Below are 114,293 nucleotides of genomic sequence, written 5' to 3'. Positions count from 1 at the left end.
AGCTCACCACCCGCGAGAAGGAGGTCCTGCGCCACATCGCCCGCGGTTACACCTACAAGGAGGTCGCGAGCCGGCTCTACATCTCCGTCAAGACCGTCGAGACCCACGTCTCCGCCGTGCTGCGCAAGCTCCAGCTGTCCAACCGCCACGAGCTCACCGCCTGGGCCGCCGGTCGCGACCTGCTCTGAGACGGCTCGGCCGCGGGTTCCCGGCGGTTGCTCACGACGGGTGCGAACGCGTGATGCCTCGGCGTCGGCGGTTCCTCGCGCCATCCCGTGGAGCCGTGGAAGAGCTCACTCGCTCCACGACTCCACGGATGCGGATCCGGGCCGCGCGAAGACGCCATGCGTGGAGCCGTGGATCATCCCATTCGTTCCACGACTCCACGGATGCGGATCCGGGCCGCGCGAAGACGTCACGCGTGGACGAGCCGGGGCGGGCGGCGGGGGCAGCCGACGGTGCCGAGGCTGGCGGCGGGGGGTCAGCCGACGGTGCCAGGGCTGGCGGCGGGGGGTCGGCCGACGGTGCCAGGGCGGGCGGCGGGGGTCAGTCGACGGTGCCGGGGCGGGCGACGACGAGGCCGAGCAGCAGCTGCGGGAGCTGCAGGCCGATCAGCACCAGCAACGGTGGCGTCCACGATCCGGTCGCGTCGTGCAGCAGGCCGATCGCGAACGGACCGCCGGCCGCGATGAGGTAGCCCACACCCTGGCTGAGTGCCGACAGTCGCGCCGTGCCCTCCGCCGAGCGCGCCCGCAGCCCGATCAGCACCAGTGCCAGGGGGAAGGCGCCCATGCCGATGCCGAGCAGGGTCGCCCACAGCGCCGGCAGCACCGTCGGCACCAGCAGCAGACCGACCAGGGCGGCAAGGGCCAACAGGCTCAGACCGACGACGAAGACGCGCTGGTCCTCGCGGCGGGCGGCGAGTTCGGGCATCACCACGCTCACCGGTGCGCCGAGGACCATCACCCACGCGAGCAGCAGCCCTGCCGTGGTCGGGTCGACGCCGGCGTCCTGGTAGATCGACGGCAGCCAGCCCATCACCACGTAGGCCGCGAGGCTCTGCAGGCCGAAGTAGCCGGCCAGCGCCCAGGCCCGCGGATGCCGGTGGACCCGGGCGGCGGCCGGCGACCACCGTGCCCCGGCACCCTCGTCGCGCACCGGATCGTCCGGGGCATCGACCGCGGCGGCGCCGGCGGACCCCGCGCGCGAGGGGACCCGACCACCCGGCGCGTCGTCCGCACTGCGACGCCGGGCCAGCAGCCACACCGGTACGGCGAACAGCGGCGGCAGCGCCCACACGCCCAGCCCCACCCGCCAACTCCCGAACGCCTCCGCCACCGGGACCGACGCGGCGGCCGCCGCCGCCGTGCCCAGCGCCAGCGCCATCGAGTACAGCCCGGTGGCCCGACCGACGTGGCGCGGGAACCACCGCTTCACCGCCACCGGCAGCAGCACGTTGCCCACGCCCATGCCGCCCAGCGCCGGGACGGTCCACCACAGCACCAGCAGCGGGTCGTCCACCAGCACCCGGGCGAGCAGGCTGACCGAGGTCACCAGCATCGCCGCGACCAGCACCAGGGCCGTGTCACGCCGCCTCGCCCACCGGCCGACCAGCAGCCCGAACACCCCGAAGCAGACCGGTGGCAGGCTCGTCACGACGCCGGCCAACGCCGAGGGCATGCCGATGTCCTGGCGCAGGGCCGGCAGCAACGCGCCGAAGCTGCTGGCGGCGGGCCGCAGGTTCAGGGCCGTGACGAAGACGGCCGTGCCAGCCAACCAGCCGAGCTGGCGCGCCCGGGTCCGGCGACGGTCGTCGTCCACCTAGCGGTGCACGTCCGGGTCGTGCTGCACGACCCGGGTCCGCACGGTGGCGATCGCCGCCCCGGACAGGATCCCGCTGCGACCGAACAGGCGGCCGCGCTCCCAGTTGGACAGGCCGAGCTCCGGGGTCCCCAGCGCGTACTGCCCGTCCACCCAGCGGGTGAAGCCCGTGCCGAGGTAGGGCGCCTCGGCGAGCTGCCAGGCCCGCTCGAGGTCGGCCGGATCCTCGGAGAGCACCGAGAGCACGAACCGGGGACTGTGGGCGTTGAACAGCCGCAGCGCGTCGTCGAGGTCGTCCACGACGGCGAGGGTCACCTCGGGACTGTCCTCCCACTCCCACTCGTCGCCGAGCCGGTCCTCGTCGAGCAGCTCGGCCTGCGGCTCGTCGACCTCCCCGCCGGCGCGGGCGATCGGCACGACGGTGGAGAACCGCTCGGCCGGCACGTGCGCGCGGGCGGTGGGCAGCACGTGCAGCTTGGCCGCGGTCCCGCGCGCCTCGGCGGCGGCGTCGAGCGCGGCGAGGAACGCCGGCACCAGTTCGTCGGCGCGCTCGCGCACGACGCAGCAGACGTTGAGGGTGTTGCAGACCTTGCGGTCCAGCGAGGCCCGTACCGCCGCGGTGAAGCGGTCGGCATCGGCGGCTGCGGTGGCGACCATCCAGGCCCCACCGGTGCCGTGGGCCGAGACGTCGTTGCCGGCCTGCTGGGCCACGGCCGACAGCTGCCGCACGGCCTCGCCCGATCCGCGCGCCACGGCGAGCGCGAGCCGTGGGTCACCGAACAGCGCCCACCCGGCCGCGTGCGAGGGCGCATCGACCAGCGCGGCGGCTCCCGGCGGCAGGCCCGCGGCCGTCAACGCCGGGTCCAGCGCGTGCTCGACGATGGCGCGGGCGGTGCGCAGCGCGTCCGACCCGATGCGGAACACCACCGTGTTGCCGCCCCGCAGCACGCCGCAGGCGTCGGCGAAGACGTTGGGACGGCCCTCGAACACGAACGCGACCACGCCGAGCCGGTCGCTGACCTGCTCGAGGGTCCACCCGTCGTGCTCGGAGGTCTCGAGGACGCGACCCCGCGTGCCCGGCACGTCGGTCCAGGCGCGCAGACCGGCGATCATGTCGGCCCGCATCCGGTCGGTCAGCACCAGCCGGGTCGTGGAGCGCCCCCGCTCGCGGGCGGCGGCCACGTCGGCGGCGTTGGCGGCCGCGATCGGCGCGTAGCGCTCGTCGTCGGCCAGGTGATCGGCGAACGACCGGTAGAAGGCGTCGACCGCGCTGTCGTCGACGTCGCCCATGGCGCCGAAGGCCGCCGCGGCCGCGTCGACCGCGGCGGCGGCCGCCGCGCGGTCCCCGGCCGGTACGTGCAGCACCTCGCCGGTGTCCTGCAGCACCACCAGGGCGTCACCGGGCACGAACGCCTCGGCGAGCGCTTCGGGGACGACGGTGACACGGTCGCCGCCGAAGACCAGCGGTTGACCGGGCGTGAGCGTGGAGAGTGGTTGGACGTCCATGGCGGGCACCGTAGCCTGACCCCGCTCTTCCGCCCGTCCACCTCGCCGGTCGGGGACGAACCTCGACCGAACCGGTTGTCGACTCGCAGGACCTGTTGTCTCGTGCCCGACGTTCGTGCCGTGCTGCGCATCGGTGAGGTGTCCCGCCGCACCGGCGTCGCCGTGCCCACGCTGCGCGCGTGGGAGCGTCGGTACGGACTGCTGGCCCCCGAGCGCACGGAGGGCGGCCACCGGCTCTACCGCGACACCGACGTCGACCGTGTGCGTGCCATGCAGCGGCTGCTCGTCGAGGGTTGGTCGGCGGCCGCCGCGGCCCGTGAGGTCCTGCGCGAGCCCGCCACCGTCACCCCGCTGCGACCGGTCCCCGGCTTCGGGTCGGCGGCGCTGTCGCTGGTGGAGCGCCTCGAGGCCGCCATCGACCGCTTCGACGCCCTGGCCGCCGACGCGGTGGTCGACGACGTCTTCGCGCGCTTCGAGGTGCCGCGCGCCCTCGACGAGGTGTTCCTGCCGGTGCTGCGCCGCGTGGGCGAGGGGTGGCAGGACGACCCGCGGGTCATCGCGCGGGAGCACTTCGCGACCAACACGTTGCGCCCCCGGCTGCAGCGACTGCTGCGGTCGTCGGCCCGGGGCGCCGGCCGCAGTCTGCTGGCGGCGGCCCCGGAGGCCGAGGAGCACGACCTCGGGTTGCTGGCCGCCGCGGCGGCCGCCGCCGACGCCGGCTGGCAGGTGCACTACCTCGGCGCGCGCACGCCCACGGCCGCGATGGAGCGGGGGGCGGAGCAACTCGTCCCCGACGTCGTGCTGGTCGGGGCGGTGTTCCGGGAGCGGGCGGAGGCGTTCCTGGCCGACCGCCCGTCCTTCCCGGGTGCGGGAATCGTGCTCGGGGGCACCGGCTTCGTGGCCGCCGACGTGACGGGGCTGCCCAACGCCGTGGTGCACCGGGGTTCGATCGTCGACCTGCCCGCCAGCCTCGAGACGGCGCTGCGGGCGCGCGACGACGTGGTCTGAGCCGACCGGTCACAGCCGCTCGCCGGTCGCGGATCGACGGCCGCTGCCGGCGCGACCGGTGTCAGCGGCTGATGCGGAACTTGATGCGGACGTGGGTGTGGTACTCGCTGATCGCGCCGTCCTCGACCACGGCGGACGTGTCGAGCACGTTGAAGCCCTCCACGTTGCGCAGGGTCTTGGTGGCCTCGTCGAGCGCCTTGTGCGCCGCGTCGCGCCAGGACTCGGTGGACACGCCGACCAGATCGATCGTCTTGATGACCGCCATCTCGGAAACGCTCCTCGCTCCGTCGTGCCCGACTGCAGGGTCACGTCGCCTCACGGGTCGCGGACGCGACCCGTCGTCGGTTCGGGTGCTACGCCCCGGCGCGTCCCCGGGCCACCGTGACCGCCCGCCGCAGCCGTTCGGCGATCGCCGTGGCGGCGGCGTCGTCGTCCAGGCCCGCCGAGCGGCGCTGCGCGACGACATCCGACCAGATCGAGGGCCCCAACACGAAACCGCGGTAGCCGTCGACCGCACCGGCGACCCGCAGCGACGGCATCGGGTCGCCCTCGGGGGTGGATTCGTCGCGGACGAGCACGCCGACCCGGTCGCGTCCGGCGTCCCGCACGAGCTCGGCGACGGCCTGCGCCTCGTCGGCGGTGCGCGGGCCGGGCAGCGCCCACAGGTCCACCTCGATGCCGACCTCGCGGACCTCGCGGACCGCCTTGAGGATGGCGTCGGTGCGTCCGGCGGCGTCGAGCCCGTCGAGTCCCGGGACGTCGAGGTCGAGCAGCAGGGACCGGCCGGTCTCGTGCAGCCAGGTCGCCAGGCGGGTCAGCTCGAGCGCCTGTGCCTTCTTGGCGGCCGGGTCGACGTCGGGGCCCCAGCGGACCTCGACCTGCACGACGCTCGGTCCGAAGCGCTCCACGTAGGCGCCGAAGTCGTCGCCGGGCCCGAGCCGGAAGTCCTCGGCGTCGCTGCTCAGCGGCAGCACCAGTTCGACCGCCTCACCGGCGACCCGCTCGGCCAGGCCGCCCAACGCGTCCGCGTCGACGAGGACGGCGAGCTCGCCCGGCTCCGCGTCGCTGCCGACGGCGGCGAGCTGGCCGACCGCCCGCCAGACGACGGCAGCCGCGTCCGCGTCGAGTGCCTCGGCGCCCCGGTGCTCGAGTCGCACCGCGAACAACGCCCGGTCGTAGCCGAACTCCATGGGGACCCGCTTCCTGGTCGCGACGGCGGCCGAGCGTAGTGAGCCCGCCGCGCCCGACCGTGACGGTGGCCGCACCCCCGGACGGGGGCCGCCGACGTCGGCGACGCCTCAACGCAGCAGCCACGTCACCGACATGCCGACGACCATGGCGAGGGCGGCCACGACCGCGGCGGGCATGCCCAGTCGGCTGCCCTTGACATGGGCGATCAGCCCGAGTGCCATGCCCAGCGGCCCGAGGAACACCTCGGCGTAGCTGACGACGCTCAACACCGCGCACACCAGGGCGAGCAGCGCCAGGGGCGTCGCGAACCGCGGTGAGGCCTGCACCGGCGCGAACGGGTCGCGGTCGGTGGACGGAGGCGCGGAGTCGACCACGGCGCGTGCCCTCGGGTGCTCGAGATGTTCCGGTCCGCGAGGGTACCGGCGGCCGGGCGGGCCGCGGCCGGTCACGTCGCCGGGCACGGTGCCGGCGCGAGCAGGTGCCCGGCGGCTCGGACGTGGAAGGATGCAGGTTCCACCGACGAAGGAATCGGCCGTGGGACGGGGATCGATGGACTCGGGGGAGCGCGACGCCTTCCTCACCGAGGAACGGGTGCTGCGGCTGGCGACGGTCGACGCGCAGGGGTGGCCGGCGGTCGTGCCGGTGTGGTTCGTGTGGCACGACGGCGCGTTCTGGGTGTGGAACCTGGAGCGGGCCAGGCGCACGGCGCGGCTGCGCGCCGGGACCCGCTGCGCCTTCGTGGTCGACGGCGGTCGCGACTACGGCGAACTCCGAGGCGTCGCGGGACGACTCGACCACGCGTTCGTCCCCGACGACGAGGTCCCCGAGGCGGTGCGTCGTGGCTTCGCCAGGCGCTACTTCGGCGTCGAGGAGCCGGTGCCGCCGGCCGACCACCACGCCTGGCTACGGCTCGACCCGGTCACGCTCGACAGCTGGGACTTCCGCAAGACCTGACGCGGGTGCCGCGGCGTCCGCCAGGCCCAGACGCCGGAACAACAGCGGCGCGAGGCCGCCGACCCAGGCGCCGACCAGCAGGTAGCGCACGTAGCGCAGCACCAGCGCGAGGGCGTCGTCACCGCCAGGCAGCACCGCCCCGAGCCCCTGCCAGAGCACCACCACACCGACCAGGCCGACCACGACCCGCAACACCCGCTGGCGCAGCGAGCCGCCGCTGTCGAACCCGCCCCGCGGCACGACCAGCGCCAGCCCGACGACCAGGCCGGCCAGCGTCGCCGCCGCCGTGACCACGTCCGCGGCGCTGGTCGCCACCGACGCGTCCAGCAGTCCCGGCCAGCCGGGATCGAACCCGCGCAGCCGGGCGGAGAGCAGCACGCCGAGCAGGATCAGCGCCCACGAGGCGACCAGGCCGGCCAGCACCCATTCGACCGGCCCGCGCGCGGCCGCCCAGCGCCGCACCCGCGGCTCGAGCAGCACGAACAGCCCGACCAGCACGGCGCCGGTCGCCCAACCCGACAGGACGTCCTCGAGGAAGTGCGCCCCGAGGTGGATGCGCGACCAGCCGATCGCGGCGATCAGCCCGACGAGCGCGACCCGGGCGATCGGGTGGCGCAGCAGCACGGCGAGCAGCCCCCACACGGCGGCAGCGTTCTGCGCGTGGCCCGAGGGCACCCCGAAGGTCGACTCCGGCACCCGCTCGAGCGCGGGGTCGAGGAACGCCGGGCGGGGGGTGGTGGGGACCAGCTTGCCGATCGAGTTCAGGCTCGCGGTGACCAGCAGCATCACGCCGAGGCGGACCCCGAGCCGCCGGCTGACCGCCCAGTACAGCAGCGGGAACGCGAGCAGGTAGAACTCCTCGTCGCCGAGGAACGTCACGGCGTGCAGCAGCGTGTTGCGCCACTCGGGGCCCGCCTGCAGGGACACCGCCCGCTGCAGCTGGGTGCCGTACCCGCCCGGGTCGCGGGCCTCGGCGGCCGCGCGTTCGCGCAGCACCTCCACGAGCACGTCGGGCACGTCGGTCATGATCCCGTGCACGCCGGCGTCGAGCAGCCGGTGCATCTGCTCGGGCTCGTTGACCGTCCAGACCTGCACGTCGACGCCCAGCCGCTCGGCGGCACGGACGAACCGGGACGTGACCACGCGACGGCCGTCGTGGTACTCCGGGACCTGGAACACCTCGCCGGGCGGGGACCACCACGGGTGCAGCCCGACGAGCTGCCGGACGTAGAAGCCGGTCGTCTCGCCCTCGGGCATGTTGGTGGGGACGTCGGGCAGCCGTTCGCGCACGGGCGTGAGGAACTCGGTCGAGAAGCTGGCCACCGTGACGCTGCCGTCGTCGCGGCCGTACGCGCGCAGCAGGTCGAGGACCGGGTCGACGATCGCGAGTCCGCCGTCGGTCTTGAGCTCGACGATCAGCGGGTGGTCGGGATAGCGCTCCAGCACCTCGCGCAGCGTCGGGATACGGATGCCCTGCCCGCGGAAGGGCTGCCCACCGTCGGTGTCGGTGAAGTACCAGCCGGCGTCGAGCGCCTGCACCTCGCTCAGGGTCAGCTCGGCGACCGCGCCGGTGCCGTCGGTGGTGCGGTCGACGGTGCCGTCGTGGATCACCACCACCTCGCCGTCGGCGGTGACCTGCAGGTCCATCTCGAGCACGTCGGCACCCTGCTCGAGGGCGAGGTCGAACGCGGCGATCGTGTTGGTCGGCGCGTGCCCCTGGGCGCCGGAGTGCGCGATCACGTTGACGTCGGCGGCGGCGAAGGCCGCGACCCGCTCCTGCGGCGGGACCTGGAAGGCGACCGCCACCATCCCGAGCAGCAGCAGCACGCCGACGACGCCCAACCGTCGCCGGGTGCGCGCGATGCCCCGCTCCCCGATGTCCACGCCGGGAGCCTACGGCGCGGCGGCCAGGAGCTGCGCAGCCGTGCCGCCGCCGCCCACCACCCGGACACGGCGACGGCCACCCGGGACGGTGTCGACGGGCGGCCGGTCGGGGGAACCGGCCGCCCGTCGTCCCCGATCCGGGCCGGCCCCACCAGGGAACGCCGGCCCGGTCGCGCTCAGGCGTCGGGAGCGTCGAGCGCGTCGAGGTGGTCGACCAGGCGCGCGAGCACCGTGGCCAGCTGGTGACGGTTGAGCGTCGTGCCCGCACGGGCCGTGCCGTCGGGATAGCCCGCCAGCAGCTCCGCGGCGTGCAGGGCCGCCAACGCGTCGTCGTGCGACCCGCCCGACAGGTCCCGGAACGCGTCCGGGTCGCCGGCCTCCAGCGGCAGGTCGGCGAAGGCCAGGGCGCGCGACACCAGGCTCGCGAGCTGTCCGCGGGTGATGCTGCGGGCGAGCGCGAGGTCCCCGTCCGTGGTGCCCTGCAGGATCCCGACGTCGTGCAGGCGGGCCGCCGGGGACGGACCCGCCGGCAGCGGCGCCTCGAGCCGGTCGAGCACCCGGGTCAGCACGGCGGCGACCTGCTGACGCGACACCGGCAGCGCCGGACGGTAGGTGCCGTCGGGGTAGCCGGCGACGAGTCCCAGCTCGACCAGGCAGGTGAGCTCGACCCGCGGGTCGTCCGCGAACGCCACGTCGCCCGCACCGGTGCACGCCCACGGCCGCTGCGCCGCCGGCGGTGCCGGCTCGACCAGGCCGTTGGCGCGCACGTGGGCCGAGTGCATCCCGAACGAGTCGGCGATGCGCGGCAGCCAGCAGTCGTCGTTGTGCCGCCCCTCGGCGTACACGACCGCGGTGTGCTCGATGCCGCGCTCGGTCATCCGGCTGCTCAGGGTGCGAACGCCGTTGTCGAAGTTGTAGTCGTCGTCCTCGCAGGCATCGAAGAAGTAGGTGGAGGAGTCGAGCAGGTCCGCGTCGAGGTCCTGCACCAGGTTCACCGGCGTCGGGTTGCCGCTGCCACCGGCGAAGGTCAGCGAGCCCATGTGGGAGGCGATCGAGGAGAACAGCTCCGGGAAGCTCCACCCCAGCGAGAAGGCGCCGAACCCGCCCATGGACACGCCGCTGAGCCCGCGGAACTCGCGCTGGTCGAGCGTGCGGTACTCGGCGTCGACCTGTGGGACGAGCTCCTCGACGAACATCGTGCGCCAGCGGGTGTGGTCCCAGTCCGAGTACCACAGCGACTCGCCGTCGGGCATGACCACGATCGACTCGGCCAGGCCGTCGTCGGTGTACAGCGCGTCGAGCCGGGCCCCGAAGTCACGCGGCTCCCACTCGCGGCTGCCGCCGTTGATGCCGTGCAGCAGGTACACGACGGGGAAGTCGTGCTCGTCGGCGGTGTAGTAGGACGGCGGGAGGTAGACCACGTACTCGCGGTCGCGGACCTCACCGGGCACCTCGAGCTCGGACTCGACCGTGTCGCGGAAGAACCGGGAACGGTTGCCGAGCTCGGTCATCGTGTCCGGGTCGAGCACCAGGAACTCCTGCTGGCGTTCGCGGAAGTCGTGCGGCGCGCCGTCACGGGTGCCGGTGACGGCCCGGTTGGTGTCCACCAGCAGACGGCCGTCGACGTCGACGAGCACCTCGACCTCGGTGTCGCGCAGCTCGAGACGCCCGCCCGAGTCGTCGACCCAGCGCTGCAGGCGACGGGCCTGGCGGTCGCGGTCATGGCCGTCGTGGACGTAGTCCTCGTGGAGCGTGTCGAGGTAGAGCTCCACGTCGCCCGCGGCGAGCGCGGCCCGCTGGCGGCGCAGCAGCCGGTCCACGGCCGTGGTGGTCGCGGCGTCGGCCGGCTCGGCGTCGATGCCGTACACGCGTTCGCGCAGGACGTCCTTGGAGTAGATGCCGAGCGGCCCCTGGTACCAGCCGCCGGCGCCGGACAGGTCGTACACCCGCAGCGCGAGCACGTTGCGTCCCCCGTAGACCGGCGCGTCGGCCGGCACCGGGTACAGCCGCTGCTCGAACCACTGGCTGTTCGCGTTCGGCGGGAACGAGCCGGAGCGGCCGATCAGCACACCGTTGAGGTAGGCCTCGTCGGCGTCGTCGACGAAGCCGAGGGCCGCCACCAGGTTCGCGCCGTCGGCCTCGGCCGGCAGGTCGAAGCTCACGCGGTACCAGCCGAACCCGTCGTGGTCGTCGAAGGCCGGATGGTTGTTGTAGGGCACCTCGACGGCGTCCCAGTCGCCGTCGTCGAGATCGGGGTCGGCCCAGGCGGGGTCGTCACCGAGCTGGAACCGGGCCGGCCCCTCGAGGTCGACCTCGACACGGGCGGCGTCGGGCGTCTGGGCCAGGGCGTTCGCCGGGGTGAGCAGCGGGGCGAGCAGCGCCAGGACGAGGGCGAGGGCGAACGGTGGTCGATGCGCGACGGCACGCGCCGCCGATCGCAACGGGGTCGAGGTCATGGCGCTCCCAACGGCACGGGCGGCGCCGTCGGTCTCCCGACGGCGTTGGTCCGCTGACCGTGCGCCGGCCACCCCCGACGGACGACGCTTTCGATCAACGCTGCGGTTGTTTACGACAAGTTTCGATCACTTGTCAACTCGACCGTCGACCCGCGACGACGCGAGAGACGTCGCGACGGGTGTGACGGACACGTCCTCCGATGGACCTAGACTCCCGCCCGCGCCCGCGCGGGGCCGGCAGCGCGCCGGAGCCGGGCGATCCCCGCCTCGATGTGTCCCGGGAGGACCGCTCGTGCCCGAACAGACCCGGAACCGGACCCGCGAGACCGCTTCCGGGGGCTCGCCCCTCGAGCGGTTCTTCCGGCTGCGCGAGCACGGCACGGACGTGCGCACCGAGCTGGTCGCCGGTCTGACGACGTTCCTGGCGATGGCCTACATCGTGTTCGTCAACCCCGACGTGCTGGGCGCGGCCGGCCTGGACACCGGCGCCGTGTTCGTCGCCACCTGTCTGGCGGCTGCGCTCGGCACGCTGATCATGGGCCTGTACGCGAACTTCCCCATCGCGCAGGCGCCCGGCATGGGCCTCAACGCCTTCTTCGCCTACACGGTCGTGATCGGCCTCGGGGTGCCGTGGGAGACCGCGCTGGCCGGCACGTTCGTGTCCGGCGTGCTGTTCCTCGTGCTGGCGCTCACGGGCGTGCGCGAGGCCGTCATCAACGCCATCCCCCTGCAGCTCAAGCTGGCCGTCGGTGCCGGCATCGGACTGTTCATCGCCTTCATCGGCCTGAAGAACGCCGGCATCGTGGTCGAGGCGGCCCCCGGCACCACCGTCGTCGAGCTCGGTGACCTCGGCACCCCGACGACCCTGCTCGCCATCTTCGGCATCCTGGTCACCTGCCTGTTCCTGATGCGCGGCCTGCGCGGCGCGATCTTCTACGGCATCGTCGCCACGGCACTGGCCGGGGTGGTGTTCGGGATCAACGACCTGGCCGGCGTGGTGGCACCGGTCCCGAGCCTGTCGCCCACCCTCGGGGCCGCGTTCGGTGCCCTGCCCGAACTGCTGACCGTGCAGATGCTCGTCGTGGTGTTCACGATGCTGTTCGTCGACTTCTTCGACACGGCCGGGACCCTGATCGCCGTCAGCAACCAGGCCGGGCTGCTCGACGAGCAGGGCCGTCTGCCGCGCGCCAACCGTGCGCTGGTGTCCGACTCGGTCGCCACCATGGGCGGGGCGATGCTCGGCACCTCGACCACCACGTCCTACATCGAGTCGTCCGCGGGGGTCGGCACCGGCGGGCGGACCGGGTTGACCTCGGTGTCCACCGCGGCGCTGTTCCTGCTCGCGCTGTTCTTCTCGCCGCTGCTGTCGATCGTCAGCGGCGAGGTGACCGCCGCGGCGCTGATCCTCGTGGGCGTGATGATGGCCCGGGGACTCGGACAGATCGAATGGGACCGCCTCGAGTACGCCATCCCGGCGTTCGTGACCGTGGTGGCGATGCCGCTGACCTACTCGATCGCGACCGGCATCGCGCTGGGCCTGCTGCTGTTCCCACTGATGATGCTGTTCAAGGGGCGCGTCCGCGAGGTCCATCCCGTGATGTGGGTCCTGCTGGTCGCCTTCGCCGCGTACTTCCTCTGGCTCGCCGAGTAGCGCGACGGCCCGTCCTCGGCCCGGCGCCCCGGACCGCCGTTCGGCGACTCGCCCTTGACGTGGCGGCGCCGGCGCGGAAGATGGCTGCGGGGAGCGCCCGTGGGGACGGGCGCGAGGACGTCAGGGGACGCGCATGTCGCTGTACTCGGTGTTGGTGTTCGTCCACGTGGTGGCGGCGATCGCCGTCGTGGGCGGCTCGCTGTTCGGACCGTTGATGGGCGTCGCCCTGCGACGCACGGAGACGGTCGGGCAACTGCGGGCGGTCACCGGCTACGTCGAGGGCGCCGGGACCGTCGCCGGCGCAGGGGCGCTGGCGGTGCTCGCCAGCGGGCTCTACCTCGGCTTCGCCGGCAACTGGTGGGGCTCGGGGTGGATCGAGGTGTCGCTGGCGATGTTCGCGCTCGCGGGGTTCCTGGCGCTGGGCGTCGCCGACCCGTCGATCAAGCGGCTCCGCACCGCGCTCGTGGACGCTCCCGACGGGCCGGTCACCGCGGCGTTCGACCGCCTGCGGCGTGAGCCGCGCCGCACGGTCGCCGAGGGGCTGCTGCTCGGCATCGACGTCACGATCGTGTTCCTGATGACCAACAAGCCCGGGTTCGTCGGCGCGCTGACGGCCGCAGCGGTCGGGATCACGGCCGGCGCGGTGTTCGCGGTCCGCGAACACCACCACGACACCAGCGCACTCGCCCTGCCCGCCACCGAGCCGGAGACCCCGGCCACCGCCACCGGCTGAGTCAGTCCTCGCGCGGTTCCCGGCCGAGCCGGACCGGGCCGCGGGCGGTGCGTACGTCGACCGTCGCCCCGCCCTGCAGGACCCGGATCTCGCCCGCGTCGGCGAGCCGGGCCGCGGCGTCGCGGGCAGCCGGCATCCGTGCCCGCCAGTCGCCGTCGTCACCGGCCACGGCCCGCGCCGCCTCGGACGGGCAGATCGTGGCCTGCGGGGCGCGGCGGGCGAGCAGCGCGAGGATCGCCGCCTCGAGCTGCCCGCCCGGATCGCTCACGCCACGGCCACCGGATCGCGGCCGCCCACCTGCAGCTCGCCATCGTCGGCGACGTCGACCACCACGTGCTGGCCGTCGACGATGCTGCCGTCGAGCAGCGCCTTGGCGAGCCGGTCCTCGACCGCGCGACGCAGCAGCCGCTTGACCGGTCGCGCCCCGTAGAGCGGGTCGTAGCCGCGCTCGGCGAGCCAGTCCATCGCCGCGTCGGTGACCTCGAGCTCGAGGTCGCGCTCCGCCAGCCGGCGACGCAGCCGCCCGAGCTGGATGTCGACGATGGCCCGCAGCTGCTCGGGAGCAAGTCGCGAGAAGATCACCGTCTCGTCGATGCGGTTGAGGAACTCCGGCCGGAAGTGGGCCTGCACGTCGGCCGTCACCCGGTCGCGCAGCTGCTCCTGCGACGCGGTGAGGTCGAGGATGTGCTGCGAGCCGAGGTTGGACGTCATGATCACCACGACGTTGCGGAAGTCGACCGTGCGGCCCTGTCCGTCGGTGAGCCGGCCGTCGTCGAGCACCTGCAGCAGCACGTTGAACACGTCCGGGTGGGCCTTCTCGACCTCGTCGAGCAGCACGACCCGGTACGGCCGCCGTCGCACCGCCTCGGTGAGCTGGCCGCCCTCGTCGTAGCCGACGTACCCGGGGGGCGCGCCGATCAGCCGGGCGACGGTGTGCTTCTCCTGGTACTCACCCATGTCGATGCGGACCATGGCGCGCTCGTCGTCGAACAGGAACTCCGCCAGTGCCCGGGCGAGCTCGGTCTTGCCGACGCCGGTCGGGCCGAGGAACAGGAAGCTGCCCAGCGGCCGGTCCGGATCCGCGATCCCGCTGCGGCTGCGACGCACGGCGTTGGCGACCGCCTCGACGGCCTCGTCCTGACCGACGACGCGTCGGTGCAGCTGCTCCTCGAGGTGCACGAGCTTCGCGGCCTCGGACTCGATCAGCTTGGTGACCGGGATCCCGGTCCAGCGGCCGACGACCTCGGCGATCTCGGTCTCGGTGACCTCCTCCTCGAGCAGGCTCTCCCCGGCGGCGCGCTGCGCCTCGATGCGCTGCTGCGCGTCGGTGATGCGGCGCTCGAGATCCGGGATGCGGGCGTAGCGCAGCTCGGAGACCTTCTCGTAGTCGCCGTCGCGCTCGGCGGCGGCCGCCTGCTCGCGCACCTGCTCGAGCTCCTCCTTGGCGGCCTGGAGCTGTTCGATGGCGCCCTTCTCCTGCTGCCAGCGCGCCCGCATGGCGGTGTCGCGCTCGCGCAGGTCGGCCAGTTCCGCGTCGAGGTCGGCCAGCCGTGCCCGGGCCGAGTCGGTCTCCTCCTTGGCGAGGCTGACCCGCTCGATCTCGAGCTGGCGCATCCGGCGGTCGACCTCGTCGATCTCCGGCGGCAGCGAGTCGATCGCGATCCGCAGCCGGGCCGCGGCCTCGTCGAGCAGGTCGATGGCTTTGTCCGGCAGGAACCGGTCGGTGAGGTAGCGGTCCGACAGGCCGGCGGCGGCCACGATCGCGTCGTCGGTGATGCGCACGCCGTGGTGGACCTCGTAGCGCTCCTTGAGGCCGCGCAGGATCCCGACCGTGTCGGGCACCGAGGGCTCGGCGACGTGGACCGGCTGGAAGCGCCGCTCGAGCGCCGCGTCCTTCTCGATCTCGCGGTACTCGGCCAGCGTCGTCGCGCCGATCATGCGCAGCTGCCCGCGGGCGAGCAACGGCTTGAGCATGTTGGCGGCATCCATCGCGCCCTGGGCCGCGCCGGCGCCGACCATCATGTGCAGCTCGTCGATGAAGGTGATGACGCGCCCCTCGGACGCCTCGATCTCCTTGAGCACCGCCTTGAGCCGCTCCTCGAACTCGCCGCGGTACTTCGCACCGGCGACCATCGCCGACAGGTCGAGCTCGAGCAGCCGCTTGTCCTCGAGCAGCGTCGGGACGTCGCCCTCGACGATGCGTCGCGCGAGGCCCTCGACGATGGCGGTCTTGCCGACGCCGGGCTCACCGATCAGGACCGGGTTGTTCTTCGTGCGCCGCACCAGGACCTGGATCGTGCGGCGGATCTCCTCGTCGCGGCCGATCACCGGGTCGAGCTTGCCGTCGCGCGCCAGCGCGGTGAGGTCGCGCGCGTACTTCTCCAGCGCCTCGTAGGTCGCCTCGGGGTCCTTGGAGGTCACCTTCTGCGCCCCGCGGACGTCCTTGAGCACCCCGAGGATCGCGTCCCGGGTGATGCCCGACTCGCGCAGCAGCGCCGCGGTGCGGTCGCCACCGTCGGTGAGGGCGAGCAGGAGGTGCTCGGTGGAGACGTAGTCGTCACCGAGCTGGGCGGCCTCCTCGGTGGCACGCTCGAGGCTGCCGACGAGCCCGGTGTTGAAGCGGACGTCGCCCGAGGACCCGTACGCCGCGGGTGTCGCCGAGAGCACCTCGGCCAGTCGGTTGCGCAGCGTCGTCGGTGTCACCCCGAGGCGCTGCACGAGCGGCAGCACGACGCCGTCGGCCTGGGAGACCAGGGCGAGCAGCAGGTGCGCCGAACCGACCTCGGGGTGGTTGCGCTCACGCGCGAACCCACCGGCCTGCTGCAGGGCCTCCTGCGACTTGCGGGTCAAGCGGTCGAGATCCACGCCACGCCTCCTCGTCGTCGACACCGTGGTGCGCACCTCGAACGGTACGACTCGGGCGGGCGCCGGGAGCGGTCCGCTCGTCGGGGTGGGGCAACGAACCTGCGCCGACCTGGCGCAAGGACGCACCACGGGCGACCGTCGGGTTCGACGGTCGCCCGTGATGGCGCGTGCGGCGGTGCTCAGCCGCTCGGCGCCGCGCGGTCAGCCGCACCGTGATGCGGTCGACCGCGTGGCGGCATCAGTAGTTGCGGTCCGGGCCGGAGGCCGGCAGGAACGCGCCCCGTGCCGGGATCGAGCTCCAGCGGTCGGCGTCGACCGTGTCGAGCGTCCCGTCGGCGATGGCGTCGGTGATCGCCCACAGCCCGTCGACGTTCTGCTTGATCAGGTAGCCGCGGCTCTTCTGCCCGATGCCACCCCGCGACTCGAAGAACATCGCCCCGCGCGGGGTCCAGTCGGCGTACTCACCCTCGGGACCCGGCCCGTTGAGCATCGCGGCCGACACCACACCCTCGGGGATGTTGATGTACGGGTAGCGGGTCGTGGTGACCGCGCCGTGCCGGTCGGCCGCGTCGGCGGCCAGCACGCCCATGCGGCGCACGGTGTTCCACTGGTCACCCGACAGCATCAGCTCGTCGAGCGAGATGCCGACCGAGAACGTCGTCTGCTCGTTCGAGCCATCGACCAGGTAGCTGCCCTGGTGGTGGATGTCGATCATGTAGTGCGGCCGGAACTCGGCGAACGCGTACCAGAAGGCCTGCGACTCGACCGCACGCAGCTGCGTGTAGTTGTCGAAGGTCCGCTGCGACAGCGGGTTCTGGCCCCGCTGGACCCGCACCTCGTTCAGCCGGTCGAAGATGTCCTGGTCGACGCCCCAGTCCCGGTTGAGGTCGATCCGGTTGACCGTGTCCTGGCGGATGTAGGCCTCGGAGCCGTCCGGGTTGTACATCGGGATCACGGCGAAGGTGACTTCGGACAGGACGTCGCGCGCGTGCTTGCCGCCGGCGACCAGCGTCTTGAGGAAGTCGAGCGCCGCGTCGGGGCCGTAGGGCTCGTTGCCGTGGATGCGACCCTGGATCCAGACCCGCTCCGGGCCGGTGCCGATGGTGGCGAGGTACAGGGGCCGCCCCTCGCCGCTGTGGCCGACGACGTCGAGCGACAGCGCGCCCTTGCTGCGCCGCTCGAGGCTCAGCAGCTCGCGTTCGACGTCGGCGAACGACAGGATGGCGGAACGGTTGGGCTCGCCCTGCGCCGGTGGCACGAAGGGGCCACCCGGCTGCACGGCCGGTTGGGCGGACGCGGACAACGGGACCGCCAGCAGCAGACAGGCGGCGCCGACCAGCGCCGTGAGGCGCCGACGGACCAGGGAACGGGACATGCCATCTCCTCGGGGGACTGCGACCGGTCTCCCTACCGGCCCGCACCCGCAGGTCTAGCTCTCCACGACCGGTCCGCACACAGCCTGTGCGGCGCGGGCACGTCCGGGCCCGAGCGGTCCGGCCCCGTGCACCGCCATCGCGTGGCGCGGTCGGTCGTGCTGCCCGCCGGCCGGTGCCCTCAACGCTCGTCGCGGGTGACGACCGGCCAGTGCGTCGCCAGGACGTGCTCGTAGACGATCGCGGTCTCGAGCCGCGCCACCTCGGGGCGGGTCGTGAACGCATCCAACGCCAGGTCACGCAGGTGGTCGCTGTCACGCACACCGACGCGGACGAGGAAGTCCATCGCGCCGGTGACGTGGGCGACCGCGAGCGTCTCGGGCAGCGACAGGGCGTGCTCGCGGAACGAGGCCAACGTCTCACGGGAGTGGCGGGTCAGCTGGACCTGGATCAGTGCCTGCAGCCCGATGCCGACCGCCGACGGGTCGAGCGCGGCGTGGACGCCGGTGACCACACCGGCCCGCTGGAGCCGGCGGACCCGTTCGTGCGCCGCCGACGGTGACAGCCCGGCCGCGGCACCCAGTTCCTTGACCGTGGCGCGCCCGTCCGCCTGCAGGGCGTGCAGCAACACGCGATCCGTCCGGTCCAACGGGAACATCGGCACCTCGATCCGGAAAACATCCGATGGACGCGCACGGTACGGCAAGCGACGATGGCAGCCGGCAAGTTCGGGAGGAGAGATTCCGGTGGAGACCCGTGTGCACACTGCTGCTGTCCATGCCGGGCGTCGCGACCTCCGGGACCTCGGTGTCCACGCACCACCGCTGGACCGCTCGACGACCAATCCGCTGACGAGTCTGCAGGTCGGCACCGACAGCCTCGACGCGATGGCGGCCGGTGGGCACCCGCAGGGCTCGTCGGTGTACGCCCGCCTGCACAATCCCACCGTCGCACGCTGGGAGCAGGCGATCGCCCGGCTCGAATCCGCCGACGAGGCGGTCGCCTACGGCTCGGGCATGGCCGCCATGACCGCGGTGCTGCTGGCGGCCGGGGCCGTCGGCCGTCACGTCGTCGCCGTCCGCCCGCTGTACGGCTGCACCGACCACCTGCTGCAGAGCGGGCTGCTCGGCTGCGAGGTGAGCTGGGCCACCCCCGACGGGCTCGCCGCGGCGGTGCGGCCGGACACCGCCCTCGTGGTGGCGGAGACGCCGGCGAACCCGACGCTGCGTCTGCTGGACCTGCGCGCGATGGTCGCGGCGGCCGGCGGGGTGCCGGTCCTGGTCGACAACACCTTCGCGACCCCGATCCTCCAACAGCCGTTGCAGCTGGGGGTCACCTGGTCGCTGCACAGCGCCACCAAGGCCCTGTCCGGTCACGGCGACGTCATGGCCGGGGTCGTGGCCACGTCCGTCGACCGGGCCGCCGCGCTGCGCCAGGTCCGCATCCTCACCGGTGGGCTGCTCGACCCGCAGGCGGCCTGGCTGCTGCACCGCAGCCTGCCGACCCTGCCGTTGCGGGTCGAGGCGGCGCAGGCCACGGCGGGCGTGCTCGCACCGCGGCTCGCCGACCATCCGGCGGTCGCCACGGTGCACTACCCGGGCCTGCCCGGTGCCGACCCGCTCGGCCTCGTCGGCACGCAGATGGCCGGCCCCGGCGGCGTGCTCGCCTTCGACCTGCACGGCGGGTACGAGGCGGCGGCCGGCGTCCTCAAGGCCGTGGAGCTGCTCACCCCGGCGGTCAGCCTCGGCTCGACCGACACCCTGCTGCAGCACCCGGCCGGGCTCACCCACCGCATCGTCGGTGACGACGCCCGTGACGCCGGCGGCATCACGCCCGGGATGCTGCGCCTGTCCGCCGGTCTCGAGGACGTCGAGGACCTGTGGACCGACCTGGCCGCAGCCCTGGCTCTCGTGTCCGACGCGTAGCGCCGGGACGCGAGCTCAGCCCTCGCCGGCCATCCGGCGCTCGGGCGGTGGGATCGGCGTGGCGCGCTGCACCGGCGGACGCGCCGCCGGCCGCTGCCCGGTACGCCGCCGCAGCTGGTGGACCTCGAGGTCCCGCGTGGGCGCCTTGACGATCTCGAAGCGCTCGGCGGGAGGGCGCTGCTCGACGCGGGCGGCCAGCACCCGCACCATCTCCTCGAGCTCGCCGATGCGGCGGCGGGCTCCCTCGAGCTTCTCGCCGAGCTCGAGCACGACCCGGACCCCGGCGAGGTTGAGCCCCTCGTCCTGGGTCAGGGTGCGGATCAGCCGCAGGCGCTCGACGTCCCGGCGTGAGTAGCGGCGCGTGCCACCCTCGGTCCGCGCCGGGTGCAGCAGCCCTTCGCGTTCGTAGGCACGCAGGGTCTGCGGATGCAGGTCGGCGAGCTCGGCAGCCACCGAGATCACGTAGACCGGCGTGTCGTCGTCGTCCTGCGGTCGGAAGCGGTCGGTGACCTCGGGCTCGTCGTCGTCGCGGCGCGACCACGACCAACCGCTCGACGCGTGCGGCTCCAGGAAGTGCTGCGGCGACGTGGCGCCGGTGCGCTCGGGCGCCTCGTCCGAGGTGGGAGGTGCAGCCACGGTCGTCTCCTCAGCCGCCGACGTCGGACCCGAACAGCAACCGCTCCCGCTCGTCGGGGGTCGGGTCCTGGGTCGCGAACTCCTGCAACAGTCGCTTCTGCTCGCGGCTGAGCTTCGCGGGCACCTGGACCTTGACGGTCACGAGCAGGTCGCCGTGCCCGCCACCACGGCGGGGCGCGCCCTCCCCACGGATCCGGAAGGTGCGACCGCTGGCCGTGCCCGCCGGCACCTTGATGGTGCGCTGATGGGCGTTGGGCGTCGGCACCGTCAGCTTGGTGCCCAGGGCCGCCTCGCCGAAGCCGATCGGGACCTCGAGCGTCACGTCGTCGCCGCGGCGCCCGAACCGGGGGTGGGGGGCGACGTGGACGGTGACCAGCACGTCACCGGACGGGCCCCCGCCCGTGCCGGGCCCGCCCCGACCGGCCACGCGGATCACCGCGCCGTCCTTGACACCGGCGGGCACGCGGACGTTGAGCTCCCGCGGCTTGACCACCCGGCCGCTGCCACCACAGGTGCCGCACGGGTGCGGGATCTGCTGTCCGCGACCGCCGCAGGCCTGACACGGCTGCGCGAACGAGAACGGCCCCTGGTCGATCGCGACCTGCCCGCGACCCCCACAGTTGCTGCAGACCGTCGGCGAGGTCCCGGGCGCGGCGCCCGAGCCCTGGCAGGTGTCGCAGGCACCGTCGCCGGTGATGCGCAGGGTCGTGCGCACGCCGGCCAGGGCGTCCTCGAAGGTCAGGTGGACGTCGGCGCGCAGGTCGGTGCCCTTGCGCGACGGCGTCCGTCGACGGTTGAACGGGGCGCCGGCCCCGAACGGGCCGCCGCCTCGCGCCGCGCCGCCGGCCGCCGCGCCGCCGAACATCTGGGAGAGCAGGTCCCCGAGGTCGCCGCCGTCGAAGCCGCCGCCGAACCCGCCGGCGCCGCCGCCGAATCCGGCCGCACCGAGGCGGCGGATCTCGTCGTACTCCCGGCGTCGCGACTCGTCGCCGAGCACCGCGTAGGCCTCGCCGACGTCCTTGAACCGTCGCTCGGCCTGCGGGTCGTCGGGGTTGGCGTCCGGGTGGTTCTGCCGCGCCAGGCGGCGGTAGGCCTTCTTGATGTCGTCGGCGGAGGCATGCCGGGCCACCCCGAGCACCTCGTAGTAGTCCTTCTCCAACCACTCACGCTGTGGTGCCACGCGACGTCACCTCCTGCAGGGCTCGTTCGCTGTCGGACGGGGAGCGGTCACTGCTCGACGACCACCATGGCGGGTCGCAGCACGCGCTCACCGAGGCGGTAGCCGGGACGGAACACCTGCGCGACGATCGGCTGGTCGACCGGCTCCGCGGCCGGCTGCTGGCTGACGGCCTCGTGCTGGTTGGGGTCGAACGCGACGCCGGTGGCCTCGAGGCGTTCGAGGCCCAGGCCCCGCAGCGCGTGCACCAGCTTGTCGGCGACCAGTTGCACGCCCTTGGCCAGGCTGTCGTCGGACGACTGCTCGGCGGCCTGCAGGGTGCGGTCGAGATCGTCGAGCACCTCCAGCAGCGCCGAGGCGACATCGCCCTTGCCGAGCTCCCGCTGGGCCGCCGACTCCCGGGTGGTCCGCTTGCGGAAGTTCTCGAACTCCGCCCGTGCACGGCGCAGGTCGTCGAGGTAGTCGTCGCGCGCGGTCTCGGCGGCCGTGAGTTCGGCGAGCAGCTCCTCGCGCGAGCGCGGGTCCTCGGCCGGTTCCGGGAGCGGCTGCTGCGCGTCGGCCCCGCCGCCGTCGTCCGGCGCGGCGTCGGTGGCCCCGTCGGCCGAGGCGTCACCGGGGGCGTCGGACGGGGCAGCGTCCGTGGTCTGGGCGCGTGCCGCCTCGGTCGCCGGGTCGGCCATCGACTCGGCGGCCGTGGGTGGCCCCTGCTCGGACTCGTCCATGGGGATCGGCGCGTCGGCGTCGGTCACGGAAGCACGCTCCTCGATGTGGTGCGGTGGCGGGATCGGTACGGGCGCGAACGGGGCGGCGCATCGCGCCGCCCCGTCGCGGTCGGGCGTGTCAGCTGGCCTGGACGGTGATCCGTCGCGGCTTGGCCTCCTCGGCCTTCGGCACGGCGATCGTGAGCAGGCCGTCCTTGAAGGTGGCGGTCACGTGCTGGCCGTCGACCCGGTCGGGCAGCCGCACGGCGCGGTGGAAGCGGCCGAAGTGCCGCTCGATGCGCCGGAAGCCGTCCGCGCCCTTGTCGGTGTAGAACCGGCGCTCGCCGGCGATGGTCAGCACGTTCTCCTCGAGCGACACCTCGACGTCGTCCGCGGCGACTCCGGGCAGCTCCACGTGGAGCGTGAAGCCGTCCTCGGTCTCCTCGACGTCGAGCGCCGGGCTGAACGCCCCGGCGGTCGCGGCGCCCTGCCCGAAGGCCTGACGGAACACGCGCTCGACCTCGTCGTGGAGCGACGCGACGTCGCGGAAGGGCTCGTAGCGGGACAGGGTGGTCATCACGTCCTCCTCTCGGTTGGTGGTTCGTTCGGTTCGCCGGGACCGGCCGCCGGCCGGCGGCCGGTCCCGGAGGCTCAGCGGTCGTCCTCGCCCTCGTCGATCACCTCGGCGTCGATCACGTCGTCGTCCGACGTGCTCGCCTCGCCGCCGGCGCCGGCGCCGGCGTCGGCGTCGCCCGTCGGCGCGCCCTCGTCGGCGTTGGCCTGGTAGATCGCCTGGGCGAGCTGCTGGGACTTCGACGCCAACGCCTCCATCTTGGTCTTGATGGTGTCGGCGTCGTCGCCCTTGAGTGCCTCGCGGAGCTCGGTCAGCGCCTGCTCGATGTCGGCCTTGGTCGGCGCGTCGAGCTTGTCGCCGTGCTCCTTGAGCGTCTTGTCGGTCTGGTAGGCCAGCGTGTCGGCCTGGTTGCGCAGTTCGGCCGCCTCCTTGCGCTTGCGGTCCTCGTCCGCGTGCGCCTCGGCGTCCTTGATCATCTGCTCGATGTCGTTCTTCGGTAGCGCCGAGCCGCCGGTGATCGTCATCGACTGCTCCTTGCCCGTGCCCAGGTCCTTGGCGGACACGTTCACGATGCCGTTGGCGTCGATGTCGAAGGTCACCTCGATCTGCGGCATGCCCCGGGGCGCCGGCGGGATGTCCGTCAGCATGAACTTCCCGAGCGACTTGTTGTCGTTCACCATGTCGCGCTCGCCCTGGAGCACGTGGATCTCGACCGAGGGCTGGTTGTCGTCGGCGGTGGTGAACACCTCGGAGCGCTTGGTCGGGATGGTGGTGTTGCGCTCGATCAGCTTGTGGGTGATCCCACCCTTGGTCTCGATGCCCAGCGACAGCGGGGTCACGTCGAGCAGCAGGACGTCCTTGACGTCACCCTTGAGCACGCCCGCCTGCAGCGCGGCGCCGATGGCGACGACCTCGTCGGGGTTGACGCCCTTGTGGGGCTCCTTGCCGCCGGTGAGCTCCTTGACCAGGTCCTGCACGGCCGGAATCCGGGTCGAGCCGCCGACCAGGATCACGTGCTCGATCTGACCGACGCCACCGGCGTCCTTGACGGCACGCTCGAACGGGCCACGCAGCTTGGTGAGCAGGTCGCTGGTGAGCTCGTTGAACTTCGCCCGCGTCAGGGTCTGCTCGAAGTGCAGCGGGCCGGCGTCGGTCGCGGTGAGGAAGGGCAGGTTGACCGAGGTCTCCTGCGAGGACGACAGCTCGATCTTGGCCTTCTCCGCGGCCTCCTTGAGGCGCTGCAGGGCCATGCGGTCGTTGGACAGGTCGACACCGTGGTCGTTCTTGAAGGTCGTGACCATCCAGTCGATGAGGACCTGGTCGAAGTCGTCACCACCGAGCTGCGAGTCACCGGCGGTCGACTTCACGTCGAACACGCCTTCGGCGATCTCCAGCACGGAGACGTCGAAGGTGCCACCACCGAGGTCGAACACCAGCACGGTCTGCTCGTCGGACTTCTCCAGCCCGTAGGCCAGCGCGGCGGCGGTGGGCTCGGCCACCAGGCGCAGGACCTCGAGACCGGCGATCTCCCCGGCCTCCTTGGTGGCCTGGCGCTGCGCGTCGTCGAAGTAGGCCGGCACGGTGATCACGGCCTGCGTGACGTCGTCGCCGAGGTAGGCCTCCGCATCGCGCTTGAGCTTCATGAGGATGCGGGCGGAGATCTCCTGCGGCGTGTAGTTCTTGCCGTCGATGTCCGTCTTCCAGTCCGTACCGACGTGACGCTTGACGGAGCGGATGGTCCGGTCGGCGTTGGTGACGGCCTGACGCTTGGCCACCTCGCCGACGAGCACCTCACCGGACTTGGACCACGCCACGACGGACGGCGTGGTGCGCGCGCCCTCGGCGTTGGCGATGACGGTGGGCTCGCCACCCTCCATGACCGAGACGACCGAGTTGGTCGTCCCGAGGTCGATCCCGACGGCCTTGGCCATCTGCTGCCTCCTCGCGGCTGGACTGCGTGTTTTTGTCATCGATGTCTGGTTCCGCGTGGAGCCGGTTGTCCCCGGGCCACACGCTGCACGGTGCGTACGGTACGCCCGCAGCGTGGCGGAGCAAGCGGACCGATGGCCAGCGGCTCCAGAAATCTGCGCCGGGTTGACTCACCCCTGTGCTCTGGACCCAGGAGTCCCGTCCGAGGCCCGTCCTGCCCCCGCAGACACCGCGAATGCGCGCGGGCGAGAGGGACCGTTCGCGCGAAAACTGGCAGCACCAGGTGCCGGGGCGCTGGCCTCAGTGGTGCTCGTCGTGGCCGTCGACGCGCGGGTGGTACTGGCGCCGCCACGGGCGCGGCAACGGCCGACCGCGATAGTCGAGCCGTTCGCGGGCCGGCCAGAAGTCGGCCATCAGCACCAACGGCAGCAGCGCGAGGAAGACGAACCCGACGACCTGCCATGCCTCCATCGCGCCATCTCCTTCGTCGCCGATTCGTGCCGCTCCGCAGCCTACGTCCGCCGCACCCCGGCGAACCAACCCGGCTCAGCGCAGTTCGACGCCGGTCGCGCGTTCCACCATCCGGACCAGTTCGGTGTGGTCGACGTCGGAACCGAGCGCGTCGGCGGCGTCGGTCGTCAGCCGGTCCACGAGGTGCAGCACCGGCCCCTCGACCCCGGCGCCGTCCAGGGTCGCGCGCGCCAGCCCGACGTCCTTGGCGAGCAGGCCGAGGGCGAAGGTGTTGGGGAACTCGCGGGTGACGACGCGCTCGGGGAACAGCTGCTCGGTGGCGTTCGAGCGCCCGGACGAGGCGTTGACGACCTCGAGCGCCACCGAGGTGGGCACCCCGGCCTGCTCGAGTGCGGCGAAGCCCTCGGCCGACGCCCACAGCGCTGCGGCGAGCAGGGCGTTGTTGACCGCCTTGACCGCCATGCCGGCCCCGGACGGGCCGACGTGGACGACCCGGTCGGCGACGGCGTCGAGGACGTCGGTCACCTGCTCGAGCGCCTCGGCGTCCCCGCCGACCATCACGGTCAACGACCCGGCGGCGGCACCGGCGGTGCCACCGGAGACGGGCGCGTCGAGGTAGTCGATGCCCTGCCCGGCGAGTTCGGCGGCCAGGTCGCGCGCCTGCTGGGGGTCCCCGCTGGTGTGGTCGAGCCACACGGTGCCCGCGTCCAGCCGGGGCACGAGCTGCCGCGCCACCGCCGCGACCTCGACGGTCGTGGGCAGGCAGCTGCACACCACCTCGACGTCGTCGAGGTCGTCGAGCGCGTCGACGGCGGTCGACCCGTGGGCGGCCGCGTGCTCGGTGGCCACCGTGCCGGTCCGGTTCCACACCTGGATGTCGAAGCGCCCGGCGAGGTTGGCGGCCATCGGCCGTCCCATGGCGCCGAGTCCGACGAACGCGATCCGCATCGAGCATCCTTTCCCGTCCGGCCGTTGCGCGCCGGTCAGTCGCCGAGCCGCTCCCAGCGCAGTCGGTCCCCGACCTCGACCCCCACGTCGGCGAACCAGCCCTGCGGCACCTCGAGCGCCGCGACGTAGTCGTCGTCGGGGGCGTACACCGGGCAGGGGTCCGCCTCGCACGGCTCCATGGCGAGGATGGTGTGAACGACCCCGTCGGCGCCGACATAGGCGATGTCGAGCGGCACGAGCGTGTTCTTCATCCAGAACCCGCCGTCGCGCTCGGACTCGAAGGTGAACAGCATGCCCGTCCCGGCCGGCAGCGCTTCGACCTCCATCAGCCCGTGCTGGCGCCGATCGGGATCATCGGCGAGCTTGACGTCGATCGCGACCGGCTCGCCGTCCGCGGGCAACAGCTCGACGCGCGCCTCCGGGTAGGCGTCCACCGAGGGGTGCAGCGCCGGCACGGCCCCCGACCCCGCCTCGGGGCTGCCGTCGTCGAGCGATGCGGTCCCGCCGTCGTCCTCGCCGGGGGCCGTGGTGCCGGCGGTCGCGTCCGCGCCTGCGGGGTCGTCGGTCGTCGCGTCGCCGCCGCACGCGGCCGCGAACGCGACCGCGGCGACCAGCGCGGCGGCGCGCGGTGCCCGGGTTCGTGTCATGGATCGACCGTAGCGCGGATCGTCTACGCTCGGCCGTTGCCGTGCGCCTCCAGGAGGACCAACCGTGGCCGACCTCGCCGTGACCGCCGTCGGCGCCGACCGACCCGGCATCGTCGCCACCGTCGCCGAGGTGCTGCAGGAGCGGGGCGGCAACGTCGAGGACTCGGCCATGACCATCCTCGGCGGACGGTTCGCGATCGTGCTGATCGTCTCGACCGACGACGATCCCGACCAGCTGCGGGCGGCGCTGGAGTCGGCCACCGGGGAGCTGGGCCTGGTCGTCTCGGTCAGTCGGACCGGAACCACCCGACGACCCGACGAGCCGACCCACCTGCTGTCGGTGTACGGCGCCGACCGGCCCGGCATCGTCGCCGGCGTCACCCGCACGCTGGCCGAGCTCGGGGCCAACATCACCGACCTCGAGACCCAGGTCGTCGGCCGGGACGAACCGGTGTACGCCATGGTCATCGAGGTCGTCGCCGTCGACGGCGGCCTCGACGACCGGCTCTCCGCGGTGTGCGAGCAGCTCGGCGTCGACCACACGCTGCGCACCATCGAGGCCCAGACCTACTGAGCCGCTGGGCGTCCCACCGCTCGCGGCCCGGCGCTCAACCGACCGGAACGGCGACCAACGGTGGTTCCGGCGCGCGGTGGCGCCGCATCCAGGTCACGAAGTCGGCTCCCGGTACGGCCTTGGACCACAGCCATCCCTGGCCGTGCTCGCAGCCCCAACCGGCCAGCAGCTCACGGGTCTCGGGACGCTCGACCCCTTCGGCGACCGTCGACAGGCACAGGCTGGAGGCGAGACGCACGATCGCCTGGGCCAGCGCCGCCTGCTCGGGGCCGTCGGTCACGTCGGTCACGAAGCTGCGGTCGATCTTGACGATGTCGACCGGGAACCGTCGCAGGTAGGTGAACGAGGCGTAGCCGGTCCCGAAGTCGTCGATGGCGATGCCGATCCCGAGCCGGTGCAGTGCCCGCAGGGTCTGTTCGGCGATCTCCGGGTTGCTCGCCAGGGCCGTCTCGGTGATCTCGATCACCAGCTGGGCCGGGTCCAGTCCCGCGTCCGTCAGGGCCCGTTCGACCTCACCGACCAGGTCGGGGCCGGCCAGTTCGTGCGCCGAGAGGTTGACGTGGACCTGGAATCGGCGGTCGACGGTGCCCTCGGCGATCCAGCCGGCCACCTCCCGGCAGGCGGCGCGCAGGACCCACCGTCCGAGTTCGCCGACCAGCCCGCTGCGCTCGGCGATGGGCACGAAGGCGTCCGGGTACAGCAGTCCCCGGTGGGGGTGTTCCCAGCGCACCAGCGCCTCGGCACCGATGGGGTGTCCGTCGGCCACGGCGACGACCGGTTGATAGTGCAGCCGCAGTTCGTCGCGCCCGATGCCGACCTCGAGGTCGCCGCGCAGCAGCAGGTGTTCCTCGGCGGCGACGCGCAGCTCCCGGTCGAACACCACCACGGTGCCCTTGCCGGCCTCCTTGGCGGCGTACATCGCCAGGTCCGCGTCGCCCAGCGCGGCCGCCGCGTCGTGCTCCCCGCGCGAGAGCACCAGACCGCACGACGCGGCGACGCTGACGGCGTGACCGTCGAGCTGCACCGGCTCGCGCAGGCCCGCGAGCAGGTCGTTGAGCAGGTCCTCGACGTCGGGCTCGGCGTCGACGCCGTCGAGCAGCAGGGCGAACTCGTCCCCGCCGAGCCGCGCGACGGTGTCGGCCTCGCGGACCCGGGCCTGCAGCTGGCCGGCCACGTGTGCCAGCACCCGGTCACCGGCGAGGTGGCCCTGTCCGTCGTTGATGGCCTTGAAGTCATCGAGGTCGAGCAGGGCCACCGCCACGGTCGTGCCGTGACGGGCGGCCTGGGCGAGTGCCCGGTCGAGCCGGTCGAGGAACAGGGCCCGGTTGGGGATGCCCGTCAGGGTGTCGTGGAAGGCACGGAAGCTGATCTCCTCCTGGAGACGTCGCTGGTCGGACACGTCCCGCAGGTTGAGGACGGTGCCCTCGCCCGGCAGGTCGCGGCGGGAGACCTCGACCTCGCGCAGGGTGCCGTCGGGCCGCCGCACGGCCAGGTCGCCGGCGTGCTCGTCGAGGTCCGCGAGCCGCTCGACGCGCCGGCCACCGGGACCGTGCACGAGCAGGGTCCCGATCGGGTCCCCGTGGGCGATCGGGCGGCCCGCCAGCTCCGCGACCGCCGGGCTGGCGAACGCGAGCCGGTCGGCGTCGTCGACCAGGGCGATGCCGCTCGGCGAGCCGTCGACGACCGCGGAGAGCAGAGCGGTGTGACGGGCGGCGCGATCGGCGAGCACGAACTCGTCCGCGAACCGCCGCAGGGCCCCGACCTCGTCGTCGGACACCGGGCGCCGGCTACGGACGAACACCTTCGCCAGCGACTCGTCGTCGTCGCCCAGCGGCAGGGACAGGCCGTGCTCGCGGGAGGCAGGCGACCCGAGCGCGGCCTCGGTCCGACGCAGCTGTTCGGGCGACAACCGCAGCACCGCGCCCGGGTCGTAGGACGGACCGAGGGTGGCGGCCACGTCGGCGTAGCACAGCCGTTGCACCGCGGAGGGCTCACCCCAGTTGGCCACCAGGACCAGGTCGCCTCCGCGCCGGCGCCACATGCCGACCTGCACCGGCTCGGCCCCGCTCACGGTCACCACCTCGGCGATGCCGTGTGCGGCGACCTCCAGCACCCGGTCGGCGTCCGGCGCGAGCCGCAGGGCGCGTCCCACCGTGGCGAGCACCTCGTCGCGGCGGCGGGCCTGGTCCCCGGTGCGCAGGATGCGCGCCATCTCGGCCATCATCAGTGCGACGACCAGCAACCCGATCGACATGCTGGCCAGCTGCGCGGAGAGCAGCTCGACCCGTCCGGCGGTCACCGCCACGGCCAGTTCGTACGCGGCGAGGTAGGCGAGGGCCGAGCGCACGACCGAGCGCCGGTCGCCGTAGAGGCTGTCCAGGAAGACCACGGTGAAGACCGGCCCGAACGCCCAGGTGTGGTGGCCGGCGGCCAGCGCGATGCCGCCGACCAGGACCGGTCCGGCCAGCCGCAGTGCGGCGGAGCGGCCGGCGGTGCGGTACAGGGCGAGGTTCCAGGCCCCGAAGACGACCATCGCGGCGAGGTAGCGCCACGGGTGGCCGCCGGGCTGGTCGAGCAGGTACGGCAGGCTGAACGGCGACACCGCCACGGTGACCAGGTTGAGCAGCACGAAGCGCCAGCGCATGCGCTGCAGCAGCGGCCAGTCGTCGGCCGCGCTGGGAGGTCCGTGTCGGATCAGGTCGAAGGCGCGTTGCACCACACGCTCCGGGCAGGTCGGGTCGTCCTCGACAACATCGGCCGATGCCCCCGGATCTGGAGCGGTGCTGTCGCGAGCCGATCGCCGCGCCGCGGCCTCGCGCCGTGCCCGTCGTGCGACCGGAGCGCCGGGCGGCCGGCCCGGCGGTGTCGACGTGCGCGTCACCTTGGGGCGGGTTTCGGCCGCTACCTACACTCACCGTGCCGCGCCCGGTGGGGGCGCCACAGACGGGAGACGGCGTGAACGAGGACCTGCTGCTGACGCTGATCCGCATCGGCGGGGCCGTGACGCTGGTCGCGGTGGTCGGCACGCTGGCCGCCCGTCGGGTGCAGTTCCTCTACGGGCTGGTGAAGGTGGCCCGGCCGATGCCCGAGCGGGTGACCCGCGACGCCGTGATGGGCAACGTCAAGTACCTGTTCACCAAGATCCTCGGCCAGCAGAAGCTGCTGCGCTGGTCGCTGCCGGGCATCGCCCACTTCTTCGTGTTCTGGGCCTTCCTCGTCATCCAGACCACCCTCATCGAGGCCGCCGGCGAGCTGTTCGACCCGACCTTCCAGATCCCGCTGCTCAACCGCATCGGGCTGTTCGGCGTCACCGCCTACGACGTGCTCGGGTTCCTCCAGGACAGCATGATCCTGCTGACCACGCTGGGCATCGCGATCTTCGCCGGTATCCGCCTCGCGCTCGACCCTCGGCGGGTCGGACGTCGCAGCCGGTTCGCCGGCTCCAACCTCAACCAGGGTTGGTGGGTGCTGATGGGCGAGTTCCTCGTCGTCTGGACGCTGCTGGTCGCCCACGGCATCCGCGCCGCGCTCGACCACGCCCCGACCGAGGCCGCGTTCCTGTCGGTCGGCATCGCGCCGATCTTCGACGGCATGAGCCCGTTCGCGCTCGAGCTGACCAGCACGATCATGCTGATCGGTCACCTCGGCATCGTCGGCTGGTTCCTGCTGTTCACCCTGAACTCCAAGCACCTCCACGTCGCGACGATCCCGTTCCAGGAGCTGTTCGCCCGCCAGCCCAAGGCGCTCGGCCCGCTGCGGACCGAGCTCATCGACATGGAGAGCATGGACGAGGACACCGTGCTCGGCGTGGGCAAGATCGAGGACTTCGGGTTCAAGCACGTGTTCGACATGTACACCTGCACCGAGTGCGGGCGCTGCCAGTCGCAGTGCCCGGCGTGGAACACCGGCAAGCCGCTGTCGCCCAAGATGCTGGTGATGGACCTGCGCGACCACCTCTACGCCAAGGGGCCGTTCCTGCTCGGCGACCAGACCGAGGAGCAGGCCGCGGACGTGCTGGACATGCAGCTCGTCGGCGACACCCCGGGGCAACAGAACGCGGTCATCGACTACGACGTGCTGTGGTCGTGCACGACGTGTGGCGCCTGCGTCGAGGAGTGCCCGGTCGACATCGAGCACGTCGACATGATCATGGACATGCGCCGCTACAAGACCATGATGGAGTCGAGCTTCCCGCAGGAGGCCGGCGTCATGCTCCGCAACGTGGAGAACGCCGGCGACCCGTGGGGCGTCGGGCAGTCCAAGCGCGAGGAGTGGACCACCAAGCTCGAGTTCGACATCCCGGTGCTCACGCCGGGCACCGAGGCACCGGCCGACGTCGAGTACCTGTTCTGGACCGGGTGCGCCGGCGCGGTCGACGACCGCTCGAAGAAGATCACCCAGGCCACGGCGCAGCTGCTGCACGACGCCGGGGTGAACTTCGCCATCCTCGGCAAGAACGAGACCTGCAACGGTGACCCCGCCCGCCGGCTGGGCATGGAGTACCTGTTCCAGATGCTGGCGATGCAGAACGTCGAGACGCTCAAGTCCGTCGGCGCCGACACCACCAACCCGCGCGCCGACGGCAACCACCTCAAGATCATCGCGTGGTGCCCGCACTGCTTCAACACGCTGAAGAACGAGTACCCCGACTTCGACGGTCACTTCGAGGTGCTGCACCACTCCGAGGTCCTCGCCCACCTCATCGACGAGGGCCGGCTGGTCGCGACCCGCGAGCTCGACGCGAAGGTCACCTACCACGACCCGTGCTACCTGGGCCGCCACAACGAGGTGTACTCGACGCCGCGCAAGGTCGTCGACGCCGTGCCGGGACTGCAGCCGACCGAGATGGGACGCTGCCGCTCCAACGGCTTCTGCTGCGGCGCCGGCGGGGCGCGCATGTGGGTCGAGGAGAACATCGGCAAGCGCGTCAACATGGAGCGCGTCGACGAGGCGCTCGAGCTCGATCCCGACCTGATCTCGACCGCGTGTCCGTTCTGCACCACGATGCTGTCCGACGGCATCGCGCAGAAGGTGCAGGAGGGCTCGCTGACCGAGGGCCAGGTCGAGGTGCTCGACATCTCCGAGGTCCTGCAGCGCGGCCGGCTGCTGCCGATGGCGGCGCAGGGGGTCGCCGGCGCGGGCGGCGGCGACGGCGCCACGCCGACGCAGGAGCCCGCCGGCCAGGCCTAGGAGGACTCCGGACGCAACGAGTGGGCCCCCGGTGTGGAGATCACCGGGGGCCCTGGTCGTCGATCCGGTACAGGGATGTCCGCGGGCGCCGGAGGGGACGTCCAACGCAGCCGGGGCGACAGCGAGGTCGCTGCCGGTTCGACGTGAAACGACGAGGTCGGATCCGGGACAGAGACCCGCTCCCCGTGTGTCACAGCGTAGCGGGCCGATAGCACCTTGTCACTAGTCAGGCAGGGCCCCGGCGTTCCGCGCTCGACGGCTGCCGCTCAGGCAGGGTCGCGCGGGTCGCGGATCCGGTTGAGGTGGTAACGCGATGCGGTGGGGCCCTGCTGGCCCTGGTACTTCGAGCCGGGGGCGCGGCTGCCGTAGGGATGCTCAGCCGGGGTGTCGAGCTGGAAGAAGGCGAACTGGGCGATCCGCATGCCGGGATAGAGCAGGATCGGCAGGGTCGCGACGTTGGACAGCTCCAGGGTCACGTCCCCCGCGAACCCGGCGTCGACGAACCCGGCGGTGCTGTGGATGACCAGGCCGAGACGGGCCAGCGAGCTCTTGCCCTCGATACGGGCGACGAGGTCGTCGGGCAGCGCGATGCGCTCGAGGGTGGAGCCGAGCACGAACTCCCCCGGGTGCAGTACGAACGGCTCGCCGAGCGGGACCTCGACGAGGTCGGTGAGGTCGGGCTGCTCCTGGCGGACGTCGATCATCGCGTAGCGGTGGTTGGCGAACACCCGGAAGTGCGGGGCGAGCCGGACGTCGACGCTGGAGGGCTGCACCGCGCCGTCGTCGAGCGGCTCGACCACCAGCCGGCCGGTCTGCAGGGCGCTGCGGATGGAGCGGTCGGACAGGATCACGCGGACTCCAGGACGAGAGCGAGGACGGTGCCAGCACGTCGGCGCGCCCCGCGTTGCCACCGGCACGGTCGGGGCAGTACCTTCCGCAGCCGCGCGACGAGTCGGTTCCTGCGATCCAGGACCCTCGAGCGCGACCCGCGGGTGTAGCTCAATGGTAGAGCCCCAGCTTCCCAAGCTGGTGACGGGGGTTCGATTCCCCTCACCCGCTCCATTCCATGGGGTCTTCGCGATAAACCCTCCAACGGTTCGCGAAATGATCGTGTGGCGGAGGACCCGGCCCTGGCGGCCGGGTCCTCGCTCGTGTAGCAGTCCGATCTCGGCTCTCGAGCTGCTGGGCGACCTACACTCGGTGTCGCACGAGGGAGGCCGAACGTGACGGCGGCCATAAGCAGGCTGGACCTTGGGGCGTACGAGGCCCCGAGGGCTGCCGCCTTGGCCGGGGTCCCGTTGAGCACGGTCTACGACTGGGCGCGCAAGGACGTCGTCGTGCCGTCCATCTCGCCATCCCGAGAGAAGCTGTGGTCCTACGGCGACCTGCTAACCCTCCGACTGGTTAGGTGGCTGCGCTCCGACAAGCCTGACGCCCGCAGGACAGCGATGGCGGAGGTCCGGGCGATGCTCGACCGGTTCGTCGATGACCTCTGGCGTGAGGCCGCATCCGGCCACGCTCGCCCCACCATCGCCGTCGACGCCTCTGGTCACGTCTTCCACGTCGAGCGCTCGGAAAACGTCAGCGGGCAGCGCGCCTTCGACGATGCCCTGGATCTCTTCGCGCCGTTCGAGGATGGTCCGGACCTCCGCGAGCCTGACGCACATCTGCGCATCGTGCCCGGCCGATGCGCTGGCGAGCCGCACCTGCTCGGCACGCGCTTGACCACGCGGACGATCGCCGCGCTGGCAGAGCGCGGGTACGACCTGGACACGATCGCGGCCCTCTACCCGGACGAGGATGTCGACGCCCTGGCCGAAGCGCTGAGCTTCGAGCAGCGGCTGGCGCGCGCTGCGAGCTGATGGCGGCCGCCACGCCCGTCGCTCTCGACCACAACTTCCCTGAGCCGTTGCTGCGCGGCGTTGAGAGGTGGATTCCAGAGTTCGCCTTCCACTGGATCAAAAGCCTGCCGCCTCATGACCTCAACCGGTTGGAAGACCACGATCTCGTCTACGAGCTGCACCGTCGCGCGTTCCCAGTGATGGCCACGAACAACCACAAGATGCTCGACGACAAGCGGGTCCTCGTCGCCGTCGAGCAGACGCGCCTCACCGTCGTCGCCATCGAAGGCGCGGGCGACGATCCGGTCTTCGCGACCGGGGTGCTCCTCCGCGACCTCCGCGACGTACTCAAGGGCAACACGCCGCAGGGGATGTACGTGCGGATCAAGCCTTCCCGCGTGAGGCTCAGGCGCGCGAAAACGCGACTGACCGACGAACTCGGAGTCGACTGGGCAGAAGCCAAGGCGGACTTCGGTCGGCCCTTCGGTGATCGGCAGGAGTACCCGCCCGGCCACGACTACCGGGTGCGGTGACAGGCGCACCAGTGGCCTGATCTCAGGACTCGGCACCATCGGTCGGTCGGGCCGAGACGTTCAAGCGTCTGGGACGACCGATCGAGTTCGTCCTCGGTGAACTGGTCCGGGGCCGCGGGGGGCAAGGCCGACGTAGGGGTCCTCGTAGACCCGACCGGGTTCGACCACGTCCCGCTCGGTCAGCTCGTCGCTGATCAGGCTGATGAACTCGATCTGGGCCCGGACAACCCGCCGTGATCGACCTGGTGCTGATCCACACCCGGGCGACTACGGTCCCCGGCACGTCCATCGAGGGGGAACCATGGCCGTCGAGTTCGGGCAACTCCGGCGTCTACCGATCCGGACAGTGTGGACCTCGGAATCGAGTGACTTCACCCCGTGGCTCGCGGCGAACCTCAACTACCTCTCCGCACAGATCGGCCTCGACCTGGAGCTGGTCGCCACCGAGGTCGCGGTCGGACCGTTCCGCGTCGACGTCGTTGCACAGATCGCCGGCACGGACGACCTGGTCGTGATCGAGAACCAGTTCGGCCCGACTGACCACGACCACCTCGGCAAGCTGCTCACCTACGCCGCCGGCCAGGAAGCCGCCTACGCCGTATGGATCGCGGAACGATTCCGGCCCGAGCACCGCTCAGCGATCGAGTGGGTCAACCACAACAGCGTCGAAGGCGTCGGGTTCTTCGGGCTGCGGATCGAAGCGCTCCAGATCGACACCTCACCGGTCGCCGTCCAGCTCACCACCGTGGTCGAGCCCGACCAGTGGGCCAAACAGGTCACGCAAGCCACCAGCACCGTCAGCGCCCGCGGCCAGCTCTACGCCGCGTTCTGGGAACCGCTGATCGAACGGCTCCAGACGACCTACCCCGGGTGGAGCAACAAGTCTGTCCCACCCAAGGACAGCTGGATGCCCATGCCATCCGGCAAGACCTACCCCTTCTACTCCATCGCGTTCACCGGCGATCGGAAGCTGCGTATCGAGCTATACGTCGACGGACCGAACGAGCAAGCACAGCAACACCTCTGGGAGCAGCTCGCCAGCGTCCGGGAGCAGATCAACGCGACACTGCCCGGCCTCGACTGGGACGCCATCCCCAACAAGCGCGCGTCACGCATCTCGCTGTACGCACCGTTCGACGACGCCAGCGTCGACAACGAAGACCAGTGGGACACTCACCGCGACTGGATCGTCACCAACCTCGGGGCCTTCCGCGACGCGTTCCAACCCCACATCGATCAGCTCACGCCCTACGTCCCACCCGTTCCCGCCGGCGACCCTGCCGGGTGAGCCCGACGCCAGTCATCTGGCCCAGGACGTCGGAAACCGGTAGCGAAAAGAACGTGAGGTAACTCGACCGGAACCGTAGGGCGACCCTCCGACAGGCTCCTCAAAACCCCACAGAAGCCCCGCTACCTACCCCACCGGCCTTTTCGCCAACACCCCTCCATCCATCCATCTCCATTCTCCCATCCATCTCCGTTGGCACTCCTCGGGCGTGGAACCGGAGCGCCCCTGTCGGCCTGGTGTCGGGTGCCTGCTCACTCAGGTGGGGCGCGTTCTCGTCGGGATGCGCAGACAGCCACCGAGGTGGTCATCGCTCCGGCGTCCTCGCGGCCCAGTGCCGGCCGCCCCGGCGCGCCGTCGCTGATCCACGCGTGGACCGCCGTCGCTTCATGGAGGGGCGGTGACCGCGTCGCGTCCCCTCGCCGTCGGCTTTGATGGGTGGCCGCGCAGCACCCGACGACGAACGGGGAACCGGTGGTCGGGAAGAAGAGCGGCGAGGCAGCACGTTCCCTCGCGGCGTCCGGTGCTGAGGCCACCGCCGACGACGCGACCGGCGAGGCGGCCCACGCCGCTGGCGGCACGCTGCGCAACGTCGTCCGTTGGGTGCTCGGCGGGTTCCTGACCTTCGCGGGGACCAGCCACCTCACCATCGGTCGCGAGGAGTTCCAGGCCCAGGTCCCCGAGTGGGTGCCGGTCGACCAGGACCTGGTGGTGCTCGGCTCCGGCTTCGCCGAGATCGCGCTCGGGCTGGCCCTGCTCTCCGGACGCAAGCGTCCCCAGGTCGGGTGGGTCACCGCCGCGTTCTTCGTGGCGATCTTCCCGGGCAACATCGCGCAGTACCTCGAAGGCACCGACGGCTTCGGGCTGGACACCGACCAGGCCCGCTTCGTGCGTCTGTTCTTCCAGCCGGTGCTGGTCGCCTGGGCGCTCTGGTCGACCGGGGCGTGGCGGACCTGGCGCGCACGGCGACGCTGACCGCCCCTGCCGCGCGGTCAGCAGCGGGCGGCGAGGCGAGTCTCCGCCCGGCCCGTCAGGCGTACCTCCGCACCGGGGTCACGCCGGTTCGCGACGCGGAGACGGAAGACCGATCCGGCGCAGCGCCATGCGCTTGACCGGCCGCCCCGGCCGGTGTATCGAGGAGCAGAGCAGGTGGGCTCACGGGGGCGCGGACGTGCGTCGGCACGCGCCGGACCCGCGGGTCCGTGGACGTTGACCGAGGAGGTCTTCGAGATGCACCGACGGCGTGCCGTGATCGCCCTGACCGCGGGCGTGCTCGCCCTGATCCCGATGGCCGCGCACGCGGCCCCGCCGGCGCATGCGCCCGGACCCGGCTGCGCCGCGTTCGGCGGCAACGTGGCTGGGCTCGCGACCCAGCTCGGCGCCGTCTTCGGGCAGACGGCGTCGGGCGTCGCCACCTCGGGGCCGGGCGCCTTCCCGGGACTGGTGGTCGGCCCGGAGATGGACGCGCTCTGCTGAACCGCCCCGACGTGCCGTGCCGCTGGCGCATCGAGGTGGGCGGTCCGGGGGCAGCGCACTAGCGTGCCCGCCCGGGTTGGCCGCGGCACGCCACCGACCGTGCGGGTTCACGGACGCACCGGTCGGGGTCCCGAGGGATTGTCGTTCCCCCGGGGAAACCGTCGCGTCATCCGTCCGTGGGAGCCTCGTGCTCGCTCGGGCCGCCCGTCCGCCGTGCGTCGCTCCGCGTCGCGAGGGCGGGCGCGAGCACTGCCTCGAACCGTCCCCCTCCGGCCTGCCGGGCCGGAGCCACGAAGGAATCCTCGGTGACCACTTCCTCCCGACGTCGGGTCCCCGGTGTCACGGCGTTCGCCGTGCTGCTGGCGCTCCTGCTCGGCGCTCCCGCGCTGGCGCAGCCGACCAATCCACGGGCCGTGCAGAACCACACGGCCGAGATCACGCTGATGGCCACGGCCGACGTGCACGGCCGCGTGCTGAACGTCGACTACCTCAACGACCGCCCCTTCACGCCGGCCCGCGGCTTCAGCCGCCTCTCGTCACTGGTGAACGAGGTCCGGGCCGAGAAGGGCGCCGAGCAGACGCTGCTGCTCGACATCGGTGACTCGATCCAGGGCACCGTGCTCGGCGCCTACTACGCCCGACGTGAGCCGACTGCCGATGGCGTGCCGAACCCGGTCGCCACGGCGATGAACGCGATCGGCTACGACGCGATGGTGGTGGGCAACCACGAGTTCAACTTCGGCCTGCCCCACCTGTACGCCTTCCGCGACCAGCTCGACGCGCCGCTGCTCGGCGCCAACGTGCTCGAGGCCGGGACGGACCGTCCGGCGTTCGAGCCCTACGTGATCGAGACCGTCAACCTGCGGGGGCACAAGCCGATCAAGGTCGGCGTGCTCGGCCTCACCACCCCGGGCAGCGCCCTGTGGGACCGCACCCACGTCGAGGGCCAGCTCGACTTCGTCGACGGCCTCGAGACCGCCAAGGCCTACGTGCCCCGTCTGCGTGCCGCCGGCGCCGACGTCGTCGTCGCCGCCATCCACGCCGGCATGGGCTCGGGCTCGTCCTACGGCGACCTGCTGCCGCACCCGGAGAACTTCGGCCGCGCGGTCGCCGAGCAGGTGCCGGGCATCGACGTCGTCCTGCCGGCGCACTCGCACACCCGCATCGACGAGCAGTTCGTCACCAACCAGCAGACCGGCGAGCGGGTCCTGGTCACCCAGCCGGGCTCCCACGGGCAGCACCTGAGCGTCGCCGACCTCCAGCTGCGCATGGTCCGCGGGCAGTGGACGGTCGTCTCCAAGCGGGCCGAGACCCGCGCGGCCGACACCGTCGCCGACGATCCCGCGATCGTCGACCTGGTCGCCGAGCAGCACCAGCGGGTCGTCGACTACGTCAACGCGCCGATCGGGACGTCCCTCGAGCGGCTGTCGATGGAGGCCGCCGACTACCTCGACGTGCCGATCATGGACCTGATCAACACCGTGCAGGCCGAGGCCGTCGAGGCCGGCATCGCGGGCACCGCGTGGGCGGACCTGCCGGTGCTGTCGATCACCGCCCCGCTGGCCCGCAGCGCCGCCATCCCGCAGGGGAACGTGTCGGTCCGTGACGTCGCGGCCGTCTACGTCTACGAGAACACCCTGCGTGGCGTCGTGCTCGACGGCCAGCAGGTCGCCGACTACCTCGAGTCGTCCGCCGCGTACTTCCGGCAGGTCGACTCGTCCGGCCCCCACCGACGTGCCCAGGTGGCCGGCACCGTCCCGACCTACTGCTACGACGTCATCGACGGGGTGTCCTACGACATCGACCTGTCGCGTCCCGTCGGGCAACGGATCACGAACCTGACCTTCGACGGCGAGCCCATCGACCCGCAGGCCGAGTTCGTCCTGGCGATCAACAACTACCGCCACGGCGGTGGCTGCGGCCACCCGCACGTGACCGACGCGCCGATCGCCTTCTTCGGCAACCCGGACGTCCAGGACCTCCTGATCGAGTGGATCCAGTCCCGTGACGTCGTCGACCCGGCCGACTTCGCCAGCATCGACTGGCGCCTGGTCCACCAGGGCACCCCGGTCACGGTCGTCCCGTGACCTGAAACCAGCACCAGCGCGAGCGAGGGGGCGGCCCGTGCCGCCCCCTCGTCGTGTCCGGGGCATCCGTCGCCGGCGCCCCGCCGGCCACGCACCGCCGCCCACGACCCGCCCGGTGGGACCTGGCAGGGTCAGCGGTCGGGCGGCGGACGGTCGGCGGGTGCACGGCGTCGGCGGGAGCGGGTCAGCGACGGCCGCAGCACGGCGCCGAGCAGTGCGCCGGCGACCACGCCGGCGGTGTTGAGCACCAGGTCGTCGACGTTGGTCACCCGATCGGGATGCGCCAGTTGCAGCACCTCGACGGTGAACGACACGGCCGTGCCGCACGCGATCGCCGCGCCGATCCGCGCCCTGGCCCCCCGTAGGACCAGCAGCAGCCCGACCGGGGCCAGCAGCAGGACGTTGACGAGCGCGTAGATGCCCGGCGCGCCGGCCAGCCGCTCGAGCGGTGTGAGCACCACCTCCGGTGTCCCGGCCAGCATCCCGAAACGCGACAACGGCGTGAGGGTGGCCACCGCGACCATGCCGAGCCACCCCACGAGCAGCCCGTCGAACCACGCGTCGGCCGGGACCGGTTCCGCGCCCGGCGCGTCGGCCGCGGCGCGCCGTCGGGACAGCAGCGCGCCGACGAGGGCACCCAGCAGCAGCGCCGCCAGCACGGCGCCCACGAGGCTCAAGGGACGGGGCACGGGCGTCGGATCTCCACCCGGCGCGGGACGGGCGGGGCGCCGGCGGCGCGCACGCTACCGACGCGCCGTGGCGGACAACGGCCGTCCCGTACCGGCGATGGACGCCTGACCAACCACGGCCCTGGCTACAGTACTCGGCGGGCCCGTCGAGACCACTGCGGGTCCGGTCCGGAGCCGGGTTGACCGTGCAACGCACCAGGCGAAGCGTCCACGAACGCCGCGAGGAACTCGTCGACGCGACCTTGGCGATCCTCGCGACCGAGGGACTCTCGGCCGCCACGACCCGTCGGATCACCGACGAGGCCGACATGGCGCTGGGCGCCTTCCACTACGCCTTCCGCTCCAAGGACGAGCTGCTGCGGGCCGTCATCGAGCGCATGGCCAACCAGATCGACGCCGCCCTGCGGGCGGCCGTCGCCGCCGACGGCGCGAACCTGACAAGCGCGCTCGAGGCGATCGTGCAGGCCTACTGGGACTACGTCGAGGGCACGCCGCACGTCCAGCTGGCCCAGTTCGAACTCACGATCCACGCCCTGCGTGACCCGGAGCTCAAGCCTCTGGCCGCCTGGCACTACGAACGCCTCGCGGCGACCGTCTCGTCGGTGATCGAGTCCGTCCCCGGCGCCCCCGACGACGCCGAACGCGAGGCACTGGCCCGCTACCTGCTGGCCACGATGGACGGCCTCATCCTGCACCACTGCGTCCAGGACGACCTGGACTCGGCCCGCCGACGGCTGCAGCGTCACCTCGCGACGCTGCATGCCGCGCCGTGGGCGGCGTCACCGCGACCCGTCTGAGGGTCGCCGGGTCGGACCGGTCCGGACCGACCGGGCGGAGCAACCGGTGCGCAGCACGCAGCCGCCGCCCGGCCCGACGCTCACAGGCCCATGCTGCGGCCGATGATCTCCTGCATGATCTCGTTGGTGCCGCCGTAGATCCGCTGCACCCGCGCGTCGACGTAGGCCCGGGCGACCGGGTACTCGCGCATGTAGCCGTACCCGCCGTGCAGCTGCACGCACCGGTCGACGACGCGACCGAGCAGCTCGGTGGTCCAGAACTTGGCCATGGCCGCCTCGTCCACCGTCAGGCGGCCCTCGGTGTGCAGCTCGAGACAGCGGTCGACGAACTGCTGGCCGACCGTGACCTCGGTGTGCAGCTCGGCGAGCACGAACCGGGAGTGCTGGAAGGAGCCGATCGGCCGCCCGAACGCCTCGCGTTGGCGGCAGTACTCGACCGTCTGCGCCAGCGTGGCCGCCGCGGAGGCGATCGCCCCGATCGCGATGGACAGCCGCTCCTGCGGCAGCGCCTGCATCAGATAGGCGAAGCCGTGACCCTCCTCCCCCAGCAGGTTGTCGGCCGGGACCCGGACGTCGTCGAAGAACAGCTCGGCGGTGTCCTGGGCGTGCAGACCGATCTTCTCCAGCTTGCGTCCACGGGTGAAGCCGGGCATGCCCTCCTCGACCACCAGCAGGCTCATCCCGCCGTGCCCGGCCGCCGGGTCGGTCTTGGCGACCACGAGCACGAGGTCGGCCAGGATCCCGTTGGTGATGAACGTCTTGGCACCGTCGAGGCGGTAGCTGCCGTCGGGCTGGCGCATCGCGGTCGTGGCGACACCGGCGAGGTCCGAGCCCGTCCCCGGCTCGGTCATCGCGATGGCGCTGATCGTCTCGCCGGCCGCCATGGCGGGGAGCCAGCGCTGCCGCTGCTCGTCGCTGGCGTGGGCGAGCAGGTAGGGCACCACGACGTCGTTGTGCAGCGGGAAGCCGACCCCGCTCGCGCCCACCCGCGACAGCTCCTCGGTGACGACCGCGTTGTAGCGGAAGTCGGCGACACCACCCCCGCCGTACGCCTCGGGCACGTCGGTGCACAGCAGACCCAGCGCACCGGCCCGCTTCCACAGTTCACGCGGCACCAGGCCGTCGCGTTCCCACTCGGCGTGGTGGGGCGCCACCTCCTGGTCGACGAAGCGGGCCACCGTGGCGCGGAACGCCTCGTGCTCGTCGGTGAAGACCCGTCGCTCCATGCGCTCGCTCCCGCCCGCCGACCGTTCCTGACGGAACGAATCGGCCGCTGTCGTTCTCCCGGCGCGGCACCGTAGCGTCCGGCCGTCCCGGCGGCGCTGTCGGGGCGCACGGTTTGCGACGTCCCATTGGCGTGGCGGCCCGTCGGGACTAGGAACGCCGGGTACGGGAGAGCTTCCGTCGTCGTCCGAGAGGGATCGATCCGTGTCCATACGCCGTCTGGTGGCCGCAGGTGCCGCCACGATGCTTCCGTTGTCCGTGCTCGCCGCCGCACCCGTGGCCGCACAGGAGCCCACCGCCCTCGACGCCCAGGTCGCGCCGCGTGCCGCCGAGCAGCGCGGTCCGGCGCTGGGTCGTCCCGGCGCCTGGCGCCCCGAACCGGCCACGCCACGTGCGCCGCTGACGGGGCAGCCGCGCAACGACGTGATCGAGGACGTCCCGGTCGTGCCGGGTGACGCCTCGATCCCGCTCAACCTGATCCCGTACCACGAGATCCCGGCCAAGTTGCGCGAGCTGCAGGCCAGCGAGCGGGTCTCGGTCGAGATCATCGGCCAGTCCACCCAGGGACGTGACCTGCACCTCGCGGTCGCGACCTCCCCGATGACCGACGCCGAGTGGCAGACCTGGCAGGAACTGTCGGACCTGCGCACCGAGGACCCCGACGCAGCCATCGCGCTGCTCGAGGCCGGCGGCTACGACGACTGGAAGTCGCCGCTGCTGGTCAACAACAACATCCACGGCAACGAGTGGGAGGGCACCGACGCTTCGCTGCAGGTGCTCGAGGAGCTCGCCTTCTCCGACGACCCCGAGGTGGGTGCACTCCTCGACGAGCACGTGCTCGCGTTCGTGATCACCAACAACCCCGACGGCCGCGTCAACGCCACGCGGGCGAACGCCGCCGGCTTCGACATGAACCGTGACCACATCACGCAGTCGCAGCCCGAGACGCGCGTGATCCGTGACCAGATCATCCGCTACGACCCGCTGACGTTCCTCGACCAGCACGGTTACGTCGGCTGCACCCTGATCGAGCCGACGACCGGCCCGCACGGCGACAACTACGAGTACGACCTCTACATCCGTCAGGCGCTGCGCAACGCCCTGGCGATGGAGCAGGCCGTGGTCGCGCTCGGCGAGACCCGCGCCGGCGTCACCTGCAACGACGGCCAGGGAGGCCAGCGCACCCGCATCCCGTACCGCGACAACACCACCGGTTGGGACGACTGGCCGCCGATCTTCACCCCGATGTACGCCATGTACCACGGCGTGGTCGGTCACACGATCGAGTTCCCGCTCAACCCGCGCGGCGTGTCCAACGTCGCCGACCGGCACGATCGCACCCGCATCAACACCGCGGTCGCGCGCGCCACGATCGAGGGCAACTTCGCCTACGTCAACGCCAACCGCCTCGAGGTCCTCGCCGACCAGCTCGAGCTGTACCGGCGCGGCGTCCACGGTGAGCCGCTGCGGCCGATCGACGACCCGCGCGCGCTCGAACTGGCCGCCGGCGCCAACGCCGAGACGGTCGAGATCGAGCTCCCCCGGGCCTACGTGATCCCCGTCGGGGACGACCAGCGCAGCGACCCGGCCGCGGCCCGGCTCGTGCAGTTCCTGCTCGACAACGACGTCGAGGTGCACCGCGTCGCGCGTCCGGCGGCCATCGGCGGCACCCGCTACCCGGCCGGCACCTACGTCGTCGACCTGCACCAGGCCAAGCGGGGGCTGGCCAACACGATCCTCGACGTCGGCCGTGACGTCACCGAGGACTACCCGACGATGTACGACATCTCGGCGTGGAGCCTCGGGGAGCTGTGGGGTGCCAGCGTCGAGCGGGTCGACTCGGGCTCGCTTCCCGACGCCGCACTGCAGCCGGTGCAGGTCCCGACCGTGACCGGCTCGGTGTTCCCCGGCAACCGGTCGCACTGGGGTCTGCGCGTCGACGGCGCCCAGGGCGTGCAGGCGGTCAACTACCTGCTCGAGCAGGGGGTCTCGCTGTCGCGGACGCCCGACGGGACCTTCGTCGTGCCCGGCTCGGCGCGAGCCCACGCGCAGACGGCCGCCAACCGCTTCGGCGTCGCCTTCGACCTGATCAGCCCCCGGGCCATCCGTGAGGCCCAGCCGTTCGACACCTTCCGCGTCGGTGCGAGCGGACTGTTCGACGAGGTGTACTCGCTGCGTCGCATGGGCTTCGACGTCACCCCGATCTCGCACGCCGGGTTCAACAACGGCACCTACGCCTTCGACGACTTCGACGCGCTGTTCGTCAGCACGTCGACGTTCAACCCGACCAACCTCGACGCGACCCGGCAGGCCGCGTTCGAGGCCTGGTTGGGTGCCGGCGGCAGCGTCGTCGGACGCGGCAGCAACGGCGTGCTGTTCAACAACCGCGCGTCCCTGCTCGACGTCACGGTGGCCAACGGCCCCAACGGCGCCAACGGCATCGTCGAGGTGGTCAACGACCCCGCCTCGCAGGTGACCGCCGACGCGGGGCCGCGCTCGTTCGTGAGCGCGCCGCGCTGGTTCACCGCGGTGGGCGACGGCGTCCAGGTCGACCAGCGACTGGCCGACGGCGACTTCTTCCTCGCCGGCCACTGGATCGGGCAGGAGGCAGCCTCCGGACAGCCGGTCGTCGTCAGCGGCACCGCACGTGGCGCCGAGGTGACCCTGTTCCTGACCGAGCCGCTGTACCGCACGCACCCGGAGGGCCTGTTCACCCAGGTCGCCGAGGCGCTGTGGTCCGCGGCCGACTGAGCCACCCGGTACGGAACAGGGCCCGGCGCACGTCGCCTGGCCCTGTCCCGTTCGCACCGGACACGCGACGCCAGCGATCACCGCGCCTCGGCGCGCATCCGTGGAGTCGTGGAACGTCCTGGTCCTTCCACGACTCCACAGCTCGCGCCGGCGGGGCCGGGGAAGACACGACGCGACGACCCCGGCAGCCGTCGCGGTGCTCCGCCCGTGCAGGGTCAGATCAGGCCGTTGCGCTGCAGGACGACCACGCCGATGGCCGCGAGCACCGACCCGACACCGACGCGACTCCACAGGGCGATCAGGCGACCTCGAGGCACGGTCTCGCCCGCCTCGGCGCCCGGGAACTCCCCGGTCCGTCGGTACCGGAGCAGGGCCGCCAGCGTTCCCAGTGCCATCGCCGCGCCGACGGCAGCGAAGCTGCCGACGAGCAGGAAGGACCAGGACGGGTCACTCATGGACGCACTTCCGGGTGGCGACCGGGACGCACGAGTCTACGGTGAGCGGCCAGATCCCACGACCCCGGAGAGACGCATGCGCGGACGACCGATGCTCGCCCTGGTCGCGGCGGTGACGCTGGCCGCGGCCGCCTGTGGCGGTCCCGAACCCGCCGACCAGCCCCCGACCGGCTTCGACGAGAGCGCGCCCGAGGCCACTGATCCCGCTCCCGGTGAGGATCAGGACGAGCAGGGCGCGGAGGAGGACTTCCGCCCGCTCGACGGTGACCCAGAGGAGGTCGCGATCCGCGACGCCGCCGATCGCGCGGGGGTGGACCTCGGCGAGGTCGAGGTCGTCACCAACGAGCCCGTGACCTGGTCCGACGGCTCGCTCGGCTGCCCCGAGGACGGGCAGATGTACACGCAGGCGCTCGTGGAGGGTTACCGGATCGTCGTGGAGGCGGGCGGCGAGACGCTGCACTACCACGGACAGGCCGGCGAGGCACCCACCCACTGCGCCGAGCCGACCGATCCCGCCGAGACCGGTGACGCCACCGTCGAGGAGTGAGCCCCGAGGGCGCCGCTGCGGCCCTAGTTGAGCGACGGGTCGTCCGGGTAGGTCGAGAACAGCGCCAGCTCGCCCGGCTGCCGGCGCAGGACGTCCTGCCACAGCCGTTGCGGGTCGGCCGTGAACACGTCACGGGGGTCGGCGTCGAGGGTGAACCAGGCGCCGGCGTCGACCTCCAGCTCGAGCTGTCCGGGCCCCCAGCCGGCATAGCCGGCGAACACCCGCACCCGCTCGAGCTCGACGGCCGCGAGCACGGGATCGGTGTCGAGGTCGACCAGCCGGATGCGGTCCAGCCGGGGAGAGAGCCCCTCGTCGGCCGGGACCGCGGCGGTCGCGCGGCCGAGCGCGACGATCGCATTGGGTTCGACCGGTCCCCCGCCGAACACCACGGGTGGGCTGGCCACCAGATCACGCCAGCCGGGCAGCATCGCGTCGTCGACCGTGAGGTCGGACGCGCGGTTGAGGACCACGCCGAGCGCGCCGTCGGGGTCGTGGTCGAGCACGAGCACGACCGCCCGCTCGAAGTTCGGGTCGTCGAGCGCGGGCGTGGCGACCACCAGTCGGCCGGTCTGCCAGTCGTGCATGGGGCGATCCTCCTGCCCCCGCACCGTACCGTCGGCGTCGACCGTGGCGCGCCTGCGGACCGGGGTCGACCGGCGGCGTCGACCCCGGCCGACCGGTGCAGCCGACACCGCGCCCCCGACGGACCGGTGCAGCCGACACCGCGCCCGGCCGTCCGGATCAGCGGATGGCGTCGCCGAGCACCTCGACGAGGCGGTCGACCTCGGCCTCGGTGACCACCAGCGGCGGGGCGAGCCGCACGGTGGTCTCGTGGGTGTCCTTGGCGAGCACGCCGGCCGCGAGCATGCGCTCGCACACGGTGCGTGCCGGCAGCCCGGGCACGAGCTCGATGCCCGCCCACAGGCCGATGGTGCGCACCTCGGCGATGCGGTCGCCCGGCAGGGAGCGCAGGCCGGCGTCGAGGCGGGCACCGAGCTCGCGGCCGCGGGCCTGGAACTCCCCGGTCTCGAGCAGCGCGATGACGGCACGGGCGACCGCACACGCCAGCGGGTTGCCACCGAACGTGCTGCCGTGCGAGCCGGGGGTGAACACGTCCATCAGCTCGCGCCGCGCCGCGATCGCGCTGACGGGCACGACGCCGCCGCCCAGCGCCTTGCCGAGCAGGTACACGTCGGGGCGAACGTCCTCGAGTTCGCACGCGAACGTGGTGCCGGTGCGGCCGAGACCGGACTGGATCTCGTCGGCGAGCAGGAGCACGTCGTGCTCGGCGGTCAGGCGGCGGACCTCGCGCAGGTACCCGCTGGGTGGGATCCGGATGCCGGCCTCGCCCTGGATCGGTTCGAGCAGCACGGCGACGGTCGTGTCGTCGATCGCGGCCTCGAGCGCGGCGGCGTCCCCGAACGGCACGGTCCGGAACCCCGCGGGGAACGGCCCGAAGTCCTCGCGGGCGTCGGGGTCGGTCGAGAAGCCGACGACGGTGGTGGTGCGACCGTGGAAGTTGTCCTCGGCGACCACGATCGTGGCCTGGTCGCGCGGCACGCCCTTGACGCGGTAGCCCCAGCGGCGGGCGAGCTTGATGGCGGTCTCGACCGCCTCCGCGCCGGTGTTCATCGGCAGCACCGCGTCCATGCCGGTGAGACGGGCCAGGTCGGCGGTGAACGGCGCGAACTGGTCGTGGTGGAAGGCCCGACTGGTCAGCGTGACCCGACGCAGCTGCTCCTCGGCGGCCGCGATCAGCGCCGGGTGCCGGTGCCCGAAGTTGAGCGCCGAGTAGCCGGCCAGCGCGTCGAGGTAGCGACGCCCGTCGACGTCGGTCACCCAGGCACCGTCGGCCTCGGCGACCACCACCGGCAGCGGGTGGTAGTTGTGGGCCGAGTGGGCCTCGAGCGCGTGCAGGTCGGTGGTCGCGGTGGTCATGCGGACTCCTCGGTCACCCCGGGCGCGGGGCGCAACTCCGTCGCCCCGGGCGCGGGGCGCAACTCCGTCGCCCCGGGCGCGGGGCGCAACTCCATCGTGCAGCACTTCACGCCGCCGCCGGACTTGCGGAACTCGGACAGGTCGACGGGGATGGGGACGAAGCCCCGGGCGGCCAGCTGCCCGATCAGGGAGGTCGCCTCGTGGGCGACCACGACGTGGCGGCCGTCGCTGACCGCGTTGCAGCCGAGCACCAGCGCGTCGTGCTCGTCGGCCAGGACGGCGTCGGGCCAGCGCCGCTCGAGCTCGGCCCGTCCCGCCGCGTCGAAGGCACCGGGGTAGTAGGCGACGTTGTCGTCGTCGAGCGCGAACACGGCCACGTCGAGGTGGTAGAAGCGCGGGTCGTCGAGTTGGAGCGAGACGACCTCCCGGCCGGTGAGGCGGGCGAGCTCGTCGTGGGCCCGACGGTCGGTGCGGAAGCCGGTCCCCGCCAGGATGGTGTCGCCGACGACGACGTAGTCACCCTCGCCCTCGTTGACGTGGGTCGGCTCGTGCACCACCTCGACACCGGCGGCGAACAGCGCCTCGCGGTAGAGGACGGCCTCGGGGCCGCGTTCGGCGGTGGCGAACCTCGCGCCGACGGCGATCCCGCCGACGACGACACCACCGTTGGCCGCGAACACCATGTCGGGCAGGCCGGGGCCGGGCGTGGCACGGACGACGTCGTGGCCGAGGCTCTCGTAGACCGCGACGAGGTCCTCCCACTGACGCATCGCGAGCGCGGTGTCGACGGGCCGGGACGGATCCATCCACGCGTTGATGGCGTAGACGACGTCGAACTCGGTCGGTGGCGTCATCAGGAACCGACGGCGGGTCGCCCGCCGGTCGGTGGACTCGGGCGCCGGCTGCGTGGTAGTGGTCGGCGCGCCGGTGATCGCGCGAGCGGTGTCGGGTACGGCGGGCGTGGTCACGGGCACACCTCCTCGACGGCGGGTGGGCGGGAACGGCGCACCGTAGGCTGTCCGGGTCGGCGGCAACAGACCCCGACCTTGCGGAACAGGAGCGGATCGTTGCGTCTGGACGCACTCGACCGGCGGATCGTTGCGTGGCTGTCGAGTGACGGCCGGGCCAGCTACCGCGAGATCGGCGACGACATCGGCCTGTCGGCCCCGGCGGTCAAGCGCCGGGTGGACCGCCTGCTCGACGCGGGCGTCATCGAGCGGTTCGCAGCGGTCATCGACCCCCGGGCCCTGGGTTGGGCCACCGAGGCCTTCATCGAGCTGTTCTGCGAGGGACGCACACCCCCGTCGCTGATCGGCACGGCCCTGTCGCGCTACCCCGAGGTCGTCGGCGCCTACACGATCACCGGGGATCCCGACGCCCTGGTGCACGTGCGCGCCAGCGACACGGCGCACCTCGAGGCCACGCTGGAACAGATCCGCAGCGAGCCGTTCGTCGCCCGCACCCGCTCCGTGCTGGTGCTCTCCCGGCTGCTCGAACGTCAACCACGCCCGACCGGACCCGGTAGCTGACCGCACGCGGGCGGTGGCGCCCGGCGGTCGAGACGTACCGGGACGTCACGGCGTGTCCCGGCGACGACGCGGGAGGGCGAAGCGTTCTGGGACGGGCCGGCCTCGCTCGCGGCGGGCGCACGCACGGGCGCGTCGCTCCGCGATCTCGAAATCCGCCAGATCAGCGAGCATGCGGGGGTGCATCATGGCTCCTTCGGTACCGTGAACACAAAGATCTCTTTGCGGTCCTCGCACCATACACTTCAAAGATTTCTTTGCAAACACATTTTTGCAAATAAATCTCCGCGTTTCCGAAGGGCGCCACCATGACTTTCCCGGCCAGCAGCTCCGACCGGAACCCGCCGCGCGCCGCCCCGCCCTCGTCCACGCGCGACCACGAGACCGCGATGCCCGAGGACCGGGTGCTCGACGGCGCGGCCCTGAAGGCACTGGCGCATCCCATCCGCTTCCAGATCGTCGAGCGGTTGATGGAGCAGGGTCCCGCCACGGCCAGCTCCCTCGCTCGGGAGCTGGGAGAGAACAGCGGCTCGACGAGCTACCACCTCCGCCAGCTCGCGGCGCAGGACCTGATCGAGGAGGCGACCGAGCTCGGGTCGCGACGCGACCGCTACTGGCGGGTGATGCCGGGAGGGTGGACGCTGGAGGGCTTCGAGCTCCTGCTGCGCGAAGACACGCGCGAGGACGCCTGGACCTACCTCGACGAGATCACCCGTACCCGGCTCGACGCCGTCCGACGCTGGCACCGCGAGGCACCGCGGTGGGGTGATGAGTGGGTGGGCCGCAGCCTCGAGATGACCGGCCGGTTCCGCCTCACCCCCGACGAGCTCGGCGCGCTCCGCGACGAGCTCGTCGCGGTGGTCGACCGCTACCGCGACCTGCAGACCGACCGCCGCGACGTCCCCGTCAGCGGGGACGAACCGTACGTGCCGGTCCGGATCCAGCTCGACGCCTGGCCGATCGGTGACCCACCGGCGACCGCGTCGGCGGCCGACGTCGAGGACCCGGACGAGGAGTGACGGTCAGCGTCGTCCCGCGGGCCGGCCGGCGACGTCGCGTCGGACCGCGTAGAGGTGCCGGTCCGCGGCCCGCAGCGCCTCGTCGGCCGTGGCGGCGTCGCTGAGCCGTGACCAGCCCACCGTGGCGGTGACGTGCACCAGGCTGCCGTCGTCCGTCCGCATCGGCCGCGCGACCGCCGCCGCAAGTTCGCCGGCGACCCGCTCGGCGACGCCCTCCTCCTCGGCCGAGGGACCCTGCAGCAGCACCACGAACTCGTCGCCGCCGAGCCGGTACGCCGTGGCGCCCTCGTCGAGCACGGACCAGACACCCGAGCCGACCCGCCGCAGCAGGTCGTCGCCGGCGCCGTGCCCGTGGCGGTCGTTGACCTGCTTGAACCCGACCAGGTCGAGGAAGAACAACAGACCGACCACCTCGGACGCGGCCATGGCCGCCTGCAGGTCCTCGACCAGGCTGGCGCGGTTGCGCAGGCCGGTCAGCTGGTCGTGCCGGGCGAGGTAGCGCAGCTGCGAGGTGGCCTCGACCTCGGAGGAGACGTCGTGTTGCACGCCCACGACATGGGTCAGCTGCCCCCGGTCGTCGAACACCGGTGCGAGGTGCACCTCGTTCCACCACGGCGTGCCGTCCCGGCGGTAGTTCACCACGCGCACCGTCACCGGCCGTCGCTGGGCGATCCCGGCCCGCATCCGGTCGATCGCCTCCGGTGCGGTGCCCACGCCCTGCAGGAAGCGACAGTTGCGGCCGAGCGCCTCTTGGACGCCGTACCCGGTGAGCCGCTCGAACGCCTCGTTGACGTACACCAGCGGCTGGTCGGGCCGTCGCGCGTCGGCGACCGTCACCCCGGCGGCGGTCGCGCCCAGCGCCCGCGCCAGCAGCGGGTAGTGCTCCGGCCCGAAGGTGTCGGGGACGACGAGCGGTGTCGCCTCGTCGTCGAGAACCACCGCGCCGGTCGCGGCGGAGATCACCGACTCGCTGCGCTCCACCTGGCGCAGGTCGGGCCAGATCCGTACCAGCAGGGAACGTGCCAGGTCCTGGACGATGTCGCGGTCGTAGGTGACGAGGTAGTCGAAGCGCCGCTGCTCCTCGGCGCACTGGTCACCGAGGTCGACGGCGACCAGCGCGCCGGCGAAGTGGGCCCCGATGACGACCACGTCCCACTCGCCCTCGAGCCGGTCACCGGCCTCGAGCAGACCACCACGCACACCGGCGGCGGGCTCGAAGGGCATCTCGACCCCGAAGGCGCCGACGAAGGCGCACACGTCGGCGAGGTCCCGGTAGCGCCGCGCGGAGTCCCCACCGAAGAACCGTGCGTGCTGGAAGGTGCCCAGGAGGATCGCCGTGTCCCCGGCCTCCTTGGCCTGCCGCTCGAGGTGCTTGCTGATCTGGATCAGCAACGGCTTGGTCGCCCGTCGCAGCTCGTGGTGCGGGTGCACCAGCTCGGCGGGCGTCTGCTGCGGGGCTGGGCGGGTGTCACCGCGCAACAGCTCGGTCAGATCGACGCGGGTCCGGCCGGCGAGGTCGGGTTCGGCCTCGGGTCGGCCGTGCAGCCACCCCTGCGAGAAGGTGGCGCCGAGGGAGCGGGCGAACTGCAGCTGTGCCTCGGTCTCGACGCCCTCGGCCAGGATGCGCATGCCCGAGCGTTCCGCCTCGGCCTGCACGGCCGTCGCGATCGCGGCGGTGTGCCGGTCCGGCTGGTCCTGCACCAGGCGCAGATCGAGCTTCACCAGGTCGGGCTGGACGATCGGGAGCAGCGCGAGACTGCGTGGGTCGGCGCCGACGTCGTCGAGCGCCACGGCCCAACCGCGCCGGCGCGCCAGCGCCACGGTGTGCAGCAGGTCCGCCGGTCGGGCGAGCAGGGCCCGCTCCGTCAGCTCGACGACCACCAGGGCGTCGGGCACCGGTTCCTCGGCCAGGCTGCGGGCACTGTCGAGGGTGCGGGGCTCGACGTTGACGAACAGTCCCATCCCGGCGCCGAAACCGACGCGGGCGGCGTTGGCGAACGCGGTCCGCAGACAGGCGGTGTCGAGCTCGGCGAGCAGACGCTCCTCGCCGGCGGCGGCGAACAGCCGGTCGGGCCGCTCGAGCGGTGAGCCCGCGGGGCCGCGGGTCAGGGCCTCGTAGGCGACGACCGCACCCGTGCGCAGATCGACGATCGGCTGGAACGCGGTCCGCAGCCCGCCCTGGGCGAGGATCTGTTGCAGTTCGGTGGCCATGCCTTGCATCCTCACGGCAGCACGGGTCGCGCGTCACCGGTCGGCCGTCCAACGGCGCAGTCAAGCGGCGATGGTGGACTAGCGGCGGCGAACCTCGTCGAACAGGACGCTGACGCTCTCCCGCCGGGCGATGCGCCGGATCGCCTCGCCGAACAGTTCCGCCACGCCGACCACGGTGATGCGGGCCCGGGCGTCGTCGTCGGGATCACGCTCGATGGTGTCGGTGACGTAGAGCCGGTCGATGGCGCTCTCGGCCAGGCGGTCCAGCGCGGCGCCACGCAGCAGGCTGTGGCTGACGGCCGCGGCGACCGAGGCCGCGCCGCGCTCGCGCAGGACCCGGGCGGCGTCGAACAGCGTGCCGCCGGAGATGGTGAAGTCGTCGACGATCAACGCGCGCCGGCCGCGGACGTCACCGATGAGGTCGAGCACCTCGGCCAGCTCGCGGTGGTCCACCCGCTGCTTGTCGGCGATCGCCAGCGGGGCGCCCAGCCGGCTGGCGTACTGGCGGGCCTTCTTGGCGAAGCCGGCGTCGGGCGAGACCACCACCAGCTCGTCGGTGCCCTCGGCGGCGATCGCGTCGCACAGCACCGGCATGGCGTACAGGTCGTCGACCGGGATGCGGAAGAAGCCCTGGACCTGGGGTGCGTGCAGATCCATCACCACGACCCGGTCGGCACCGGCGGCCTCGATCGCGTCGGCGCAGACCCGCGCCCGGATCGAGACGCGCGGTTCGTCCTTCTTGTCGCCCTTGGCGTAGCTGAAGTAGGGCATGACCACCGTCACCGAGGCGGCGCTGGCGCGCTTGAGCGCGTCGATCCAGAACAGCAGCTCCATGAAGTGGTCGTTGGCCGGCGGCCCGGTGCCCTGGACGAGGAACACGTCGCGTCCACGCACGCTCTCGGGCACCCGGACGAAGGTGTTGCCCTCCGAGAAGTGCAGTGCCTCGCCGTACAGCAGCGGGTGATCGAGGTAGGCGGCGATGGCGCCGGCCAGCTGCCGGTTCGCCGATCCGGAGAGCAGGACGATGTCGAGCGGCTCGGTCATGGGGCGACCCTACCCGTCCACGAGCTCGTGCCGGCTCACATCGGGGTCGGCATGCCGCCGGCCCCGCCACCGCCGGGTGCGCCGCCGGAGCCGCGGGCGAGGTTGGCGAACTTGGTCAGGTGGTTGAGGAACGCGAGCTTGACCACGCCGGTGGCACCGTTGCGGTGCTTGGCGACGATCAGCTCCGCGATGCCCTTGTCCGGGCTGTCCTCGTCGTACACCTCGTCGCGGTAGATGAAGCTCACGATGTCGGCGTCCTGCTCGATGCTTCCGCTCTCGCGGAGGTCGGCGAGCTGGGGGCGCTTGTCGGTGCGCGACTCGGGCTGGCGGGACAGCTGCGAGAGCGCCATCACGGGGACGTCGAGCTCCTTGGCGAGCATCTTCATCCCACGCGAGATCTCGGAGACCTCCTGCTGGCGCGAGTCGGTCCTCTTGTGCGACTGCATCAGCTGCAGATAGTCGACGATGACCAGGTCCAGGCCGTGTTTCTGCTTGAGCCGGCGACACTTGGCCCGGATCTCCATCAGCGAGATCGAGGGGGTGTCGTCGATGAACAGCGGCGCCTCGGACAGGGCACCGAGCGCGTCGCCGAGCTTGCGCCAGTCGGTGTCCTCGAGCCGGCCCGTGCGCAGCTTCGACGAGTCGATGCGCGCCTCGGAGGACAGCATGCGGTTGACGATCTCGAGCTTGCTCATCTCCAGGCTGAAGATGATCGCCGGGCGACGCAGCTTCACCGTCACGAACTGCGCGATCCCGAGGCTGAGGCTCGACTTCCCCATGGCCGGTCGAGCCGCCAGGATGATGAGGTTCTGGGGTTGCAGGCCGGCGGTGAGGCGGTCGAGGTCGTCGAACCCGGTGGACAGCCCGGTGACCTCGGAGTTCTGCTCGGCCAGCTTCTCGATCTGCTCGAACGACTCGTTGAGCAGGTCGCCGAGCTTGGCGTAGTCGGCGGTGGTCGACGACTGGGCGACGTCGTAGATGATCGACTCGGCGCGGTCGACGACCGTCTCGGCGTCCTCGGTGGCCTCGTAGCCGAGCTTGGCGACCTCGGTGCCGGCGTCGATCAACCGCCGCAGCAGTGCCCGCTCGCGCACGATGCGGGCGTAGTAGGCGGCGTTGGCCGCCGTGGGCACCGCGACCGTCAGGTCGTGCAGCGCCGCCGGCCCCCCGACCTCGTCGAGGCGGTCCCGACGGGCGAGCCACTCGGTCAGCGTGACCGTGTCGATCGGTTCGCCGGCGGCCAGCAGGTCACGGACGCCCTCGAAGACCGTCCGGTGCGCGTTGCGGTAGAAGTGCTCGGGCTCGAGCACCTCGATGGCCTCGCTGGCCGCGTTGCGCGACAGCAGGGCGGCCCCGAGCACGGAGACCTCGGCCTCCAACGAGTGCGGCGGGACGCGGTCGTAACCGCGTCCCGCCGACCCGTTGCTCCGGACGTTGGCGCTCCGGGGGTTCGCCGGGGCCGGGGGTGCGTCCTCGAGTGGTCCGCTCGGCGGCGGCGGGAACCCGCTCATCGCCGGGCGCGCCCGAGGACGCACGGTACGCGTCCTTCGACGGCGACCACCTCGTGCACCCTCCTGCCCCTGGTGGAGCCCCTGATCAGACGTCGTCCTCGTCGGCGCCACCCTCGACGACCGTGGCTGCGCCCTCGGTCGCGTCGGGCGCCGCCTCGGCCTCGGCCTCGGTCTGCTCCTGCTGCTGCTCGAAGTCGGCAGCCGCCTCGAGCGCCTGCTCGGTGAGCACCTCGACGTCGGTGTCGGTGTCGGTGGAGGCCGCCACGTCGGCCGCGGCGGCCTCCACGGCCTCCGCGTCGATGATGGCGCCGTCACGCAGGCTGATGCGCCCCTCGGCGTCGACGACCTCGACGGTCACGTTGGCGGTGACCTGCGGGTGGACGCGGACCGGCACCTCGTAGCTGCCGATGGCCTTGATGGTGCCGCGCAGTTCGATGCGCTTGCGCTCGATGTCGTGCCCACGCTCGCGCAGCACCCGCTGCACGTCGTTGGCGCTCACCGAGCCGTAGAGGTTGCCGCGCTCGTCGACGCGGGCCTCGATGCGCAGCGCCCGCGACTCGAGCACCTCCCGCGACGCCTGCGCCGAGCCGAGGGTCTTGGACTCCTTGGCCTTGCGCGAGCGGGTGAGGGCCTCGGCCTGCTTCATGGCGCCCTTGGTCGCCAGGATGGCGAGCCCACGGGGCAGCAGGAAGTTGCGGCCGTAGCCGTCCGCGACCTCGACGACGTCGCCGGCGAGCCCGAGGTTGTCGACCTCGTCCTTCAGGATGACCTTCATCGGACGCTCCTCAGCGGTTCGAGTACGGGATCAGCGCCATCTCGCGGGCGTTCTTGATCGCCCCGGACAGCTGTGCCTGGTGCTGAGCGCACACGCCCGACGTCCGGCGGGCCTTGATCTTGGCGCGCTCGTTGAGGAACGGCTTGAGCAGCGACAGGTCCTTGTAGTCGACGTACTCGATGCCCTGGATGCAGACCGGACAGGGCTTGTCCTTGCGGGGCTTACGTGCCTTCTTGGGCTTGGGAGGCATGGAGTTCTCCTCGAAGGCCCGGCGCTCGGCGCGCGCGGGCGAAGGTCCATCGGTCGGGAACAGTCGAATCGACCCGGCCGCGAAGATGGAGACACACGGCAGCACAGGTCGTCTGCCCACAGGCAGAAGGCGCGAGCGTACCAGCGTTCGGCGGGGCTGGCGAGGTCGGCGGCATCCGTCGGTGGACGACGCGGGCGCCGTGCCATCCTGCCCGCCGACACCCCGCGCCGAAGGAGGCCACCGTGACCACGCCGAGGCAGCTCGAGGACGCCATCCGCGCGACGGCCGGCGGGGACGCCGAGGCCCTGGCGGTGCTGGCCGGGGCGTTGCTGGACGCCCACCTGGTCGTCCCGGTGCGCGACGACGGGCAGGGCGGGGCCTCGCTCGTGACGCTGCAGCGCGACGGTGCGCCCTACGTGCCGGCCTGGACGCGACCGGAGCTGGCCGCCGCCGCCGTCCCTCCCGGCCAGCCGACGACGCGCGTGCCGGTGCGCACGCTGGTCGAGGCCTGGAATCCGCAGGTGGCGCTCGCCCTCAACCCCGGCGCCCAGCCGGCCGGCTGGCTCGACGGCAGCGGCGTCGTGGCGTTGGGTGACGACCGTCGCGTGCCGGTGCCGGCCGACACGGCGGTCCGCGTCGGCGAACCGGCCGACGAGCCGGTCGACTTCCTCGCGGCCGTGGCGCGTGCGCTCGCGCACGATCCGCTGGTCGTCCGCGCCCACCGGGCCCAGGTCCACTTCGGCGCGTCCGGCGAGGTCCCCCACCTGCTGCTCGCGCTGGTGGTCGACGGCGACCAGGACCTCGCCGACGCACGCGCGGCGGCGCTGGCCGGCTCGCTGCCCGACGGCCACGACGGGCCGGTCGACGTGATCGGCCTGTCGGCGACGGCACCGCGGGAGCCGTTGGCCGAGGAGGTCCTCGGCCTGCCTCCCTTCCACGTCCGGCCGTGAGCCGGGCGTGGCGACCGCGTCACCGGCCCGGAACACGAATCACCCCCCGGACAGGCGAAGACCCGACCGGGGGGTGCGCACGCGGTGCGCTCGTGGGATCAGAACGGCACGTCGTCGTCGGACGGCGGGGGCGGGGCGAAGTCGTTGCTGGAACCGCCGCCACCACCCGAACCGCTGGTGCGGGACACCTGGGCGCGGGCCCAGCGCAGGCTCGGTGCGATCTCGTCGGCCTCGATCTCCGTGACCCAGACCGTCTGTCCCTGCTGGTTCTCGTAGCTGCGCACGCGCACGCGACCGATCACGATCACGCGGTCGCCCTTGTGCAGCGACTCGGCCGCGTTCTCGGCCAGGTCACGCCAGCAGTTGACGTTGAGGTAGGTCGTCTCCTCCTGCTGCTGACCCGACCGGTCGGTGTACCGGCGGTTGGAGGCGACGCGCAGCGTGGACACGGCGGCCCCGCCGCCGGTGAAGCGCAGTTCCGGGTCATCGGTGAGGTTGCCGATGAAGGTGATGAAGTTGCTCTCGAACGCCACGGTGGGCTCCTCGCGTCGAGCGTCGGATCGTCAGGGTCGCGTGAGCGGACGCGGGCCCCGCGGATCAGGCGCTGGCGCGGACCCGGATCTCCGGGCGGACCGTCTTGAAGCGGACGATGTCGTCCGAGATCTTCAGCAGACGCTCGAGCTCGGCGACGGCCTCCGAGGTGCCCTCGAAGTCCAGGACGCCGTAGTAGCCGAAGTCGCGCTTGTTGATCTCGTAGGCGAGCTTGCGGCGGCCCCACCAGGCCTCGTCGAGCAGCGTCCCGCCCTGCTGGGCGAGGATGTCCTTGGCCCGGTCGAAGGCGGCGACCGCAGCCTCTTCCTCGAGCGTGTCGGTGACGATGATCATCATCTCGTAGCGGCGCACTCTCGCACCTCCCGTGGTCTGGTTCGCCGTCGCCGGGTGGCGCGGCCGATGCCGCCGACCGGTCCCCTGCGGGTCCGGCTGGCGGCGGGGTGGCTCCCACGGACGTGGCCGCGTCCGCGACGACGGCCACCGATGGGAGCAGGGGTGCTGCCTGGGAACGACGCCGAACGCCGTTCGCGCCGACGCGCAACAGCGCACGCCGGACACAGACGTTGGCACGGTACCGGACACCCCGTCCGCTCACAACCGGGCACGCTAGGCGGTCGGTGGGACCCCGGCCCGCTCGGATGCGGCGGCGCTGTGGATGTCAGTCCACGTCGACCCAGTCGAGGGTCCGCTCCACGGCCTTGCGCCACCGGGCATGCCCCTCGGTGCGCTGCTGCTCGTCCCAGGTCGGCTGCCAGCGACGGTCCTCGTTCCAGTTCGCCCGCAGCTCGTCGGTGTCGCGCCAGAAACCGACCGCGAGCCCGGCGGCGTACGCCGCACCGAGCGCGGTGGTCTCGGTCACCGCCGGCCGACTGACCGGCACCCCGAGCACGTCGGCCTGGATCTGCATGCACAGGTCGTTGGCGGTCACGCCGCCGTCGACCCTGAGCACCTCGAGGGGGACCCCGGCGTCCTGCTCCATCGCGTCGGCGACGTCCTTGGACTGGTAGCAGATCGCCTCCAGGGTGGCGCGCGCGAGATGGGCGTTGGTGTGGAAGCGCGACAGGCCGACGATCGCGCCGCGGGCGTCCGAGCGCCAGTAGGGCGCGAACAGACCCGAGAAGGCAGGGACGAACACGATGCCGCCGGCGTCGGGCACCTGGCGGGCGAGCGACTCCGACTCCGAGGCACCGCTGATGATGCCGAGCTGGTCGCGCAGCCACTGCACCGCCGAGCCGGTCACCGCGATCGAGCCCTCGAGCGCGTAGACCGGCTCCTGGTCGCCGAAGCGGTAACAGACGGTCGTCAACAGGCCCGCCTCGGAGCGCACGAGCTCCGTGCCGGTGTTGAGCAGCAGGAAGTTGCCCGTGCCGTAGGTGTTCTTGGCCTCGCCGGGGGCGAAGCAGACCTGACCGACCATCGCGGCCTGTTGGTCGCCCAGCGCTCCGGTCAGCGGCACCTCGCCGTCGAGGGGCCCGTTGGCCCGCGTGACCCCGTAGCCCGACGGGTCCGAGGAGGGGCGGATCTCGGGCAGCATCGCGCGCGGCACGCCGAACAGCGCCAGCAGCTCGTCGTCCCAGTCCAGCGTCTCGAGGTCCATCAGCATGGTGCGCGAGGCGTTGGTCACGTCGGTGACGTGGATGCCGCCGTCGGTGCCGCCGGTCAGGTGCCACAGCAGCCACGAGTCGGTCGTGCCGAACAGCGCGTCGCCGCGCTCGGCGTCCGCGCGCAGGCCGTCGACGTGCTCGAGCAGCCACTGGATCTTGCCGCCGGCGAAGTAGGTGGCCGGCGGCAGGCCGGCCCGACGGCGGATCAGCTCGCCGTGACCCTCGCGCTCCAGCCGGGAGGCGATCCGGTCGGTGCGGGTGTCCTGCCACACGATCGCGTTGGCGTAGGGCCGGCCGGTCCGCCGGTTCCAGACGACCGTGGTCTCGCGCTGGTTGGTGATCCCGAGCGCGGCGAGGTCCCCGCCCGACAGCCCCAACCGGTTGAGCGTGGTGCGCAGGACCGCGGAGGTGCGCTCCCAGATCTCGACCGGGTTGTGCTCGACCCAGCCGGCCTGCGGCAGGATCTGCTCGTGCTCGAGCTGGTGTCGCCCCACCTCGTTGCCGTCGTGGTCGAACACCAGGAAGCGGGTCGAGGTCGTGCCCTGGTCGACCGCTCCGACGAACTCTGCCATGTCGCTGCCTCCTCGAGGTGGGGCACACCGTAGGCGGGCACGCGCTCCGGTCGTAGGCGGGCACGCGCTCCGGTCGTCGGCGGGCACGCGCTCCGGTCGTCGGCGGCGGCCGTGGACAGGCCGACGCCCTAGCCGACGCCCTGGCCGACGGCCCGGCTCGCCAGACCGGCCACGCCGGCACCGAGCAGCGGTCCGACGATCGGCACCCAGGCGTAGCCCCAGTCGCTGCCACCCTTGCGCGGGATGGGCAGCACGGCGTGCGCGACCCGGGGCCCGAGGTCGCGGGCCGGATTGATGGCGTACCCGGTCGGTCCGCCCAGTCCGGCGCCGATGCCGACGACGAGCAGCGCGACGGGCAACGGTCCGAGCTCGTGCGGGGTGTTGCCGAACACCAGCACGACGTAGACGAGCACGAAGGTGGCGACGATTTCGGTGACGAGGTTGCGTGGCAGGTTGCGGATGGCCGGTTCGGTGGCGAACACCCCGAGCACCCCCTGCGGGCGACGGGTGGCCGCGAAGTGGTCGCGGTAGACCAGCCAGGCCACGGCCGCTCCGAGAAACGCGCCCAGCACCTCGGCGGCGAGGTACACGACCGTCGCCACCATGGTGACCGGCACCCCGTCGGCGTACTCCTGCGCGCCGCTGGCGAGCAGGCCGAAGGTGATGGCCGGGTTGAGGTGGGCGCCGGACGCGAACCCGACGAACACCGCCACGAACACGGCGATGCCCCAGCCGAACACCACCAGCGGGTAGCCGCCGTCGTCCGCCTCGCCCTTCGTCCGGGCCAGGGTCACGTTGGCCACGACCCCGGTCCCGAGCAGCATCAGGACCCCGGTCGCGAGCACCTCCGAGACGAACACGGTCGTCAGCGGTGTGGGCACCGGGCGGCTTTCGTCGGGTCGTGGCGGACGCCGAGCCTAGGCAGCCGGCGCCTCGGCGCCGCGCGTCGCGGCCGGCCATGGTGCCTCGTCCGCCGCGGTCCGCAGACGCTGCTCCAACGCGTCGGTGGCCGACGGACGGCCGAGCAGGAAGCCCTGCACCCAGGCGCAGCCGCTGCGCACGACCGCCGCGAGCTGCCCGGGGGTCTCCACGCCCTCGGCGACCGCGCGCAGGCCCAGGCTGCCGGCGAGCGCGACGATCGCCGTCAACAACGCCTCGCTGGTGGGGTCGACGTCGAGGGAGGCCACGAACGAACGGTCGATCTTGAGCACGTCGAAGGGCAGCTCCCGCAATCGCGCCAGCGAGGAGTGCCCGGTTCCGAAGTCGTCCATCGCGAGCGGCGTCCCCAGCGCGCGCACCGACTCCAGCGTGCCGAGGACCCGCTGCGGATCCCCGGCCACGGCGTCCTCGGTGATCTCCAGCGTCACCACCGTCGGCGGCAGCGCGTGGCGTGCCAGCACGGCGGCGAGCTCGTCGACCAGCTCGGGACGGTGCAGCTGCGAGGTGCGGACGTTGACCGTGACCCGCAGGTCGTCGGCGCCGGGCACCGTGTCGCGCCAGACGCGGACCTGACGGCAGGCCTCCTCGAGCACCCAGCGACCCACCGCGTGGATCGCCCCGCAGCGCTCGGCGACGGGCAGCACGTCCCCCGGTCCGAGCAGACCCTCGTCGGGGTGCTCCCAGCGCAGCAGCGCCTCGACCGACACCACCCGTCCGGTGGCCACCTCGACGATGGGCTGGTAGTGCAGCACCAGCTCGTCGCGCGCGAGGGCCCGCCACAGCTCCTCGGCGCGGTCGGAGACGTCTCCGACGACCGCGGTGCGGTTGCGGCCGCGCTCCTTGGCCGCGTACAGGGCCGTGTCGGCGCGCTTGAGGATCAGCGACTGCGTGTCCCCCGGCTGCCACGCCGCCAGTCCGGCGGAGCAGCGGACCAGTTCGGGCACCGCCCCACGGATCCCGTCGACGACCCGGCGGGCCTCGCCGAGCCCGACCCCGCCGAGCACCACCACGAACTCGTCGCCGCCGAGCCGGGCCAGGGCCGTACCGGGCGGCAGCAACCGTTGCCAGGCCCGGACGCACGCCACCAGGGTGGCGTCGCCCTGGGCGTGTCCCAGCGTGTCGTTGAGCCGCTTGAAGTCGTCGAGGTCGAGCAACGCCACCGACAGGGGACGCACGCGGCCGTCCGACAGCTCCACGGCCGTCGCCAGCGCCCGCTCCAGACCGCGCCGGTTGAGGGCACCCGTGAGCTCGTCGACCTCCGTGCGGGCCCGGCTGCGGGCCAGCGCGTGACTGATCGCGGCGACGGCCCCGCCGACGCTGGCGAGCATGACCACCTCGACGTCGAGTGGTTGCCGCAGCGTGTGCAGGACCCCGCCGAGCAGCACCATCGCGAACAGGCCGTGACCGAGCGCGGCCACGATCGAGAAGAAGAAGCCGGCGTAGAGGGCCACGAAGCACAACAGGGTCGCGTACGCCATGGCCGGTGTGCCCACCCCGGCGAACCGCACGGCACCGCACACCATCGAGGTGCAGACCAGCAGCGCCGGGTGGTAGGCCCACGCGGGGACGTGTTCCCAGCCGCGCAGCAGCGCGACGGTGGCGGTCAGGGCCAGCACCCCGACGACGGTCATGGCACCCGGCCGGGCGACCCGGTCGACACCGACGGCCAGCGCCGTGAGCCCCGACACCCCGCCGACGGCCAACATCGAGGCCAGGGCGAGCCCCCGTTCGCGCTGTCCGTTGAGCGGCGCCGGACGCAGCACGACCTCGCCCAGCCGGCGCGAGCGCGCACGGCGACGCGGACGGCCGACGAGGGAGGGCATGGCTCGGGTCCCGGTGGGATGGTCCGGTGACCATCGGCGCGAGCGCGGGCCGGTCGAGGGCCCGCGCGAGGACCGCCCACCACGGCGCCCGGCGCCGGTCGCCGCCCGCTGTCCGCCCGGTCCGTGCGCGCCACCGCGGGCGGTGACTGCAGCGCCCGCGTCGCTGTGTCAGGCTGGGGGTCGAGGTTCCGGACGGGAGGAGAACCGATGAAGCGAGGCTCGACACGTGGGTGGACCATCGCGATGGTCCTCGGTGGCATGACCGTCGGCGCCACCGCCGCCGCGGCACAGGGACCGATCTACGTCCGCCCGGGTGCACCGGGCGAGCCGACCCAGCGGATCTCGGCCGCCGAGGTCACGGTGCCGAGGTCCGGTCCGTACACCCATCACGAAGTGCACTTCGTGCAACACATGATGGTCCACCACGGGCAGGCCGTGACGATGAGTGCGCTGGCCGTCGACCGTGCGCAGGACCAGCGGGTCGTCAACCTCGCCCGCCGCATCGACATCGCCCAGGCGGGCGAACTCCACCAGATGACGCAGTGGCTGCGCATCCGCGGGCACGAGGTGCCCGACCACACCGACCCGACGGGTCACGAGAACATGCCGGGCATGGTCTCGCCGGAGGACATGGCCCGGCTCGAGGCCGCCAGCGGCGCCGAGTTCGACCGGTTGTTCCTCGAGCTGATGATCCAACACCACCACGGTGCGCTCCAGATGGTGGAGGAGCTCGAGGCCATGGTGCCCGTGCTCGAGGCCAACATCTCCGTGCTCGCGCTGGAGATCGTCGACATCCAGTACGCGGAGATCGTGTTCATGGAGCGGCTGCTGGAGGACCTGGACGACTGAGCGCCGTCGCGCGCGACCGCCTCCCGGGCGCCACCGCGCACGCCGCACGGGAAGGGCCCCGGACCGATCGGTCCGGGGCCCTTCCGTGGGGTGGTTCCGTCGTTCACGACCGCGGCGTCAGCTCCACCAGCTCGTAGTGGAACAGCTCCAGCGCCCGGGCGAGGATCGAGCCCATCTGCCCGCGCTGCACCGGCTGACCGGGAGCGAAGGTGGTGCGCGTCGTGCCGTACACGAGGCCGGCCGCGTGCGCGGCGTCGATGTCCCGCACGTGACGGTTGGCCGACGAGACGTCCGTGAACGGACTCCGCGGCGCCGCCAGGTCCTCGTCGAGGATCAGTTCGACGGCCCGGACCACCAACGCGGCCGTCTGCGCCCGGGTCACCGGGGCACCGGGCGTGAAGGTGGTCTCGGTGGTACCGGCGACGACCCCGAGTTCGGCCAGCTGGTTGATGGACTCCTCGTGACGAGTCCCGTCGTCGTCGTTGAACGCGTCCGGCGGCGACGCCGGCAGCTCGACACCGGCGGTCTCGAGCGTGCGGGCGACGAAAGCGGCCATCTGGTCGCGACGCACGTTCGCGCCGAACCCGAAGTTGCCGTTCTCGTAGCCCTGGGCGATGCCGTAGCCGGCGACGCAGCCGACGGCCGCGGCGTGGACACCGGCGGTGTCACCGAAGGTGACCGGGTCCACCCCCGCGCACGCGCTGCGGTCGGCGTCGGTGATCATCGTCTGGCTCTGGGCGGTGTGCTCACGCAGACGCACCGCGGCGGCCTGGGCGAGCTCCTCCTCCGACAGGTACTCGCTCGGGATCAGCTCGAGCACGTCGAGGCCCCGGGCGATCTCGCTGCCGTAGATGTAGCCGTTGTAGTAGTAGGCCGACCAGAACCCGCTGAGCACCAGCTGGTCCTCGTCGAGCGGCCCGCGGTCGAAGAACGCGATCTCGAACGGCTCGTGCGGATCCGTGAAGTCCATCACGGAGATGCCGCCCTGGTACCAGGCCTGGACCTTGATGTCACGGCCCGGCACCGGGAGCAGGTTGCCGTTGTGGGCGACGCAGTTCTCCTGCATCGTCTGGTTGTTCGGGATCTTGTAGTAGCTCGCGAACTCCATGCGCGGACCGTCGGCGGTGTCGTGGATCTCGAAGATCGCGTTCGCCCCGTCGTTCTCGTCCACGGTCGGGACGCACGTCGGCGCGACGCCGCCGCCCAGCTCGTCGGTGAAGACGACCGTCGTGCCGTCGTTGTTGAACGTCGCCGAGTGCCAGTAGGCGAAGTGCTCGGTGTCCTCGACGGCGTCGACCCGGACCGGGTTGGCCGGGTCGGTGATGTCGATCAGCAGGCCGTTGCCCTCACAGGCGCCGGCCGCGAGGCCGATCTCCGGGTAGGCGGTGATGTCGTGGCACGCGTCGGTCTGCCCGCGCAGGCCGACCGGGTTGCCGGTCTCCTCGTCGGCGAACAGCCGCGGCTCGTTGACGATCTCGGCCTGCTCGGGGTTGGCGACCGGGACCTGGATGACCTCGATCTGGTAGCGGTCGGTCAGCGTGTCCGCGTCGAAGTCCTCGGGGTTGCTCGACGGCACCGTGCGGCCGTTGACCTCCACCGTCGGACCGACGTGGCACTCGAGCCCCTCCGGCGAGTCGCCGCGCACGCCACTGGTGCCGTTGACGTAGACGTAGACGTTGCCCGGGTCGTCGAGGTCCTCGACGACGGTGTGCGTGTGCGATCCGCGACAGGTCTGGACCGCCGCCACCTGCACGGGGCTGGTGATGTCACTGATGTCGAACACGCGGACACCGCGGAGCTCCTCGCCCCCCGACGCCAGCGGCTGACAGTCGACGGTGCCGAGCTGCTGTACGGAGACGAACATCAGGTTGCCGTTGACCGAGACGTCCCCCTGCCCACCGGGGCAGGCGACCGCGGTCCTCAGGCTCGGTGACCGGGGGTTGGAGATGTCCCAGATCTGCACACCGGCATAGCTGCCGACGAAGGCGTGGTGGCCGCTGAAGGCCATGTCGGAGTTGACGTAGGCGAAGTCGCCGAGGTTGTTCGGGTTGATGAAGCCCGGCGGACGCTCGCGGTTGGCGAGATGCTCCATGTTCCAGATGGCCGTCTCGGCGTCCTGGTACCCGCCGCCGAGGCCCTCCCGTGGATCCGGTTCGGCCGTCTGGGCCGAGGCGCCGGCCGCGGGCAGTACCAGCCCGACCGCGGCGGCGATGGCGATCGCGATCCGCGATCGCCGTGGTGGTGTCGTTGACATCCTCGCTCCCCTCTCGTCGTTCACCGGCTCGTTCCCGATCTCCCAGGAGCCGGCGTCGTGGGAACGGCCGACCCTAGTTGCCTCGTCCGGTCGGACGTAGTGCCACCAGGCCGGGTGGACGCTGGTCGGCCGGCCAGTTCCCATTCCGCGCGCGACGGTGGGGCGTCGCCGCTTCAGGCCAGACCGTGCTCGATCGCGTAGCGGACCAGCTCCTGGCGGCGGTTGATCTGCAGCTTGGCGAGGATGTTGCGTACGTGGTTCTCGACCGTCTTCGGCGCGATGTGCAGCCGCTCGCCCACCTCGCGGTAGGCATAGCCGCGCGCGACGTGCTGCAGCACCTCCCGCTCGCGCTCGGTGAGCGGGTCGGCGCCCGTGGCCTGTCTGGCCAGGCGCCGGAACTCGCCCAGCACGAGCATGGCCAGCGACGGTGAGAACACCGGCTCACCGGCCGCGGCCCGACGCAGCGCGTCGCGGAGCTCGCCCGCCGGCGTGGCCTTGGTGAGGTAGCCGACGGCCCCGGCCGCGACGGCGTCGAGGAGGTCGCGCTCCTGTTCGCTGACGGTCAACATCACGATGCGGGTCCGCGGGGCACAGGCCCGCACGACCGCCAGGCCGCCGCCGCCGGGCATCTGCAGGTCGCACACGACGAGGTCGGGCGCGAGCTCGCGGATGCCGGCGATGGCGCTGTCGGCGTCGGACGCCTCGCCGACGACCTCGAACCCCCGGCCGAGGTCGGCCCGGACACCGTCGCGCCACACCGGGTGGTCGTCGACGAGCACCACGCGGATCGGCGGCCGCACCGTGCTCGCCTGCTGTTGCACCTCGGTCCCCTGGTGTCCGCTCGCCCTCGCAGCCTACGCCGGCACCCGGAGGCGGACCTCGGTGCCCCGGCCGGGAGCGCTGTCCACCTCGACGTCGCCGCCGACCTCCTCGATCCGGCCGGTGATGGAGCGCGACCATCCGACGCCGGGAACGACCCGGGCGGGATCGAAGCCGGCGCCGTCGTCGCGGACCGAGCAGAACAACCGCCCGTCGTGCGGTTCGAGGTAGACCACGACCGTCGAGGCAGCGGCATGCCTGCCCGCGTTGGTGAGCGCTTCGCCGACGGCGCCGACCAGCGCCGCGCGGACCGGTCCGGTGAGCGCCGGCAGGTCGTCGGGCGCGAGCACCTGCACCCGCAGCCCGTGCGCCGCCTCGACCCGCGCTCCTGCGGCGCGCAGCTCCTCCACCAGCTCGCGCGCGGGGGTGTCGACGGGGGTGCCGAACAGCAGTCGGCGCAGGTCACGGTCCTGCTCGCGCGCCATCGCCGTCAGCACCGGGTCGTCGCTGCGGCGCTCCACCAGCGCCAGTGTCTGCAGCACCCCGTCGTGCAGGCGTCGGGCGACGTGTTCACGTGCGTGGGCCCGTGCCAGTTCCCGTTCGGCCGCGGTGATACGCCGTTCGCCCGCACGGATCAGCCGCATCGCGTGGCCGCCGACGCCGCCGGCCAGGGCGTAGAGCACCGTGGTCGTGACCAGCGACAGCAGCCACACCGGTTCGAGGCCCGACGGCACCACCTCGACCGGCGGCGGCGCGGCTGCGGCGAGCGAGGACACCGCCCGTCCTGCGCCCAGCACGACGCCGGTCGCCGCACCCACGCCCGGACCGAACGCGACGCCGGCCGAGAGCACGGCGGCGATCGGCCAGGCGACACCCAGGGGCTGCTCCCCCGTGAACACGTGTGGCGCCCGGTAGACGACGCCGTCGGCCACCTGCAGCGCCAACGCCGTACCCACCTCGACGCCGACGACGTGCGACGAACACAGGCGTGCCGGGTCGCGGCGCAGCAGCCGCGTCGCCCACACCGTGACGGCGAAGGCGACCCCCACGAGCAGGACCGCGGCGAGCGGTCGCTCCAGGGCGCGACGTGCCAGCAGCAGCACGAGCGCCATCCACGTCCACGCGAGCCAGCGGAACACCGCCAGCCCGCGCAGCACCGAGCGCTCCACCACGACGCCTAGTGGAAGCGGGCCAGGAAGTAGCGCTTCTTGCCGACGCGGACCACGAGCGTGCGTTCGCTGGCCAGGTCGTCCGGACCGACCGACGACCGCGCGTCCTCGACGACGGCATTGTTGACGCGCACCGCGCCCTGCTGCACCAGGCGCCGCGCCTCGCCGTTGGACGCGGCGGCACCCACCTCGGTGAGCAGCTCGAGCAGGCCGAGCCCCTCGTCGAGCCGGGTGCGGGTCAGCACCACCGACGGTGCCTCCTCGAACGCCGCCGAGAGGGTCGCGTCGTCCAGACCGGCAAACGGCTCGTCGCCGAACAGCACGCCGGTGGCGCGCTCGGCGGCCTCGACCCCCGCGTCGCCGTGGACGACCCGGGTGGCCTCACGGGCCAGGACCCGGTGCGCCACCCGCCTGGCCGGGTCGTCGCCGTGCTGCCGCTCGAGGTCGGCGATCTCGTCGACCTCCACGAACGTGAACAGCTTCAGGAAGCGGATCACGTCCGCGTCGGGGACGTTGAGGAACCACTGGTAGTAGGCGTAGGGCGAGGTCAGCTCCGGGTCGAGCCAGATCGCCGTGCCGTCCGACTTGGAGAACTTCCGTCCGTCCGAGCGGGTGATCAGCGGCCACACCATCCCGAAGACGGGGATGCCGTGCAGCCGCCGGGTCAGGTCGACGCCGGCGGTGATGTTGCCCCACTGGTCCGACCCGCCGCCCTGCAGCCGGCAGCCGTACTGCTGGGCGAGCACGCTGAAGTCGTAGGCCTGCAGCAGCTGGTAGCTGAACTCGGTGTAGCTGATGCCCTGTTCGCGTTCGGTGAGGCGCTTGCGCACCGATTCGCGGGCGATCATCTGGTTGACCGAGAAGAACTTGCCGACGTCGCGCAGGAAGGCGAGCGCCGAGAGCTCCCTGGTCCACTCGAAGTTGTCGACCAACTGCCCGTTGCCGTCCTCGAAGCCGATCGCCCGGTCGAGTTGGGTCCGGATGCCGGCGAGGTTGCGCTCCAGGGCGTCGTCGTCGAGCAGTTCCCGTTCCGCGTCGCGGAACGACGGGTCGCCGATGCGGCCGGTCGCCCCGCCCGCCAGCGCCAGCGGCCGGTGGCCGAGTCGCTTGAGGTGCGCCATCGCCATGATGCCGACCAGGTGGCCGATGTGCAGCGACGCCGCCGTCGGGTCGAACCCGACGTAGAAGGTCACCGGCCCGGCGTCGAACAGCTCGCGCAGGCCCTGCTCGTCGGTCACGTCCTGGACGAAACCCCGTTCCCGCAGCACGTCGAGGGCGTTGCGGTCCCCCGACGGCGACGGCACGGCCGCCGGTGGTGGGTCGAGGTCGGGCGCGGGACTGGGATGGGGCGTCTGGTCACTCATGCGGTGAACGGTAGCGGCACGCTCCCACGCGGGTCAGCGCCAGTGGTCGAGCCGGCCGCGCAGGTCCGCCGGGGGTGTGACGGCCGGGACCTCGCCCGCCGGCAGCCAGTCGGGCATGCCGTCGGCCCACACGTAGGTGTCGGGCCGCACGGTGCCGTGCAGCACCAACCGCCGCATCGTGTCGAGGTCCAGCGGCCCGTGCTGGTCCTCGCCCTGCAGGTGGTACCACCGGGCGGGCTCGTCCACGTTGCCTGGCTCCTGCGCGGCGTCGTCGGGTCGTCGGCCGCTCACGCTATCCGCTCGACCGCGACGCGACGGTCGCCAGGGGCGGGTCGGCCGCGACCCGCCCCTGGCGTCGGCCCGGTCGGTCAGACCAGCCGGCGTCGGACGCCGAAGCCGAGGGCTCCGGCCACGCCGAACGCGCCGAGCGCCACGGTCAGCTTGCGCGGCAGCGACCCGTCGCCGTCGTCGTCCCCGGCCCCGGCGATCTGGAACTGGTAGACGCCGCTCGCCGTCGCGCCGTCGACCGTGCCGTAGAGCAGGCCCTCGCCGTCGGCACCCCGGGCGTCGATCGCCTTGATGGTGTTGTAGAGCAACGAGGAACCGGCCGACGCGTCGCTGACGCCCTCGATCAGCTTCTGCATGCCCGCCTCGGACAGCTGCACCGTGCCGTCGGCGACCTGCTGGCCGCCGTCGGCGGCCGCACCGAGTCCCTCGGCGAGCTGGCCGGCACCGTCCCCGGCGTCGCCGAGCCCGTCGGCGAGCTGGTTCGCGCCGTCGTCGAGCTGTACCAGACCGTCGGCGAGCTGGTTGGCCCCGCCGGCGGCGCGTCCCGCGCCGCCGGCCAGCTGTCGCCCGCCGTCGGCGAGCTGCCCGAGCCCGTCGACCAGGCTGCCGGAGCCGCTCGCCGCCGTCCCGGCGCCGGCCGCCAGGCGACGGCCACCGTCGTCGAGCTGCCCGAGGCCGGCCCGCAGGTCGCGACCACCACCGGCCGCCGCGTTGGCCCCCGTGTCGAGCTCACCGACCCCGGCCGCGAGCTGACCCGCACCGTCCGCCAGCGGCGCCGTGCCCTCGCGACGTAGCTGCGCCGCGCCGGCCGCCAGGCTCGCCGTGCCGTTCGCGAGCGCGTTCGCGCCGCCCAGCAGCGTCGGGTTGCGGCTCGGGTCGTCGGACGTGGAGCCCAGGCCCTGGTTGACACCCTGGAGCGCCGAGCCCAGCCCGGTCCCGAGCTCGTCGAGGCCACCGTCGACCAGGCGCAGGGCCTGGCGCAGGCCGCAGGGCTGCCTGCCCTGCGCCGCCGTGCCGGTGCAGGTCGGGTTGGCACCCGGACCCGACTGGAACGCGGCGGGATTGTCGAGGCCGACCATCAGCCGGGCCACGCCGTTGCGCAGCGTGTCGGCCGTCGCCGGATCCCCGATCCCGGCCTCGAGCGCCGCGACGCCACCGCGGATCTGCGCGATGCCGTCGCGCAGGGTGCCGGCCGCCTGCGGGTCGCGGATGCCGGCGACCAGCGCGTCCGCGCCGTCCGCGATGCCGCCCGCGCCGGCCGCCAGCTGCGCCAACCCGTTGAGGGCCGTGCCGGTGCGGTCCGGCGCACCGATGCCGGCGATCACGCCCTGCACCGCCTGCGATGCGCGGGGATCCTCGAGCAGGGGCAGGATCGCCTCGAGCGTGTCCCGGGCGGTGACGAGCTCACCGCTGAGCTGCCCGGCACCGGCCGCCAGGCGTCCGGCGCCCTGCTTGATCCCGCACGGGTTGGCGGGGTCCTGCGGACGGGTCGGGTCGCAGGCCGGGTTGTCGAGCCCGCCGGCGATGCGCACCGCACCGGCGTCGAGCCGGGCGGCGCCGTCGTCGAGCTGCGGCAGCGCCTGCGCCAGGTCGCCGAGTCCGCCGTCGAGTCGGGCCAGCCCCTGCAGCAGCGAGTCGGGCGTGGCGGTCGAGCCGATCCCGGCGTCGGCCTTGGCGACGCCCGCGCGCAGCTCGTCCACCCCGGCCATCGCCTTCGGCAGCCCGCTGGGCGCGTTGAGCTGCGCCCGCAGCTGTCCGAGGCCCTGCAGCAGGTTGCTCGCGCCGCCCTGCAACTGCTGGCTGCCGGCCACGAGGTCGCCGGTACGGGCGTGCAGCGTCGCGGCGCCCTCGGCCAGGCCGATCGCGCCGGCCTTCAGCTGCCCCGAGCCGGCCGCGATCGCGTCCAGGCCGTCGCCGAGCGTGCCGGCGCCACCACGGGCCTGCGACAGTCCACCGCTGAGCTCCCCGGCACCGTCGGCCAGCTCACCCAGGCCGCGGCGCAGGTCACCGGCGCCCTGCTCGGCGGTGCCGAGACCGGCGGCCAGCGTGCCGGCTCCCGCGTCGAGCTCGTTGAGCCCGTTGGCGAGCTCGCGGCTGCCGCCACGGGCCGTGCCGGTCCCGTCGGCGAGCCGGCGCGCCCCGGGGACGGCGGTGTCGGCGAGCCCGGCGGCGAGCTGGTCGGCGCCGTCGCCGAGCTGCTGGAGCCCGTCGAGCAGCTGCGCCGCACCGTCGGCCAACAGCTGGACGTTGCCGTCGATGAGCACGCCGTTGACGGTCAGGGTCCGGGTCGACTCGACCGCGCCCTTGTAGGACTCGGCGGTCGAACGCAGCGAGGCGAACGAGCGCGAGTCGACCGGCAGCACCTGGGCCACCGCGTCGGGCACGACCGCGTCGGTGACGTGGGCGGTGTAGCTGACCGTCTGCTCCTCGCTGCCGAGCGGGGAGAACAGCAGCAGCGACCACTGCACGACCGTCGAGCCCCGCCCGTCACCGGCGACGGACGCGCCGGGCGCCGCGACGTCGACGAACCGTCCGTCGAGGGTGGTCGAGAGCGACCCGACCATGGGTACGGAGACGTCGACCGTCTCGGTCAGGCTGCGCTGCCGGCCGTCGAAGTAGCGCACCTCGGTCGGTTCGGCGGTGTGGTTGCGCACGGTGTAGCTGACCGTGACCTCACCGGTGCGTCCGACGAGGTCGTCCGGCTCGATCGGTTCCCCGTCGAGCGTGTAGCCGACCTCGACCGTGACCGGCAGGTCGGCGGTGTTGTCGGCGACCGTGCGGGCGGCGGCACCCTCGGGGCTCGCGGCGAGCCGGTGCACGACCTGGTCCCCCTCGACGCGTGGCTTGCCGAAGCCGTCGAGGTTGCGCAGCCCGCGGGTTGACTGGCCCGGCAGCACGACCTCGACCTCGCCGTCCCCGGCGACGGTCAGCTGGGTGAACACCCGCGAGCTGCGGACCTCGCCGGTGGGTGACAGCTCCGTGAGCACCGACTGCCGGTGGGTGACGTCCGCCGCCGAGCCCGACTGGGCCAGGGCGGGGAGGCTGGCGGGAACGGCCACGACGCTGGCGACGAGCCCGAGGGTGACCAGGCGACGGCTGCTCATCGGGCCACCTCCGCGTCGGCGACGGGCACGGCGGCGCCGGGGTTCGGCACGCGGGCGGGGACGAGGTCGAGCAACGAGGCGGCGGCCACACCGACGCCGGTCGCGACCAGCACGGTGGCCAGGGCGACCGGCGCCTCGGCCAGGAAGGCCGTCGGGCGCGCCGCGTACATCGGCTCGTAGAAGGCCGAGAACGCCGCGTAGCCCGCCAGACCGGCCCACAACGGCACCCGGTCGGCGGACACCACCGCGACCGCGGTCAGCACCACCACGGCCAGGGCGAGCACGACCGCCCGGGCGCTGGGAACGGCGGGCAGGAGGCCGGCGGTGACGGCCATCGCGGCGAACGCCGTGAACAGTCCGAGCACGTAGCCGGCCGTGCGCCCGAAGCTGACCCGGCCGGCGGCCAGGCCGATCGCGACGGCCAGCAGGACCGGCCACAGCGACGGGATGCCGAGCGCACCACCGACGACCGCGACCACGGCCCCCAGCAGCACGACCACGGCACCGCTCAGTACGGTGCGTGTCACTCGAGTCGTCTCCCTGCCCACGGCACGCCGACGTCGTTCCCCCACGACGTGCACCTGTCACGGCGCGCCTCCCCGACGGCCGGACCGGCTCCCAGCCGGTCGGCGGGATGATCCGGTGTCGAGGTGACCAGACGCCATGCCCCAGAAGGACCATCTTTGCGGCCCCTGGACGCGTCCGGCCGCCCGGAACGATCGATCCCCCCGCGTTCCGCGACGCCGGTCCGGCGCCCGGTGGGCGGGCAGGGGACGGCCGTCCCCGACCGGAGCCCGACCGCAGGCGAAGCGGAGGAAGGACCGATCGCATGGAGACGTGCCGCTGCGAACTGCTCAACGTGCTCAGTGGTCCGATGGCGCAGGACTACGTCCACGGCCATCTGGAACCCACCCACCCCGACGGCCTGGGACGTCGGGTACACCGGTGTCCGACGACGCCGACCGAGTGGGTCGAGGACCGCGATCCCGACGGTTACGGCGACGGGGTGCTCGTGCTGCGCCGCCTGCGGCGTTGACGGCGCCCCCCGACTCCCGGACCTGCCCGTGCACGACGTAGCGATGCCCGAAGGAGCCCGCCGATGGCGTTCCTGGACCCGAAGCAGAAGCAGGACGAGCACGACGACGTGCTGCCCGGCGCGCCCGGCCTGCACCTCGATCTCGATGTGCGGGTCTGTCCGAGGTGTCGTGCCCAGGTACCTCCGTGGCAGCCACGGTGCCGGGACTGTGACGTGGCCACCGTCGCGCCCGAGGACGTGCCGGCCACCTCGTTCGCCCTGCCGGCGTTCGAGGACGACGACGAGGCCGACCGGGGATGATCGCCGACACCGGGCGTCGGGTCGAGGTCACGGTCGTGCCCCGGACCCCGTAGCCTGCGGCCGATGCACTGTCCGCGCTGCCTCGCCGAGTACGAACCCCACACGGTCCGGTGTGCCGACTGTGGGGACGCGCTCGTGCCCGAACCCACCGGTGTGCCCGTCGCGGCGCCCGTCCCGCTCGCGCGGCTGGGGACGTTCCACGTCACCATGGGCGCCGCGGTCGCCGGCCTGCTCGAACAGCGGCGGATCCGGCACGCCACCGAGCCCGTCGACCGGGGCACGCGCGTGCTCGTCGACGCCGGGTGGCGCGACGAGGTCCGTGCGGAGCTGACCCTGGCCTGGGGCGACCTGGTGCGCGCCCTGCCCGAGGACCAGGTCCTCGAGGTGCTGGCCTCCGGCGGCAGTGCCCCCGGCTGGTACGACGCGCCACGCGGTGGCCACGTCGACCGCACGGGTCGCCTGGTCGTGGAGGCCGGCGAGGAGGAGGAGGCCGCGACCGACGCGGCCCGCATCGCCGGTCCGGCGCTGCTGACCGTCGGCGCCATCCTGGCCGTGACCGGCTGGTACGTCTTCGACTCGTCGGCGGTGCTGCTGGCCGGCATCGCCCTGCTGGTGCTCGGGGTGCTCAGCCCGAAGTAGCCGAGTCCGGGTCGCGCGCGAGCAGCAGGAACGACTCGACGAGATGGTGCCAGTGGCAGAGCACGCACACCTCGACCGTGTACACGTCGAGATCGCCGTAGCGTTCCTGCTGGCGGGTCAGGTTCTCGCGCGGGACCGCGCGCCCACCCTGGGACTTGGGCGTCCGCCCGTCGAACACGTAGTGGACGTGACGCAACTCGTCGGCGTCGCACACCGGGCACGACTCCGCGACCGGCGTCCCGATGTGCGTTCCCGCCCGGAGCAGGTCCGGATGGGCATCGCAGACGTCCTCGCGCGAACGACGCCCCGCCGCGACGGCACCGAGCGTCGCGCGACGTTGCATGCGGTAGTCGATCCGGCCCTTGCGCACCGGCGGTTCGCTCCTGACCCGGGCCGCGACCCCGGTGTCGCAGCACGATCGCCGAAGGGTACGGCGCCGGTGCGTCGCCCGCTCGGGACGGGTGGCGGGGCCGACCCTCGGCGCTCGGTAGCGTCCCCCCGGTCGTGCGGCCTTCGCGACCCCGCACCGACGCCGAGGCAGACGTGACCACCACCCCCTCCGCCACTCCCGCCCCACCGGTCACCCGGCGTGACGACCTCGTCGAGGATCTGCACGGTCGGCGGGTCGCCGACCCCTACCGCTGGCTCGAGGGCTCGGGTGCCGACGAGGTGGCGGACTGGGTCCGGGCGCAGAACGCCGTGACCTCGGCCCATCTCGACGCGCTGGCGGCCCGGGCGTCGTTCCGCGCCCGCCTGGCCGAACTGTGGGACCACCCCCGGCGCGGCGTCCCGTGGCGGCGCGGCGCCACCTGGTTCCAGCGCCGGAACGACGGCCTGCAGGACCAGGACGTGCTGTGGTGCGTGTCGGGCGCCGACGTCGAGGAGCCACCGGTCGAGGGGTGGCGCGTGCTGCTCGATCCCAACACCTGGAGCGAGGACGGCACCGCGTCGCTGAGCGCGCTCGCCGCCAGCGACGACGGCGCACTCCTGGCCTTCGCGCGCTCGGACGCCGGCTCGGACTGGCTGACCTGGCGCGTGCTGGACACGGCGGACGGCACCGTCCACGACGACGTGGTGCCGTGGGGCAAGTTCTCCACCGCCGCCTGGCTGCCCGACGGGTCGGGGTTCCTCTACGGCGCCTTCGTCCCCCCCGGGGAGGGAGAGGAGCATGCTGCCGCGAACCGTGACCAGCAGCTGCGCCTCCACCGGTTGGGGACCGACCCGGCCGCGGACGAGATCGTCCACCAGCGTCCCGACCGGCCCGAGTGGATGTTCCACCCGACCGTCACGCACGACGGGCGCTGGCTCGTGCTGACCGTGACCCACGGCACCCGTCCGGAGACGCGCATCCACGTCGCGGCGATCGACGAGGGCCGCGTCGGCCCGGTCCATCCGCTGCTCGACGAGGGTGACGCCGCCTACGAGGTGCTCGGTGTCCTCGACGACGCGCTGCTGCTGACCACCGACCACCAGGCCCCGCTCGGCCGCGTCGTGACGGTGTCGCTGGACGGCCGGCGGGGCGAGGCCACGCCGGCGACCGCACCGCAGGTCACGGAGGTCGTCGCCGAAGCCGCCGAACGGCTCGAGGGCGCAACCCTCGTGGGCGGGGACGCCGCCGCCGACCCGGCGTGGTTGGTGTGCCGCCGGCTGCGACACGCGACCGCGCGTGTGGCCGTCCACGACGCGCGTGACGGCCGCCACCTCGGCGACCTGGCGCTGCCGGGCGCCGGCACGGTCGGGGAACTGGCCGGCGGACGGCGCCGCACCCACGTCGAGTTCACGTTCGAGACCTTCGACGCCCCGGCCCGACTGTTCTCGGCCGACCTGGCGAGCCGCCACCTCACGATGCTGCCCGCGCCGGTCGGCACCGACGTCGGTGCGGCCGCCGACCACGTCGTCACCGAACAGGTGCAGGTCCTGCACGACGGTGTGGCGGTGCCGCTGTTCCTCGTCCACCGCGCGGACGTCACCCCCGCCGGCACCGTGCCGACGATGCTGTGGGGGTACGGCGGGTTCGACATCCCGGTCACGCCCATGCACCGGCCCGGCTGGCGGGCGTGGGTCGAAGCGGGCGGACTGCTCGCCGTGGCGTGCCTGCGTGGCGGTGGCGAGTACGGCCGCAGCTGGCACGACGACGGACGGCTGGGCAACAAGCAGCACGTGTTCGACGACGCACTCGCCTGCGCGGCCTGGTTGACCGGCCGGCGCCGGGCCGAGGTGACGGCGGCGGCGCTGACGGCGGACACCGATCCGAACGCGGTGTGGTCGGCCCCCCACCACCTCGGCATCGAGGGCCGGTCCAACGGCGGGCTGCTCGTCGGGGCCTGCCTCACCCAGGAGCCCGACGCGTTCGGGGCGGCCGTCCCCGAGGTCGGCGTGCTGGACCTGACGCGCTTCCACCGGTTCACGATCGGGTGGGCCTGGATCTCCGACTACGGCGACCCGGACCGGCCCGAGGACCTCGAGGTGCTGCTGCGCTACTCGCCCTACCACCGCGTCGAGGAGGGCCGCGCGTATCCGCCGACGTTGATCACGACCGGCGACACCGACGACCGCGTGGTCCCGCTGCACTCGTACAAGTTCGCTGCGGCGCTGCAGCACGCCCAGGGCGGGGACGCGCCCGTGCTGCTGCGCGTGGACACCTCCGCCGGGCACGGCGCCGGCAAGCCGGTCGGCAAGCTGCTCGACGAACGTGCCGACGTACTCGCCTTCTGCGCCCACCACCTGGGCCTGCGGGTCTGAGAGGTCCTCGACGGCCGGGTTCCGATCGCCGGTCGGAGCGGCCGCGACGCGACGGGACCCCGCGACGTTCGCGGGGTCCCGTCGGCGATGCCGGTCGGCGTCAGCTGGTCATCCAGTCGGGCTTGCCGCCCTTGGTGGCCCAGAAGATCTCGGCGATCTCGTCGATCTTGGCCAGCAGGTCGGCACCGGCCTGCGGGTCCATGGTCTTCTTGGCGTCGCCCGCCGCCTTCGTGGCCTCCCAGAACAGCTGGTGCAGCTGCGGGTACTCCTCGAGGTGGTTGGGCTTGAAGTAGTCGGTCCACAGCACCCACAGGTGGTGCTTGGCCAGGTCGGCGCGCTGCTCCTTGATGAGCACGCAGCGCTGGCGGAACACCTCGTCGTCCGAGTCCTGGTACTTCTTGGCGATCTCGTGGACCGACTCCGCCTCGATGCGGGCCTGGGCGGGGTTGTACACGCCACACATCAGGTCACAGTGGGCGTCCACGGTCTGGACGTCGCGGAAGGGGTTCACCGCATGGAGCAGCTTGGTCAGCATGTGCGTGGGCTCCTTGAATTGGTCGAGCCGGTCGGCGCGAGCGTAGTCCCGTTCGGCGCGCGCAACGGCGACGGACGGACGAGGCGAAACGGCCGGATTCCGCCGCCGGCCGCCGTTCTGCGAGGAATTCGCACCAAGCGCGTGCGGCGCCTCGCGCTGCTCCTGGGGGTGGCGTGGCTGCTCGCGCTGACCGGAAACCGTTCCCTGGTGGTGGTCCGGGGCCCGTCGATGCTGCCGAGGTTGTGGCCGGGTGACCGGCTGCTGACCGTGCCCGCCGTCGGCCCGGTCCGCGCCGGGGCCGTCGTGGTCGTGCGCGACCCGGGCGAGCCCGACCACCTCGTGGTCAAACGGGTCGCCGCCGTGACCGGCGCCGGCATCGACGTCCGCGGCGACAACCCGGCCGCCTCCACCGACAGCCGCACCTGGGGGCCGCTGCCACGCTCGGCCGTCCGACGCCGCGCCCTGCGTCGCTGGCCGGACCTGCGATCGCCGCTCACCTGAGCCTTGTCGCGGCTCGCGACGGCCCGCGCGGACTCCGCGAGCCCGAGACCGGATGCGCGGCCTCAGCGGCGGGCGAGGACCAGCATCTCCGGGTCGTCGAGGGCCACCTCACCGGCGGAGCGGCGTCCGTAGGCGCCGGGTTCGACGCCGCGGACCTGCAGCACCTCCAGTCCGGCGTCGGTGAGCAGTCGGCAGGCCTCGCGGACGGTGTAGCTCGCGGTCCACAGCGAGTAGGTCGCGCGCACGTGGTCGGGACCCCGAACCTCTGCCAGCTGGTGGTGCACGAGGGAGACCGGGTCGAACGCGTCACCAGGAGCGAGGTGCCGGGCGGCGAACAGCGCCGAGAAGAACGTCGCGACCACCAGGCCACCCGGTCGGACCGCCGCGGCCAGCCCCGCGATCACCCGGGGGTCGCTCGCCGGGCTGGTGCCGAGGGCACCATGGCACAGCGACCAGGCCACGTCGTAGGCGCCGAGGTCCGCGCCGAGCACGGTCGCGAGCGAACGGGCGTCGCCGACCCTCCAGTCGAGCCTCGCGATCCTGGCGCTGGTGCGTTCGTCGTGGACGGCGGCGGGCCCGACAGCGGCGGTCGCGGCGGTCGCGGCGGCGATCAACCCGGGCGAGACGTCCACCCCGGTGCCGCCGATCCCACGCGTCGCGAGCGCCCGCAGGTGCCGGCCGTCGCCGCAGCCGACGTCCAGCACCCGGTCGCCGTCGGTGAGGCCCGTCAACCCGACGAGCGCCGCGACCTCCTCCTCGGTCCCGGCGGCGAACGCGTTGCGGCGGTACTCGGCGCCCTGGAAGTCGCCGATCTCCCGGTAGAACGCCGGGGCGTCGGTCGCCGGTACGGGCGGAGCGCTCACCGGCCGGTCGCGGTGGTCCCGCCAACTCGCCGGCGCCCCGGTCACCGTGAGCCGTCCACGGCGGCGGCCCCGTCCGACGTCGACGTCGCGTCGGGATGCTCCGGGTGCTGCGCCCACCAGGTCTCGAGCAACGCGTACGCCGCCGACTCGTCCATCGGGCCCCGTTCGAGACGCTCCTCGAGCAGGAAGCTCCACGCCTCGCCCACCAGCGGGCCCGGGCGCAGCTGCAGGTGCTGCATGATCTGGTTGCCGTCGATCGGCGGGCGCAGCGCGTCGAGCTCCTCCTGCTCACGCAGCTCGACGATGCGCACCTCGAGGTCGTCGACCCGGCGCTGGATGCGGGCCGCCTTCTTCGGGTTACCGGTCGTCACGTCGGCCCGCGTCAGGGCGTTGAGGCGTTCGAGCAGCTCGCCGGCGTCGCGCACGTAGCGACGCACCGCCGCGTCGGTCCACCCCATCTTGTAGGTGTGGAACCGCAGGTGCATGCGCACCAACTCGCTGACCGCCCGCGTGGTGTCCTTGTCGAACCTCAGCTCCCGCATGCGCTGCCGGGTCATGCGCGCGCCCACCACGTCGTGGTGGTGGAAGGTCACGGTGCCGTCGCGGTGGACCTCCTTGGTGTCGGGCTTGCCGATGTCGTGCAGCAGCGCGGCGAAGCGCAGTACGAAGTCGGGCCCGTCGGTCTCGAGCGCCATGGCGTTCTCGACGACCGCCAGCGTGTGGGCGTAGACGTCCTTGTGGCGGTGCATCGGGTCCTGACAGGCCTCGAGCAGCTCCAGTTCCGGCAGGACGTGGCGGGCCAGTCCCGTGCGCACGAGCAGTTCGATCCCCGCGCGGGGCGTCGCACCCGTGATCAGCTTGACCAGCTCCTCGCGCACCCGCTCGGCGGAGATCGTCCGCAACTGCCCGGCCATCGCGCTCGCCGCCTCGACCGCCTCGGGTGCCGCCTGCGCGTCGAGCACGGCCGCGAAGCGGGCCAGCCGCACCATCCGCAGCGGGTCGTCACCGAACGAGGTGGCCGGGTCGATCGGCGTGCGCAACCGCCGCCGCTGGAGGTCACCCAACCCGCCGTACGGGTCGACGAACCGGAAGTCGGGCACGCGCACGGCCATCGCGTTCACGGTGAGGTCCCGGCGCGCCAGGTCGTCCTCGATCCGCGCCCCGAAGCGAACCTCGGGGTGGCGCGAACCCGGCGTGTAGGCGTCGCTGCGGTAGGTGGTGATCTCCACCGTGCGGGTCGGACGGCCGGCCTGTTCGCGTTGGCAGGACACGGTGCCGAACTCCACGCCCGTGAGCCAGACCGCGGTGGCCCAGGGCCGCACGATCCGTTCGGTGTCCTGCGGCGGTGCGCTGGTGGCGAAGTCGAGGTCGACCGTCGCCAGCGCGTCGGCGTCGCCACCGGCCAGCAGGGTGTCGCGGACGGTGCCACCGACCAGGTGCAGCTCGTGGCCGGCGGCGGCGAAACGTTCACCGAGCTCGCGGGCCTCGGGGTACACGTCCACCAGTCGGCCGAGGGAGGCCGCCTGGTCGGGAGTCAGGTCGTCGGGCACGTTGCACCGGCTCGGAGACGGGGGCGGGCGGGCCCGACAGGCTAACGGCCACGCGCCGATGTCCCGACCCGTGCACCGAGACGGACCGTCACGCGGCCCAGGTCCACCACTCACGCGGCCCAGGTCCACCACTCATGCGGCCCAGGTCCACCACTCACGCGGCCCAGGTCCGACGCACCCAGCCGTTGCTGGTCTCCACGGTGGCCGCCTCGCGCTGATCGAGGATGAGGCGCGCAGCGTGGTCCACGGTCGCGTAGTTCCAGATCCAGCTCACCAGCACGCCGAACCGGTTCTTGAAGCCGACCAGCATCAACAGGTGCAGGCCCAACCACGCCACCCAGGCCGCCAGACCCCGCAGGCGCAGCCCTCCCGGCAGCTCCGCGACCGCCGCGGCACGCCCGACCGTCGCCATCGATCCCTTGTCGCGGTAGGCGAACGGCGGCGGCGCCGTCTGTCCGGTCACCTCGGCGACGAGGGTGGCGGCCACGACGCTGCCCTGCTGCATCGCGACCGGGGCGACCTGCGGCAGCAACCCGCCGTCCGCCGCGGGGAACGCCGCCAGGTCACCGATCGCGAAGACGCCCCGCACCCCACGCACACGCAGGTGCTCGTCCACGGGCAGGCGTCGGCCCGCCGCCAGGGGGACGCCCAGCGAGGCCGCCAGCGGCGAGGCCGCGACACCGGCGGCCCACACCAGCGTGCGGGTCGGCACCACTTCGCCGTCGGTGAGCACGACCTCGTCGGCCGCCGCGCGGGCGACCCCGATCCCGAGTCGCACCTCCACGCCCCGGCGCTGCAACTGCTCGAGCGCGTGCGCGGACGAACGCTCCGTGAACGCGCCCAACAGCCGGTCCCGGGGCTCGAGCAGCAGGATCCGCACCCGGGCGAGGTCGAGCTCCGGGTGGTCGCGGCGCACGACGAGGTCGACCAGTTCGGCCAACGCGCCGGCGAGTTCCACCCCCGTCGGTCCGCCCCCGGCGACCACGAACGTCAGCACGCCGTCCTCGGTCCCGCCCGGCGCGGCCGAGGCCGCCTCGAAGCGCGACAGCACCGCGTTGCGCAGCGTGGTGGCGTCGGCCAGCGACTTGAGCCCGTAGGCGTGCGCCGCCACCCCCGGGACCCCGAAGTCCTCGGCGATGGCGCCGGCGGCCAACACCAGGCGGTCGTAGTCGAGCGTGCCGCCGTCGGCGAACCGCAGCCGTCCGACCGCCGCATCGACGGCGACGACCTCGCCGACCCGGACGGCCACCCCACGGCGGCGCAGGGTCGCGCGCAGCGAGATGCCGATGTCCTGCGGCTGCAGGCCCGCCGTCGCCACCTGGTACAGCAGCGGCTGGAAGGTGTGGTGGTTGTGCCGGTCGACCAGGGTCACCCGCAGCCCGGCGCGGCGGGCCCGACGCGTCGACAGGGCCCTGGCCGTCCGCAGTCCGCCGAACCCGCCACCGACCACGACGACGTGCACGCCGCACGCCGGCGTCGTCAGGCGATCGTCCTCGTGCCTCATGACCTTCGCCCCTGCGCGCATCGTCACCCTCGGTGGACACTTCGTGAAACTTTTCACGAACTGTTCGTGAAGAGTTTCACAACCCTGCCCGGATGTCAAGGGGTCCGCTCGGCGCCGGGCCAGTACGGTGCGCTGCGAGGCCACGAACCTCGATCCCTGTCCGGAGCGCCGCGTGACCCGACCCGACGATCCTCCTCCGCCCGTCCCGCCGCCTCCACCACCGCCAGCACCGGGCGGGGCGTCGGCGCCGTCGACCGGTGGGAGTACGCCCGTCGGCCCGGGCCCGTCGACGACGCCCGCCGGTGCGCCGCCCTCGACCGGGACCGCGGACGCGACGCCGCCGCGTCCGTCTTCCGTCCGGGAACCGCTCGACGACCGGGAACGCGGGCTCGACCCGCGCATCGTCCAGGTCTGGCGGGTCGGCAATGCCTTCGGGGCCCTGTTCCCGCTCGGACCGCCCGCCGTGCTCGGACCGCTGCTGCTCGGACGTTGGGGTTGGGCGATCACGGCCGCCGCCGTGGCGCTGTTCGTGGCGTGGGTGGCGTGGTGGCCGCGCGCCCAGTTCCGGCGCTGGCACTGGCGCCTGACCGACCTGGCCATCGAGTTGCGCCACGGGGTGGTCGTGCACCGTCACCAGGCCGTCCCCTATTTCCGCATCCAACAGATCGACGTGGCGCAGGGGCCGCTCGACCGCCTGCTGGGTCTGGCGACCCTGCAGGTGACCACCGCGTCGGCCAGCGGGAGCGCAGCACTGCCCGGGATCCCCGCGGCCGACGCACCCGACGTCCGCATCGACCTGCTCGCCCGCGCGGCCGCGGCCGTCGGCGAGCACGAGGGTGAGTTGCGCGATGCCGTCTGAGCCGCCCCCGGTGCCGCCTCCCGGGGCCGCCGGATCGGGACCCGGCACCGCCCCGACCCCGGGAGCCGGCGGCACCCCGCCGGGCACGGACACCCGCTGGCGGACCCCCCGCCGGCTGCATCCGGCCTCGGTCGTGCTCGGGGTGAACCTGCGCCAGCTCGTGCAGGCGATCGCCTTCCCGGTCGTCGCCTCCTTCGGCGCCGGTGGGCTGTTCACCCTCGGTCTGCTCGCGACGGTCGGCGTGCTCGGGCTGGTCTACCGGTTCCTGGCCTGGCAGCGGTTCACCTTCTCCTTCGACGGTGACGTCCTGCGCGTCGAGGAGGGGGTGCTCAGCCGCAGTGCCCGCTCGCTCGACGTCGCCCGCATCCAGCAGGTGGAGATCGACCGCGGACCGGTGCAGCGGATGTTGGGCCTGGCCGCCCTGCGCGTGGAGACGGCGGGAAGCTCCTCGGAGGTCGAGGTGGATCTGCGGGTGATCGAGGTGGACGAGGCCGTCGCCCTGCGCGACGCGGTCCGGGAGGGAAAGGCCCGTCAGGCCGGTGTGGCGCGTCCCGATGCGGATGACGGCGGGAGCGAGGCGGCGCTCGCCGAGCCGGAGCGGCGCGAGGTGCTCACGGTGCCGCTCGGGCACGTGGTGCTGGCGGCCGTCACCGGGGCGCGGCTGCTGGTCTTCCCCGCGGTGATCGTCGGTGCCCTGCAGTTCGCCGGCGAGCTGGTCGGGCCGATGCTCGACGACGTGCTCGAGGACGTGATCGAGAACGGCCCCGAGGGCATGCCGTGGTGGACCGGGCTGACGCTGCAGGCCGGACTGCTGCTGGGGCTCGGCGTCCTGGTCCTGGCGCTGGGGGCGGCCATCGTCGTGGGGATCCTGCAGGACGCCAACTACCGCGTGAGCCGGGTCGAGGACGACCTGCACGTCAACCGCGGACTGCTGTCGACGCGCGACTCGGTGGTCCCGCTGCGCCGGGTGCAGCTGGTCGAGGTGCAGCGCAACTGGCTGCGCCGGGTGTTCGGGTTCGGCACGGTGCGCATCCACTCGGCCGGCGGCTCGGGCGATGCCGACCGACGGGTGACCGTGCCGCTGCTGGCCGACGACGCCGTGGACGCGTTCCTGCGCGAGGTGCTTCCGGGCGTGCCGGGTGTGCCGCCCCTGGTCGGACATCCCGTGTCGGCACGCCGCCGGGCGGTGTTCCGGTGGGTCCGCCCGCCGTTGGTCCTGCTCGTCCTGGTGGCGGCCTGGCAGGCGGCGCCCTGGGCCCCGTTCGAGCTGCTGGAGTGGATGCCGCTCGCGATGGCCCTGCTCGTCCCCGTGTGCGCCCTGCTCGGTGTCGTCGAGTACCACCATCTCGCCCACGCCCTGACCGAGCGGGTGATGGTGTCCCGTCGCGGGGCCCTGTCGATCACCACCGGCTTGGCGCCCGTGGTGAAGGTCCAGGCCGCGAGCCGCGCGGCCAACTGGTTCCAGCGTCGCCTCGGGTTGACCACGGTGCAGGCCCACGTCGCCGGTCCCGGCGGCGGTCTCGAGGTCCTCGATGCCGGCACCGAGGACGGTGCGGCGCTGCACGCGGCGCTGGTGGTCCACGCCGCGGACCCGGACCCGGTCGGACCCACCGTGGAGCGCGGCGCGTCCTGACCGCGCGCCCCGCGCGTGGCCAGTGGTCGAGTGCCGGCGCCGGCCGGAACCCCGCCCTGGGCGAACGTCCATGGTCGGCGGAGGATCCGGACGGGTCCGGTACGGCAGGAGGGGACGAACATGCGATCGCACGAACGACACCGACGAGGCCAGGGGGCGGCCCGGCGCGCCGGGGTCCTGGCCGCCGGCCTGGCACTGGCGAGCGCGCCGCTCGCGGCCGCCGGGGCACAGCCGATGCCCTTCGACCGGGGCATCGACCGGGCCTGCACCCCGGGTGCGCAGCAGCCGGAACGCTTCGACGACATCGGCCCGGACACGACCCACGGCGGGGCCGTCAACTGCCTCGCCGCCTACAACATCGTCCAGGGGCGCGGCGAACCGGCCGGCGGCTACGACCCCGGTGGCACCGTGAGCCGACAGCAGATGGCGAGCTTCGTCGTCGGCATGCTCAGCCAGCTGCCGGCCGCCACCTATGAACTCCCCGCGCCCACGGCCGGAGAACCGTTCACCGACCACGACCGGATCAGCGAGGTGCACCGTCGCAATGTCAGGACGCTGCACGCCGCCGGCATCGTGGCCGGCTACGACGACGGGACCTTCCGACCCGGAGCACCGGTCACGCGGGCCCAGATGTCGGCACTGCTGACGCGCGCACTGCAGACCGCCACCGGCGAGGTGCTCGCGCGCGCCGACGGGGTCTTCGGCGACGTGCACGGCACCCACCGGCCCGACATCGAGCGGCTCGCCGCCATCGGGGTCGTGCAGGGACGCACCGACGGCAGCTTCGGTCCGGGCGCGACGACCAACCGCGGGCAGATGGCGAGCTTCGTGGCCCGCAGCCTCGACTTCCTCGTGACCGACGGCTGGATGATGCCCATCGCCTACACCCCGGCCGAGGTCAGCCAGGGCACCGTGACGCAGGTCGCGCTGGGGGCCCACGCCACCTACGACCGCGCCGTGTTCACCATCGGTGACGACGACCGTCACGTCGGTTGGTTGGTGCGCTACGTCGACGAAGCCCGGCAGCACGGCAGCGGCAACCTGGTCGAGGTGGCCGGCGACGCGGTGCTCGAGGTGGTCCTGATCGGGGTGCGGTACCCGACCGAGAGCGAACAGGAGCCCTGGGACGGCGAGACCATCGGTCTGACCGGGGACGCGATCATCGAGGTGGTCGACAGCGGCGTCTTCGAGGGGCGCCACCAGATCTTCGTCGGCACGACCGCGACGACACCGTTCACCGTCGATCGCCTCGCCGGTCCCCAGCGGGTGGTCGTCGACGTCGAGCACCCGTGAGTCGTCCGGGCCACCGGTCGGCGCGCAGTCAGGCCGTCGCCAGCCCCGCCCCGCGCAACGCGACGCGGAAGTCGTGCGGGTCGCTGGCGGCGGCCAGCGCGTCGCGCAGGGCGATCTCACCGGAGCGCAGCAGGTGGAGCAGGTGCTGGTCGAAGGTCTGCATGCCGTAGTAGCCGCCCTCCGCGATCGCCTCGGTCAGCCGGGACAGCTGTTCGGGGTCGGTCACGAACTCGAAGATGCGACTGGTCATCACCAGGACCTCGACGACCGCCAGCCGGCCGCCGCCGTTGGCGCGCGGGACCAGCCGTTGCCCGACGATGCCCCGCAGCGAGCTGGCCAGCGACCAGCGGGCCTGGTGCTGCTGCATCGGCGGGAACAGGTCGACCACCCGGTCGATCGTCTCCCGGGCGTCGGTGGTGTGCAGGGTCGAGATCACGAGGTGACCGGTCTCCGCCGCCTGCAGCGCGGCCGTGACGGTCTCGAGGTCGCGCAACTCCCCGATGAAGATGACGTCGGGGTCCTGGCGGGACACCGCCCGCATCCCGCTGGCGAAGTCGGCGGTGTCGACGCCGACCTCGCGTTGGTCGATGATCGCGAGGCGGTCGCGGTGCAGGACCTCGATCGGATCCTCCAGGGTCACCACGTGACAGCGGCGGGTGGCGTTGATGTGGGCGAGCATGGCGGCGGTCGTGGTCGTCTTGCCCGACCCGGTCGGTCCGGTCACGAGCACCAGCCCGCGGCGTTGCTCCGCCAGCGTGCGGACCACCGGGGGCAGGCCGAGTCCCGTGACGTCGGACGCCGCCGGCAGCACCCGCCGGCACACCAGCCCGACCGAGCCGCGCTGGCGGAACGCGTTGAGGCGGAAACGTCCCAGGCCCGCCACCGAGTGGGCGAAGTCGACCTCCCGGGCGGCCTCGAAGACGCCGCGGACACGGGCGTCCATCAGCTCCTGCGCCATCCGCTCGGTGTCCTCGGGCGCCAGGACCGGCAGGTCCGGGAGCGGCTGCAGTTCCCCGTCGACGCGCACGTAGGCCGGACCACCGGCCTTCAGGTGCAGGTCGGACCCGCCGAGCTCGGTGAGTCGGCGCAGGTACACCTCGACGGACGACAACGGCCCGTCCCTTCCTCACGGCGGACGCCGGTGCGAAGCTGCCGGCGGCGTGCCGGCCGGTCGCAGGACCCCGTCGGCCGCGCTCCCGCCGGATCGAGCACACGTGCGGCACCCGTGCGCCGCGCTGCGGCGCGTCGTGTGGACGCCGCGCCGCAGCGGCGGCAGGTTCCCGGGGTCGGATGTCGCCCGTGCGTGTCGCTCAGGTGTCGAGCTCGACCAGCAGGGTCACGGGCCCGTCGTTGACCAGGCCGACCTGCATGTGCGTACGGAACCGGCCGCTCGCCACCGTCGCCCCCGCCTCGCGCAGACGGTCCGCCACCGCCTCGACGAGCGGCTCGGCGTGCTCCGGCCGAGCGGCCGCCACGAAGGACGGTCGACGGCCCTTGCGCGCGTCGCCGTAGAGGGTGAACTGGCTCACCACGAGCAGTGCGCCCCCGACATCGGCCGCGCTGCGGTTCATCGCCCCCGCGTCGTCCTCGAACACGCGCAGGTGCCACAGCTTGTCCGCCATCCGTCGCGCGACGGCGGGGTCGTCGGCGTCGGTGACGCCGAGCAGCACGAGCAGTCCCCGGCCGATGCGACCGACCTCCTCGTGCGTCTCCCCGCGCGTCGGCGCGGAGGTGACCCATGCCTCGGTGACCCGCTGGACCAGTGCACGCATCGTCGGGCCCGTCCTGTCTGGTCGTGGTGACCGGTCGTCGTCCGCCCCCGGTCCGGGTGACGCCCGGCTCGCTACCCTCGGTCCATGCCCAGGTATCCCACGCGCCGCGCCACCTCGGCGGGTGGCGTGGTGTGCGACGACCGGCCCGACGGCCGGCGTTGGGTCCTGCTCATCGCCCGGCGCAACGCGGCCGGCAAGCCGCAGTGGACCCTACCCAAGGGCGGCATCGAGGCGGGCGAGACCGACGAGGAGGCCGCCCTGCGCGAAGTGCGTGAGGAGACCGGCCACGGGGCCATCCTCGGGCCGCTGCTCGGGACGATCGACTACTGGTTCGTGTGGCGTCCCGACCAGATCCGTTACCACAAGTTCGTGCACTACTTCTTCATGTGGTGGGACGGCCTCGCCGCCGGTGCCCGCGACGACGAGGCCGAGCACGTCGAGTGGGTGCCGGTCGACGTCGCGCTGGTCCGACTCGCCCACCGCAACGAGCGCAAGCTCGTCGAGGCCGCCGCGGCGACCCGACCGGCGCTGGTCCAACCGGTGCGTACCGTCGACCTGGGAGCCGACCGGTGACCCAACGCGGACGCCGCGGACCGGCCGCGGCCCCGCGCCGCCACGGCCGGCGGGCCTGGCTGGCCACGTTCGGGCTGCTCGCCGCGCTCGCGTTGCCGGCGCCAGCGCCGGCGACCGCACAGTCGGCGACCGAGCCGGTGAGCGACCTGCAGGTGACCGTGTCGGAGCTGACCGGTGTGCTCGGTCCGGGCACGGCCGTGGTTGACACGTCCCGACTCGACCCGCGCACGCACGCACCCGGGACCGAGGACGAGTTGCTGCTGCGGGTCCTGGTCGAGAACACCGGAGACCAACCCCTCGACCAACTCCGCCTGATCGTCGAACTGCACGCCCCGGTCCGCTCGCGTGGCCAACTGCACGACGCGCTGGGCGACGGCCCGGACACCGAGCCGCAGCAGGTCCTGCACGACGAGCCGATCCGGTCCGGTGACGCGATCGCACCGGACGCGATCGCCGGGGTCCAGGTGGCCGTGGAGGTCGACGACGTCGACTGGGACGGCGGCGGCGTCTACCCGCTCGGGATCGCCGTGGCACGCGGCACGGACGTGCTCGCCGAGGTCCACACCGCCGTCGTGTGGCTCCCGCAGCCGGTGACCGACCCCCTGCTGACGAGCCTGGTGTGGCCGGTGGGCGACCGCCCCTGGCAGGGCGCCAACGGCACCTACGAGGAGGGCGTCGACCGGGCCATCGAACCCGGTGAGCGCCTCGACGTCCTGCTCGCCACGCTCGAGCGGCGCACCGACCCACCGGTGGTGCTCGCCCCGTCGGTCGCGCTGGCCGAGGACCTGCGCGATCGCGCCGACGGCTTCACGGCGGTCACGCGGCGGCCCGACGGGTCCAGCGAGACCCGGCTGGTCGACCCGGAGGACCCGCCGGCGCAGCTCGCGCGGGAGACCCTGCACCGGCTGCGGGACGTGTCCCGCGGGCTGCCGTTCGCGCCGGTCGCCGGTGCCTACGCCGACGCCGACGTCACCGCGCTGTCCCGACACGGCACCGAGCTCACCGCACTGGGTGCCGAGGCCGCCGTCGAGGGCCGCCGTCGGCTCGCCCTGCAGCTCGACCGTGCCTCCGACGCCGCGACCTACCTGGCCGACGAGCGTCTCACCCCGGAGGTGCTCGACCTCGTGCCTGGTGACCAGGTGCTGGTGCCGACCTCGGCGGTGGCGGACCGCACCGGCGAGGAGGTGACCGCCCTCGCGCCGCTGCGGTCGAACTCGGGGCGCCTGTTCACGGCCATCGTGGCCGACCGTCAGATCGGCGCCTGGCTCGCGTCGCCACCCTCGGGGGCGGGACCGGTCGTCGACGCGCAGCGCATCCTCGCCGAGACGGCCCAGGCCTGGTTCCAGGCACCCGGCGCCACCGGGCGCAGCCTGCTGCTGCTCCCGCCCGACGACTGGGCACCGAGCGCGGAGACCGCCGAGCGCCTGCTCGACGCGCTCGAGACCGCGCCGTGGGCGCAGCTGACGAGCCCCGGGCACCAGGCCGCGCTGGGCCGTCAGGCCGCCACCCCGGTCCGACTGCACGGCACGACCGCGGTGTCGCTGGATCCCGCGCTGGCGGCCTCGCTTTCCGAGACAGTCGCCGAACTCTCGGCCCTGGAGACGGCCCTGCCCGACGACGCCGACACCGCGGACGGTCGGACGCCGTCCGAACTGCACGACGTGCTGTTGCGTTCCACGTCGGCCACCAACCTCGACAACGGGGGCACCGCCGGTGAAGCGCTGGTCCGCGACGTCCGACGCACGATCGAGGAGACCTTCGGCGACGTGGTCGTGGCCAGCGGCTCGCGCGTGACGCTGACCTCCGACACGGGGCAGATCCCGGTGACCCTGCAGCGCACGCGGGGGGGTCCGATCGCCGTCCGGGTCGAGGTGGCTTCGCAGGGGCGACTGGTGTGGCCCGACGGGCAACGCTCGGAGGTCATCGAACTGACCGAGGGCGCCGCGCAGACGGTGTCGTTCGCCACCCGGGCGCTGTCGACCGGCACGTTCAGCGTGGCCGTGCGGGTCACCGACCCGACCGGGACCCACACGCTGGAGCGCACCACCCTCTCGGTGCGTTCCGCCGCCATCTCGGGTCCTGCCCTGGCGGCGACGGGTGGGGCCGTCCTGCTGCTGCTCCTGGCCGGGGCGCTCCGGCGACGCCGCCCGCGACCGCCACGTCTGGCGGTGGTCGAGCCTCCTCCGGATCCCGTGAAGCACGGCGAGCGCACATGACGGGCGATGAGCGCACACGGGGGGACAGATCGGTCGGAGGTCCGCGTCGGCGGGGATACTTCGTGCGCGGTCGGAACCGGCGGTCGGCACCTGACGCCACAGCCCTGGCCGCACACCGCTCGACGCCGCCGCGGGGCGGACGCGTACAGTTGACCGCCCACCAGGCGATTCTGGTGGGAACCTGAAGATCCGCACCGGTGGTCAGCCACCGGTGGAACCAGCACGGTGTGGATCCGTGCATCCGCAGACCGTGAACTGCCAGACCTGGGGCCGCACCGCCACAACGAGGGGTACGTGGTTCAGCAGCAACGACCGGAGCGCGCCGACCCGGCGACGCACGAGGACGGCGACGCGCCCACGGTGACGGGCGCGGCGTCGTTCGACGACGTCCGGGCGGTGGCCACCAACGGTGGGGGTGTCGTCGCACCGGGCGAGCACCGGCCGTGGCCGGACCGGTCCCACGTGGGTGGCCGCTACCACCTCGAGGAGCCCATCGCCTCCGGCGGGGCCGCCATCGTCTGGCGCGCCTTCGACGAGAACCTGTCCCGTTCGGTGGCCATCAAGCTCCTGCATCCCCACCACGCGACCGACCCCACCGTCGTCGAGCGCTTCGAACGCGAGTCCCGCGCCGCGGCGCAGCTCAACCACCCCAACGCCGTGCGGATCTACGACACCGGCCGCGACGACGAGCTCGTCTATCTCGTGATGGAGCACGTCGACGGACCGAGTCTGCGCGACGTGCTCCGCGACCACGGCCGGCTCGACCCGCTCGTGGTGGCCGCCATCGGTGAACAGGTCGCGGCCGCACTCGGGGAGGCCCACGCGCACGGCCTCGTGCACCGCGACGTCAAGCCGGCCAACATCCTGCTGGCCTCCGACGGCACCGTGAAGGTGACCGACTTCGGCATCGCCAAGGCGCTCTCGGGCGCGGACGCCACGCTGACGAGCCCCGGGACCGTGGTCGGCACGGCCGCCTACGTCGCGCCCGAGCAACTCGAGGACGCCAACGTCGACGCCCGCGCGGACATCTACGCGCTCGGCGTCGTCCTCTACGAGTGCCTGACCGGGCGCCCCGCCTTCAGCGGTGACACCCCGACGGCGACCGCCGCCATGCGCCTGAGCTACGAGCTGATGCCACCCCGGCAGCTGGTGGCCGACGTACCCCGCGGCCTCGACGACGTCGTCGTGCGCGCCACCCGCCGCGACCGCGTCGAGCGCTACGACGACGGGGCCACGATGGCGGCGGCGCTCGGCGAGCTCGTCCCGGTCAAGCCCAGCGAGGTGACCGCCGGCCTGCTCGCCGACGCGCAGGGCCGCGAACCCAGCGATCCGCTCCCCGACGACCACCGGTTCTCCGGGCCGATCCCGGGAACCCGCCGCGAGTACGCCACCCGGCTGGCGACCGCCGTCACCACGAGCGTCGTGCTGACCCTGGTGGCCGTGTTCGTGGCGCTCTCCCTGCGCGGCGGCGAGCGCCCGGAGACGGCCGCCGCGGTCGAGTGGCGTCCGACGTCCGCGGTCGTGCTCGACCCGTCCTCGCCCGGTGCCGGCGACAACGCCGGTGAGGCGTCGCGCGCGATCGACGGGGACCTGCAGACGGCCTGGAGCACGTCCACCTACGCCGACGAGGGCTTCGAAGGGCTCAAGGAGGGCGTCGGGCTCGTCATCGACCTCGGCGAGCCGGTGGAGGTCCGCAACGTCGTGGTGCAACTGGTACGTGGCGGTGTGGACGTGGAGCTGTACGCCGCCGCCGAGCTGCCGCCCCTCGAGCAGGGGCCGACCGCCTGGGGGAACTACCGCGCGGCGCAGGCGGACATCCGCGCCTCCCAGCCCTTCCAGCTCTCGCCCACCAACGAGCGGTACTGGCTGCTGTGGATCACGGGACTGTCACCGAACGCCAGTGGCCAGTTCACCGCCGAGATCTCCGAGGTCCAGTTCCTCGGCCCGTCGTGACCCGGCCATGAACGGACCGTTGGCGGAGCACAGCGACGAGGCCGTGCTCGCCCGCTTCAACGACGCGGCGCTGCCCGCGGGCCCGCGCGAGGCCGCGTTCACCGAACTGGTCCACCGCTACCAGCGGCGCGTGTTCGCGGTGTGCCTGCAGGTGCTCGGTGCTCCCTCGGACGCCGAGGACGCCGCCCAGGAGACCTTCGTGCGGCTCGCCCGGGGAGCGGCCGGTTTCCGCGGCGACGCGAAGCTGTCGACCTGGCTCTACCGTGTGGCCCGCAACGTGTGCACCGACCACGTGCGCTACGACGCCCGGCGCCCCTCGACCCCGGTCGACGACGTCGCGGCCGTCGGCGGCGACCGGGCGGCCGAGGACGTGCTCACGGCCCGCGAGACCGCCTCGACCCTGCAGACCGCGCTGGCCGAGCTCGACGCGACCTCGCGCCGGTTGCTGCTGCTGGTCGCCGTGGAGGGCCTGACCTACGCCGAGGCGGCCGCGGCCGCGGACCTGCCCGTGGGCACGGTCAAGAGCCGGGTCTCGCGCGCCCGGGTCCGTCTCGGCGAACTGTTGCGCGAGGAGCCCGACCCGCGCTCACCCGCCGCCCGCGCTGCGGACGACGCACCCGCCGACCGACGTCCCCCCGCGTCGGACCTGCAGACGCGCGGCCCTCCGGCCTGACCACCGCTGCTTCACCGTCCCGCCCGGCTGCGTCTCCCGGCCGCGCACGACGCGCCCGTCGTGCAACCCCCGGAGGCCTCGCAACGTCCCACCGCGCCCCAGGGTGCCGACCAGTGGCCGTGTGCCCGGCCGGCGACGAACGCGCCGATCACCCCCAGGAACGAACCTCCCCGTGGATCCCGCCCAGCGCATCGCCGACTACCTGTCGGACGCGTCGACCCCGGACGAGCGCGCCGCCTTCGAGGCGGAACTCGCCCGGGACGCCGCGCTGCGCGCGCAGCTCAACGCGGCGCGACGCGCGGACGCGGCGTTGGCGGCGCTGCCCGCAACCGCACTTCCCGAGGGTTTCGAGGACCGACTGCGTGCCCGGCTCGCTCCCGAGCTCGACGCCGTCCTCACCCCGCCCGTCGACCGGTCCGCGCCCGATCCCCGGGCCGGCGCAGAGGCGCAGCTCGGACGCCGCGACGAGCTCGCCGCCCGCCGATCGGCGTCGCGGTGGACCGCCGTGGCCGGGGTCGCCGCCGCGGTGGTGGTCGTGGCCGGGGTCGCCGGACTGGCCGGTCTCGGTGCCGGCGGGGGCGACACCGCCGCCACCGACCTCGCACTGCCGGAGGAGACCACCGAGTTGGACGCGACCGAGGACGGGATCGCCACGATGGAGGCCCCGGCCGAGGACGCGCCCGCGGCGGACGACGCCGACGCCCCCGAGGAGGAGTCCGCCGACGCGGCGGCCGACGCGCCTCCGCAGGAGCGGGCCGGTGACGCGGCCGGCGCGGGGGCCGCCGACGCGACCGAGGAGGCGACCACGGGCACGGCGCCCGGCGAGCTCCCGACGTTGACCGCGGGGGGGACCTACGGACGCGCCGAGCTGCCGGAGCTCGCCGCCGTCCCGGAGGTCGCCGTCCTCGCCGCTCGCGCACTCGACGCCGGCGCCGGCGCGCGGCTCGCGACCGTGTGGACCGAGGCGTACGCCGCGCCGGACGCGGCCGAGGTGCCGATCGCCGTCGTCGGTCCGGTCGACGGCACCACGCTCGACGCCGCCGGTCGCTGCGTGCCGCAGCTGGCCCAGGCCGTACCGGACGCGATCCCGGCCTACGTCGACGTCGGCACGCTCGACGGCCGATCGGCGGTCGTGATCGCCGGCGTCACCCTCGACCCCGCCAGCGGACGCCACGAGCGTCCCCTGGTCGTGGCCCTCGCCGCCGACACCTGTGACGTGCTCGCCATCGCGGAGTGACCACCCGACCCGCCCGGGCCGCAGCGGGCGGGGCGCACGGACGCGGACCGGACCGAGCGGCCCGGCGCCTGCGGTCTCACCGCTGTCGGACCACGATCCATCCGCCGTACATCGCGGCGGGGAAGGCGAGGTAGGCAAGTTCGCTCGCGGCCGTCCCTGGGGCGCTCGCGGTGACCAACCCCACCGCGACGCTGAACCCCGCCGCCGTCAACGCCCAGGCCCGGACGAACGGGGAGTTGGCCTCCTCGGTGGCCCAGTAGACCGCCCGGGCGACGCACCAACCGATGACACCGGCCGAGATCAGGAAGAACGCCCCACCGAGCAGGATGGGACCGAGCAGCAGCCCTCCGGCCACCGCGGCCGCGAGACCGATCGCCACGGCGCGGGCCAGCGTGCCGGCCGGCAGCCGGGGACCGGACGGCGACCCGTCGCCGGGACGACGACGGTCGCGACCCGGTGCACGACGACGGTCCGGAGCCGTGTCACCGCCACGCTGCCGAGCACAGTCCGGGCACTGGTAGCCCACGGCTGCCTCGACACCGCAGCCGGCACAGATCGGCGTGTCGCACGCCGAGCACGACAACCGCGTCTCGACGTCGGGATGGCGGGGGCAGGTCACGGCGTCCACGGCCGGCAGGGTAGGCAACCGCCCGCCGATCCGGGAATGCCAGATCCGGGTCCGGCCGTTTAGGCTCCCGGACGACGCCCGACGCGTCTCCACACGACGCACGACCTCGCTCGCCCCGACCGTGCCCGACCGCTCCAGGTGGTGCCCGCATGTCCGAGATCGACCGCCTCGCCTCCGACGACGACACGCGCGTCCACGACGTCGTGATCATCGGGTCCGGTCCCGCCGGCCTGACCGCCGCGCTCTACACCGCCCGGGCGAACCTCGAACCCCTGCTCGTCGAGGGTGTCGTCGACGGCGGCCCGACCGGTGGACAGCTCACCCTGACCACCGACGTGGAGAACTTCCCCGGGTTCCCGGACGGGATCATGGGGCCGGAGCTGATCCTCGGCATGCGTGCCCAGGCGGAGCGCTTCGGCACCCGCTTCGTGACCGAGGACGTCACCTCGGTCGACCTCGAGGGTCCCGTCAAGGCCCTGACGACCGCGTCGGGACGCACGATCGCCGCGCGGTCGCTCATCGTCGCCACGGGTGCCAAGCCGCGCCGGCTCGAGGTCCCCGGGGAGACGGAGCTGTGGGGCTCGGGGGTGTCCGCCTGCGCGACCTGCGACGGGTTCTTCTTCAAGGACAAGCACGTCGTGATCGTCGGTGGCGGTGACTCGGCCATGGAGGAGGCGATGTTCCTGACGAAGTTCGCCTCCAAGGTCTCGGTCGTCCACCGACGCAGCGAACTGCGCGCCTCCAAGATCATGCAGGAGCGAGCGTTCAAGAACGACAGGATCGAGTTCGTCTGGAACGCCGAGGTCGCCGAGGTCCAGGGCGCCGACGGGCAGGTCAGCGGGCTGCTGCTGCGCGACACGGTGACGGGCGAGACCCGCGACTTCCCCTGCGAGGGGCTGTTCCTGGCCATCGGGCACCTCCCCAACACCTGGCTGTTCGATGGGGTGCTCGACCGCGACGAGGAGGGTTACCTGCTCGTCGACCAGCCGTCGACCGCGACCAACGTCCCCGGCGTCTTCGCCTGCGGCGACGTCATGGACCAGATCTACCGCCAGGCCATCACCGCGGCCGGCACCGGATGTCGCGCCGCCATCGACGCCGAGCGCTACCTCGCCGAGCACACCTCGGCCGCTCCCGACGACCCCCGCTGAGCGGAATAGCCGCCGGGGTCGACACGTTCTCCTCGCAGACGAACAACCGACACCGAGACGAAGGACACACGACAATGGGTGCCACCCCCGTCACCGATGGTGAGTGGAAGACCGAGGTACTCGACGCCGACGCGCCGGTCCTGGTCGACTTCTGGGCCGAGTGGTGCGGCCCCTGCCGCATGGTCGGTCCGATCGTGGACGAGATCGCCGACGAGCACGGTGGCCAGCTGAAGGTCCTCAAGCTCAACGTGGACGAGAACCCGGGCACCGCGCGCGAGTACGGCGTGATGTCGATCCCGACCCTGATGGTCTTCAAGGGCGGCCAGCCCGACAAGCGCATCGTCGGCGCCAAGCCCAAGTCCGCGCTGCTCGCCGACCTCTCCGACTACGTCGGCTGAGTCGTACGCGGCCGGCTCGTGCCCGCTCGGCTGCGCGTGCGCACCACCGGGCACGCGGCCTGACGCACGTGTCGTGGACTGCCCCGGATCCAACGGTCCGGGGCAGTCGACTGCCCGCACCGACCACCCAGGATGCCCGTCGTGGACCCCGCACTGCTCTACGAGTTGCTCGGTTATCTCGCCTCGGCCCTGATCGTCGTCAGCCTGCTCATGACGTCGGTCCTGCGCCTGCGCGTCATCGGCCTCGCCGGCGCGATCACGTTCACGGCCTACGGCCTGCTCATCGAGGCGTACCCCATCGCGATCGCCAACGGGGCGATCGTCTTCATCCACGTGTTCCATCTCCGCCGGATGCTGCGCGCCCGCGCGACCGACGCCTGGTTCGAGGCCGTCGAGGTGTCGCCCGACTCGCCCGTCCTGCGCCGATTCGTGGACTTCCACGCCGAGGACGCACGCCGGTTCCAGCCCGACTTCCCCGGGATCCGTCCGGAGCAGCTGGCGCTGCTCGTCCTGCGCGACGCCGTCCCGGTCGGGGTGGTGCTGGCCGAGGTCACGGGCCACGAGGCCCGGGTCGTGCTCGACTACGTCACTGCCGAGCACCGTGACCTGCGTCCGGGTCGGTTCGTGTGGATCGAGTCGGACGCCTTCACCTCGCGAGGAGTGCGTCGGGTGACCACGACGGCGCCGACCGACGACCACGCGCGCTACCTCGACCAGGTCGGCTTCTCCCGGGCCGAGGACGGCGTGTGGGTCCGCGAGGGTTGAACGCGGCGAAGGCCCGCCCGCGCGGCGCTCAGGCCTCCGTTCGCGGGACGGGCAGCTCCAGCCCCACCAGACGACTGCCGACACGGACGCCGACCGTCACCACGGCCCCCGCGACCAGGGCGACCGTCGCCCCGGCCGGCTGCAGCAGGTAGCTGACGGCGGCACCTGCGGCTGCGGCCGTGGCGTAGAAGTCGCCCGAGCGGTACAGCACACCCGGTACCTCCCCGGTGAGCACGTCGCGGATGACGCCCCCGCCCACACCGCTGACGGCACCGGCGAAGACGGTGCCCCAGAAGCCGAAGTCCACGGCGACACCTCGCTCGGCACCCAGCGCGGCGAACAGACCGAGGCTGATGGTGTCGAACACGTACAGCGTGCGCCCCGTGGGCACGAAACGATGGAGGGCGAACACCGCCAGGCCGCTCGCGACCACCAGCCACAACAGGGTCTCGTCGCGCAGCGACGCTGGCGGCACGATGCCGGCCACGACGTCGCGGATGGAACCGCCCCCCACCGCCGTCACCGTGGCGAGCACCACGACCCCGACCACGTCGAAGCGCTTGCGTACCGCCGCCAGCGCGCCCGTCACCGCGAACGTGACGGTCCCGAGGTAGACCAGCGCCTGCTCCATGACGTCGCGTCCGCTCTCTCGGCCAGCCGGCGCGCGCATCCAAGCCGGCCACCCCCCGGCGCGCACCCCGGGACGTCTCCGCGGACGTGACCGACGGGGTGCTCGGACCCCCTACCCTTACGCGCTCCCATGGAACTCATCCAACTCGGATCCGCCGGCCCCGAGGTCGAGGACGTGCAACAGCGCCTCGGCGACCTCGGCCTGCCCTGCGACGACGACCGGGGCGTGTTCGACGCCACCACCCTCGCGGCCGTCCGCGCCTTCCAGCAGCAGCGCGGGCTGCCGGCGGACGGCATGGTCGGCCCTGACACCTGGCACGCGCTGGTCGGGGCCTCCTGGCGGCTCGGGGACCGGATGCTCTACGTCAAACGCCCCGTCCTGCAGGGCGACGACGTCCGCGACCTGCAACGTCGCCTCAACCAGCTCGGGTTCGACGCCGGCTACGAGGACGGCCTGTACGGCATGCAGACCTTCGAGGCCGTCCGGGACTTCCAACTCAACGTCGGGTTGAACAACGACGGCATCGCCGGCCCCGACACCGTCGACCTGCTGCGCCGGCTCTACCGCCGCCACCAGGAGGCCCCGGCCTACGCCGTCCGTGAGCGCGAACAGCTGCGCAACGCCCCGCGACACTCCGTCGCCGGTGTGCGCGTCATGGTCGACGCCGGCCACAGTCCCGAGCTGCCCGGCTTCCGCAACCCCGACGGGGTCGAGGAGCACCAGGTCACCTGGGCGATCGCCACGCTGGTCGAGGGACGGCTCGCCGCGCTCGGCGCCCACGTGGTCCTGGCGCGTGGCCCGGCGACCTCACCCACTCCGTCGGACCGGGCGCAGCACGCCAACCGCGAGGACGTCGAGGCGATCCTCTCGATCCACTGCAACGGGCTCGGCTCCCCGGCTGCACGGGGTGCGGCTGCCTACTACTTCGGTCACCAGGGCGCCGTCTCCGAGCGCGGGCGCCGGTTGGCGCAACTGGCCGTCGACCGGGTGGTCGAGGTGACCGGGACGCTGAACTGTCGCACGCACCCCTCGACGACCGCCCTGCTGCGCGAGTCCAAGGCACCGGCCGTGCTCGTCGAGCCCGGCTTCCTGACCCACCCCGAGGAGGGTCGCGCCCTGGCGGATCCCGGCTACCAGCGGGAGCTGGCCTCGGCGCTCGTGGACGCCCTGGTCGAGTTCCTCACCGGTGCACGCGAGCCCGTGGCGGCGTGATCAGCGGCCGGCGCCCTCGACGGGTGCCGGCAGGGGCGGATGCAGCCGCGCGGCGCGGGCGTTGATGATCACGGCACCGAGGCCCACGCACGCGGCGCCACCGAGCAGTGCCAGTGCCGGTCCGCGCACGTCGACCGCCAGCCCGGACAGGGCGGCTCCCGCAGCGACGCCGAACACGACGCCCGACTGGGTCCACGACTGCGCCTCGGTCTGCGTACCGGGCATGGCCAGGTCGTCGATCAGCTGGAACGCGCAGATGGTCGTGGGGGCCAGGAACAGCCCACCGAGGAACAACGCGACGGCGAACCCCGGCAACGAGCCCAGCGCGGTCGGCAGCAACGCCAGGCCGACCGCGAGCACCACCACCAGGACACGCAGCCGCTGCGGCAGGCTGCCCGGCCACGAGCGGGCGCCGTACACCAGCCCGCCGAGGAGGCTGCCGCCGGCCAGTGCGGCGAGCAGACCTCCGGCCGACTGCGGCGAGCCGGCCAGCTCCGCGACCGCCGGCACGACGATGTCGATGACGCCGAAGACGACGGCCATGCAGGCGAAGGCCAGCACCATCACGCGCACACCCGGCGAGCGCAGGGCGCCGCCGACCGCGACCCCCGGGTCCCGCGGCGGCACGCGCCGGGCCGCACCCGTGGCGGCATAGCCGAGCGCTCCCACCATCGCGATACCACCGGCCGCGGCGACGGCGACCCCACCGCCGTAGCGGACGTCGAGGGCGGCCGCGACGAGCGGACCGAGCACGAACCCGAGCTCGACGGCGATCGACGACACCGCGAACGCCGTCTCGCGCCCACGTCCGGTCGGGAACAGTCGCGACAGCAGCACACGGGAGCATGCCGTGACCGGCGGGAAGAACAGGCCCGTGACCACCGCGATGCCGACGAGCAGCCCGACCCCCGACCCCCGACCGGCCAGGATCGCGAGCGCGAACGTGCCGGCGGCGTAGAGCACCGCGTCGGGCACCAGCAGCCGGGACTGACCGACCCGGTCGGCGAGCCGACCCTGCACCGGCGCACCGACCCCGACACCGACCTGGTGTGCGGAGGTCACCAGGCCTGCCGCGGCGAAGCCGTAGCCCGACCCCCGCAGCAGCAGCACGAGCGCCAACGCGATCATCCCGGGGGTCAGCCGCGACACCGTCGAGGTGATCAGCGGCCAACGGGCCTCGGGATGAGCGAGCAGGTCGCGGTAGGCACGCACGCGTCGACCCCCGGAGCGGGCAGGGAGGTGGCCGGATGCGTCGCGTCGACGGCACCGGGAGGAACCAGGCAGGGTAGCCCGCTACGGCTCCCGGTCCGCTCCCGACGCGGAGGCCGTCGGCACGGGCACCGGGGCCCGCACGCGTCGCGGGAGATGGGCCAGCATCTCCTCGAGGGCGTGCTCGAGCGACTCGGCCCACCGCGCCGTGCGTCGGGCGTCGATCCGCAGCAGCGGCGTGCGGGGATGCTCGCCGTGCACCGCGAACCCCTCGTGCAGCAACCAGGTGGCGGGCAGCAGGCACCGACGTTCGCGCCAGCGACGGTCGCCGTACGCCTCCACGGCCGGCCGGTCGAGCCGGATCGCCTCCTTGAGCGCAGCCTGCACCAGCAACCGTCCGAGGCCCAGGCCCCGCCACGGTGGCTGGACCCGCACGGTGGCCAGCAGCAGCGCCCGCGGATCCGGCCGCGGCACCGTGACCCCCGGCGCGGCGAACGCCTCGGCGGGGCCGAAGACCGCGTGGGCCACCACCACGCCGTCGACCTGCACCACCCGGCCGGCCGTGGCGCCCTCGTGGGCCAGTGCCGAGACCCACGCCTGCTTGCGCGTGAGCGGGTCCGTCCACGCCCTCGCACCGTCGGTGCCGTCGGTGACAGGCCCGGGCGCACCCAGTTCCCAGAACAGACACGTCCGGCAGTCGGGCGGCAACGCCTCGACGAGCTCACCGTGCAGCGGCATCACGCGACGGGACACGCCGGCTCACTCCGTCCGGGACAGGCGCGGTCCGTCCGGGAGCAGCATCCGCGAGACCAGCCCCCCGGCGAGGCCCCCGACGAGCAGCCCCACCGCGGCGCGTCGCCAGCCCCCGGCCGCGACGTGACGCGTCGCCGGAGGAGCCAACCGGACCTCGGTCATGTCCGCCTCCCGATGTCGTTCCCAGCTGCTCGCTACGCTCGATGCTACCGGCGACGTCGTCGTGGCAGGCGAGCACGCGAGATCGCCGGTCACGCGCCCCGGACCCGGGGAGACGCGCCCGCACGGTCCGACCGGGCCGACGATCCGAAAGACGTGCGTGCGGCTGGACACCGACCCCTACCTGTCCCGCTACGCCGAACGCGTGCAGGGCATGAGCGCCTCGGCGATCCGGGCGCTGTTCGCCCTGACCGCCCGGCCGGAGATCGTCTCGTTCGCCGGTGGCAACCCGGCGGTCGAGGCGCTGGACCTCGAGGCGGCCGAGGCGGTGGCCGCGGCGGTCGTCCGTGAGAGCGGCGCGGTCGCACTGCAGTACGGGATCGGGCAGGGACGTCCGGAGCTGCGCGAACAGCTCGTGGACGTCATGGCGCACGAACACGTGCCGGCCCACGTCGACGACCTGGTGGTCACCGCGGGCGGCCAGCAGGCGCTCGAGCTCATCGCGAAGTGCTTCGTCGACCCCGGCGACGTCGTGATCGCCGAGGGGCCGACCTACGTCGGGGGCATCAGCGCGCTCGCGAGCCATCAGGCCGAGGTCCGTCACGTCCCGATGGACGCCGAGGGCATGCAGGTCGACGCGCTCGAGGACCTGCTGCTCCGACTCTCGCAGGAGCAGCGGCGCGTCAAGCTGCTGTACACGATCCCCAACCACCAGAACCCCGGCGGCGTGTCGTTGTCCCTCGAGCGCCGCCAGCGTCTGGCGGAGCTTGCCGAGCGTCACGACCTGCTGATCCTCGAGGACAACCCGTACGGGCTGCTCGACTTCGCCGGCCGGATCCAACCGTCCATCCGCCAGCTGGTCCCCGACCGGGTCGTGTACGTGGGCACGGTGTCCAAGACCTTCGCGCCAGGCGTGCGCACCGGCTGGATCGCCGCGCCGCACCCGATCCGCGACAAGCTCGTGCTCCTGCGCGAGGCCGCGGACCTGTGCCCGGCCACGTTGACGCAGATGATCGTGGAGCGCTGGCTCGCCACCCAGCCGTGGCGCGAGCAGGTCAAACGCTTCCGGGGCGTCTACCAGGAGAAGGCCGAAGCCATGCTCGGCGCGCTGGCCGCGACCATGCCCGACGGCATCACCTGGACCCGCCCGTCGGGCGCCTTCTACGTGTGGATGACCGTGCCGGCCGGGGTCGACACGTCGGACCTGTTGGCGAAGGCGATCAACCACCGGGTCGCCTACGTGCCCGGTCGGGGGTTCTACGCCGACGGGTCCGGCGGCGACCAACTGCGCCTGTGCTTCTCGCAACCGAGCGTGGAACGCATCGAGGAAGGGGTCGAGCGGCTCGGTGAGCTGCTCACGACCGAGCTCGACCTGGTGCGCGCCGTCTACGGTGCACATGCCCCAGCCGCAGCGTCGCGCCCCGAGGAGGGCCGCGGCGCGCTCGGCTGACGCCTGCTCGACGAGGAGAGCACCCGTGCCGTCGAACGTCGCCGTCCTGTCCGGCGGAATCTCACTCGAACGCGACGTCAGTCTGCGCTCGGGCAGCCGGGTCGCCGATGCCCTGGCCGACCGGGGCCACGACGTGACCCGTGTCGACGTCGACGGAGAGCTCGTCCACGTCCTCGAACGCGGCGGCTTCGATGCCGCCTTCCTGACGTTGCACGGCTCGGCCGGCGAGGACGGGACCGTGCAGGCCCTGCTGGAACTCGTCGGCCTGTCCTATACCGGACCGGACGTGCTCGCCAGCTCGCTGGCCTGGAACAAGCCGATCGCGCAGGGCATCTACCGACGTGCCGGTATCGCCACCCCGCGCGGGGTCACCCTGACCCAGCAGGCCTTCCGGGAGATGGGCGCGGTCGCGGTGGTGGACCGCCTGGCGGACGCGCTCGGGACGCCGGTCGTCGTCAAACCGGCCACCGGCGGATCGTCGCTCGGCCTGAGCATCGTCGAGGACCCGGCGGCCCTGCCGCAGGCCATCGTCGGGGCGTTCAGCTACGCCGACGCCGTACTGCTCGAGCAGTTCGTCGCCGGCACCGAGGTGGCGGTGACCGTGCTCGACGGACGCGCCCTACCGGCGGTCGAGATCCGTCCCAAGGAGGGCGCCTACGACTTCGCGGCGCGCTACACGGCCGGCGCGACCGAGTTCCATGCACCCGCGCGCCTCGAGGACCCCGTCGCCGCGGCCTGTGCGCAGGCCGCCGTCGCCGCCTACGAGGCGATCGGCGCGCGGCACATCTCCCGGGCGGACCTGATCGTGGACGTGCACGGCGTCCCCTGGCTGCTCGAGCTCGACACCTGCCCCGGGCTGACCGACACGTCGCTGGTGCCGCTGGCGGCCGAGGCGGACGGGCTGCCCTTCGCCGCGCTGTGCGAGACACTGCTGGGGCTGGCGCTCGGCGACGGCCCACGCACGCACGCGCCACTCGCCGCCCCGGTCGACGAGGCGCCGGGGGGCGGGCGATGACGACCTCCGAGATCCCGATCGACCCGTCGGCGGCGCCACCGCCCGACGAGGTCGAAGACCACCTGCGCGAACTCGAGTTCGAGCCGGCCGCCCTGCCGGACCCGGACGGGCCCGCACCGCGGACCGTGGTGTTCGACATCGGCGAGGTACTCGTCGACGAGACGCGGGTGTGGTCGATCTGGGCCGACCTGCTCGGCGTCTCCCCGCTGACGTTCGCCGCGGTGCTCGGTGCCGCGATCAGCCAGGGCGAGGACCACCACGTGGTGTTCCCGCACCTGGCGCCGAACATCGTGTGGGAAGAGTTCCTCGATGAGCACGAACGCCGGCTCGGCGGGCTCCAGGAGCAGGATCTGTACCCCGACGTGCGGCCCTGCCTCGCCGAGCTGCGCAGCCTCGGGTTCGAGGTGGCGTTGGCCGGCAACCAGCCGGCGATCCGCACCGCCCAGTTGCAGCAGCTCGATCTGCCGCACGACCGGCTGGCGACCTCCGACGAACTCGGGATCGAGAAGCCCGACCCGGAGTTCTTCGCCTCGGTGCTGCGTCTGGTGGACGCCCCGGAGCCCTCGGACGTGCTCTACGTCGGCGACCGCATCGACAACGACGTCACCCCGGCGGCCGCCTTCGGCATGCGCACCTGTTGGCTGCGACGCGGGCCCTGGGGACACCTGCAGGAGCCCGACGACGACCTCGACATCGACCTGGTGCTCGAAGGGCTGGGCGAGCTGCCACTGCTGCTGGCGGAGTGGCGCGGCTGACCGGATCGACGTCACCACGGTCGGCGACGCCGTCGGCCGTCCGAGACGGGCGCCGCGCGCGTCCGGAGCGTTGGAGCAGGCATGAGCACGGCGAAACGGGTCGCGGGCGAAGCGGCTGCGGAACTGGTCGAGGACGGCATGCGACTGGGCCTGGGCACGGGGTCCACCGTGGCGTACTTCCTCGATGCGCTGGCGGCACGCGGACTCGACGTCGCCGGGGTCCCGACCTCCGAGGCGACGGCGACACGTTGCCGCGAGCTGGGCATCCGTCTGCTCGACGTGGCGACGACCGACGCGCTCGACCTCGCGGTCGACGGTGCCGACGAGCTCGACGCAGGGCTGGAGCTGACCAAGGGCGGTGGCGGCGCATTGCTGCGCGAGAAGGTGGTGGCTGCGCTCGCCGACCGGTTCGTCGTGATCGCCACCCGGGACAAGCTGGTCGACCGGCTCGGTGACACGTTCCCGGTCCCGGTCGAGGTGGTCCCCTTCGCGCTCGGACCGGTGGGGCGTGTGCTGACCGAGCGGGGCTTCGAACTGACCGAGCGGACCGATGCCGAGGGTCGCTCGTACCGGACCGACAACGGCAACGCCATCCTGGACGCCCGGATGCCTGCGGGGATCGCCGATCCGGCCGTCACCGACGTGGCACTCGCGCTGATCCCGGGCGTCGCGGCCCACGGACTGTTCCTCGACCTGGCGACCGAGGCGTTGCTCGGCGACGACGAGGGCGGACTGCTGCGACGGTCGCGGCCCGACCGCACCTGAACGGGGGCGATGGCGCCCACGGGTCCGCATTCGCGGATGTGGCCGGCGCGCCGCCGCACGGGGACGCGCCCGACGGCGCCGAGGCCGCGGTCGACCTCAGCCGTCGAGGTCGAGTCCGTCGGGAAGGCGCCGTTCGACCCGCGAGAGCACGGCATCGAGGTCGTCGTCGGTGTCGCTGCCGGTGTGCCGAACGTCGGTTGCGTCCGGCTCGTGCGCCGGCTGGCCGGCCGACTCGCCCAGGTCGTCGAGTGCGACCGAGGTCGGCAGGGGCGTCCCGTGCCCCTCGAGCCCTCTCGCGATGACGGCGACCACCCGTTCGAGGTCGTCGACGGAGGCGAACTCGATCTGCAGCTTGCCGGTGCGGGCGCCCATGGCGATGCGCACGCGGGTGCGCAGGGCGTCGGACAGGTCGTCCTGGAGCTCCACCAGTCCGGGCGCCACGATCCGGCGTCGACGTGGTCTCGCCGTCGGCGCGTCGTCGGCGCGGTCGAGCAGCTTGACGCGCACCAGCTCCTCGGTGGCCCGCACCGACAGCCCTTCCGCCACCACCCGGTCGGCCAACCGGGCCATGTCCGCCTCGTCGTCGATCGACAGCAGCGCCTTGGCGTGTCCGGCGCTGAGCACGCCAGCGGCGACGCGACGCTGGACCGCCGACGGCAGCGTGAGCAGCCGCAGGGCGTTGCTGATCGCAGGTCGTGACTTCCCCAACCGGGAGGCGAGCTCCTCCTGGGTGAAACCGAAGTCGTCGAGCAGTTGCTGGTAGGCGGCGGCCTCCTCCAGCGGGTTGAGCTGCACCCGGTGGATGTTCTCGACCAGCGCTTCCTTGAGCAGGTCGGTGTCGTCGGTGTGCCGGACCACGGCCGGCACACGGTCGAGGCCGGCCAGCTTCGAGGCCCGCAGTCGCCGTTCGCCGGCAACCAGCTCGTACCCACCCTCCTGCGTCGGGCGCACGACCAACGGCTGCAGGACGCCCATGTCGGCGATCGAGGTGGCCAGCCCCTGCAGCTCGTCGTCGTCGAAGACCCCGCGCGGCTGCCGCGGGTTGGGCGCGATCGCCTCGATCGGGACCTCGGCCATGGTGGCCCCGACGCCGGCAGGCGGTGCCTCGCCCGGCGGGATCAGTGCCGCGAGGCCGCGACCGAGTCCTCCACGCCGCGTCATCAGGCGTCCTTCACGTCGTCGGTGCCCACCGGGGCCGCACCACCGAGCAGGCGGTCCAGCGCGGAGTTCTGCGGTGCGGCGACGGGGAGTCCGAGTCGCTCACCGACCTCGCGCGCCAGGCGTTGGTACGCCCGGGATCCTCGGCTGTGGGGGTCGAAGACCGTGATCGGCTGCCCGAAACTCGGTGCCTCCGAGAGCCGGACGGTGCGCGGGATCACGGTGCTGTAGGCCTGCTCGCCGAAGAAGTCCCGGACCTCGTCGACGACCTGCTGCGAGAGGTTGGTCCGCGCGTCGTACATCGTCAGCACGACGCCGCCGAGAGCCAGTTCGCGGTTGAGATTGTCGCCGACGAGCTGCACGGTGCGCATGAGCTGCCCCAGGCCCTCGAGCGCGTAGTACTCGCACTGGATCGGCACCAGGACCTGGTCCGCCGCGACGAGCGCATTGATCGTGAGCAGGCCCAGCGACGGAGGACAGTCGACGAAGATCACGTCGTACTCGCCCCGGACGTCCTCAACGGCACGACGCATGCGCTGCTCGCGGGAGAACGCGGGCACGAGTTCGACCTCGGCGCCAGCCAGATCGAGCGAGGACGGCAGGACGTCGAGGTTGGCCAGCTCCGTCGACAGCCGCGCGTCGCGGATCGCCATCCCGTCGACGAGCACCTGGTAGATGCTCGGTGCGCCCTCCTCCACCCGCAGCCCGAAACCCGTGGTCGCGTTCCCCTGCGGGTCGAGGTCGATCAGCAGGACCCGCGCGCCGAGCTCCGCCAGGGCGGCCGCCAGTGACACCGTGGTCGTGGTCTTGCCGACACCGCCCTTCTGGTTCGCGACGCAGACCACGGCCCCCTTCCGCGACCGGTCGGGTGGCTCCGAGGTCCGCGCCGTCTCGGACGCGGCAGGCGGCGGTACGGAGGGCGCGTCGCTTCGGGGCCAGCTCCGTGCGGCGACGCTTCCTGAGGAGGATTCTGAGAAGGATTCCCCGCTGCGTGTTGCTTCCGGCTGCCACGCCACGACGGCTCTTCCTCAGGTCGACGAACGGACGATTCTAACCACGAACGGGCCATCTTCCCGCACGTCGTGCGACGCATCCGGCGTCTCCACGACCACGGCACCCAGTGACCCCAGGGCGCGGTCCGACGCCTCGAGCTCCTCGCGCCAACGCGCCCCCTTGATGGCGTGGAGCTCACCGCCGGGTCGCAGAAAGGGCATCGTCCAGGGGAGGAGCCGATCCAGGGCGGCCACGGCTCGCGCGGTGACGAGGTCGAACCTGCCCCGCAGCTCGGATCGCGCCAGGTCCTCCGCGCGCCCATGGTGCACGATCACGGGCAGACCCAGGTTCTTGGCGGTGTTCCGCAGGAACGTCGCCTTCTTGCCCGTCGCTTCGAGCAGTTCGACTCGGAGGTCCGGGCGAACGACGGCGATGACGATCCCAGGAAACCCGCCACCCGAGCCGACATCGAGCAGTCGCGGGCCCGCCGGGAGGCCGTGAGCGAAGCGAAGGGACTCCGAGAGGTGTCGCGTGCGCAGATCCGCCTTCGCCTGGCGCGAGACGAGATTGTGCGGGCTCTGCTCGACGGCCGTCACGAACGTCTCGAGCTGCGAGCGTTGGCGGTCGGAAAGGTCGGGCATCGTCGACGTCATGCCGAAAACCTAGCCGATGACGTCGCCGGCACCAGACGCGCTCGTTCGGGATCGCCCAGATGTCCAAGTTTGGATGACCGACGTGACGTGTTCCACGTGGAACGTCCCGTGCTGGCGATTGCGCAGGGGGTAGCCGCCGGATCACCTTCAAGAGTTCCAAATGATATATAGATATATAGGCCCATCTACTTTCGCGTTGTCGGCGGCCAGCAACGGACCGGCCGACGGGTCGGGTCTGTCTCCGCACGGAATCTGCCGACGGTTCCTCCGGTCTGTCTCCGTGACCCAGCGGCTGCCCCAGCTTTTGGGAGCACAACCAACGGACAGCACTCGTTCCACGTGGAACGCGCATTTTCGGGGGCGTTCCACGTGAAACGGCGACGTCTGCGTCTGCGACCTGAAGCGCCTTGGTGGAGGCCAGGTCTGGTCTCTGGACGGTGGCAACTGCTCCCGGTCTCGGCCTGAGACTTGTCCACCCCGGAAGGATGAGTCCGGGCGACAAAGGAAGCGGCAAGACCCGTGAGAATCGTGCCGCGAGGGAGCCCCGGACGAGACTCGATCACCGGCGTGTGAGCGACCTGGCGGAACCAAGGCCGAGCGCGCGAACGAACCCAGGCGTGCAAGCAGTCCGGTCCGCATCCATGCGACTACCGGCACTGGGACATTCGTGCGTGAACCAGCAGCGCGCAGGAACGTCTGCGATCCGGCCGCGAGCTGCGCGGGCTCTCAGCGAACCATCGGCGGTCGCGTGAGATCTTGCAACCCTTGTACGGAGGTGACGACCCATAGCCTCAACAGCCGATCGGGCCATGACTGATCCGCCCGACCGCTCGTCGTCGGATCCCCGGTGCAACGGAGGGACAGCCGTGATCGAGGGAACCACCGCGGCGAGATCCGTTCTCGGCAGCACCCGAGCCCACGACAGCATGGCCGGCCATGGGCGAACCGATCAACACGCGACACGCGCCATCTGGGAGCGTTTGCGCAGGTCACGCGCGGTCGCGCGTCCTTGGCCGCCGTCGTGACTCCCAGCGGGCCGATGCGCCTTCGACGCCAGAACGCGACACGGCGACGTCGAACTCGCCCACTCCCCGACGCGCACGCTCATGACGTCGTTCGACCGGACGACCCACTTGTCGGAGCAAGCGACACACAAACTTGTAGTTACATCGACATATGAACAAGATAAGATCCGCGGCCATCCGCACCGACGCGGCAGCAACACGTCGGCCGTACTCGAGATGCGACCGTCGGGAGGTCGACCCGGTCCGGTTCGGCGTGGCTGCGAGCGGAGCGTGTCCTGCCCGCCCCGTTCCCCGGCCCGGGAGCCACCGGACACGCGTTGCGGGGGCGAGCTCGAAGCGTCGAGTGACCCGTACTCCGGATCTGCGACCGTGCCCGCCCACCTTCCGCGATCCGGACGAACCGCCACCTCGTGACTGCCGCGCCGGGAGGCGACGCGACGCCCGGTGTCCCGGACCGCCGACTCGGTCGCACCACGGCTCGCGGGGCACTGTCCCGCTGCGCCGCCGTGCCCGACCAGGTGGTCGTCCACCGACGTCCGGGGGCGTGACGCACGACGATCACGCCTCGGCGACGAGACGTCGGGCCGGGATCGCTGACAAGCCGGTACGGATACCGCGAATCCCGGCGCTTCCGCGAACCACGCACGGCGACCACGCCGTTGCACGCCGCCCGACGCCGGAGCCCGGCGGTCGACGGCAGGGCACCGGGCCTGCTTGCACCGAAACGCGTCACCGAGGCGGGCACAGGCTGCCCGCGTCAGTCCTCGGGTTCGATGATCACGCGACGGGCCGGCTCGCGGCCCTGAGAGCGGCTGGCGACACCGTCGTGCTCGGCAACCAGGTGATGGACGGCCTTGCGCTCGAACACGTCCATGGGCTCGAGGCGCACCGCGTCGCCGGTGTCCAGGACGTCCTCGATGGCCTCCTCGGCCTTCTCGATCAGCTTCTCCAACCGACGTGATCGATAGCCCTCGGCATCGATCTTCACCCGGGACCGCCGCTGGAACTCGCGCTGCAGCGAGCACCGCACCAGTTCCTGGATCGCCTCCAGGGTCTGCCCCCGACGACCGATCAGCGCCCCGCTGCCGATCTCGACGACCTCGACCTCGGCATGGTCCTCGTGCACGCGGATCCGCAGGTCGCCGGGAAGCTCGAGCGCGTCCAACAGTCCCTCGAGGAAGTCCGCGGCCGCATCCGCCTCCTCGTCGAGCTCCTCGGGCGTGACGGCGTCCACCTCGTCGTCGCTGGCGTGCTCGTCGTCGCCCTCACCCTCCGAGTCGGCGACCCGGCGCGGCACCTCGATGTCGAGCTCGAGGCGGATCTGTCCGCCGACGTCGTCCACGCCGGGGGCGTCGATCTGCAGGTCGACCTTCTCGTCCGCGCAGTCGACCAACTCGGCGACCGCCCGGGTCAGGGCCTGCTCGAGAGAGTCGGCGGAGACAGCGATTCGTCGGCTCATCGGGAATTCCTCGGTTCAGCTGTCGTTCTGGCCACCGCCCCGACGGGGCAGGTGGTCGCGCTTCTTGGACGACGCGGTCGAACCACCCTGGTCGCGTGGGGTGTCGTTTCGCCCGGGTCGGTTGGGCGACGGCCCGTCGGGCTTCTTCTTGCCGCCCTGACCCGAGCGGGCACTGCCGGTCCCCTTGGTGCCCGAGGACCCACCGCGCCTGCCGTTCGTGTCGCCGTCGCCCTTGGTGCCGGACGACCCGCCGCGCTTGCCGTTGGTGTTGCCGTTGCCCGCACCACGCTTGTTGCGACGGGCCGCCTCACCACCGGGGTGGTCCGCCAGGGTGCCCGACTCGGCCTCGTGCTTGACCTCGCGCAGGATGATCGCCTGCTGCACGACCTGCCAGAGGTTGGTGGTGACCCAGTACAGCAGGATGCCGAGCGGGAAGTTGATCGAGATGAAGGCCAGGAACAGCGGCATGATGTAGAGCAGCAACTTCTGCTGCTGCGCCATCGGGTTGTCCGCCATCTGGGCGGCGTTGCGGGCCATCATCTGCTTCTGCGACCAGAACATCGTTCCGGACATCAGCACGATGAGCAGCCAGCCCGGCCAGCCCGCACCACGGACCAGCATCTCCAGGCCGCCCTCGCCGACCGCGGTGAAGAAGTAGAACTCGGCACCGAGCAGTTCACCGCCCTCACGACCGGCGTACTGCAGCGTCCAGAACAAGGCCAGGAAGATCGGCGCCTGCATCAGCAGCGGCAGGCAGCTCGCCGCCGGATTGACGCCCTCGCGCTGGTAGAGCGCCATCTGCTCTTCGTTGAGCTTCTGACGCTTGGCGCGGTACTGCTCGGGATCCTTGCGCATCAGGTCGCGGTCGACCTTGTACTTCTTCTGGATCTCCTTGAGCTGCGGAGCGAGCGCCTGCATCGCACGCATGCTGCGGGTCTGCTTGATCGCCAGCGGCAGCAGCGCCACGCGGACCAGGATGGTGAGCAGGATGATCGCCCAGCCCCAGGCGTGGATCCCGGCGACGGGCTCGACGACGTTGTGCAGCAGGGTCAGCAGCGCGTCGAGCGCGCCGATGGTCCCGTCGCGGATGGTCTGCCAGAGCGAACCCACAGCGTTCTACTTCCTCGGGGGTACGGGATCGATCCCGCCCACGTTCCAGGGATGACAACGACCCAGCCGACGCGCGGCGAGCCAGCCGCCACGAAGACCTCCGTGACGACGGATCGCCTCCACGGCATAGGTCGAACAGGACGGCGCGAACCGGCAGCGCGGCTGACGCACCGGCGCGGTCGCCCGCCACAACTCCACGATGCCGAGCAGCAACCACGCCAACGGCGACCGCCGGTCACGGAACGTCGACGTCGACGAGGGGGTCGAGGAAGCCGTCGCGCCGCTCACGTCGCGACGTCCAGGACCTCGAGTCGACCGGCCAACTGCTGCAACTCCTGGTGCACCGCGTCCAGACGGCTCGCCGCGCAACTGGCACGCGCGATCAGCACGACGTCGACGCCCGCCCGCCAGGGCAGATGGCGCGCCGCCTCGCGCAGCAGCCGCTTGGCACGGTTGCGTGCCACGGCGGTGCCGACGCGACGGGACGCCACGACGGCCACCCGCGGGAGGCCGTCCACCCGGTCGGTACGGACGTGCACCACGGCGAGGCGGCCGGCGCGTTGGCGCCGGCCGCGCAGGACCGCAGCGATGTCGCGTCCCTCCCGCAGTCGATCGACCGCGACGGGGACCACGGCGGTCAGGCGCTCAACGATGCGCGGCCACGGCGCCGCCGGTTCTTGACGATCGCTCGCCCGGCGCGCGTGGACATGCGCGCACGGAACCCGTGCTTCTTGGAACGACGACGGTTGTTCGGCTGGAAGGTGCGCTTCACGGACCGGCCCCCCTGGGGTGCGGTGATGGGTGCACACGATGCGGAGACGGGTCCGGTCCGAACGACAGAGATGGACCGCGAGCCGGCATCGGTGCAGGCAGGACGTGCGAGGGAGCGTACCGCCCTGCGCGCGAGGCGGGCAAGCCGCCCGGCGGGCGGGCGTCCGGCGCCCGACCTCGGTCCGGCGAACCCGCACGGCGCGCGGGTGGCACCGGTTCGATCGGTGGACCACGAACCGCACCGTTCTGTCCATCCGGTGCGCGCGAAGCGTGCAGGCCGACGTCGTGTGGATAACTCCTTGCGACCGCGCGGCGCCGGCGTGTACGGTCCCCGGCCGTTCGCCGTGCGGAGACCCACGTCGCGTCCCCGGGTCCGACCCGGTCGGGACGAGGGTGCCGAAGCCGACGAACCTTCCCCCTGCGGCCTGCTTCGCGTCGAAATCGACGGGCGAGTTGCGCTATCCACACCTGTGGACGCTGTTGTGGACAGTGTTCGTCAGGGGGTGCAGTGCGCGCGCTGCCGAGGCACGAGCGGACCGCTCAGGGCCGTCCACCCGACGTCCCCCGACCCCGGACCGGCAGGAGCAGGCGTGTCACGACCCTCGACGCTCGACCTCGAGACGCTCTGGGAACAGAGCCTCGAGGTGGTCATGGGCACCGTCTCGTCCCCGGCTCAGCGGCAGTGGCTGGCCGCCACGCAGCCCGTCGGGTTCAGCGACGACACCGTCGTGCTCGCCAGCCCGCACTCCTTCGCGCGCGAGTGGCTCGACACACGATGCGGTGACCGCATCCGCCAGGCACTGTCCAGCGCCGCCGGTCGTCCCTTGCACGTCGTCATCACGGTCCAGCCGCGCCCGGAGCCGATCGAGCACCTCGCCACCGGCGACGGTGACCGCTCGCCGACGGGTGCCTCCGAGCAGACGCCGTCCCTGCGCCCGGATCCGGCTCCGGCAGCGGCGCGCGATGGTGGGCTGCCCGCGGCCACCCCACCATCGCCCGGCGCCCCCGCACGGGAACCGGAGGACGTCGTCGGTGACCACCAGGTGCCGGCGTCGGCGTCCTCGGCACCGTTGCAGGCCCCCGGGCGACCGGCGGGACCGATCCACACGGTTCCGGAGCGCAGCTCCCGACCCGAGGACGTCGAGCCCGAGACCCAGCTCAACCCCAAGTACTCGTTCGACGACTTCGTCATCGGTTCCTCGAACCGGTTCGCCCACGCGGCGGCCAACGCGGTGGCGGAGGCACCGGCGAAGTCGTACAACCCGCTGTTCATCTACGGCGGCGCCGGACTGGGCAAGACCCATCTGCTGCACGCGATCGGACACTACGTCCGCAACCTGTATCCACGGCTGCGGGTGCGCTACATCACGACCGAGCAGTTCACGAACGAGTTCATCAACGCCATCCGTGACGACCGGATCACCACCTTCCAGCGCACCTACCGCCAGGCGGACGTCCTGCTGATCGACGACATCCAGTTCCTGGAGCAGAAGGAGCGCACGCAGGAGGAGTTCTTCCACACCTTCAACGCGTTGCACAACGCCGAGAAGCAGATCGTGATCTCGAGCGACCGGCCGCCCAAGCAGATCGCCCACCTCGAGGACCGGCTGCGCAGCCGCTTCGAGTGGGGGTTGATGACCGACGTGCAGCCACCGGATCTCGAGACCCGGATCGCCATCCTGCGCAAGAAGGCCGAGTCCGATCGGCTGGGCGTCCCGCCCGAGGTGCTGGAACTGATCGCCTCGAAGGTCGAGTCCAACATCCGCGAGCTCGAGGGCGCCCTGATCCGCGTCAGCGCCTTCGCGAGCCTCCAGCGATCGTCTGCCGACTCCGCCATGGCGGAGATGGTCCTCAAGGACCTGTTCCCGGACGACCGCGACCAGGACGTCTCGGT

General features: G+C 72.8%; 107 protein-coding genes and 1 tRNA gene (2 of these 108 cut by a window edge). 44 read left to right on the top strand and 64 right to left on the bottom strand.

Features of this window, described 5'->3' with window-relative positions; genetic code table 11:
* Positions 1–188 carry the final stretch of a response regulator gene (locus ELR47_RS02130; RefSeq protein WP_130648391.1) on the top strand. The gene continues 463 nt to the left of window position 1, outside the view, so the window shows 188 of its 651 coding nt (coding positions 464–651); its start codon lies beyond the left edge, outside the window; it ends in the stop codon at positions 186–188.
* A 358-nt stretch (positions 189–546) separates the two neighbouring features.
* On the opposite strand, the gene ELR47_RS02125 is transcribed toward ELR47_RS02130, so the two are convergent.
* Together ELR47_RS02125 and ELR47_RS02120 are read right to left on the bottom strand one after the other, a co-directional pair.
* Positions 547–1,821 carry an MFS transporter gene (locus ELR47_RS02125; protein WP_130648390.1) on the bottom strand — a complete coding sequence of 425 codons (1,275 nt, stop codon included), beginning with the start codon at positions 1,819–1,821 and terminating at the stop codon, positions 547–549.
* Positions 1,822–3,327, bottom strand: a complete 1,506-nt coding sequence (locus ELR47_RS02120; RefSeq protein WP_130648389.1) for an aldehyde dehydrogenase family protein — start codon at positions 3,325–3,327, stop codon at positions 1,822–1,824.
* Positions 3,328–3,429: 102 nt separating this feature from the next.
* Between ELR47_RS02120 and ELR47_RS02115 the strand changes: the two genes are divergently transcribed.
* Positions 3,430–4,335 (top strand): MerR family transcriptional regulator, encoded by a 906-nt coding sequence (locus ELR47_RS02115; protein ID WP_165403794.1) that lies wholly within the window; start codon positions 3,430–3,432, stop codon positions 4,333–4,335.
* A 61-nt stretch (positions 4,336–4,396) separates the two neighbouring features.
* Here ELR47_RS02115 and ELR47_RS02110 read toward each other — a convergent pair whose 3' ends face one another.
* The 3 genes from ELR47_RS02110 to ELR47_RS02100 form a co-directional block, all read right to left on the bottom strand.
* A complete protein-coding gene (locus ELR47_RS02110; RefSeq protein ID WP_130648387.1) occupies positions 4,397–4,600 on the bottom strand; it encodes a dodecin family protein in 204 nt (67 codons plus the stop codon).
* Between the two features lie 88 nt (positions 4,601–4,688).
* Positions 4,689–5,525 carry a 2-deoxy-5-keto-D-gluconate 6-phosphate aldolase domain-containing protein gene (locus ELR47_RS02105; protein ID WP_130648386.1) on the bottom strand — a complete coding sequence of 279 codons (837 nt, stop codon included), beginning with the start codon at positions 5,523–5,525 and terminating at the stop codon, positions 4,689–4,691.
* Between the two features lie 108 nt (positions 5,526–5,633).
* Entirely contained in the window at positions 5,634–5,900 is a 267-nt protein-coding gene (locus ELR47_RS02100) for a hypothetical protein (RefSeq protein WP_130648385.1), read from the bottom strand.
* A 160-nt stretch (positions 5,901–6,060) separates the two neighbouring features.
* Here ELR47_RS02100 and ELR47_RS02095 point away from each other — a divergent pair, with 160 nt between their 5' ends.
* Positions 6,061–6,480: a pyridoxamine 5'-phosphate oxidase family protein gene (locus tag ELR47_RS02095; protein ID WP_205745397.1), complete on the top strand. Its 420-nt coding sequence runs from the start codon at positions 6,061–6,063 to the stop codon at positions 6,478–6,480.
* Here ELR47_RS02095 and ELR47_RS02090 read toward each other — a convergent pair.
* The gene (locus ELR47_RS02090) at positions 6,430–8,364 is read right to left on the bottom strand and encodes a glycerophosphodiester phosphodiesterase family protein (protein ID WP_130648384.1); all 1,935 of its coding nucleotides are present in this window, start codon (positions 8,362–8,364) and stop codon (positions 6,430–6,432) included. The genes ELR47_RS02095 and ELR47_RS02090 overlap by 51 nt on opposite strands.
* 176 nt (positions 8,365–8,540) lie before the next feature.
* Positions 8,541–10,820 (bottom strand): alpha/beta hydrolase-fold protein, encoded by a 2,280-nt coding sequence (locus ELR47_RS02085; protein ID WP_130648383.1) that lies wholly within the window; start codon positions 10,818–10,820, stop codon positions 8,541–8,543.
* 292 nt (positions 10,821–11,112) lie between these two features.
* On the opposite strand from ELR47_RS02085, the gene ELR47_RS02080 reads away from it, so the two are divergent.
* Positions 11,113–12,471 (top strand): NCS2 family permease, encoded by a 1,359-nt coding sequence (locus ELR47_RS02080; protein ID WP_229730437.1) that lies wholly within the window; start codon positions 11,113–11,115, stop codon positions 12,469–12,471.
* Positions 12,472–12,604: 133 nt separating this feature from the next.
* A complete protein-coding gene (locus tag ELR47_RS02075; RefSeq protein ID WP_130648381.1) occupies positions 12,605–13,204 on the top strand; it encodes a DUF2269 family protein in 600 nt (199 codons plus the stop codon).
* Position 13,205: 1 nt separating this feature from the next.
* Here the strand turns inward: ELR47_RS02075 and ELR47_RS02070 are convergent, their stop codons facing one another.
* The 4 genes from ELR47_RS02070 to ELR47_RS02055 all read right to left on the bottom strand — a co-directional run bounded on the left by ELR47_RS02070 (position 13,206) and on the right by ELR47_RS02055 (position 18,100).
* A complete protein-coding gene (locus ELR47_RS02070) occupies positions 13,206–13,472 on the bottom strand; it encodes a DUF3253 domain-containing protein (protein WP_130648380.1) in 267 nt (88 codons plus the stop codon).
* A complete protein-coding gene (gene clpB / locus ELR47_RS02065; RefSeq protein ID WP_130648379.1) occupies positions 13,469–16,069 on the bottom strand; it encodes an ATP-dependent chaperone ClpB in 2,601 nt (866 codons plus the stop codon). The genes ELR47_RS02070 and clpB overlap by 4 nt, the downstream gene beginning before the upstream one ends.
* A 238-nt stretch (positions 16,070–16,307) precedes the next feature.
* On the bottom strand, positions 16,308–17,444 hold the full coding sequence (locus tag ELR47_RS02060) for a M14 family zinc carboxypeptidase (RefSeq protein ID WP_130648378.1): 1,137 nt from the start codon (positions 17,442–17,444) through the stop codon (positions 16,308–16,310).
* Between the two features lie 179 nt (positions 17,445–17,623).
* The gene (locus tag ELR47_RS02055; protein WP_130648377.1) at positions 17,624–18,100 is read right to left on the bottom strand and encodes an Lrp/AsnC family transcriptional regulator; all 477 of its coding nucleotides are present in this window, start codon (positions 18,098–18,100) and stop codon (positions 17,624–17,626) included.
* Between the two features lie 82 nt (positions 18,101–18,182).
* Here ELR47_RS02055 and ELR47_RS02050 point away from each other — a divergent pair, with 82 nt between their 5' ends.
* Positions 18,183–19,367 (top strand): trans-sulfuration enzyme family protein, encoded by a 1,185-nt coding sequence (locus ELR47_RS02050; RefSeq protein WP_370469404.1) that lies wholly within the window; start codon positions 18,183–18,185, stop codon positions 19,365–19,367.
* A gap of 15 nt (positions 19,368–19,382) precedes the next feature.
* Here ELR47_RS02050 and ELR47_RS02045 read toward each other — a convergent pair whose 3' ends face one another.
* The 8 genes from ELR47_RS02045 to ELR47_RS02015 form a co-directional block, all read right to left on the bottom strand.
* Positions 19,383–20,003: a heat shock protein transcriptional repressor HspR gene (locus tag ELR47_RS02045; RefSeq protein WP_229730436.1), complete on the bottom strand. Its 621-nt coding sequence runs from the start codon at positions 20,001–20,003 to the stop codon at positions 19,383–19,385.
* A 10-nt stretch (positions 20,004–20,013) separates the two neighbouring features.
* Positions 20,014–21,183 (bottom strand): molecular chaperone DnaJ, encoded by a 1,170-nt coding sequence (gene dnaJ / locus ELR47_RS02040; RefSeq protein WP_130648376.1) that lies wholly within the window; start codon positions 21,181–21,183, stop codon positions 20,014–20,016.
* Between the two features lie 47 nt (positions 21,184–21,230).
* Positions 21,231–21,929, bottom strand: coding sequence for a nucleotide exchange factor GrpE (locus ELR47_RS02035; protein WP_130648375.1), 699 nt, complete (start codon positions 21,927–21,929; stop codon positions 21,231–21,233).
* Between the two features lie 91 nt (positions 21,930–22,020).
* Positions 22,021–22,458 carry an Hsp20/alpha crystallin family protein gene (locus ELR47_RS02030; protein ID WP_130648374.1) on the bottom strand — a complete coding sequence of 146 codons (438 nt, stop codon included), beginning with the start codon at positions 22,456–22,458 and terminating at the stop codon, positions 22,021–22,023.
* Between the two features lie 74 nt (positions 22,459–22,532).
* Positions 22,533–24,386 carry a molecular chaperone DnaK gene (dnaK, locus tag ELR47_RS02025; protein ID WP_130648373.1) on the bottom strand — a complete coding sequence of 618 codons (1,854 nt, stop codon included), beginning with the start codon at positions 24,384–24,386 and terminating at the stop codon, positions 22,533–22,535.
* Positions 24,387–24,684: 298 nt separating this feature from the next.
* The gene (locus ELR47_RS18110; RefSeq protein WP_165403793.1) at positions 24,685–24,855 is read right to left on the bottom strand and encodes a hypothetical protein; all 171 of its coding nucleotides are present in this window, start codon (positions 24,853–24,855) and stop codon (positions 24,685–24,687) included.
* Between the two features lie 75 nt (positions 24,856–24,930).
* The gene (locus tag ELR47_RS02020) at positions 24,931–25,803 is read right to left on the bottom strand and encodes an NAD(P)-dependent oxidoreductase (RefSeq protein ID WP_130648372.1); all 873 of its coding nucleotides are present in this window, start codon (positions 25,801–25,803) and stop codon (positions 24,931–24,933) included.
* A gap of 35 nt (positions 25,804–25,838) precedes the next feature.
* Positions 25,839–26,450, bottom strand: coding sequence for a DUF192 domain-containing protein (locus ELR47_RS02015; protein ID WP_130648371.1), 612 nt, complete (start codon positions 26,448–26,450; stop codon positions 25,839–25,841).
* Between the two features lie 64 nt (positions 26,451–26,514).
* Between ELR47_RS02015 and ELR47_RS02010 the strand changes: the two genes are divergently transcribed.
* The gene (locus ELR47_RS02010; protein ID WP_130648370.1) at positions 26,515–27,024 is read left to right on the top strand and encodes a glycine cleavage system transcriptional repressor; all 510 of its coding nucleotides are present in this window, start codon (positions 26,515–26,517) and stop codon (positions 27,022–27,024) included.
* A gap of 34 nt (positions 27,025–27,058) precedes the next feature.
* Here the strand turns inward: ELR47_RS02010 and ELR47_RS02005 are convergent, their stop codons facing one another.
* Positions 27,059–29,740, bottom strand: coding sequence for a putative bifunctional diguanylate cyclase/phosphodiesterase (locus tag ELR47_RS02005; protein WP_130648369.1), 2,682 nt, complete (start codon positions 29,738–29,740; stop codon positions 27,059–27,061).
* A gap of 239 nt (positions 29,741–29,979) precedes the next feature.
* On the opposite strand from ELR47_RS02005, the gene ELR47_RS02000 reads away from it, so the two are divergent.
* On the top strand, positions 29,980–32,214 hold the full coding sequence (locus tag ELR47_RS02000) for a (Fe-S)-binding protein (protein ID WP_205745394.1): 2,235 nt from the start codon (positions 29,980–29,982) through the stop codon (positions 32,212–32,214).
* Between the two features lie 266 nt (positions 32,215–32,480).
* Here ELR47_RS02000 and dcd read toward each other — a convergent pair whose 3' ends face one another.
* Positions 32,481–33,065: a dCTP deaminase gene (gene dcd / locus ELR47_RS01995; protein ID WP_130648367.1), complete on the bottom strand. Its 585-nt coding sequence runs from the start codon at positions 33,063–33,065 to the stop codon at positions 32,481–32,483.
* A gap of 137 nt (positions 33,066–33,202) precedes the next feature.
* Here dcd and ELR47_RS01990 point away from each other — a divergent pair.
* The 7 genes from ELR47_RS01990 to ELR47_RS01960 all read left to right on the top strand — a co-directional run bounded on the left by ELR47_RS01990 (position 33,203) and on the right by ELR47_RS01960 (position 39,436).
* Positions 33,203–33,276: transfer RNA gene (locus ELR47_RS01990), tRNA-Gly, on the top strand.
* 236 nt (positions 33,277–33,512) lie between these two features.
* Positions 33,513–34,076, top strand: coding sequence for a DUF433 domain-containing protein (locus ELR47_RS01985; protein WP_130648366.1), 564 nt, complete (start codon positions 33,513–33,515; stop codon positions 34,074–34,076).
* On the top strand, positions 34,076–34,588 hold the full coding sequence (locus ELR47_RS01980) for a hypothetical protein (RefSeq protein ID WP_130648365.1): 513 nt from the start codon (positions 34,076–34,078) through the stop codon (positions 34,586–34,588). Before ELR47_RS01985 ends, ELR47_RS01980 begins: the two co-directional genes overlap by 1 nt.
* Positions 34,589–34,889: 301 nt before the next feature.
* A complete protein-coding gene (locus tag ELR47_RS01975) occupies positions 34,890–35,876 on the top strand; it encodes a DUF4268 domain-containing protein (RefSeq protein ID WP_165403792.1) in 987 nt (328 codons plus the stop codon).
* Positions 35,877–36,455: 579 nt separating this feature from the next.
* Complete coding sequence (locus tag ELR47_RS01970) at positions 36,456–36,848, top strand: DoxX family protein (protein WP_130651167.1); 393 nt, start codon at positions 36,456–36,458, stop codon at positions 36,846–36,848.
* 255 nt (positions 36,849–37,103) lie between these two features.
* Positions 37,104–37,349: a hypothetical protein gene (locus ELR47_RS01965; RefSeq protein ID WP_130648363.1), complete on the top strand. Its 246-nt coding sequence runs from the start codon at positions 37,104–37,106 to the stop codon at positions 37,347–37,349.
* Positions 37,350–37,654: 305 nt separating this feature from the next.
* Positions 37,655–39,436, top strand: a complete 1,782-nt coding sequence (locus ELR47_RS01960; RefSeq protein ID WP_130648362.1) for a bifunctional metallophosphatase/5'-nucleotidase — start codon at positions 37,655–37,657, stop codon at positions 39,434–39,436.
* Positions 39,437–39,567: 131 nt separating this feature from the next.
* Here the strand turns inward: ELR47_RS01960 and ELR47_RS01955 are convergent, their stop codons facing one another.
* The gene (locus ELR47_RS01955; protein WP_130648361.1) at positions 39,568–40,125 is read right to left on the bottom strand and encodes a VanZ family protein; all 558 of its coding nucleotides are present in this window, start codon (positions 40,123–40,125) and stop codon (positions 39,568–39,570) included.
* Positions 40,126–40,310: 185 nt separating this feature from the next.
* Between ELR47_RS01955 and ELR47_RS01950 the strand changes: the two genes are divergently transcribed.
* Complete coding sequence (locus ELR47_RS01950) at positions 40,311–40,922, top strand: TetR/AcrR family transcriptional regulator (RefSeq protein WP_229730451.1); 612 nt, start codon at positions 40,311–40,313, stop codon at positions 40,920–40,922.
* A gap of 80 nt (positions 40,923–41,002) precedes the next feature.
* On the opposite strand, the gene ELR47_RS01945 is transcribed toward ELR47_RS01950, so the two are convergent.
* Entirely contained in the window at positions 41,003–42,148 is a 1,146-nt protein-coding gene (locus ELR47_RS01945) for an acyl-CoA dehydrogenase family protein (protein ID WP_130648359.1), read from the bottom strand.
* A 241-nt stretch (positions 42,149–42,389) separates the two neighbouring features.
* On the opposite strand from ELR47_RS01945, the gene ELR47_RS01940 reads away from it, so the two are divergent.
* Complete coding sequence (locus ELR47_RS01940; RefSeq protein WP_130648358.1) at positions 42,390–44,897, top strand: M14 family zinc carboxypeptidase; 2,508 nt, start codon at positions 42,390–42,392, stop codon at positions 44,895–44,897.
* A gap of 215 nt (positions 44,898–45,112) precedes the next feature.
* Here ELR47_RS01940 and ELR47_RS01935 read toward each other — a convergent pair whose 3' ends face one another.
* Positions 45,113–45,352 carry a hypothetical protein gene (locus ELR47_RS01935; protein WP_130648357.1) on the bottom strand — a complete coding sequence of 80 codons (240 nt, stop codon included), beginning with the start codon at positions 45,350–45,352 and terminating at the stop codon, positions 45,113–45,115.
* A 76-nt stretch (positions 45,353–45,428) separates the two neighbouring features.
* On the opposite strand from ELR47_RS01935, the gene ELR47_RS01930 reads away from it, so the two are divergent.
* Positions 45,429–45,899 (top strand): hypothetical protein, encoded by a 471-nt coding sequence (locus ELR47_RS01930; RefSeq protein WP_130648356.1) that lies wholly within the window; start codon positions 45,429–45,431, stop codon positions 45,897–45,899.
* A 23-nt stretch (positions 45,900–45,922) separates the two neighbouring features.
* Here ELR47_RS01930 and ELR47_RS01925 read toward each other — a convergent pair whose 3' ends face one another.
* From ELR47_RS01925 to ddaH, 3 genes are all read right to left on the bottom strand, one after another.
* On the bottom strand, positions 45,923–46,483 hold the full coding sequence (locus ELR47_RS01925) for a YqgE/AlgH family protein (RefSeq protein ID WP_130648355.1): 561 nt from the start codon (positions 46,481–46,483) through the stop codon (positions 45,923–45,925).
* A gap of 157 nt (positions 46,484–46,640) precedes the next feature.
* The gene (rocD, locus tag ELR47_RS01920) at positions 46,641–47,837 is read right to left on the bottom strand and encodes an ornithine--oxo-acid transaminase (protein ID WP_130648354.1); all 1,197 of its coding nucleotides are present in this window, start codon (positions 47,835–47,837) and stop codon (positions 46,641–46,643) included.
* On the bottom strand, positions 47,834–48,811 hold the full coding sequence (gene ddaH / locus ELR47_RS01915) for a dimethylargininase (RefSeq protein ID WP_370469400.1): 978 nt from the start codon (positions 48,809–48,811) through the stop codon (positions 47,834–47,836). Before ddaH ends, rocD begins: the two co-directional genes overlap by 4 nt.
* Positions 48,812–48,904: 93 nt before the next feature.
* Here ddaH and ELR47_RS01910 point away from each other — a divergent pair, with 93 nt between their 5' ends.
* Together ELR47_RS01910 and ELR47_RS01905 are read left to right on the top strand one after the other, a co-directional pair.
* Complete coding sequence (locus tag ELR47_RS01910) at positions 48,905–49,366, top strand: Lrp/AsnC family transcriptional regulator (RefSeq protein ID WP_130648353.1); 462 nt, start codon at positions 48,905–48,907, stop codon at positions 49,364–49,366.
* 386 nt (positions 49,367–49,752) lie between these two features.
* Positions 49,753–50,382, top strand: coding sequence for an ArsR/SmtB family transcription factor (locus tag ELR47_RS01905; protein ID WP_130648352.1), 630 nt, complete (start codon positions 49,753–49,755; stop codon positions 50,380–50,382).
* A gap of 3 nt (positions 50,383–50,385) precedes the next feature.
* Here ELR47_RS01905 and ELR47_RS01900 read toward each other — a convergent pair whose 3' ends face one another.
* From ELR47_RS01900 to rpsR, 5 genes are all read right to left on the bottom strand, one after another.
* Positions 50,386–52,593, bottom strand: coding sequence for an EAL domain-containing protein (locus tag ELR47_RS01900; RefSeq protein ID WP_165403791.1), 2,208 nt, complete (start codon positions 52,591–52,593; stop codon positions 50,386–50,388).
* A gap of 78 nt (positions 52,594–52,671) precedes the next feature.
* Positions 52,672–53,637 (bottom strand): ribose-phosphate diphosphokinase, encoded by a 966-nt coding sequence (locus ELR47_RS01895; protein ID WP_130648350.1) that lies wholly within the window; start codon positions 53,635–53,637, stop codon positions 52,672–52,674.
* Between the two features lie 35 nt (positions 53,638–53,672).
* Positions 53,673–54,998 (bottom strand): replicative DNA helicase, encoded by a 1,326-nt coding sequence (gene dnaB, locus ELR47_RS01890; RefSeq protein WP_205745392.1) that lies wholly within the window; start codon positions 54,996–54,998, stop codon positions 53,673–53,675.
* Positions 54,999–55,233: 235 nt separating this feature from the next.
* Positions 55,234–55,923: a 50S ribosomal protein L9 gene (gene rplI, locus ELR47_RS01885; RefSeq protein ID WP_130648349.1), complete on the bottom strand. Its 690-nt coding sequence runs from the start codon at positions 55,921–55,923 to the stop codon at positions 55,234–55,236.
* A gap of 10 nt (positions 55,924–55,933) precedes the next feature.
* Positions 55,934–56,173, bottom strand: coding sequence for a 30S ribosomal protein S18 (gene rpsR, locus ELR47_RS01880; RefSeq protein ID WP_130648348.1), 240 nt, complete (start codon positions 56,171–56,173; stop codon positions 55,934–55,936).
* A 242-nt stretch (positions 56,174–56,415) separates the two neighbouring features.
* Here rpsR and ELR47_RS01875 point away from each other — a divergent pair, with 242 nt between their 5' ends.
* Positions 56,416–57,123 carry an enhanced serine sensitivity protein SseB C-terminal domain-containing protein gene (locus tag ELR47_RS01875; protein WP_165403790.1) on the top strand — a complete coding sequence of 236 codons (708 nt, stop codon included), beginning with the start codon at positions 56,416–56,418 and terminating at the stop codon, positions 57,121–57,123.
* Between the two features lie 98 nt (positions 57,124–57,221).
* On the opposite strand, the gene ssb is transcribed toward ELR47_RS01875, so the two are convergent.
* From ssb to ELR47_RS01850, 5 genes are all read right to left on the bottom strand, one after another.
* Positions 57,222–57,656 carry a single-stranded DNA-binding protein gene (ssb, locus tag ELR47_RS01870; RefSeq protein ID WP_130648346.1) on the bottom strand — a complete coding sequence of 145 codons (435 nt, stop codon included), beginning with the start codon at positions 57,654–57,656 and terminating at the stop codon, positions 57,222–57,224.
* A gap of 64 nt (positions 57,657–57,720) precedes the next feature.
* Complete coding sequence (gene rpsF / locus ELR47_RS01865) at positions 57,721–58,026, bottom strand: 30S ribosomal protein S6 (RefSeq protein WP_130648345.1); 306 nt, start codon at positions 58,024–58,026, stop codon at positions 57,721–57,723.
* 307 nt (positions 58,027–58,333) lie between these two features.
* Positions 58,334–59,851, bottom strand: a complete 1,518-nt coding sequence (gene glpK, locus ELR47_RS01860) for a glycerol kinase GlpK (protein WP_130648344.1) — start codon at positions 59,849–59,851, stop codon at positions 58,334–58,336.
* Between the two features lie 128 nt (positions 59,852–59,979).
* Positions 59,980–60,732, bottom strand: a complete 753-nt coding sequence (locus ELR47_RS01855; protein WP_229730432.1) for an MIP/aquaporin family protein — start codon at positions 60,730–60,732, stop codon at positions 59,980–59,982.
* A 36-nt stretch (positions 60,733–60,768) separates the two neighbouring features.
* Positions 60,769–62,613, bottom strand: coding sequence for a putative bifunctional diguanylate cyclase/phosphodiesterase (locus ELR47_RS01850; RefSeq protein ID WP_130648343.1), 1,845 nt, complete (start codon positions 62,611–62,613; stop codon positions 60,769–60,771).
* Positions 62,614–62,820: 207 nt separating this feature from the next.
* Here ELR47_RS01850 and ELR47_RS01845 point away from each other — a divergent pair, with 207 nt between their 5' ends.
* Positions 62,821–63,462: a DUF305 domain-containing protein gene (locus ELR47_RS01845; RefSeq protein WP_130648342.1), complete on the top strand. Its 642-nt coding sequence runs from the start codon at positions 62,821–62,823 to the stop codon at positions 63,460–63,462.
* Positions 63,463–63,565: 103 nt separating this feature from the next.
* On the opposite strand, the gene ELR47_RS01840 is transcribed toward ELR47_RS01845, so the two are convergent.
* From ELR47_RS01840 to ELR47_RS01810, 7 genes are all read right to left on the bottom strand, one after another.
* On the bottom strand, positions 63,566–65,716 hold the full coding sequence (locus tag ELR47_RS01840) for an S-layer homology domain-containing protein (protein WP_130648341.1): 2,151 nt from the start codon (positions 65,714–65,716) through the stop codon (positions 63,566–63,568).
* Positions 65,717–65,889: 173 nt separating this feature from the next.
* Entirely contained in the window at positions 65,890–66,537 is a 648-nt protein-coding gene (locus ELR47_RS01835) for a response regulator (protein ID WP_205745391.1), read from the bottom strand.
* A gap of 33 nt (positions 66,538–66,570) precedes the next feature.
* Complete coding sequence (locus ELR47_RS01830; RefSeq protein WP_130648340.1) at positions 66,571–67,704, bottom strand: sensor histidine kinase; 1,134 nt, start codon at positions 67,702–67,704, stop codon at positions 66,571–66,573.
* Between the two features lie 8 nt (positions 67,705–67,712).
* A complete protein-coding gene (gene tyrS / locus ELR47_RS01825) occupies positions 67,713–69,068 on the bottom strand; it encodes a tyrosine--tRNA ligase (protein ID WP_130648339.1) in 1,356 nt (451 codons plus the stop codon).
* Between the two features lie 33 nt (positions 69,069–69,101).
* Positions 69,102–69,314, bottom strand: a complete 213-nt coding sequence (locus ELR47_RS18105; protein ID WP_165403789.1) for a DUF4339 domain-containing protein — start codon at positions 69,312–69,314, stop codon at positions 69,102–69,104.
* A 122-nt stretch (positions 69,315–69,436) separates the two neighbouring features.
* Positions 69,437–72,460 (bottom strand): hypothetical protein, encoded by a 3,024-nt coding sequence (locus ELR47_RS01815; RefSeq protein ID WP_130648337.1) that lies wholly within the window; start codon positions 72,458–72,460, stop codon positions 69,437–69,439.
* Positions 72,457–72,987: a hypothetical protein gene (locus ELR47_RS01810; RefSeq protein WP_130648336.1), complete on the bottom strand. Its 531-nt coding sequence runs from the start codon at positions 72,985–72,987 to the stop codon at positions 72,457–72,459. Before ELR47_RS01810 ends, ELR47_RS01815 begins: the two co-directional genes overlap by 4 nt.
* Before the next feature lie 302 nt (positions 72,988–73,289).
* Here ELR47_RS01810 and ELR47_RS01805 point away from each other — a divergent pair, with 302 nt between their 5' ends.
* From ELR47_RS01805 to ELR47_RS01795, 3 genes are all read left to right on the top strand, one after another.
* Positions 73,290–73,496, top strand: a complete 207-nt coding sequence (locus ELR47_RS01805) for a hypothetical protein (protein WP_130648335.1) — start codon at positions 73,290–73,292, stop codon at positions 73,494–73,496.
* 63 nt (positions 73,497–73,559) lie between these two features.
* The gene (locus ELR47_RS01800; protein ID WP_130648334.1) at positions 73,560–73,796 is read left to right on the top strand and encodes a hypothetical protein; all 237 of its coding nucleotides are present in this window, start codon (positions 73,560–73,562) and stop codon (positions 73,794–73,796) included.
* 135 nt (positions 73,797–73,931) lie between these two features.
* On the top strand, positions 73,932–74,435 hold the full coding sequence (locus ELR47_RS01795; protein ID WP_130648333.1) for a hypothetical protein: 504 nt from the start codon (positions 73,932–73,934) through the stop codon (positions 74,433–74,435).
* Here ELR47_RS01795 and ELR47_RS01790 read toward each other — a convergent pair.
* On the bottom strand, positions 74,422–74,805 hold the full coding sequence (locus ELR47_RS01790; RefSeq protein WP_130648332.1) for a DUF5318 family protein: 384 nt from the start codon (positions 74,803–74,805) through the stop codon (positions 74,422–74,424). The two genes, ELR47_RS01795 and ELR47_RS01790, sit on opposite strands and share 14 nt — an antisense overlap.
* A gap of 173 nt (positions 74,806–74,978) precedes the next feature.
* Here ELR47_RS01790 and ELR47_RS01785 point away from each other — a divergent pair, with 173 nt between their 5' ends.
* Complete coding sequence (locus ELR47_RS01785; protein ID WP_130648331.1) at positions 74,979–77,177, top strand: prolyl oligopeptidase family serine peptidase; 2,199 nt, start codon at positions 74,979–74,981, stop codon at positions 77,175–77,177.
* Positions 77,178–77,277: 100 nt separating this feature from the next.
* On the opposite strand, the gene sodN is transcribed toward ELR47_RS01785, so the two are convergent.
* The gene (gene sodN, locus ELR47_RS01780; RefSeq protein WP_130648330.1) at positions 77,278–77,712 is read right to left on the bottom strand and encodes a superoxide dismutase, Ni; all 435 of its coding nucleotides are present in this window, start codon (positions 77,710–77,712) and stop codon (positions 77,278–77,280) included.
* Positions 77,713–77,853: 141 nt separating this feature from the next.
* Here sodN and sodX point away from each other — a divergent pair, with 141 nt between their 5' ends.
* A complete protein-coding gene (sodX, locus tag ELR47_RS01775) occupies positions 77,854–78,213 on the top strand; it encodes a nickel-type superoxide dismutase maturation protease (RefSeq protein ID WP_165403788.1) in 360 nt (119 codons plus the stop codon).
* Positions 78,214–78,275: 62 nt separating this feature from the next.
* Here sodX and ELR47_RS01770 read toward each other — a convergent pair whose 3' ends face one another.
* The 3 genes from ELR47_RS01770 to ELR47_RS01760 form a co-directional block, all read right to left on the bottom strand.
* A complete protein-coding gene (locus tag ELR47_RS01770) occupies positions 78,276–79,076 on the bottom strand; it encodes a class I SAM-dependent methyltransferase (protein WP_165403787.1) in 801 nt (266 codons plus the stop codon).
* Between the two features lie 41 nt (positions 79,077–79,117).
* Positions 79,118–80,626, bottom strand: a complete 1,509-nt coding sequence (locus tag ELR47_RS01765; protein ID WP_165403786.1) for a CCA tRNA nucleotidyltransferase — start codon at positions 80,624–80,626, stop codon at positions 79,118–79,120.
* Positions 80,627–80,780: 154 nt separating this feature from the next.
* Complete coding sequence (locus ELR47_RS01760) at positions 80,781–82,130, bottom strand: NAD(P)/FAD-dependent oxidoreductase (protein WP_165403785.1); 1,350 nt, start codon at positions 82,128–82,130, stop codon at positions 80,781–80,783.
* Between the two features lie 463 nt (positions 82,131–82,593).
* Here ELR47_RS01760 and ELR47_RS18100 point away from each other — a divergent pair, with 463 nt between their 5' ends.
* From ELR47_RS18100 to ELR47_RS01745, 3 genes are all read left to right on the top strand, one after another.
* Entirely contained in the window at positions 82,594–82,989 is a 396-nt protein-coding gene (locus ELR47_RS18100; protein ID WP_165403784.1) for a PH domain-containing protein, read from the top strand.
* Positions 82,979–84,622: a PH domain-containing protein gene (locus ELR47_RS01750; RefSeq protein WP_130648325.1), complete on the top strand. Its 1,644-nt coding sequence runs from the start codon at positions 82,979–82,981 to the stop codon at positions 84,620–84,622. The genes ELR47_RS18100 and ELR47_RS01750 overlap by 11 nt, the downstream gene beginning before the upstream one ends.
* 120 nt (positions 84,623–84,742) lie before the next feature.
* A complete protein-coding gene (locus ELR47_RS01745; protein ID WP_130648324.1) occupies positions 84,743–85,915 on the top strand; it encodes an S-layer homology domain-containing protein in 1,173 nt (390 codons plus the stop codon).
* Between the two features lie 28 nt (positions 85,916–85,943).
* Here ELR47_RS01745 and ELR47_RS01740 read toward each other — a convergent pair whose 3' ends face one another.
* The gene (locus ELR47_RS01740) at positions 85,944–87,026 is read right to left on the bottom strand and encodes a type IV pilus twitching motility protein PilT (RefSeq protein ID WP_130648323.1); all 1,083 of its coding nucleotides are present in this window, start codon (positions 87,024–87,026) and stop codon (positions 85,944–85,946) included.
* A 199-nt stretch (positions 87,027–87,225) separates the two neighbouring features.
* Positions 87,226–87,687 carry a D-aminoacyl-tRNA deacylase gene (gene dtd / locus ELR47_RS01735; RefSeq protein WP_130648322.1) on the bottom strand — a complete coding sequence of 154 codons (462 nt, stop codon included), beginning with the start codon at positions 87,685–87,687 and terminating at the stop codon, positions 87,226–87,228.
* Positions 87,688–87,771: 84 nt separating this feature from the next.
* Here dtd and ELR47_RS01730 point away from each other — a divergent pair, with 84 nt between their 5' ends.
* The 5 genes from ELR47_RS01730 (at position 87,772) to ELR47_RS18095 (ending at position 94,339) form a co-directional block, all read left to right on the top strand.
* Positions 87,772–88,260 carry an NUDIX hydrolase gene (locus tag ELR47_RS01730; protein WP_130648321.1) on the top strand — a complete coding sequence of 163 codons (489 nt, stop codon included), beginning with the start codon at positions 87,772–87,774 and terminating at the stop codon, positions 88,258–88,260.
* On the top strand, positions 88,257–90,476 hold the full coding sequence (locus tag ELR47_RS01725; RefSeq protein ID WP_130648320.1) for a DUF6049 family protein: 2,220 nt from the start codon (positions 88,257–88,259) through the stop codon (positions 90,474–90,476). The genes ELR47_RS01730 and ELR47_RS01725 overlap by 4 nt, the downstream gene beginning before the upstream one ends.
* A gap of 294 nt (positions 90,477–90,770) precedes the next feature.
* Positions 90,771–92,429: a protein kinase domain-containing protein gene (locus ELR47_RS01720; protein ID WP_165403783.1), complete on the top strand. Its 1,659-nt coding sequence runs from the start codon at positions 90,771–90,773 to the stop codon at positions 92,427–92,429.
* 7 nt (positions 92,430–92,436) lie between these two features.
* The gene (locus ELR47_RS01715; RefSeq protein ID WP_130648318.1) at positions 92,437–93,102 is read left to right on the top strand and encodes an RNA polymerase sigma factor; all 666 of its coding nucleotides are present in this window, start codon (positions 92,437–92,439) and stop codon (positions 93,100–93,102) included.
* A 172-nt stretch (positions 93,103–93,274) separates the two neighbouring features.
* Positions 93,275–94,339: a hypothetical protein gene (locus tag ELR47_RS18095; protein WP_165403782.1), complete on the top strand. Its 1,065-nt coding sequence runs from the start codon at positions 93,275–93,277 to the stop codon at positions 94,337–94,339.
* Between the two features lie 76 nt (positions 94,340–94,415).
* On the opposite strand, the gene ELR47_RS01705 is transcribed toward ELR47_RS18095, so the two are convergent.
* Positions 94,416–94,718: a hypothetical protein gene (locus ELR47_RS01705; protein WP_130648317.1), complete on the bottom strand. Its 303-nt coding sequence runs from the start codon at positions 94,716–94,718 to the stop codon at positions 94,416–94,418.
* 398 nt (positions 94,719–95,116) lie between these two features.
* On the opposite strand from ELR47_RS01705, the gene trxB reads away from it, so the two are divergent.
* The 3 genes from trxB to ELR47_RS01690 all read left to right on the top strand — a co-directional run bounded on the left by trxB (position 95,117) and on the right by ELR47_RS01690 (position 97,281).
* The gene (gene trxB / locus ELR47_RS01700) at positions 95,117–96,118 is read left to right on the top strand and encodes a thioredoxin-disulfide reductase (protein ID WP_130648316.1); all 1,002 of its coding nucleotides are present in this window, start codon (positions 95,117–95,119) and stop codon (positions 96,116–96,118) included.
* A gap of 74 nt (positions 96,119–96,192) precedes the next feature.
* Positions 96,193–96,516, top strand: a complete 324-nt coding sequence (trxA, locus tag ELR47_RS01695; RefSeq protein WP_130648315.1) for a thioredoxin — start codon at positions 96,193–96,195, stop codon at positions 96,514–96,516.
* A 141-nt stretch (positions 96,517–96,657) separates the two neighbouring features.
* Complete coding sequence (locus ELR47_RS01690) at positions 96,658–97,281, top strand: hypothetical protein (RefSeq protein ID WP_130648314.1); 624 nt, start codon at positions 96,658–96,660, stop codon at positions 97,279–97,281.
* A gap of 28 nt (positions 97,282–97,309) precedes the next feature.
* On the opposite strand, the gene ELR47_RS01685 is transcribed toward ELR47_RS01690, so the two are convergent.
* Positions 97,310–97,912 carry a trimeric intracellular cation channel family protein gene (locus ELR47_RS01685; protein WP_130648313.1) on the bottom strand — a complete coding sequence of 201 codons (603 nt, stop codon included), beginning with the start codon at positions 97,910–97,912 and terminating at the stop codon, positions 97,310–97,312.
* Between the two features lie 129 nt (positions 97,913–98,041).
* On the opposite strand from ELR47_RS01685, the gene ELR47_RS01680 reads away from it, so the two are divergent.
* Positions 98,042–99,124, top strand: a complete 1,083-nt coding sequence (locus ELR47_RS01680) for an N-acetylmuramoyl-L-alanine amidase (RefSeq protein WP_130648312.1) — start codon at positions 98,042–98,044, stop codon at positions 99,122–99,124.
* Here ELR47_RS01680 and ELR47_RS01675 read toward each other — a convergent pair whose 3' ends face one another.
* The 3 genes from ELR47_RS01675 to ELR47_RS18090 form a co-directional block, all read right to left on the bottom strand.
* The gene (locus ELR47_RS01675; RefSeq protein ID WP_130648311.1) at positions 99,125–100,336 is read right to left on the bottom strand and encodes an MFS transporter; all 1,212 of its coding nucleotides are present in this window, start codon (positions 100,334–100,336) and stop codon (positions 99,125–99,127) included.
* Between the two features lie 81 nt (positions 100,337–100,417).
* Positions 100,418–101,086 carry a GNAT family N-acetyltransferase gene (locus ELR47_RS01670; RefSeq protein ID WP_130648310.1) on the bottom strand — a complete coding sequence of 223 codons (669 nt, stop codon included), beginning with the start codon at positions 101,084–101,086 and terminating at the stop codon, positions 100,418–100,420.
* A 6-nt stretch (positions 101,087–101,092) separates the two neighbouring features.
* Positions 101,093–101,248 carry a hypothetical protein gene (locus tag ELR47_RS18090; RefSeq protein WP_165403781.1) on the bottom strand — a complete coding sequence of 52 codons (156 nt, stop codon included), beginning with the start codon at positions 101,246–101,248 and terminating at the stop codon, positions 101,093–101,095.
* 211 nt (positions 101,249–101,459) lie between these two features.
* On the opposite strand from ELR47_RS18090, the gene ELR47_RS01665 reads away from it, so the two are divergent.
* The 4 genes from ELR47_RS01665 (at position 101,460) to rpiA (ending at position 105,230) form a co-directional block, all read left to right on the top strand.
* The gene (locus ELR47_RS01665) at positions 101,460–102,695 is read left to right on the top strand and encodes an aminotransferase-like domain-containing protein (RefSeq protein ID WP_370469403.1); all 1,236 of its coding nucleotides are present in this window, start codon (positions 101,460–101,462) and stop codon (positions 102,693–102,695) included.
* Positions 102,696–102,720: 25 nt separating this feature from the next.
* The gene (locus ELR47_RS01660; RefSeq protein ID WP_205745389.1) at positions 102,721–103,710 is read left to right on the top strand and encodes a D-alanine--D-alanine ligase family protein; all 990 of its coding nucleotides are present in this window, start codon (positions 102,721–102,723) and stop codon (positions 103,708–103,710) included.
* Positions 103,707–104,465 (top strand): HAD family hydrolase, encoded by a 759-nt coding sequence (locus ELR47_RS01655; protein ID WP_130648307.1) that lies wholly within the window; start codon positions 103,707–103,709, stop codon positions 104,463–104,465. The genes ELR47_RS01660 and ELR47_RS01655 overlap by 4 nt, the downstream gene beginning before the upstream one ends.
* An 81-nt stretch (positions 104,466–104,546) precedes the next feature.
* A complete protein-coding gene (gene rpiA, locus ELR47_RS01650; RefSeq protein WP_130648306.1) occupies positions 104,547–105,230 on the top strand; it encodes a ribose-5-phosphate isomerase RpiA in 684 nt (227 codons plus the stop codon).
* A 96-nt stretch (positions 105,231–105,326) separates the two neighbouring features.
* Here rpiA and ELR47_RS01645 read toward each other — a convergent pair whose 3' ends face one another.
* From ELR47_RS01645 to rpmH, 8 genes are all read right to left on the bottom strand, one after another.
* Positions 105,327–106,391 carry a ParB/RepB/Spo0J family partition protein gene (locus tag ELR47_RS01645; protein ID WP_205745388.1) on the bottom strand — a complete coding sequence of 355 codons (1,065 nt, stop codon included), beginning with the start codon at positions 106,389–106,391 and terminating at the stop codon, positions 105,327–105,329.
* Positions 106,391–107,233 (bottom strand): ParA family protein, encoded by an 843-nt coding sequence (locus ELR47_RS01640; protein WP_130648304.1) that lies wholly within the window; start codon positions 107,231–107,233, stop codon positions 106,391–106,393. The genes ELR47_RS01645 and ELR47_RS01640 overlap by 1 nt, the downstream gene beginning before the upstream one ends.
* Before the next feature lie 183 nt (positions 107,234–107,416).
* Positions 107,417–108,034, bottom strand: coding sequence for a 16S rRNA (guanine(527)-N(7))-methyltransferase RsmG (gene rsmG, locus ELR47_RS01635; RefSeq protein ID WP_130648303.1), 618 nt, complete (start codon positions 108,032–108,034; stop codon positions 107,417–107,419).
* 1,782 nt (positions 108,035–109,816) lie between these two features.
* Entirely contained in the window at positions 109,817–110,518 is a 702-nt protein-coding gene (locus tag ELR47_RS01630) for a Jag family protein (protein WP_130648302.1), read from the bottom strand.
* 15 nt (positions 110,519–110,533) lie between these two features.
* Positions 110,534–111,628: a YidC/Oxa1 family membrane protein insertase gene (locus ELR47_RS01625; RefSeq protein WP_130648301.1), complete on the bottom strand. Its 1,095-nt coding sequence runs from the start codon at positions 111,626–111,628 to the stop codon at positions 110,534–110,536.
* A 6-nt stretch (positions 111,629–111,634) separates the two neighbouring features.
* Positions 111,635–111,841, bottom strand: a complete 207-nt coding sequence (gene yidD, locus ELR47_RS19050) for a membrane protein insertion efficiency factor YidD (RefSeq protein WP_370469402.1) — start codon at positions 111,839–111,841, stop codon at positions 111,635–111,637.
* 71 nt (positions 111,842–111,912) lie between these two features.
* Positions 111,913–112,260, bottom strand: a complete 348-nt coding sequence (gene rnpA, locus ELR47_RS01615) for a ribonuclease P protein component (RefSeq protein WP_205745387.1) — start codon at positions 112,258–112,260, stop codon at positions 111,913–111,915.
* A 5-nt stretch (positions 112,261–112,265) separates the two neighbouring features.
* Positions 112,266–112,400, bottom strand: a complete 135-nt coding sequence (rpmH, locus tag ELR47_RS01610; RefSeq protein ID WP_130648299.1) for a 50S ribosomal protein L34 — start codon at positions 112,398–112,400, stop codon at positions 112,266–112,268.
* 589 nt (positions 112,401–112,989) lie between these two features.
* On the opposite strand from rpmH, the gene dnaA reads away from it, so the two are divergent.
* Positions 112,990–114,293, top strand: partial view of a chromosomal replication initiator protein DnaA gene (dnaA, locus tag ELR47_RS01605; protein ID WP_276319917.1) — the 5' portion only. Its footprint extends 292 nt past the window's final position; only the first 1,304 of its 1,596 coding nucleotides appear in the window; it begins with the start codon at positions 112,990–112,992; its stop codon lies off the right edge, out of view.

Source organism: Egicoccus halophilus (assembly GCF_004300825.1).
Classification (GTDB): Bacteria; Actinomycetota; Nitriliruptoria; order Nitriliruptorales; family Nitriliruptoraceae; genus Egicoccus; species Egicoccus halophilus.
This window is presented reverse-complemented; position numbering and strand designations above follow the sequence as displayed.

What these genes read in the sequence shown, in the direction of transcription:
- rsmG (WP_130648303.1), bottom strand. Translation starts at nt 108,034, where the DNA reads ATGACGTCGACGATGCCCGACCTTTCCGACCGCCAACGCTCGCAGCTC.
- ELR47_RS01850 (WP_130648343.1), bottom strand. Translation starts at nt 62,613, where the DNA reads ATGCCCTCCCTCGTCGGCCGTCCGCGTCGCCGTGCGCGCTCGCGCCGG.
- ELR47_RS02055 (WP_130648377.1), bottom strand. Translation starts at nt 18,100, where the DNA reads ATGTTCCCGTTGGACCGGACGGATCGCGTGTTGCTGCACGCCCTGCAG.
- ELR47_RS02020 (WP_130648372.1), bottom strand. Translation starts at nt 25,803, where the DNA reads ATGCGGATCGCGTTCGTCGGACTCGGCGCCATGGGACGGCCGATGGCC.
- rocD (WP_130648354.1), bottom strand. Translation starts at nt 47,837, where the DNA reads ATGACCACCGCGACCACCGACCTGCACGCGCTCGAGGCCCACTCGGCC.
- ELR47_RS01845 (WP_130648342.1), top strand. Translation starts at nt 62,821, where the DNA reads ATGAAGCGAGGCTCGACACGTGGGTGGACCATCGCGATGGTCCTCGGT.
- ELR47_RS01965 (WP_130648363.1), top strand. Translation starts at nt 37,104, where the DNA reads ATGCACCGACGGCGTGCCGTGATCGCCCTGACCGCGGGCGTGCTCGCC.
- ELR47_RS01655 (WP_130648307.1), top strand. Translation starts at nt 103,707, where the DNA reads ATGACGACCTCCGAGATCCCGATCGACCCGTCGGCGGCGCCACCGCCC.
- ELR47_RS01665 (WP_370469403.1), top strand. Translation starts at nt 101,460, where the DNA reads ATGAGCGCCTCGGCGATCCGGGCGCTGTTCGCCCTGACCGCCCGGCCG.
- glpK (WP_130648344.1), bottom strand. Translation starts at nt 59,851, where the DNA reads ATGGCAGAGTTCGTCGGAGCGGTCGACCAGGGCACGACCTCGACCCGC.
- rpsR (WP_130648348.1), bottom strand. Translation starts at nt 56,173, where the DNA reads ATGCCTCCCAAGCCCAAGAAGGCACGTAAGCCCCGCAAGGACAAGCCC.
- ELR47_RS02060 (WP_130648378.1), bottom strand. Translation starts at nt 17,444, where the DNA reads ATGTCCCGTTCCCTGGTCCGTCGGCGCCTCACGGCGCTGGTCGGCGCC.
- trxA (WP_130648315.1), top strand. Translation starts at nt 96,193, where the DNA reads ATGGGTGCCACCCCCGTCACCGATGGTGAGTGGAAGACCGAGGTACTC.
- ELR47_RS18110 (WP_165403793.1), bottom strand. Translation starts at nt 24,855, where the DNA reads ATGGAGGCATGGCAGGTCGTCGGGTTCGTCTTCCTCGCGCTGCTGCCG.
- trxB (WP_130648316.1), top strand. Translation starts at nt 95,117, where the DNA reads ATGTCCGAGATCGACCGCCTCGCCTCCGACGACGACACGCGCGTCCAC.
- ELR47_RS18090 (WP_165403781.1), bottom strand. Translation starts at nt 101,248, where the DNA reads ATGACCGAGGTCCGGTTGGCTCCTCCGGCGACGCGTCACGTCGCGGCC.
- ELR47_RS01760 (WP_165403785.1), bottom strand. Translation starts at nt 82,130, where the DNA reads ATGAGGCACGAGGACGATCGCCTGACGACGCCGGCGTGCGGCGTGCAC.
- ELR47_RS01750 (WP_130648325.1), top strand. Translation starts at nt 82,979, where the DNA reads ATGCCGTCTGAGCCGCCCCCGGTGCCGCCTCCCGGGGCCGCCGGATCG.
- ELR47_RS01645 (WP_205745388.1), bottom strand. Translation starts at nt 106,391, where the DNA reads ATGACGCGGCGTGGAGGACTCGGTCGCGGCCTCGCGGCACTGATCCCG.
- dtd (WP_130648322.1), bottom strand. Translation starts at nt 87,687, where the DNA reads ATGCGTGCACTGGTCCAGCGGGTCACCGAGGCATGGGTCACCTCCGCG.
- ELR47_RS01630 (WP_130648302.1), bottom strand. Translation starts at nt 110,518, where the DNA reads ATGAGCCGACGAATCGCTGTCTCCGCCGACTCTCTCGAGCAGGCCCTG.
- ELR47_RS01815 (WP_130648337.1), bottom strand. Translation starts at nt 72,460, where the DNA reads ATGAGCAGCCGTCGCCTGGTCACCCTCGGGCTCGTCGCCAGCGTCGTG.
- ELR47_RS01895 (WP_130648350.1), bottom strand. Translation starts at nt 53,637, where the DNA reads ATGACCGAGCCGCTCGACATCGTCCTGCTCTCCGGATCGGCGAACCGG.
- ELR47_RS02105 (WP_130648386.1), bottom strand. Translation starts at nt 5,525, where the DNA reads ATGGAGTTCGGCTACGACCGGGCGTTGTTCGCGGTGCGACTCGAGCAC.
- ELR47_RS01840 (WP_130648341.1), bottom strand. Translation starts at nt 65,716, where the DNA reads ATGTCAACGACACCACCACGGCGATCGCGGATCGCGATCGCCATCGCC.
- ELR47_RS01685 (WP_130648313.1), bottom strand. Translation starts at nt 97,912, where the DNA reads ATGGAGCAGGCGCTGGTCTACCTCGGGACCGTCACGTTCGCGGTGACG.
- ELR47_RS02030 (WP_130648374.1), bottom strand. Translation starts at nt 22,458, where the DNA reads ATGACCACCCTGTCCCGCTACGAGCCCTTCCGCGACGTCGCGTCGCTC.
- ELR47_RS01900 (WP_165403791.1), bottom strand. Translation starts at nt 52,593, where the DNA reads ATGGCCACCGAACTGCAACAGATCCTCGCCCAGGGCGGGCTGCGGACC.
- ELR47_RS01975 (WP_165403792.1), top strand. Translation starts at nt 34,890, where the DNA reads ATGGCCGTCGAGTTCGGGCAACTCCGGCGTCTACCGATCCGGACAGTG.
- ELR47_RS01680 (WP_130648312.1), top strand. Translation starts at nt 98,042, where the DNA reads ATGGAACTCATCCAACTCGGATCCGCCGGCCCCGAGGTCGAGGACGTG.
- ELR47_RS01715 (WP_130648318.1), top strand. Translation starts at nt 92,437, where the DNA reads ATGAACGGACCGTTGGCGGAGCACAGCGACGAGGCCGTGCTCGCCCGC.
- ELR47_RS01935 (WP_130648357.1), bottom strand. Translation starts at nt 45,352, where the DNA reads ATGAGTGACCCGTCCTGGTCCTTCCTGCTCGTCGGCAGCTTCGCTGCC.
- ELR47_RS01730 (WP_130648321.1), top strand. Translation starts at nt 87,772, where the DNA reads ATGCCCAGGTATCCCACGCGCCGCGCCACCTCGGCGGGTGGCGTGGTG.
- ELR47_RS01805 (WP_130648335.1), top strand. Translation starts at nt 73,290, where the DNA reads ATGGAGACGTGCCGCTGCGAACTGCTCAACGTGCTCAGTGGTCCGATG.
- ELR47_RS01945 (WP_130648359.1), bottom strand. Translation starts at nt 42,148, where the DNA reads ATGGAGCGACGGGTCTTCACCGACGAGCACGAGGCGTTCCGCGCCACG.
- ELR47_RS02015 (WP_130648371.1), bottom strand. Translation starts at nt 26,450, where the DNA reads ATGACACGAACCCGGGCACCGCGCGCCGCCGCGCTGGTCGCCGCGGTC.
- ELR47_RS01980 (WP_130648365.1), top strand. Translation starts at nt 34,076, where the DNA reads ATGGCGGCCGCCACGCCCGTCGCTCTCGACCACAACTTCCCTGAGCCG.
- ELR47_RS02075 (WP_130648381.1), top strand. Translation starts at nt 12,605, where the DNA reads ATGTCGCTGTACTCGGTGTTGGTGTTCGTCCACGTGGTGGCGGCGATC.
- rpiA (WP_130648306.1), top strand. Translation starts at nt 104,547, where the DNA reads ATGAGCACGGCGAAACGGGTCGCGGGCGAAGCGGCTGCGGAACTGGTC.
- ELR47_RS01800 (WP_130648334.1), top strand. Translation starts at nt 73,560, where the DNA reads ATGGCGTTCCTGGACCCGAAGCAGAAGCAGGACGAGCACGACGACGTG.
- ELR47_RS02085 (WP_130648383.1), bottom strand. Translation starts at nt 10,820, where the DNA reads ATGACCTCGACCCCGTTGCGATCGGCGGCGCGTGCCGTCGCGCATCGA.
- ELR47_RS01905 (WP_130648352.1), top strand. Translation starts at nt 49,753, where the DNA reads ATGCCCGAGGACCGGGTGCTCGACGGCGCGGCCCTGAAGGCACTGGCG.
- ELR47_RS01930 (WP_130648356.1), top strand. Translation starts at nt 45,429, where the DNA reads ATGCGCGGACGACCGATGCTCGCCCTGGTCGCGGCGGTGACGCTGGCC.
- dnaK (WP_130648373.1), bottom strand. Translation starts at nt 24,386, where the DNA reads ATGGCCAAGGCCGTCGGGATCGACCTCGGGACGACCAACTCGGTCGTC.
- tyrS (WP_130648339.1), bottom strand. Translation starts at nt 69,068, where the DNA reads ATGAGTGACCAGACGCCCCATCCCAGTCCCGCGCCCGACCTCGACCCA.
- ELR47_RS01940 (WP_130648358.1), top strand. Translation starts at nt 42,390, where the DNA reads ATGCTTCCGTTGTCCGTGCTCGCCGCCGCACCCGTGGCCGCACAGGAG.
- ELR47_RS02110 (WP_130648387.1), bottom strand. Translation starts at nt 4,600, where the DNA reads ATGGCGGTCATCAAGACGATCGATCTGGTCGGCGTGTCCACCGAGTCC.
- ELR47_RS01745 (WP_130648324.1), top strand. Translation starts at nt 84,743, where the DNA reads ATGCGATCGCACGAACGACACCGACGAGGCCAGGGGGCGGCCCGGCGC.
- ELR47_RS02120 (WP_130648389.1), bottom strand. Translation starts at nt 3,327, where the DNA reads ATGGACGTCCAACCACTCTCCACGCTCACGCCCGGTCAACCGCTGGTC.
- rplI (WP_130648349.1), bottom strand. Translation starts at nt 55,923, where the DNA reads ATGAAGGTCATCCTGAAGGACGAGGTCGACAACCTCGGGCTCGCCGGC.
- sodN (WP_130648330.1), bottom strand. Translation starts at nt 77,712, where the DNA reads ATGCTGACCAAGCTGCTCCATGCGGTGAACCCCTTCCGCGACGTCCAG.
- ELR47_RS01925 (WP_130648355.1), bottom strand. Translation starts at nt 46,483, where the DNA reads ATGCACGACTGGCAGACCGGCCGACTGGTGGTCGCCACGCCCGCGCTC.